This is a genomic window from Sphingomonas rubra (assembly GCF_900115745.1).
Taxonomy (GTDB): Bacteria; Pseudomonadota; Alphaproteobacteria; order Sphingomonadales; family Sphingomonadaceae; genus Sphingomonas; species Sphingomonas rubra.
Genome location: NZ_FOXP01000006.1, coordinates 114,097 through 224,319, shown reverse-complemented (window position 1 = coordinate 224,319; position 110,223 = coordinate 114,097). Strand labels below are relative to the sequence as shown.

Here is a 110,223-nt window from a genome sequence, read left to right as displayed (position 1 = left end):
CGCCGCCGGCGTGCTCCTCGTCTGCATCGACATGGCGCTGTCGCCGACCCGGGCCAAGTCGCCGCGCAATCCGTGGAACGCCGGCACGCTCGAATGGCTCGCTCACCCGGACGACGAGGATTGGGGCATCCGCTCGGTCCCGCTCGTCACCAGCCGCTATCCGATCTGGGACCAGCCCGGCTTCGTCGACCGCGTCGACCAGGGCCGCTTCTTCCTCCCCGATGCCGAGGAAGGCCGGCGCGAGACGATCATCACCAGCGTCATCGACGCGCGCCCCATCCAGGTCGCCCGGCTCGGCATGCCCAGCGTCATTCCCATGATAACGGCGGTGGCGCTCGGCAGCGTCTTCATCCTCACCACCTACCACCTCTACTGGTGGGCACTGGCGGGCGCCGTCGCGACGCTCGCCGCCGTCCTCACCTGGCTGTGGACCACCGCCGAGATCCCGGAAAAGCCGTGCAAGCCGATCGGCCACGGCCTCGTCGTGCCGCTCTACCTGTCCGGGCCGTCGGCCAGCGGCTGGTGGGCGATGTTCATCACCATGATGGCCGACGCCACTGCCTTCTCCGGCCTGCTGTTCGGCTATTACTTCTTCTGGACGGTCCATCCGGACTGGCCGCCCCCCGGCCATGCCGGGCCGGGCCGCTTCTGGCCGCTCGTCGCGCTGGCGCTGACGATCGCCAGCTGGGCCGCCACCGTCGGCGCGCGCGAGCTCAATGTCCGCGGCGCGGTGGCCGCCGCCCGCGTCCTGCTCGGCGTCGCCCTTCTCGCCTCGCTGGCCAGCATCGCCGCGGGTCTGGCGGGCCCCTGGACCAGCGGCCTCGTCCCCTCCGCCCATTCCTATCCCGCGATCGTCTGGACACTGGCGATCTGGACCACCGCGCACGCCGGCATCGCCGCCATCTGCCAGGGCTACACCCTCGCCCGCAGCCTCGCGGGCCGGATGACGCCGGAGTACGACGCCGACCTGCGCAACATCACCGTCTTCCTCCACTTCCTGCTCGCCACCGCCGTCGCCACCTACCTGACGATCGGCCTGTTCCCGGAGCTGCGCGCGTGAGGCGGCTGGTCGAGCGCATCCGCCGGCTCAGCGTCTCGCTATGGACGCTGATCGTGCCGCCCACCGTCTGGGCCGGGCATTTCCTCTTCTCCTACCTGTGGGCGGCGCTCAACTGCGCCAAGGCGGGTCGGTTCGCGACCTTTCCCACGCTCTACGTCGCCGGCACCGTCCTGGCGCTGCTCCTGATCGCCGCCGCCGGCGCGATCGCCACCGTGCAGGCCAACACCCCCGGCGACCCGCCCCCCCACGAACAATCGACCGACCTGGATCGTCTCCGCTTCCTCGCGGTCGCCACGCAGCTGCTGGCCGTGCTCAGCGCGATCGGTGTCGTCTTCACCGCCACCCCCGTCGCCTTCTTGACGGATTGCCGGTGAGGCGCGCCGCCCTCCTCGCCGGCCTCGCCCTCGTTCCCCTCGGCTGGGCGGCGGCGGTGGCGGGCGGCATGACCGGGCACATGGCCGGCCACATGATCGCGGTCGCCCTCGCCGCGCCGCTCCTCGCCGTCGGCCTGGGCGGCTCGACCCTCGACCCGGCGCGCCGCTGGCCCGCCGCGGCGAGCCCGATGGCGTCGATGCTGGTCGAACTCGTCGTCGTCTGGGGCTGGCACCTCCCCGGGCCGCGCGCGCTCGCCGACGCGGGCGGCGCCTGGTTCGCCGTCGAGCAGGGGAGCTTCCTCGCCGCCGGCCTGTGGCTGTGGAGCGCCGTGCTCGGCACCGGGCGCGAGCGCCGCGCCGCCGGCATCGGCGCGCTCCTCCTCACCTCCATGCACATGACGCTGCTCGGCGCGCTCGTCGGCCTGGCGCCGCGCACGCTCTACGGCCATTCCCACGGGCTCGAAGACCAGCAGCTCGGCGGTGTCGTGATGCTCACGATCGGCGCGGGCAGCTACCTGATCGGCGGGCTGGCGATGCTCGGAACGCTGCTCCGCGACGAGGGTGCCCCAACATGACCAAGGCCATGACGATCACCATCACCTGGAAGCGCGCGCTGGCGACGCTCACCGCGCTGTTCGCCGCGGGCATGCTCTACGCCTGGTCGGGCGCGTTCAACGTCGCCGCCTCCAGCGGCCACTGGCCGATCACCAATTGGTTCCTGCACTGGGTGATGGAGAATTCCGTCCGCACCCGCGCCGCCCTCACCTCCCCCGCCGACCCCAAGGCGGATACTGGCCTGGTCAGCGCCGCCGGCCATTTCGCCGCCGCCTGCGCGTCGTGCCACGGCGCGCCCGGCCGCCGCCCCTCGCCCGTGATGCAGGCCGCCACCCCCCACGCGCCCGACCTGCAGAAGAACGCGCCTCTCTGGACCGACAAGCAGCTCAACTGGATTCTCCAGCACGGCGTCAAATTCTCCGGCATGCCCGCCTGGGCGGTGCAGGACCGGCCGGACGAGGTCGCGCGCATGGTCGCCTTCGTCCGCGCGCTCCCTGCCATGACCCCGGCGCAGTACCGCGCGCTGACCGAGCAGGCGGCGGGCGCCGGCAGCACCGGCACCGCCGCGCTCCGCCCCGGCCTGGTCGCGAGCTGCGCGTCGTGCCACGGCGCCGATGGCCGGGGGCGCGGTCAGCCCGACATCCCCGTGCTCGGCGGCCAGCACCCCGCCTATCTCCTCGCCTCGCTGCGCGCCTACGCCACCGGCGAGCGGCACAGCGCCGTCATGGGCAACGCCGCCGCCGCGCTCACCGATGCCGAGATGAGGACCCTCGCCGCCCATTACGCCGCGATGCCCGGCATCGGCGACACGCCCCCGGCCGGAACCGCCGCCGCCCGTGCCCTGGTCGAGCGCGGCGAACCCCGCCTCCAGCTTCCCGCCTGCGCCAGCTGCCACGCGCCCGGCAAGGGCTACCCCGTCCTCGCCGGACAGAAGGCGAGCTACATCGCCCAGCGCCTGCGCGGGTGGCGTGGTGAGAAGGAAGTGGTCGACGCGCGCAAGCCGCACGACACCATGCCCGTCATCGCCCGCCGCATCCCGGAGGAGATGATCGAGCCCCTCGCCCGCTATCTCGCCGGCACGCGTTGACGCCGCGGCGGCGCCGCCACATCTGCGTGCGATGAGTCATCCCCGCCCATGAGCGTCGCCTTCCGCCGCGACAGCGACGAGGAGCATCTCGAACCCCGGTTCGAGCTGCCGATCCCGCCTGGCCCCAACCTCGTCACCGCCGCCGGCCCCGCGCTGATCGCCGCCCGCATCGCCGCGCTGGAGGCGGAGATCGCGGCCGCCGCCGACCCGGAGCCGCTCCGCCGCACCTTGCGCTACTGGCACACCCGCGCCGCCACCGCCGAGGTGGCCGGCGCGCCCGCCGACGGCACGGCCGGCATCGCCACCCGCGTCCGCTTCCGCCTCGCCGGCCGGGAGCGGCAGGTCGCCATCGTCGGCCACGACGAGGCGGACGGCGACACCCGCATCGCCTACGCCGCCCCCCTCGCCCGCGCGCTGATCGGTCTGGAGGCGGGCGACCTCGCCGATTTCCAGGGCCGCGCCGACGCGATCGAGATCCTGTCCGTGGAGCCCCTGTAATGGCCGAGAAGTTCGAACGTCACCGCCAGCCCTGGACGCAGGACGAGATCCAGAAGCTCCACACGCTCGCCAAGAAAGGCATGGCGCTGAAGGCCATCTCGAAAGCGATGACCCGCAGCGAGGAGTCGATCAAGACCCGCGCCAAGGAGGACGGCCTGTCGATCGCCAAGCTCCGGTGAACGGCCGGCTCGTTCCCCTCTCCCCGTCATGCCGGGCCTGTGCCGGCATCCAGGGTCAAGCAGCGTGGGCGTTCGTGGCTCTGGATGCCGGGACCAGGGCGCCCATCGAAGTACTACTTCGATGGGATCCGACCAGCCCGGTATGACAATATAGAATGACCCCCACCCACGACGCCATCATCCTCGGCGCCGGCGCCGCCGGCATGTTCTGCGCCGGCATCGCCGGCCAGCGCGGTCGCCGCGTACTGCTCGTCGACCACGCCGCGCAGCCCGGTGCCAAGATCGTCATCTCCGGCGGCGGCCGCTGCAACTTCACCAATCTCGGCACCGCCCCCGATCGCTTCGTCTCCGCCAACCCGCATTTCGCCAAATCCGCGCTCGGCCGCTACACCCCGTCCGACTTCGTCGCCCTGGTCGAACGCTACGGCATCGCCTGGCACGAGAAGACGCTCGGCCAGCTCTTCTGCGACGGCTCGGCGCGCCAGATCGTCGCCATGCTCGTCGCTGAGTGCGATGCAGGCGCGGTCGACTGGGCGATGGGCCACGAACCGCAGGTGGAACACGACGGCACCCATTTCCGCGTGACCACCGGCGACCGCGTATCGATCGCCCCCAGACTGGTGGTCGCCACCGGCGGCCCCTCCATCCCCAAGCTCGGCGCCACCGACCTTGCCTACCGCCTCGCCCGCCAGTTCGGCCTCAAGGTCGTCGAACCGCGCCCGGCCCTCGTTCCCCTCACCCTCGGCCCCGACCAGGCCCTGTTCCGCGACCTCGCCGGCGTCTCCGCCACGGTCGAGGCGCGCGTCGGCACCGCCCGCTTCCGCGAGGCTGCCCTCTTCACCCATCGCGGCCTGTCCGGCCCCGCCATCCTGCAAGTCTCCTCCTACTGGCGCCACGGTGACGAGGTCGCGATCGACTTCACCCCCGGCCGCGACCCCGATTGGCTCCTCGCCCTCAAGCGCAGCGAACCCCGCACCACGCTCCGCCGCGCCCTCGCCCTGCCCGATCGCCTCACCGACGCGCTCACCGCCGACATGCCCGTCGACCGCCTCGCCGACGCGCCCGACAAGGCACTCCGCGCCGCCGCGCAGCGCCTGTCCGACTGGCGCTTCGCCCCAAGCGGCACCGAAGGCCACGCCAAGGCGGAAGTCACCGTCGGCGGCATCAGCACCGCCGAACTCTCCTCGCGCGACTTGGAATCGAGGAAAGTCCCCGGTCTCCACGCCATCGGCGAGGCGGTCGACGTCACCGGCTGGCTCGGCGGCTACAATTTCCAGTGGGCATGGGCGAGCGGATCGGCTACGGGCCACGCGCTTTAGGGTGTTCCGTTCGGGCGGCGTCGATGCCGCATCCGCCATAGGCGGGCGAAATCGCGCCCGACTTGGCCGCCGGGCTTCGCGCCCCCACATTGGAAAACCATGCTACCCGAGAATCTCCCCGCCCCGCTCGCCGCGGCGCTCGCCGCGCGCGGCTACGAAACCCTGACCCCGGTCCAGGCCGAGGTCATTGCCGCCGAGGCCGAGGGCCGCGACCTCCTCGTCTCCGCGCAGACCGGGTCCGGCAAGACCGTCGCCTTCGGCCTCGCCATGGCCGGCCAGCTGCTGACCGACGGTCTCGTCCTGCCCCAGGCGGGCCTGCCGCTCGCGCTCGTTATCGCCCCCACCCGCGAACTCGCGCTCCAGGTCAGCCGCGAACTCGACTGGCTCTACGCCGGCGCGCGCATCGCCACCTGCGTCGGCGGCATGGACGCCAGCAAGGAACGCCGCGCGCTGTCGCACGGCGTCCACATCGTCGTCGGCACGCCCGGCCGCCTCCGCGACCACTTGGAACGCGGCGCCCTCAAGCTCGGCGAACTGAAGGCCGCCGTCCTCGACGAGGCGGACGAGATGCTCGACATGGGTTTCCGCGAGGATCTGGAGCAGATCCTCGACGCGACCCCGGCGGAGCGCCGCACCCTGCTCTTCTCCGCGACCCTGCCGCGTCCGATCGTCCAGCTCGCCAAGACGTACCAGCGCGACGCCGTCCGCATCGCCACCGTCGGCGAGGACCGGGGCCATGGCGACATCGAGTATCAGGCGGTCGCCATCGCGCCGTCCGACATCGAGCACGTCGTGGTGAACCTCCTTCGCCTGCACGAGGCGGAGACGGCGATGCTGTTCTGCGCCACCCGCGACAACGTCCGCCACCTGCACGCCAGCCTGGTCGAGCGCGGCTTCGCGGCCGTCGCGCTGTCGGGCGAGCATTCGCAGAACGAGCGCAACGCCGCGCTTCAGGCGCTTCGCGACGGCCGCGCCCGCGTCTGCGTCGCCACCGACGTGGCGGCCCGCGGCATCGACCTGCCCAGCCTCAGCCTCGTCGTCCATGTCGAGCTGCCGCGCGATGCGGAGACGCTCCAGCACCGCTCCGGCCGCACCGGCCGCGCCGGGCGCAAGGGCACCGCGATGCTGATCGTCCCCTATCAGAAGCGCCGCCGCGTCGAGGGGATGCTCCGCGCTGCGCGCATCGCCGTCAACTGGGTGCCCGTCCCTGGCGCCGACGAGATCCGCGCCGCCGATCGCGAGCGCCTGCTCACTCGTCTCGCCGAGCCGGTCGAGCTGGACGACGAGGATCGCGCCCTCGGCGAGCGCCTGCTCGAAACCCGCAGCCCGCAGGACGTCGCCGCCATGTTGATCCGCGCGATGCGCGCGTCGATGCCGGCGCCGGAAGAGATGGCCGACGGCGCCAACGAGCCGCCACGACGGGAGGACAAGCATCGCCCCGGCTTCGACGACACCGTCTGGTTCCGCCTCGACATCGGCCGCCGCCAAAATGCCGACCCGCGCTGGTTGCTGCCGCTGCTCTGCCGTCGCGGTCACGTGACGCGCGACGAGATCGGCGCGATCCGCATCGGCCCGGCCGAGACGATGGTCCAGATCCCCCGTGCCATCGCCGGCCGCTTCCTGGCCTCCGCCAAGCGCACCGCCGGCTCCGAAGGCGAGGACGCCATCGCGATCGAACCTCCCGAGGGCGGCCCCGCCCCAGCACCGCAGCACCGCGCCTCTCCGCGCGGCCGCCAGTCCAACGCCGGCCCTTCCCGCGCGCCTCGCTACAGCGCGCGGCCGACGAAGGCGCCGCGGCGGTAGAACGCCGCCACTGGTCGAGAAATCCTCGTCACCCCGGGCTTGTCCCGGGGTCCAGGGCCAAGCAGCACCATCACTCGTGGCCCTGGATGCCGGGACCAGCCCGGCATGACGGGAGCGACCTACTCCCGCGCCGCTACGTCCCGCTTTCCAGGACAAGCCCGCGGCACCCCCTACAGCGTCGCCACCAGTGCCCCCTCGATTACCGCGAGCAAATCCGCCTCCTGCACCTCCTGCCCGCCGCAGTCACCTTCGCCTCCTCGATCACGCCCGCCGTCCGCGGTCGTCTCCACCAGCTTCTCCACGAAGCAGCGGTTCATCCCGTCGACCAGCAACCAGGCCCAGCAATAGCTCGCGCCCCGCCGCCGACCTTAATGGTGCCGTTCACCGCCCCGGCGCGATCGTGGAGACGGTGCCGCGAACCGATTACGCCCGTCGATCTTCATCGAAACGCTCCTCGCCGTCGCCGATCGACCAGCACGCTCACTCCGCCCCCGTCACCCGCGCGGCGAAGGTCGCTACGTCGTCCAGCACCGGCGCCCGTCCCCTGAGCGGCCGCGCGATCGCGGTGACGATGCCGACATGCCCCACCCGGGGATAACGTCGCCGCTCCACCGTCACGCCCGCCGCCGTGAGTCTCCGTGCCAGCACGTCGCTGTTGCGGGGTCGGACCAGTTCGTCCTTGTCGCCGGTGGCGAGCAGCGCCGGCGGATCGCCCGCACTCGCGAAGACCACCGGCTGCGTCGCGGCCGGGTCGCCCGCCGCGCCGAACGCCGCGATCGTCGCCGGCTGGTCGAGCGGCAGGAAGTCGTACGGTCCCGCCAGTCCCACCCAGCCCTTCACCGCCGTCCGGTCGGCGCCGAGCCAGCGCGGGTCGAGCGCCAGCATCGCCGCGTCGTACGCTCCCGCCGAATGGCCGACGAGCACCAGCCGATCGGGATCGCCGCCCAGCGCTGCGACATGCACCCGCGTCCACCGCACCGCCGCGGCATTGTCGCGCAGGAACTCGGGAAAGCGCACCTCCGGCACCAGCCGGTAATCGGGAATGACGACCACGAACCCGCGAGCCGCCAGCGCCCGCCCGACGAAGCGATACCCATCCTTCGTCCCCGAATTCCACGATCCGCCGTAGAAGAACACGACCACCGGTCGCGGCCCCTTGCCCCGATTCGGTGCGTACACGTCCAGCCGCTGCCGCGACCCCTCGCCATACGCCACGTCGCGCGCCACCACGCGAACGCCCCCGTCCTTGGGGACGAGGGCGTCGAACGTCCTGAGCGGCGAACAGGCGGTGGCGAGAGCGGCGATGAGCGCCCCCACCATCCCTCGTCGGCCAAGCTTCATCGCCGCCACGTCACCCCCCTGTCACCTCGGACTTGATCCGGGGTCCATCGTGCCGCGTAAACATCGGCCGATGCTCTCGCGGCACCATGGATGCCGGGTCGAGCCCGGCAGGACGGAGAAGATGAGGGCTCAGAAAGCAGCGAGGATCAGCCCGAAACCGCCTCGTACCGCTGGCCGACCGTGTCCCAGTCGACCACGTCCCACCACGCCTTCAGATAGCCCGGCCGATCGTTCTTGTAGGTCAGGTAGTAAGCGTGCTCCCACACGTCGTTGCCCAGCAACGGCGTGCCCCGCTCCTTGGCGTCGTCCATCAGCGGATTGTCCTGGTTCGGCGTGCTCGTCACCTTGAGCTTGCCGGCCTCGTCGGCGATCAGCCATGCCCAGCCCGATCCGAACTGCGTAGCGCCCTTGCCGTTGAACTGCTCCTTCAGCTGATCGAGTCCGCCGAAATCACGCTCGATGGCCTCGGCCAGCTTGCCGGAGGGCTGGCCGCCGCCCTTCTTCATCGTCTTCCAGAAGAAATCATGGTTCCAGTAACCGCCGCCATTGTTGCGGACCAGCGGCGGCTGCGACGAGATCATTCCCAGAATGTCCTCGATCGACTTGCCTTCCAGCTTCGGATCGGCCGCGACGCCCTCGTTCAGCTTGTCGGTATAGGCCTTGTGATGCTTGTCGTGGTGGACCGTCATCGTCTCCTTGGAGATGGTCGGCTCCAACGCGTCATAATCGTAGGGCAAGGGGGGCAGTTCGAACGCCATCTTGTGTCTCCTGGTGGAATTGATCGGGGGCATAACGCACACCCCTTCCACTTGGTCCCGGCAGCAGCGTTACGCAACCGTTCCGATCAGATCATGTCGTCGCAGCGCGTGGCGGAATTGGTCGTAGCTCAGGCCCAGCGCCGACGCCGCCTGCCGCTGGTTGAAACGATGCTCCGCCAGCGCGTTCGCCAGCAGGTCGCGCTCGAACTGCGCCACCCGGCTCTTGAAGTCGGACGGACCCACCTCGCACGCCGCCACCTCGTCGCCCGCGCTCGGCACCGGCACCTTGGTCGAGGGCGAGGTCGACACCGCCGCGACCGACGGGCTGGCCGGCGCCTGCCCGCTCGGGCGGAACGGCGAGGCGAAGGGATCGATGTCGATGCGGTCGACCGGCCCGCCCGCGTCCCAGCGGTACACCGCGCGCTCCACCACGTTGCGCAGCTCGCGCACGTTGCCCGGCCAGCCATATGCCGTCAGCTGCTCGACCGCCCGCTCGCCGAATCCGGTCCACCGCTCCCAGCCCAGCTCCGCCGCCATCCGCCGCGCGAAATGATTCGCCAGCACCATGATGTCGTCCCGCCGCGCGCGAAGCGGCGGCAGCGTCACCACCTCGAACGACAGCCGGTCGAGCAGGTCGGCGCGAAAGCTGTGCGCGTCGACCTTGTCGGGCAGATGCTCGTTGGTGGCGGCCACGATCCGCACGTCGACGCGCAAGGGCCGCGACGCCCCGATCCGCGTCACCTCGCCATATTCCACCGCGCGCAGCAGCCGCTCCTGCGCGGCCATCGACAAGGTGCCGAGCTCGTCCAGGAACAGCGTCCCCCCGTCCGCCTCCTCGAAGCGCCCGACCCGCGCCTTGGTCGCGCCGGTGAAGGCCCCCGCCTCGTGCCCGAACAATTCCGCCTCGATCAGCGTCTCGGGCAGCGCCGCGCAGTTCATCACCACCAGCGGCTGGTCCCACCGCGGGCTCAGCCGGTGCAGCCGCTCGGCGACCAGCTCCTTGCCCGTCCCCCGCTCGCCGATCACCAGCACCGGCCGGTCGAGCGCGGCCGCGCGCGAGGCGCGTTCCAGCGCGTCGAGGAACGCTCCCGACTGTCCGACGACCTGGCTTGCCCGTTCCATGGCCGACATCTGGCGCGATCCGCCAAGTCTTGGCAACCCTCCTGGAGCCGCGAAACCGCCCTTTTCCGCTAAGTCATGGAAGGTTCAGGTTTTTCGAAACTGGCACGCCCCCTGCAAAGCGTCAGGCATCCCGCCGTTCCCAGGCGGCAACCAAAAGGAACCAGCCATGAAGACCGTCATCAACACGCTCGCCACCCTCGCCCTCACCTTCGCGGTCAGCGGCACCCTGATCGCCTCGGCGGTCGGCCCGGCCACCGCCCAGGGTAACGGGGCAGTCGCCAGCACCACCCGGTTGGTGGCATAAGCATGGGCGTATTCGTCCCTCAGGAGTTCGCGATGGGAATCTTCAGCCGTACCCGCGACATCGTCGCCGCCAATTTCGCCGACCTGCTCGACAAGGCGGAAGACCCGGCGAAGATGATCCGCATGATTATCCTCGAGATGGAGGAGACGCTGGTCGAGGTCCGTGCCTCCGCTGCCCGCACCATCGCCGACCAGAAAGAGATGCGCCGCCACATCGCCAAGCTCGACGATCTCCAGACCAACTGGACCGAGAAGGCCGAGCTGGCCCTGTCCAAGGACCGCGAGGATCTCGCCAAGGCGGCGCTGGTCGAGCGCCAGAAGGCGACCGACATGGCCGAGCAGCTGCGCGGCGAGGTCGGCGTGCTCGACGACTCGCTGCGGGCGGCGGAAGAGGACATCGCCAAGTTGCAGGGCCGCCTCCGCGAGGCGCGGTCCAAACAGTCGGGCATCCAGACCCGCATCGACACCGCCAACAACCGCTTCCGCCTACGCGACATGTACGCCGGCCCCAAGACTCAGGAAGCCTTCAGCCGCTTCGGCGAGCTGGAGCGCCGCGCCGACGAGGCGGAGGGCCGCGCCGAGGCGATGGGCCTGGGCGTCTCCAAGTCGCTGGAAGAGGAGATCGCCGAGCTCCGCCAGTCGGACCGGGTGGACGAGGAACTCGCCGCGCTGAAACGCCGCCTCGGCAGCAAGCAGGAGGGCTGAGATGGAAGACATCTTCGTACCCGTGATCGCGATCACGTCGATCTTCATCGGCCTGCCCTGGGTCATCCTCCACTATCTGACGAAGTGGCGGCAGGCGCCCAAGATCACCGAGGAGGACGAGCGCATGCTCGACGAGATGTACAATCTCGCCCGCCGCCTCGAGGAGCGCGTCAACACCGTCGAGCGGATCGTCGCCGCCGACAATCCCGACTGGCGGCCGGGCCTCAACAGCCCGCAACCGACTTACCAGATCGACCGCAACCCCCATTCCAACCGGAGCAACTGACATGGCTGCCCGCACGCAATATTACCTCAACAAGCAGGACGCCAAGTGGAAGGGCGTCTGCGCCGGAATCGCCGATTACACGGGGATCGAAGTGCTCTGGGTCCGCATCGGCATGGTGCTGCTCACCCTCGCCGGCGGCTTCCCCTGGACGCTGATCGCCTACGCCCTGATCGCCTGGATGGCGCCCCGCAAGCCGATCGGCCTGTACGAGACGCCCGACGACGCCAAGTTCTGGCAGGGCGTCCGCACCAACCCGACGCGCTCCGCCGCCGAGGTCCGCTCCAAGCTGCGCGACATCGACCGCCGCCTCGGCGACATGGAAACGCACTTCACCAGCCGCAACACGGCGCTCGCCAACGAGATCGACGCGCTGCGCTGATCCGGGCTCGAACAGGGGAGAGATACCATGGACTTCGGCGGACCGTTCTTCGTCCTCGCCATCATCGCGATGTCGACCGGCGGCTGGGTGGTGAACAACTGGATACGCGCCAGGCACGGCTACGCGCCCAGCAACGACTGGGGCATGACCGACGGCTCCGGCACGATCGACAACAACCGCAAACTCGCGCTGCTCACCGGCGAGAACGAGAGGCTCGCCGGCCAGGTCGGCCGGCTGGAAGAGCGGATCGCCGTGCTGGAGCGGATCGCCACCGATCCCGCCGAGCGCACCGCCCGCGAGATCGAAGCGCTCCGGAGGCAGGCATGACCGGCTTCCTCGCCGCCAACGCGCCGCTCGTCGTCACGCTCGCGCTGATCGTCCTCGCCATCGTCGTCGTCGGCTGCGCGCTGGAGGGCTTCCGCATCTGGACCGTCCACCGCGAGAAGATGGCCACCGCACTCAACGCCCAGGCCGCCGAGAAGGCCGCGCAATACGCCGCCAACGGCGAACGGCTGGAGGCACGCGTGCAGGTGCTGGAACGCATCGCCACCGATCGCGGCGCCGACCTGCACCACCAGATCGAACAATTGCGCGACACCCGCGCGGTCAACTGAGAGAGGGAAGACAATGCCTTGGTCCGTCGCGGTCATGGTCATGGCCATCGTGCTCATCACGGCTCTGGCGAAAGTGTCGAGGGCCAAATACGAGGCGGTCGGCCGCCACCAATCGGGCGAGGTGCAGAGCGCCGACGCGATGCGCGCCGCCGAGGAGGTCCGCCTCCTGAAGGAACGCGTCGCCGTGCTGGAACGCGTCGTCACCGACAACCACGGCAGCCTCGGCCTCGATCGCGAGATCGAGCGGCTGCGCGACCGCTAGGAGGCTCCCGTGACCGATCCCGTCACCACGCTCACCCTGTCCCTCTCCGGCCTGGCCGGGCTCGGCATGCTGGTCGCCGGCGGCCTGACCGGCTGGCGCGGCTGGCTCCAGCTCAAGCGCTCGGAGATCGAGCGCGCCAGCGTGCCCGCCCCCTCCGCCGGCGCCCGCATCGAGATCGCCGACCTGAAGGAGCGCATCCGCAAGCTGGAGGCGATCGCCGCGGGGGTCGACCTGTGACCCTCACCGGCATGCCGGGCTCGTCCCGGCATCCAGGGCCGTGGACGGCGGCGCTGCTTGGCTCTGGACACCGGGACGAGCCCGGTGTGACGCCAGGAGAGGGCAAGCCTCCACACCATCAAGGTTGAAGCCGCCTCGCCCCACCTGTACCGCGCGGCCATGTCCACCCTCGCCGACATCCACGACGAATACGACTTTCTCGACCCCGACGACCGCTATCGCCTGCTGATCGACCTCGGCCGATCGCTGGAGCCGATGCCGGACGCGCTGAAGACCGAGGCGACGCTGGTCCGCGGCTGCTCCGCCTCCGTCTGGGTCTACCCCACCCGCGCCGACGACGGCACGCTCCACTTCCTGGCCGACTCCAACGCCGCGATCACCAAGGGCATCATCGCCCTGGTCCTGGTCGCGGTACAGGACCGTCCGGCGGCCGACATCCTCGCGACCGACGTCGCCGACGCACTCCGTCCCTTTGACCTGTCGGCGCAGCTCAGCTCCAACCGGACCCAAGGCATCCCCAACATGATCGCCCTGATCCGCGAGACCGCCGCCCGCTACGTCGCGAGCTGAACTCAAGCCCCGTCATGCCGGGCTCGTCCCGGCATCCAGGGCCACGAACGATGGCGCTGCTTGACTCTGGATGCCGGGACGCGCCCGGCATGACGGCGCATTGAGCATCCGCCGTGTTTCAGCAATCCCATCCCAGCCGTGCCACCACCGCGTCGACCGGCTCGCCCGCGGGCACCACCAGCCACTCGCCGGGCCGGCTCGCGTCGATCACCGCCACCGCGTTCTTGGGGCAGAGTTTCAGGCACCCGGTCTCGACCACCCCGGCCACCGCGCGCTTGCCCTTGCCCGCGCGCTTGCGGAGCAGCTTGGCCAGCCGCTCGTCGCCGTCCGTGCCGAACCCGCCGTCCAGCTTGCGCGAGCATTTGCCGCACACCAGCGTCACGTGCCGCCAGCCCCCACCCTTGCGCGATGTGGTGCGGATCACGCCGCCCGGCGCTCGGCGGCGGTGCGCAGCACCTCGTAGGCAGCCTGCACCGACTGGAACCGCACCGCCGCGTCCGGATCGCCCGGCCGCACGTCGGGATGATTCTCCTTGGCCAGCCGCCGCCACGCCGCGCGCACCGCGTCGAAATCGGCATCGTCATCCAGCCCCAGGACCGCCAGCGCACGCTGCTCGTCGCGCGACCGGCTGCCGTCGCCCGGGCCGCTCCACGCATAGTGCCGCGCCCGCTCGTACCCGTTCGCGCCGCGCGTCTCGTCCGCCTCGCGCGCTGCCGCCTCCTCGGCGGATAGACCCTGGAAATAATCCCAGCCGCGATTGTACTCGGCGGCGTGATCGCGGCAGAAATACCAGCGTTCCGGGCTGTTGGGCGATTTCGGCGCGGGGCAGTCGCCCGGCTCGGCACAACCGTCGCGATCGCACAGCCGCACCGGCTTCGCCTCTCGGCCGCTGCCGTAGCCGCGCCACCGTGGAAAGCCCCAGTCGTTGGATCGTGTCGGGCGATGCGCCATGCCCGGCACATAGGCCGCGGCGCGCGCCGCGCAACCGCCTCGGCCGCCATGCCGGCGGAACGCCGATCGGCACGGTCCCGCTCGACTAAGCGGGCGTGGCGTGACAAGATCGTCATCAAGCCTTCATGATCGGCCGGTCAGATGTCCGCGATCGCGCCCGAAGAGGAGTAATGGTGTCGTCTCCCAAGAACCTGCTCGCTAGCGTCCGTGCCGACCTCCCCGCCTCCGTCGTGGTGTTCCTGGTCGCGCTGCCGCTCTGCCTCGGCGTCGCCCTCGCCTCCGGCGCGCCGCTCTTCTCCGGCCTGATCGCCGGCATCGTCGGCGGCATCGTCGTCGGCTCGGTATCGAAATCGTCGCTGTCGGTCAGCGGTCCGGCGGCCGGGCTCACCGTGATCGTGCTTGCGGCGATCGAGAGCCTGCCCAGCTTCCAGGTGTTCACGCTGGCGGTGGTGCTGGCCGGCATACTCCAGATCGCCTTTTATTTCACCCGCGCCGGCATCCTGGCGGAGTTCGTGCCGTCGTCGGTCATCACCGGCATGCTCGCCGCGATCGGCCTGATCCTGATCCTGAAGCAGATTCCCCACGCCGTCGGCTACGACGGCGAGGCGGAGGGCATCTTCGAATTCTCCACCCGCGACGGCGCCAACACCTTTACCCGCATCGCGGGCAGCCTGACCAACTCGATCACGCCCGGCGCGGTGCTGATCGCCGGGGTCAGCCTGGTGTTCCTGTTCTGGTGGGATGCGGCGCGGCCCAAACAGGGCCCGTTGCGCTTCGTGCCCGGCCCGCTCGTCGTGGTCGTCATCGGCGTCGTCGGCAACGCGCTGCTCGGCCTCCTCGTCCCCGCGTGGCAGCTCGGCCGCACGCACCTCGTTCAGGTGCCGATCGCCGACAGCCCGGCGGCGTTCCTGCGCCTCTTCTCGCTGCCCGATTTCACCGCGGTCACCAACAGCGCGGTCTGGATCACCGCCGCGACGCTGGCGATCGTCGCCAGCCTCGAATCGCTGCTCAGCGTCACCGCGGTGGACGAGATCGATCCCAAGCGTCGCTCCACCGACAAGAACTGGGAATTGCTGGCACAGGGCGGCGGCAACATTGTCTCCGGCCTGGTCGGGGGTTTGCCCGTCACCTCCGTCATCGTGCGCTCGTCCGCCAATGTCGATTCGGGCGCGGAGAGCAAGCTGTCGACCATCCTTCACGGCAGCTGGCTGCTGCTGTCCGTGGCGCTGATCCCCTTCGTGCTCAATCTCATCCCGCTCTCGGCGCTCGCCGCGGTGTTGATCGCCACCGGCTACAAGCTGGCCAAGCCCAAGCTGTTCCTGGAACGCTGGAAACAGGGGTGGAGCCAGTTCGTGCCACTGGTCGTCACGGTGCTGGCGATCCTCTTCACCGACCTGCTCGAAGGCATCCTGATCGGCATGGGCGTCGGCTTCGTGTTCGTCGTCGCGCGCAATTTCCGCACCGCCATCACGGTGACGCACGACGGCGCCGACTGGATGGTGCGCGCGCGCCGCAACCTCTACTTCATCCACAAGCACGAGCTGCAGCAATGCCTCGGTCGCGTGCCCGACGGCGCCAATTTGCTGATCGATCTGTCGGCGACCAGCTATGTCGACCTCGACAATGTCGACATCATCAACGCCTTCATCAAGAACGCCGCGCACCGCGACATCGCGGTCATCGTTCGCGGCGACATCGCCGGCAAGACGACGCCGATGATCGACGCTCCCCTCGCCGAGGTCCGCTACGCATGAAGGCCACCAAGCAGCTGCTCCTCGCCAATCGCGCCTGGGCAACCGAACTGACCGACGAGAAACCCGATTATTTCAGCCGCCAGGCCGTCGGCCAGCGACCGCAATTCCTGTGGATCGGCTGCTCGGACAGCCGCGTCAGCCCGGAACAGATGACCCAGTCGCAACCCGGCGGCCTCTACACCCATCGCAACGTCGGCAATCTGGTGCAGGACGGCGACCTCAATCTCCTGTCGGTGATCCAGTACGCCGTGGACGAGCTGGAGGTGCCCAACATCGTGCTGTGCGGCCACCACGGCTGCGCGGGCATGCACGCGGCGCTGTCGGGCGGCATCGACGGTCCGATGGACAGGTGGCTGGAGAACGCCCGCGCCGTCGCCCATGCCCATGCCGGCGAGCTTGATGCCGTACCGGAGGAGCAGCGCGTCGACCGGCTCGTCGAGATGAACGTCCGCGATCAGCTGCTCCACCTCGCCCGCACCGCCACCGTGCAGGCCGCCTTTGCCGCCGGCCGAGACCTCACCCTCCACGGCTGGGTCTACGACATCCGCGACGGCCTGCTGAAACCGCTGCTGGAAATCGACCGCCACACTGCCATCGACCAGGTCGGCCGCCCGGAGGCCGTGCTGCTGTAAGGCATCCCGCAGGCACCAGCGGCCCCCGCTCCTCACCCCGGCCCTGTGCCGGGGTCCACCGCGCCGCGGACGAACAGCTCGGTGGCACCGCTTTCCTACAAGGAACGGAACGGGTACATACGCCGAGACGACCGCTCGTCCCGCTGTTTCTCAATATCGCTTTCGGAAACGATCAACCCGGCAAGTTTCTGTTCAGGGGTCAATCGAGTCAAGCAACCGTGACCTTCGGTGAGGCGCCAGAGGGTCTGTAAGCCGGGTTCTGTCCACCCCTGACGGGGCTGTGCGACCATTCCTCTAGGACGACGCTCGCGCGCCGCCTCCAGCAATCAACCCGGACGGCGAGCCGGAACGAGGCTCATGTGCCATCCCTATTCGATCTTGCTCCCGGTGGGGTTTACCGTGCCGCTCCCGTTGCCGGTCGCGCGGTGCGCTCTTGCCGCACCCTTTCACCATGGCGTCGCCGAAGCGGTCGCCGTCTGCTCTCTGTGGCACTATCCCTCGGGTCGCCCCGGCCGGGCGTTACCCGGCACCGTCGTTCCATGGAGCCCGGACTTTCCTCGCGCACCCGAAGATGCCCGCGGTCGCCCGACCCTCTGGCGTCCGCCGCCCTAATCGTCCCCCCGCGGTTTGGGAAGCAGCAATGCCAGCAGGATCATCCGACATTCGGCGTCGATTTCGCCGTCGACCAGCTCGGGACGGAAGCGCCGCTGGAATGCCATGATCGCCGCCATCCGGTCGCCCACGTCGTACCCGAACCGCTCCAGCGCCAGGCAGAAGCCGGCCTCCGTCCAGTGCGGGTCCATCAGCCCCTTGGTCGGCCGCGGCAGCGCCAGCCGCAGCCGCGCCAGATCGCCCCACGGGAACAGCTCGCCCGGATCGCGCTTGCGCGCCGGGGCGATGTCCGAATGGCCGACCACGTTGCCGCGGGTGACGGCGTGGCGCTGCTTGATGTCGGCGACCAACGCGATCACCGCGGCCATCTGCTCGTCGGGGAACGGCCGGTATCCCCATTCGTGGCCGGGATTGACGATCTCGATGCCGATGCTCGCCGAATTGACGTCGTCGATCGTCCGCCAGTGCGACCGACCCGCGTGCCACGCGCGTTTGTCCTCGGCGACCATGCGCAGCACCGTGCCGTCCTCGGCTACCAGATAATGGCAGGAGACCTTGGCCTCGGGGTCGCGCAACCGTGCTATCGCTCCCTCCGCATCGGGCATGCCGGTATAATGGAGGACGATCATGGAAACGGGCAGCGCGCGCTCGTCCCAGTTCGGCGAAGGCGTGTCGATGATGGTCATGGCCGGCTCGCAACTCCGCTCGGTTCGCCCCGTTGGCGCAAGCCGCCGCCGGGGGCAAGCCGTCAGGCGGCACGGGACCGTTCGACCGGAGCGGCCGTGCGCTCGTACAGGCCGCGATACCGGGCGCTCGGATGGAACAACCCGGTCTGTCCGATCACCGTCTCGCCCGCCCCCAGCACCAGGAAGCCACCCGGGCGCAGCGCCGCGGCGATCTTGGCGAACACCGTTCGCTTGTAGGGCGCGGCCAGGTACAGCAGCACGTTGCGGCACAGCACCATGTCGAACTGCCCCGCCGGTGCCGGATCGACCACCAGGTTCATCCGGCGATAGCTGACGTGGCGCAGCAGGTCGGCGGAGACGGTCCACTCGGCATCATTGCCCTCGAACCAGTGCATCAGCCGGCGCACCGGCAGGCCGCGCTGGACCTCGAACTGCGTGTACCGCCCTGCCCGCGCCCGGGCGAGCGCGGATTCCGACACGTCCGTCGCGACGATCTCGGGCATCGACGCCGCCGAGCTGCCAGGCCGCTCGGCGAACATCATCGCCAGCGACAGCGGCTCCTGCCCCGTCGCGCATCCCGCGCTCCACAACCGCACCCTGCCCTCCCCCCCGATCGCCTGGTCGATCAGGTCAAAGGTCCCGGCGTCACGGAAGAAGGAGGTCTCGCCGTTCAGCAGCGCCTCGACGATACGGTCGGCGACCTGCCCATCATGGCCGGACAGGAACTGCGCAACGAGTTCGTCCAGGGTCTCCAACCCTCGGGCACGGAGCAGCGGCGTCAGCTCGGTGTCGAGCCGCCAGGCGCGGTGGCTGGCGATCTGCTGGCCGGTCCGCGCCTCCAGCAGCGCGGCCAGCACGGAGTGCGCGGCGCTCGGCGCCGGCTTGGCGGTCGCACCCATCATGGCCGCCGCCCCGTCGCGATCAGCCGGCCGAGCGCCTCGGGCGGCAGCGTCGCCGCCTCGAACCCCTGCGACACGATCGCGGCGGGCATGCCCCAGACGACCGAACTGGCCTGGTCCTGGACGATCACCGTTCCTCCCGCTTCGTGGACCCGCCGCGCACCATCCGCGCCGTCGCGGCCCATGCCGCTCAGCACCACGGCGAGCGCGCGCGCGCCATACACCTCCGCCACCGAGGCGAACATCGGATCGACCGACGGCAGGCAGCCGCTCGCCGCCGGCGCGGTCGTCAGCCGGATCGCCGCCTCATGGTCGCCGATCGAGACGCATTGCAGATGCGCGTCGCCCGGCGCGACGATCACCCGCCCGGGCCTGATCCGCAGCCGGTGCGCCGCGACCTCGCACGGCCGGCCCGCCAGCACGGCGAGCTGCGCGGCGAAATAGGGCATGAACGACGCCGGTAGATGCTGCGTCACCAGGATCGGCGACCGGAAACCTGCCGGCAACGCGCGCAGCAGCAGCCCCAGCGCGTGGATGCCGCCCGTCGACGCACCGATCGCGACGACGTCGTAATCGCCGATCGCCGGCAGGGTCACCGCGGCGGCTCTGCCTTTCCCGCAGCGACTCGCGCCATCGGGGGTCCGAGCGGACAACCGCTCCAGTCGCTCGATCAGCTGCGCGCCGAAGCGGCCGGACATGGCGGCGACATCGGGCTTGACCAGCGTGTCCGCCGCGCCGAGCGCCAGTGCGCGGACGCTGTTCTTCGCCCCGTCCGCGGTCGATCCGGCGACGACGATGATCTTCGCGTCGCCGGCGGCAGCGATCAGCTCGGGCAACGCGGTCAGCCCGTCCACCCGCGGCAGCACCACATCGAGCAGGATGAAATCGACCCGTGTGCGGGACAGGAAATCGAGCGCCGCCGCCACGGAGCCGACCGCGCCGACCGTCCGGAACCTGGCGCTGTCGTCCACCAGCCGCGCCAGCACCGCCCGCGCGACGACCGAGTCGTCGACGACGAGCACGCCGGCGACCGCCGGGTCGAAGGGGATGGGCGCGGCCGACGGCACGATCGTGCGATCAGGCGAGGCCGACGATCTGCAGCTTGGATTCCAGCGTGTCGCGGTCGAACGGCTTCATCACGTACTCGTCTGCCCCCGCCTCGATCGCGGCACGGATATAGGCCATGCCGTTCTCCGTCGTGCAGAACACCACCTTGGGCCGGGTCGGCACGTCCGATTCGCGCAGCGCGCGGAGGAAATCCATGCCGCTCATCACCGGCATGTTCCAGTCGAGCAGGATCACGTCGGGCGGCGAGGCCATGCAAGCGTCGAGCGCCTCGCGCCCGTCGCCCGCCTCGCTGACGGTGAATTCCAGCGTTTCGAGGATGTGGCGCGCCACCTTGCGGATCACCTTGGAGTCGTCCACCACCAGACACGTCTTCATGGATTGGCCTTTTCACGCGAGGTTCGCTCCCGACCTTGCCCGCGAACGGTAAGCGTCGGATTAATCGATCAAATGATTCAGGCGGCGTCCGCGACGGCGACCGGGATCAGTGCGGCGATGTCGAGCACCAGCAACGGCTCGCCCTCGTGCTCGACCATCGCCGTGCCGCCTCGCGACCAGCCGTCTTCACCGCCGTGACCACCAGGCAGCGGCCGTCGGTCGAGCGGCGCCACGTCCTGCAACGCGTCGACCAGAAAGGCGTAGTGATGGCCGTCGATCTTCGCCACCACCGCACGGTGCACGATGGCCGACGGCGGCAGGCCCAGCGCGACGCGGGTATCGATCACCGTGACCACTCGGCTGCGCAGCGCGGCGAGGCCGCGCACCGCGACGGGAGCATGCGGCACCGCGACGATCGCGTCGATGTCGACCACCGAATCGACCAGCCCGCCGTCGATGGCGACGCCGCGATCCGCGATCTGCGCGATCAGGTAGAGGTCCTTCATGCGGCTTTCCCCGTCCGGGTGGCGAGCGCGGCGAGCAGCGCCGCACGATCGTAGCGGTATATCCCTCGCCCGCCGGTCGCCGGCTGGCGGCTGAGCAGCACCGTCGCCTCGTCGGCGAGCGCGACCGGATCGTCATCCATCGCCAGGGTCACCGAGGCGCCGTGCGCCTCCGCCTCGCTGCCGACGCAACGATATCCCGCCGCCTCGACCACCGGCCGCAGGAACACGTCCATCCAATCCGATCCGTCGGAGCGCAGATAGCATAGCGGGCGGCAGTCCATCATCGGCACCTCGCCCGCGAACAGCGCGTGCGCGTCGAGCAACTCGACCTGCTCGCCCGCGACCAGCGCCACCCCCGCGATCCCCGCCCGGCGGGCTGGCGCGATGGCGCGCGGAAGCGACACGATCTCCTGCGCCTCGGCAATAGCGTAGGCGATCTCGGAGGCGCCGTCCGTCAGCCGCAACAACGTCACCGAGTGTGCGGGCAGCGGCCCCTGGGCGATTAGCGGCACGACCGCGTCGGCCAGCGACAGGTGGAGACGGCCGCCGGTATCGCCGATCGCGCTCGCCGCCACCTTCTCGACCCGGTCGACCACCGCGAGGGCCACCGCGCGGCGGCGGCCGTCGAGATCGTCGAAGAGCAGAGTCGTCAGCCCCTGCTCCTCCGCCGTGTCGTCCTCGGCGGCGGCCGGCACGACGCCGCGCAGCCCCGCCGCCGCCGCGACTCCGCCCGGATCGAGCAGCAGCAGCGGCAATCCGCTGTCTGGCAAGGTCTGGCCGGCGAACAGGCCGCTCGCCATCACCGCGGGCGCGGCGGGCTTCACCACCAGCTCCTCGGTATCGAGCACGGCGTCCACCGCCAGCGCGTAATGGCCGTCGCGCGTGGCGACGATGGCGAGCACCGTCGGCTCGCCGCCGACCCCCAGCGTGGTGCCGAGATCGGCGAGCGGCAGCCGCTCGCCCCGCACGGTCGCGACCCGCCCGGCCCCCAGATGATCGATCCGCACGGCGGAATTCTTGAGCGACACGATCTCCTCGATCGCCTGGCGCGGAAGGGCGAAACGCTGCGCCCCTGCGCCAACCATGATGGTCGGGATGATCGACAGGGTGAGCGGCACGTGCATCGTCAGCGTCAGGCCCTGGCCCGGACGGTTGGTCGCGCGCACGCGGCCGCCCAGCTGCTCGATATTGGCGCGCACCACGTCCATACCGACACCGCGGCCCGACAGCGCGGTGACGGTGTCGCGGCTCGACAGGCCGGGCGCGAAGATCAGCGACACGCGATCCTCCTCGCTCATCCGTTCCGCCTCGGCCTCGGTCAGCAGGCCCGACTCGACGGCCTTGCGCGCCAGCCGCGCGGTGTCGACGCCGGCGCCGTCGTCCTCGATCTCGACCAGGATCTGGTTGCCGGACTGACGCGCGGTGATCGACAGCCGCCCGGTCTCGCACTTGCCCGCCGCGCGGCGGGCCTCGGGCGCGCCGATGCCGTGATCGACGGCGTTGCGGATGATGTGGACGAACGGATCGCGCAGCAGTTCGATCATCTCGCGATCGAGCTCGACGTCACCCCCCTCGATCGCCAGCGACACCTGTTTGCCGAGCGGTGCGGCAACGTCGCGGACCATGCGGGGGATGGGCGAGAACAACGCTTCGATCCGCTGCATCCGGGTGCGCGTCACCGTGTCGCGCATCTCGGCGACGGTGGCCGACAGGCGATCGAGCGCCGCCTCCACCCGCGGGTCGATCTCCCCGTCGCGCAGCCGGCGGGCGAGCTCGTTGCGCGCCAGCACCATGTCCGACATGCCCGCCATCATCCGATCGAGCAGTTCCACTCCCAGCCGCACGCTGCGCCCGGCGGCGCGAACAGGAACGCCCGGCATCGAGTCGGCCGCCTGCATCAACGGGGAGACCGGCGGCGCCGCATCCTCCGCCAGCGCGGCGACCAGAAAATCGTCGGGCGTGTCGTCCAGCGGCTGACCCGCGTCGAGCGCCGCCGTCAGCTCCCCGATGCGATCCACGATGGCGAGCACCGCCGTGACCAGCGCCCCGTCGGGCACGCGGCGACCGTCGCGTACCGCCGCCAGCGTATCCTCGGCCGCGTCGGCCAGGCGGCCGAGCCGGGGCAGGTCGAGGAAGCCGCAGCTGCCCTTCACCGTGTGGACGAAGCGGAAGATGGCGTCGAGGCGCGCGCGGTCGGCCGGGGCGGCCTCCCACAGCACGATCTCGCCCGACAATGCCTCCAGCGTCTCGCGCGTCTCGGCGATGAATTCCTGCAGCAGGTCGTCCATGCCGGCCCTGTTGGACCAACAGGCGTTAAAGCCGGCTTTACTGCACGACCGGTCTCAGCGCGCCGCCATCGTCGCGCCGAAGATCATCGCGCCGGCGGCGGGCTCGACCACCTGTACGACACCGCCTGTCTGCGCCGCCAGCGTGTGGACCAGCCAGGCCGCCGCGCCACGCGCGGTGACCTGGTCGCTGCCATTGGTCAGGGTGGCGCGGATTTCCGGGTCCAGGATGATCTTCGCCCCCTCGATCTTGACCACGATCTCCAACTGGCCGCCATGCTCCTCGGCGCCGATGTCCAGCGTACCGCCGCGGACCAGCGCCTCGTTGGCGATCAGCGCCAGGTTGAGCAGCACCTTGACCGCCGGCTTGAGCAGCGCCTCCGCCTCGACCAGCCAGCCGAGCGTGGTACGCTTGGCGTCGGACAGCAGCCCCTCGATCGCGGCGCGCGCCTCGCGCGGGTCGACCATGTCGCCGAACCCTCCCGCCGCACCGAACGCCAGCCGGAAGAACTTCAGCTTGTTGGCCGACGTTCGCGCGCTCTCCGCCAGCAACTCCATGCAGCGCTGGCGCATCGCCGGGTCGGTCTCGTCGGCGAGCAGTTCCAGCCCGTTGTTGAGCGCGCCGACGGGCGAGAGAAGGTCGTGGCAGAGCCGCGAGCAGAGCAGGCTGGCGTAATCGACCGGGCTGATGGTCATGAAAGGTCCCTGTGTGATGCGCCGGTTGTGGACGCTGCGCTCCGCCGCGGCAAGCGCGTCGGAAGGTGCAGCGGCTCGAAACGGCCATGCAACGGCCCGCCGGCCACCGCGCGCCACGCGGTGACATGATCGCCGGCGACGACGATCCAGATGCCACCGTCGGGCGCCGCGTCGGCGGCATCGCGCGGCGACGGCTCGGCGCGGCCGCCGGGATGCGAGTGGAAACAGCCGATCACCGCCGGCTCTCCCGCCCGCGCCCGACGATGTGCGGCGATCAGCGCGGCGGGATCGATCTCGAACCATCGGGCAGGGTCGGCCGCGACGTTGCGGCACGGCTCTACCGCGTCGACGCGCAGACCGGAACCTAGCAGCAGCCCGCACGCTTCCACCACGGGATCGCGCATCGTTTCGGCGACGATCCGATCCAGCGACTCCCTTGATATTTCCAACATCGAAGCCATCTCAGCGAACATGGACCGGGGGGCCCAACTCATTCAAGCGACGATCGCACCCGGCGCTGACGGCTGGCGGCTCGACCGTGCGCTCGCCGACGCCGTCCCGACGCTGTCGCGCGAGCGGCTGAAAGTGCTGATCGCCAGCGGCGCGGTGACGCGGGACGGGGCGATGGCGCGCGATCCAGCCCGCCGCGCGGGTGCCGGCGAGGTGTTCGCCGTCAGCGTTCCCCTGCCAGCCCCGGCGCACAACGAGGCGCAGGACATTCCGCTGGTCGTCGCGTTCGAGGACGAGCATCTGATCGTCGTCGACAAGCCCGCCGGGCTGGTCGTGCACCCGGCGGCGGGCAATCTCGACGGGACGCTGGTCAACGCGCTGCTCCACCATTGCGGCGGATCGCTGTCGGGGATCGGCGGCGTCGCGCGGCCGGGCATCGTCCACCGCATCGACAAGGATACCAGCGGGCTGATGGTTGCGGCCAAAACCGACCGCGCGCACGAGGGGTTGGCCAGGCAGTTCGCCGATCATTCGATCGATCGCCGCTACCGCGCGATCGTCGGCGGGCGGCCGCGGCCGGCGGCGGGCAGCGTCGATGCGCCGCTCGCCCGCAGTCCGCAGAACCGCAAGAAGGTGGCGGTGCAGGCGCACGGCAAACGCGCGGTGACGCATTACACCACGCTGACGCCGCTCAAGGACGCGGCCTTGATCGAGTGCCGGCTGGAAACGGGGCGCACGCACCAGGTGCGCGTCCACATGGCGTCGATCGGCCACGCGCTGCTCGGCGATCCCGTCTACGGCCGGTCGAAAGGCGCGACGCGGGCGCTGCTAGAAACCCTCGATTTCCGGCGCCAGGCGTTGCACGCGCAGCGGCTGGGGTTCATTCATCCAGTAACACAGGTCGCTCACGCGTTCGAAAGCGAGATGCCGGGCGACATGCAGGAACTGTTCAGCCGGCTTCACGTATAGGTTCACGACCCGTTCGCCGCGCTGCGGCAGACGCGTCTCCGACAGGAAAGGTTTTCGGATCATGGCAAAAGGCTCGAACGTCCCGGCGACGATTCCCGCGCTCGGCGGGGAGCAGAGCCTCAATCGCTACCTGTCGGAAATCCGCAAGTTCCCGCTGCTCCAGCCGGAGCAGGAATATATGCTCGCCAAGCGCTTCCAGGAGCACGGCGACACCGATGCGGCGGCGCAGCTGGTCACGTCGCACCTTCGCCTCGTCGCCAAGATCGCGATGGGCTATCGCGGCTACGGCCTGCCGACGTCCGAGCTGATCTCGGAGGGCAATATCGGCCTGATGCAGGGCGTGAAGAAGTTCGAGCCCGATCGCGGCTTCCGTCTCGCCACCTACGCCATGTGGTGGATCAGGGCGTCGATCCAAGAGTACATCCTGCGCTCGTGGTCGCTGGTGAAGATGGGGACCACCGCCGCGCAGAAGAAGCTGTTCTTCAACCTGCGCCGCATGAAGTCCAAGCTCGACGCGTTCGAGGACGGCGACCTGCGACCCGAGCACGTCACCAAGATCGCCACCGATCTGGGCGTGGCGGAGAGCGACGTCGTCAGCATGAACCGCCGCATGGCGATGGGCGGCGATACGTCGCTCAACGTTCCCATGCGCGAAGATGGTGAAGGCCAGTGGCAAGACTGGCTTCAGGACGACGCGCCGCTCCAGGACAAGATCGTCGCCGACCAGCAGGAGGCGGACGTGCGTCACGGCATGCTCGTGTCGGCGATGGACGATCTCAACGACCGCGAGAAGCACATCCTGACCGAGCGGCGGCTGACCGATGATCCCAAGACCTTGGAGGAACTCTCGCAGGTCTACGGCGTCAGCCGCGAGCGCGTCCGCCAGATCGAGGTGCGCGCGTTCGAGAAGCTTCAGAAGGCGATGATGCGCCTAGCCGGCGAGAAGCGGATGCTGACCGCGGCCTGATCCCCGCGGGCGCGGGGTTCTGGCCGTGGCGCGCGCCGCGCGCTAGATAGGGCCGATGTTCTCGCTTCTTCGCTGGTTGTTCAAGGCCGCGCTCGTCTTCGTCGGCGTATCGGTGCTGTGGGTCGGGATCTACCACTTCGTGCCGGTGCCGTTCACCTTCACCATGGCCGGCGACCTGTTGCAGGGGCGCAGCGTCACCAAGGACTGGATGAGCCTGGACGAGATGAGCCCCAACATGGCGCGCGCCGCCATCGCCGGGGAGGATGCGCGCTTCTGCGAGCATCACGGGTTCGACTTCGACGCGATCGCCGACGCGGCCCAGCGCAATGCGCGCGGCGGGCGGATCAGGGGCGGGTCGACGATCAGCCAGCAGACCGCCAAGAACGCGTTCCTGTTCCAGGGCGGCGGTTACCTGCGCAAGGCGGTAGAGGCGTGGTTCACCGTGCTGATCGAAGCGATGTGGCCGAAGCGACGGATCATGGAAGTATATTTGAACGTCGCCGAGACGGGGATCGGCACCTACGGCGCCAACGCGGCGGCGTTCCGGTACTTCAACCATGACGCGTCGCGACTGTCGCCGACCGAGGCGGGACGGATCGCGGCGGTACTGCCGCTGCCCAAGAAGCGCGCCGCCATATCCCCGACCGGCTCGGTACGCCGTCACGGCAACGTGATTACCCGCCATGTGGGCGTGGTGCGCCGCGCCGGGCTCGACTCCTGTCTGCGCTGACTTATTTTTCCCCGCCGACCGCGTCGCCTACCTTGTCGGCCGCGCCGCCGACGCTCTTGGCGGCGGAGGTGATCGCGGCATCCTTGCCGTTCTGGGCAGATTGACGCGAGAAGAGGTAGAAGCCGCCGATCAGCACGGCGATCAGCAGCACCACCGCGAGAAGGACCGTTCCGCCGGAGCTGCGCCGCTCGATGATGGTGGTATGGGGCGGCATGTCGCTGGTCGTGATACGTTCGTCGGCCACGAAATCCTCCTATGATGACGTGCGGTCAACAACGGCAGGTCGAGGAGATTTGTTCCGCGAGCGGAATGGATCGCTCTCCCCCTCCAGCGAACGAAGAAGAGCGCCTCAGAACGGCAGTTTGAAGCCCGGCGGAAGGGGCAGGCCGCTCGTCATCTTCGACATCTCGGTCGACGACACCGCGTCCGCCTTGGTGCGGGCGTCGTTGAACGCGGCGGCGAGCAGGTCTTCCAGCATCTGCTTCTCGGACGCCTGCATCAGCGAATCGTCGATCGAGATGTTCGAGATGCGGCCCTTGGCCGTCGCCTTCACCCTGACCAGGCCGCCGCCCGAGACGCCCTCCACCTCGATCGTGTCGAGGTTCTCCTGCGCCTTCTGCAGCTCGTTCTGAACGTTCTGGGCCATCGCCAGGATCTCATCGAGGTTCTTCATGCGGTGTTCCTTTGCGGGGGCGTCCAGCCTTCGAGGACGGCGTCGGGAAACGCCTCCAACGCGGCGCGGACCAGCGGGGTTGCGAGCACGGCGTCGCGCTCGGCGGTCTCGGCCGCCTTGGCCGCCTCGACCAGGGTGAGCGCGCCGGGCGCGTTCTCCAGCGTGACGGTCCATTTGGCACCCGTCGTGTCGCGCAGCGCGGGGGCGAGTTCGTCCATCATCCCGCCGGGGATCGGCCGGGCATTGCTGAGCACCAGTTCGGGCGGGGCGTAACGGACGACGCTGGCGCAATTCTTCAGCCGCTCGGCGAGAAGCAGGTGCGTCCTGTCGCCGAGCAGCGCGACGAGGGCGGCGAAGGTCGGCGGCAGTGCGGGCGCCTGCGCGACGGGCCCGGGCGTCGGCGGCGCGGCGGGCAAGGTCGGCGCAGGCCCGGCCGGCGCGGTACCGTCGGCCAGACGACGGGCAAGGTCGCCGGGATCGGGCAGCTGCGACGCGTGGATGACGCGCAGCAGCGCCATCTCCGCCGCCTCGATCGGCAGAACGGCGTGGGCGACCTCGTCATGCCCTTTCAACATCAACTGCCAGAGGCGGTGAAGAACGGGAAAGGACAGGCGCGTCGCCCAGTCGGTGCGGGCGGCGCGCTCCTCCAGCGCCTGTGCGGGGTCCTCGCCGGCGCCGACCTTGGCGAGGGTGATGCCGTGCACCGTCTCCAGCAAGGCGCGCAGCACCGCTTGCGGGTCGACGCCGTAATTATATTGGCGGCGCAGCGATGCGAGCGCGGCGGCCGAGTCGCCGGCGAGGAGCAGCGCGAACAGGTCGCGCACCGCGCCGCGGTCCGACAGGCCGAGCATCTGGCGGACCGCGTCGGCGGCGACCCCCTGCCCTTCCAGCCCGGCATGCGCGATCGCCTGGTCGAGGATCGACAGGCCGTCGCGCGCGGAGCCCTCCGCCGCGCGCGCGATCAGCGCCAGCGCCTCCGGCTCGGCGACGACGCCCTCCTTCTCGCAGACGGCGGCGAAGTGGGCGGCCAGCTTCTCGGCGGTGATGCGACGCAGGTCGAACCGCTGGCAGCGCGACAGGACGGTGATGGGGACCTTGTTCACCTCGGTGGTGGCGAACAGGAACTTGACGTGCGCGGGGGGCTCCTCCAGCGTCTTCAACAGCGCGTTGAAGGCGTTCTTGGAGAGCATGTGGACCTCGTCCACGATGTAGATCTTGAAGCGCGCAGCGACCGCGGCGTAGCGCGATGCCTCGATGATCTCGCGCACGTCGTCGACGCCGGTATGCGACGCGGCGTCCATCTCGATCACGTCGATGTGCCGACCCTCCGCGATGGCACGGCATGGCTCGCATTGGCCGCACGGGTCGATCGTCGGGCCGCCCTGCCCGTCCGGCCCGACGCAGTTGAGCGCCTTGGCGATCAGGCGGGCGGTGGAGGTCTTTCCCACGCCGCGCACACCCGTCATCAGGAAGGCGTGCGCGAGGCGGTCGCGCTTGATCGCGTTGCCCAGCGTCTGGACCATCGCGTCCTGGCCGATCAGCTCGGAGAAGGTCTGCGGGCGGTACTTGCGCGCCAGGACGCGGTAGGCTTCGGCCTTGGCAGGCTGCGGCGGTTCGCCAAGATCGAACGAGTCGGCCACGTCAGCGGGCCCCGACGGTAGCGAAGGCCGCGCACGGTCGGGTGGAGGTTCGCGGAAAGCGCATGGCGGCGCGGATGCCACAGAACGGGGCTTGGAGGAAAGCATTGTCGGGGATCGGGGTGGCGCCGCGGCGAAGCCGCGTCGTCGGACGGGAGCACTGTTCCCGCCGGCCGCGCTCGCGCATCTCGGCGCCGACTTACCGGCGTCATGTGCGCTGCGCGGTGAGAGCCGGACGACCCGTGGGGGAATCGTTGCGGCTGCTTCCTTCCGGACCTGACCGGGTTGGCGACGACCACGCCCGCCCGACTCTCGCGCGCCCTATGGCGGAGCCGGGCTCCCGGATCAAGGCTGCGATCAAGGCTCAGCGAAAGGTGCGGAAGCACTCGCGACCGTAATAGCCGGTCCGGCACGTCACCCGGCCATATCCGTCACGGCCCCAGCGTGCACCGCGGTTCCAGCGATGGCCGCCGCGCCAGCGCGGTCCGCGCCGGTCCCAGCGATCGCCGCGCCAACCACGCCGGTCGCCGCGCCAGCCGCGATCCCCTCGCCAGCCACGGTCGCCCTGCCAGCCGGGTCCGCCGCCATAGCCATAGCCGTAGCGCTGCGCCTCGGCGGGGGCGGCGGTCACCGTCGTCGTGCCGGCGGCGAGCAGGCCCGCGGCCACCATCATCGTGATCTTCATTGCTCCTTGCTCCTCTTCCTCGCCCGCATCGGACGTGCGGGCACCATGCCGGAGTAGAAGCCCGGCGATGGATCGATGCTGAACCCGTCGTTGTCGCGGCTTCAGCTTGGCCGAGGAGAGGGATCACGGCACCCGCAGGGCAAGGCCGTCGAGCGAGGGCGTCAGGCGGATCTGGCAGGACAGGCGGCTGGTGCGGACGGCATCGGGGACGAGGTCGAGCATGTCCTCCTCCTCGGGGCGTGGCGGCGGCAGGCGTGACCAGTCCTCGGCCGCGACGATCAGGTGGCAGGTGGCGCAGGCGAGTTGCCCGCCGCACGTGCCCTCCAAGGGCTGGCCGGCGGCCTGCGCGACGTCGAGGAGGCGATCGCCCGCCGCCGCCTCCACCTCGACGATGCCGGTCGCGGTCTCGAAGCGAACGCGGATCATTGCGCGTCGGCCGCGGCGACGAGGCGGTCGAGCGCGGTTGCCAACGCCGCCTCGTCGGTGGTGCGCCCCCAGCCGAGGCGGATCGACGAGCGCGCGCCGGCATCGGACAGACTGAGCGCGCGCAGCACGTGGCTGGGGCGGCTCGAGCCGCTGGCGCAGGCGGAGCCCGCCGAGAACGCGACGTCGCGGCAGTCGCTCATCAGTCGGGCGACGTCCAGGCCGGGGCGGCGGACGTTGAGATTGCCGTGGTAGCGATGCTCGACCGAGCCGTTGATCGTCCAGCCGGCGAGACGATCGACGGCGATCCACCAGAGGCGATCGACCAGCGCGGCGTCCTCCGCCGCGCGCTCGCGCATCAATCGTGCGGCAGCGCCGAAGCCGGCGCAGAGGGCGGGGCTGAGCGTGCCCGAGCGCCCCCCCTCCTGGTCGCCGCCGTGGAGCAGCGGCTGAAGCGGCACGCCATCGCGGACCCACAGCGCGCCGATACCCTTGGGCCCGTAGATCTTGTGCGCGGAGACGGCGACGAGGTCGACGGTGTCGGGGATAGCGACGCGGCCATAGCCCTGGACGGCGTCGCACAGGAACAGCGCGCCGGCGGCGTGCGCGGCCCCGGCCAGCGCGGCGATCGGCTGGACCACGCCGATCTCGTTGTTGACCAGCATGGCGGCGACGAGCCCGCCCTCCGTCGCGGCACCGTCGACGCGCGACGGTGAGATCAGGCCGTCCGCGTCCACCGGCAGCACGGTCGCGGACCGCCCCCTGCCCGCCTCCGCCGCCACCGTGTCGAGCACCGCGGCGTGTTCTGTCGCCAGCGTGACGATGGCGCCGGTCGTGCCTTTGATCGCCCAGTTCAGCGCCTCGGTCGCCCCGCTGGTAAAGATGACGCGACCGCCGGCGGGCAGCAGCGCGGCGACCTGTTCGCGCGCCAGCTCGACCGCCGCCCTGGCGCGGCGGCCCTCGCGATGCGACGAGTGCGGGTTGCCGTGCTGGTCGCGCAGCCAGGGCAGCATCGCGTCGAGCGCGGCCGGATCGAGCGGCGTCGTCGCCTGGTAATCGAGGTAGGTCATGCCGCGAAGGTCCGGGTGGCGCGCGCCATCTGCCGCCACGCGGCGATGAAGGCGTCGACCTCCGCCGAACTGGTGCTACGGCCGAAGCTGACGCGGATCACCTCTCGCCCCGCCGCCTCCGGCCAGCCGAGCGCGGCGAGAACGTGGCTGGGCTTCATGCTGCCCGAACTGCACGCGCTGCCCGCCGACACGGCGAAGCCGGCCATGTCGAGGCGGATCAGCTGCGTGGTCGCGGGAACGCCGGGCAACCGATACGAGCCGATCGCGGGGTGGCGCGGCGCGCCGGATGAGACGACTTCACCCCCAGAGCGGGTGATCGCGTCGTCCAGGCGGGCACGGAGCGCGGCGTGATCGGGTTCGGGCTCGGCGAGCGCGGCGGCGAAACCGAGGATTGCGGGGAGATTCTCGGTACCGGCGCGGTAGCCGCGCTCCTGCCCGCCGGTAGGCATTAGCGTCGCCAGATCGCGGACGAGGAGCGCGCCGATGCCGGGCGGGCCACCACGCTTGTGGCCGGACACGGCAACGAAGTCGGCATGGGCGGCGAGTTCGTCGCTCGCCGGCATCTGCGCCGCGTCCACCAGCAACAGATGGCCGAGTGCGTGAGCGGCTTCGGCCAGTGCCGCGATCGGCTGGCGCACTCCCGTTTCGCTGTTGGCCCATTGAACGCAGATCAGCGCCTTCCCCTCGGCATCCAGGAGCGTCGGCCAGTTCTCCCCCTTCAGCAGACCTTGCGCGTCGACAACGAGGGGGCGGGCGGTCGGAGGCGCAGCGCGGAACACGGCATCGTGCTCCACCATGCTCATCGCGACCCGCCCGCCCGCGATCGAGCGGCCGAGCGCGAGGGCGAGCGACTCGCTGGCGCCGCTGGTGAACAGCACCTCGCCGGGCCATCCGTAAGCGGCGGCGACCTCGCCCCGCGCCGCCTCCAGGGCGGCACGCGCGGCGCGGCCCTCGGCATGGGGGCTGGACGGGTTGGCCCAGCGCGCCATGCCCTCGGCGACGGCGGCGCGCGCGGCGGGCGTCATCGGGGTGGTGGCGGCGTGGTCGAGATAGATGCGGGTCAAGGCCGGGGGTCGTTTCGATTGCGGAAAAGGAGACCGCGCCTATATAGCGCGCCACGTTCCGTGCTCCACCGGGAGCGCCGCCCTTTCGCGAGTTCCGTCATGCCCGAAGTCATCTTCCCCGGCCCCGAGGGTCGCCTCGAAGGTCGGTTCATCCCCGCACCTCGGCCGCGGGCGCCGGTCGCGATGATCCTGCATCCCCACCCCTCGTCGGGCGGGACGATGAACAACCGGATCGTGCAGGAGCTCTACAAGACGTTCCAGCGGCGCGGCTTCGCGACGCTGCGCTTCAACTTCCGCGGCGTCGGCAAGAGCCAGGGCGTGTTCGACAACGGCGTCGGCGAACTCTCCGACGCGGCCTCGGCGCTCGACTGGGTACAGAGCTTCCACCCGGAGGCGTCGACGACCTGGGTGGCGGGGTTCGGTTTCGGCGCGTGGATCGGCATGCAGTTGCTGATGCGCCGGCCGGAAATCCGCGGCTTCATCTCGGTGGCGCCGCCCGCCAACATGTTCGACTTCACCTTCCTCGCGCCCTGCCCATCGTCAGGCATCATCATCCAGGGCGAGCAGGACGAGGTGGTGACGCCCGCCGCGACGCAGAAGCTCGTCGATAAGCTGCGCACGCAGAAGCACATCACCATCCATCACGACACGATCCCCAAGGCGAACCACTTCTTCGAGCACGAGATGCCGGACCTGATGCGGTCGGTAGACAATTACCTCGACATGCGGTTGGACCCGCGCTCGCCGATCAAATAGCGGCCGGGACCACAACTCCTACTCGCCGTCGGCTCCGGCGGCGATGCGCCCCAGCTTCGTCAGCAGGGTGATCGGATCGCGCCCGTCGCCATAGCCGTAGGCGGATGCCTCCGCCTTGTTGCAGCGGCGCTGACCGGCGAAGATGCCGCATGGCGCCGCGGAGGTCAGCGGTGCCATGCCGGTGTCGTCACGATGCACGGTCGCAGCGTCGTCCCGTTCGGATGGCAGCGGCAGTCGATACCGTTCGTCCCGTCGGCCGCATACCACGACTTCATCGGCGGCAGCGGAACAACGGCGCTGCACGTCGGGCAAGCCGACCGCCGCGAGGTCGAACGCCTCGGAGTGGACCGATGACGCCGCTTGCAGCAAGGTGAGCGACAGCAGCATCATGGCCGCAGGGTAGGCGCGAACCCGGCAATCCGCAATCGTCAGCCGGCCGGCTCTATCCGGTAGTGGATCGGCTTGAACGTCCCGCCGTTCGAGTCGGGTGCGGAACACGCCGTCAACCCGATCACCAGGTCCCGCTCGGCGCGGAAAACGATGCGGTCGCCGGCCTTGCTGATCGGGGGGAGGACGCGGAGCTTGCCCGTCTCGCCGTCGACGGGCACGTTCATGAAACAGTTGAACGCGACCGGGATGCGGTCGGGCGCGATGCCGTAGGGCTCCAGCGCGGCGGCCAGATTGCCGAAGCAGCCGCGGTGGCGGGGCAGTGTCGGGTAGAAATGGTCAAAGGTCGCCGTGGAACACGGCGTCAGCAGGAAGTCGTGACGACCTACCGTATCCTCCTCGATCGTCAGCAGGACGTTGGAGCGGTTGGAATAGAGCTTGTGCCCGGCCGTCAGGTAGATCGTCTCCGCATAGTCGAGCGTGCGTCCCGACGAGATCACCTCGTCCAGATCCTCGGCGTTGAAGGCGAGGAGGTCGGCGACCTGCTCGCCGCGCGGGTCGATCACGATCAGGCGATCACCTTTCGACAGGCGGAACGCGGTGCCGCTACGCTCCGAGATCTCGATCGTGTCGTTCGTTCGCGGGGTCATTCGGCGCCCTTGTAGTGGAAGGGGCAGCGCCAGTCGGCGTCGACGGCGCGACCGGAATATTGACGTGCCTCGCTCGCCTCCCCGTGGCGCTGGAGCATGGGATTGCGCGAGCCGGCGATCGCCTCGTCGCGGACCATGATCTTCTCGCGCATCCTCTCGTACTTGCCCTGCGCGCGCAGGATCTCGAACTGGTCGTGGAGGTTGAAGACCATCACCGGATTGGGAAAGCGGCGCGCGGGGCGGCTGGCATTGGGGTGGAGGCCGACCACGAAGAACGCCTCGCCGCCGAACGACAGCGAGAAATGCGGGTCGTCCGGATCGGCGCTGACGCTGTCGTCATAGTGCTGGCCGCGCCACACGTCCTTGTCCGACAGCGACTGGACGCGGGTCCAGAGCAGTCGCTCGAACTCTGCCTCGGACAGCGCCAGGGGCGTGTCGAAGACGACCGCGAGGCTGCGATAGAGTTCCGGCTTGGCCCGGTAGGCGGCGGCGAAGTGCAGCAGACGGTCGTGGATACGCAGATCGTCCCAGGCGCTGGTCAGGTCGCGGGCGGCAAGCACCTCCAGCGTGCCCTTGGCCAGCGCGGCCTTGGCACCGACGCAGGGGAAAGACGCTTCGGCGACGCGCTGGTGGAGTTGGGCGGCGAGTTCGTCCTGGTTCGACGGCATCCAGTCGAACATCGGTTTGGTAGCGGCGATCATAGGCGAGGGGAACGCCGACGAGGGAGCCACCGTTCCTATCCGCGCGCGCCAACAGACTGATCTGAATCAGTGTCGGGATCGGGACTCGCGGCGCGAGCAACATCAATCAACCGGCTTGGTTACCACGTCCAGATCAGGACGTTGCCGAGCAGCACCGCGGCCATGACGAGCATCAGCACGCCCTTGCGCCGGTCGTCACCGCGCCGGATGAGCGCGATGCCGCCGATGACGAGGGCGAAGACGGCGAGCATCGCAATGGCGGGCGCGAGCTGGGCGAGCGAGTGGAGGGGAGTGGTCATTCTTCTTCTCGTTTCGTCATGGTGCCAGCGTCATCAGAAACCGCCAATCACCGCCGCATAGGCCGCGCGATCGACGTTGCCGCCGGACAGGATGATGAGCGTGCCGTCCGCCGGCTCCACCTTGCCGGCGAGCAGCACGGCGAGCGCGACGGCGCCGCCGGGTTCGACCACCAGCCGCAGCCGCTCGGCGGCCCAGCGCTGCGCGGCGGCGACCTCGGCCTCCGACACGGCAACGCCGGTGGCACCCCGGCGGGAGAGGACGTCGAAGGTGAGCGGCGAGACGCGGGTGGTCTGGAGCGCGTCGCAGGCGGTTGGTGGCGGATTGGGGCCGACGGGCTCGATCCAGCCCGCCTCCAGGCTGCGGCTCATGTCGTCCCAGCCTTCCGGCTCGGCGACCACCATCGCCGCCTCGGGCAGGGCGAGCGCAACGCCCGCGGCGAGACCGCCGCCGCCGCAGGGGACGATCGCCCGGGTCGGCGCGCCCAGCCCGGCGGCCCGCATCTGCTGCACCGCCTCGATGCCTGCACTGCCCTGCCCCTCAATCACCCATGGGTCGTCGAAGCTCGGCACCAGCGTGGCGCCGCGCGCGGCGGCGAGTTCGGCCGCGATCGCCTCGCGGCTCTCGGTCGCGCGGTCGTAGCCGACCACCTCGGCGCCGAGCGCCAGCGTCGCGTCGCGCTTCGGGCGGGGCGCGTCGTGCGGCATGACGATCGTCGCCGCCATGCCGAGCCGCCTGGCCGCCCAGGCGATCCCTTGCGCGTGGTTGCCGCTGGAAAAGGCGACCACGCCGCGTGCCCGTGCCGCCTCGTCCAGCGCGGTCAACCGGTGCCACGCGCCGCGCAGCTTGAACGCGCCCACCGGTTGCAGCGACTCGGCCTTGAAGGCGACAACACGGCCGCGGATCTCGGCGACGAACAGCGGGCTCGGCGGCAGGATCGCGGCGATCTTGGCGGCGGCATCGCGGATGCCGGCACGGGTGGGCTGTCGCAAAATCGTCACTTTTCGTCGTCCCTCGTACCAACCCACTTTACAAGGGGGGTCACCGCTCATAGATCGCGCCTCCGCTGCCCCATGGGACTTCCAACCGCAAGGCAGCTTTTGTCACCGTATGCCGCAAGGCAATTGGAGGTCCCTTGAATTGGTCCAGCATCATCGCGCGCTGGGGCTAGCGCCCCTCTCGACTGCCGCCTCCTCCGTCGCGGGATCGGCCATCGACATCGCCAGGCGTTCCCCGGTCCAGCCGGTGACGCTGATCCGTCCGCACGCCGCGGCACGGGCCGCCCGCTTCTTCTCGGAGAAGTTTCCGGGCCGCTCGATGTACGCCGTGAAGGCGAATCCGTCGCCCGACCTGCTCCAGGTCCTGTGGGACAACGGCATCACGCACTACGACGTGGCCTCGATCGCCGAGGTGCGGCTCGTCTCGCGCACGCTGCCCGATGCGACGCTCTGCTTCATGCATCCGGTCAAGGCCGAGGAAGCGATCGCCGAGGCGTATTTCACGCACGGCGTGCGCGTCTTCTCGCTCGATTCGATCGAGGAGCTGGAAAAGGTGGAGCGCGCGACGCGCCACGCCGCGGACCTGACGCTGTGCGTCCGCCTGCGCGTGTCGTCCGAACATTCGAAGCTCAGCCTCGCCTCCAAGTTCGGCGCGATGCCGCATGAGACCAAGGAGCTGCTGTTCCGCGCGCGGCAGACCGCCGACGCGCTCGGCATCTGCTTCCACGTCGGCAGCCAGGCGATGACGCCCGACGCCTATGCGCAGGCGATGGAGCGCGTGCGCGCGGCGATCGTCGAGGCGGCGGTGACGGTGGACGTGATCGACGTCGGCGGCGGCTTCCCGTCGACCTATCCCGGCATGGAACCGCCGCCGCTGGAGCGTTATTTCGAGACGATCCACCGCGCGTTCGAGTCGCTGCCGATCAGCTACTCGGCCGAACTATGGGCAGAGCCCGGTCGCGCGCTGTGCGCCGAATATTCGTCGGTCGTGGTGCGCGTCGAGAAGCGTCGGGGCGCGGAACTGTACATCAACGACGGCGCCTACGGCGCACTGTTTGATGCGGCGCATATCGGCTGGCGCTTCCCCGTGACGCTGCTGCGCGAGCCGGAGTCGGAGGTGCGCGATCATCCCTTCTCCTTCTACGGCCCGACCTGCGACGACATGGACCATATGGCGGGACCGTTCCTGCTGCCGGCCGACGTGGTCGCGGGCGATTACATCGAGATCGGTATGCTGGGCGCGTACGGATCGGCGATGCGGACCGGGTTCAACGGGTTCGGATCGGACGAGACGGTGGTCGTCGAGGACGAGCCGATGGCATCGCTCTACGTCGAGCTGGAGACGCGGGTCGCGTCCAACGTCGTCAAGCTGTAACGGCCTTCTCACATTGTCTTACCACCCCGGCCAGGGCCGGGGTCCAGCGGCGACCCGTTCGTAACTGGACCCCGGCCGTCGCCGGGCTGGCAATCGTTGCTAGGGATTTCGCATGACCGTCACCCACCCCGACGTTTCCACCGTCAACGACACGCGCAAGAAGGAACTGCTCGCCAAGCAGGTCGAGCATATCGACATCCGCAGCTTCGACGCGCGGCCGATCATCGACGCGATGGACAAGATGAGCTTCACCAGCCGCGACCTCGCGCGCGCGACGGGCATCTACAACCAGATGCTCGCCGACAAGGACTGCTCGATCTTCCTCGTCATCGCCGGCTCCACCTCGGCGGGCGGCTGCATGGATCTCTACGCCGAACTGCTGCGCTCCAACATGATCGACGGCATCGTCGCCACCGGCGCGTCGATCGTCGACATGGATTTCTTCGAAGGCCTCGGCCACAAGCATTACCAGGCGCTGGAAGTGCCCGACGACAACGTGCTGCGCTCGCTCTACATCGACCGCATCTACGACACGTATATCGACGAGGAGCAGTTGCAGGACTGCGACCACACGATCGGCGAGATCGCCAACTCGCTGGAGCCGCGCCCCTATTCCAGCCGCGAGTTCATCCGCGCGATGGGCAAGTATCTGGTCGAGCACGGCAAGAAGGAGAACAGCCTGGTCAAGCTCGCCTACGAGCATGACGTGCCGATCTTCTGCCCGGCGTTCGTCGACAGTTCGGCGGGCTTCGGCCTCGTCAAGCATCAGGTCGACCGCGCCAAGGAGGGCAAGCCCTACATGGTGCTCGACGCGATCGCCGACTTCCGCGAACTGACCGACATCAAGATCAAGGCGGGCACCACCGGCCTGCTGATGATCGGCGGCGGCGTGCCGAAGAACTTCATCCAGGACACGGTCGTCTGCGCCGAGATCCTGGGCCACGACGACGTCGAGATGCACAAATACGCGGTGCAGATCACCGTCGCCGACGTGCGCGACGGCGCCTGCTCCTCCTCGACGTTGAAGGAAGCGGCAAGTTGGGGCAAGGTTGATACCGCATTGGAGCAGATGGTGTTCGCCGAGGCAGGCTCGGTGATGCCGCTGCTGGCGTCGGACGCGTATCATCGCGGCCACTGGAAGGACCGGGTGAAGCGCCGCTGGGGGGCGAGCTTCGACTGAGATGGAGGAATTGTTGGACCGGGAAGTGATCGCCTACGCCATTATCGCCGCCGTGGTGCTGGCGGTCGTCGCAGGCTGGGCGCTCACCCGGCGCAAGCGCAAGATCGAGAAGCTGCGCCGGCGCGGGATCAAGACCTACGGCCATTGACGTTCCGGGGCGGGCAGCGATGCCCGCCCCTTTTCGTATCAGCCGAACAGGCGCGCGAGGCTCTTTTCCAGCATCAGCAGCTGCCACAGCGTGCGTCCGTGATCGGCACGACCGGCGCGGTGATCCTCGGCCAGACGGGCGAGGCGCGGCAGATCGAACCAGCCGCTCTCCACCAGCAGCCCCGAGCGGGCGAGCGCCGCGCCCTGCCCCGCCAGCGGTGCGCGGAACCAGGCGTCGACAGGCGACTCCCCGACGACCGGTGTTGAGGTGAGCATGTCACGCGGCAGGTGGCGTTCGAGACCGCGTCTCATCAACCATTTGCCTTCGCCGCGCCGTCGCCGCATCGCGGTGGGCAGCGTCGCGGCGAACGCGACGAGCTCGTGGTCGAGCAGCGGCTCGCGTATTTCCAGCCCCACGGCCATACCGATCCGGTCGGCGCGGGCGAGGATGTCGCCGGACAGCCTGATCTTCAGGTCGGCATATTGCGCCGCGTCGAGCGGATCGCGCGCGGGCGCGTGAGTCATCGCCACGACGTAGCGATCCTCAGGCCGATAACCGCCGAGCGCGCGGCGGGCCTCGGGCGAGAACAGCGCGGTGCGGAGCGCCGACGGGGTAACGCAGACGGCGTGGGCATAGGCCTCCGCTCCCGATGTACCGAGTGCCTGGAACGTCGATCGAAGCCGGAACGCGGGCGGCGCCCAGGCCGCCTCGGGCCACCCAGCGCCGAGCGGGCCGAAGAGGCGGGCACAGACGTCGGGAGACAGCAGACGGCGGAGGCGCTCCCCGGCGAGATGCGCCTTGTAGCGGCGTGCCCCCGCCATCACCTCGTCGGCACCGTCGCCCGCCAGGGCCACCGTCACCCGTTCGCGCGCGAGGGCGCAGAGTGGCAGGCTGGTGAGCGCCGACGGGTCGGCGAACGGCTCGTCGAGGTGACGCACGAGGCTGTCGACGCCCGACAGCTCGTCGGGATCGGCGACGCGCTCGGCATGCGCGGTGGCGAAACGGGCGGCGATGGAGCGCGCGGGCGTCGGTGCGTCGGCGCCGATCGCGCAGGTCGCGACCGCGCGGGGGCTCGCCTCCGCCATCAGCGCGACCACGGCGGCAGCGTCGACGTCGCCCGACAGCAGCGCGCCGACCGGCACGTTGGCGATCATGCAACGGCGCACGCCCGCACGCATCCGCTCGATCAGTTGCTCCGCGAGGGCGTCGGCCGAACCGGCGGCGCGGGCGGAGAAGTCCACGTCCCACCATCGCCGCGGTGCCGGCACGGGTCGGCCACGCTCGACCAGGAGACAGTGGCCGGCGGGCAGCTTGCGGGAGCCGGCGACGATGCAGCTATCGTCGGGCACGTAGCCATAGGCCAGATAATACTCGACCGCCGTCAGGTCCGGCGCGCGGCGCAGCTGCGGATGCGCGAGCAGCCCCTTCAACTCGGACGAGAAGGCGAGCGCGCCGTCGGATAGCTCGGCATAGTGAAGCGGCTTCGCGCCCAGCCGGTCCCGCGCGAGGAACAGCGTACCGGCGCCGGCATCGTGGAGGGCGAAGACGAAATTGCCGTGCAGGCGATCGAGCATCGCCGCGCCCCACGCGCGCCAGCCGTGAAGCAGCAACTCGGTATCGCCGCGGGTGTGAAAGCGGACGCCTTTGTTCCGGAGTTCGGCGCGCAACTCGCCGAGATTATGGATCGCGCCGTCGAAGGTGACCGTCAGCCCGCCGTCGCGCATCGGCTGCGGCGATCCGGCGAGATCGACCGTGGCGAGGCGCCGATGACCCAGCCCGATGCCCGGCGCGGTCCACACGCCCTCCCCGTCCGGGCCGCGATGCGCCTGCGCCTCGATCATCCGTATGACGCGGGCCGGATCGACCGGCTTGGGCGTGGCAGCGTGGAAGATGCCGGCGATCGCGCCCATCAGCGCGCGTCCCTCGCGGGCCGCGCCATCTGGCTCGTTGAACCGGGGGTGCGGCACCCTGCGCCGAGTGCCGCCGTCAGCGGCAGCGCCGACGTGACCCCGCCGTCGTTCCGCCGTTGCCGTACCGCTGTCCGTTCCACCCCTGCCCCGCTCCCCGTGACCCCGCCGATGCGGTACCATGCGGAAACGATCCGCTCCACCGGGCGGCGTCGGGACGCGGCGTCAACGTGCCGCCACGATCTCGGCGGCGGGCGGGTGGCCGAGAAAGGCGGACGGGCTGGCGGTGGCGCCGTACGCGCCCGCGAGGAAGACGGCGACGAGATCGCCGGGCTCCGCGCGCGGCAGCGCCACGCGGTCGCCCAGCCGGTCGAGCGGGGTGCAGAGCGGGCCGACGACGCTCGCGGTCTCGGTCGCGGGCTCGCCCATGCGGTGCGCGACGGCGAGCGGATAGTTGCGGCGCACCACCGTCCCGAAATTGCCGGAAGCGGCGAGTTGGTGGTGGAGGCCGCCGTCGAGGATCAGGAAGGTCTCGCCGCCGCTCTCCTTGCGATCGACGACGCGGGCCAGATAGACGCCCGCTTCCGCCACCAGCCAGCGGCCGAGCTCGATCGCGAAGCGGGTGGCGGCGAGAATCGGCGGACGGTGCGCCAGGGTAGCGGCGAGGCGCATGCCGACCGCGTCGATGTCGAGCGGCAGATCCCCGGCGAAATAGGGAATGCCGAAGCCGCCGCCGAGATTGACGAGCGGCGGCGCCGCACCGACTTCTTCCGCCAGGCGCGCGGCGAGCGCAACTGTCGCGGCCTGCGTATCGGCGACCGCCTCGGCCGAGAGCGCCTGGCTGCCGGCATAGACGTGGAAACCGCGCCAGTCCGCGCCACCGTCGATCAGCAGGCGGACCAGCGCGGGCACGCGATCGGCGTCGACGCCGAAGGGGGATGGCCGGCCGCCCATCTTCATGCCGGACCCCTTCAGCTCGACGTCCGGGTTGACGCGCGCGGCAACGCGCGGACGGATGCCCAGCCGCCCGGCGATCGCCAGCGTGCGCGCCGCCTCCCCCTTCGATTCGCAGTGCAGCGTCGCGCCCGCGGCGATGGCGGCGGCGAGTTCGTCGTCGCGCTTGCCCGGCCCGGCGAAGCTGATCGACGCGGGCGGCTTGACGGCCAGCGCCCGGTCCAGCTCACCCGCCGACGCCACGTCGAGGCCGTCGACGAGCGGCCCGATCGCGGCAAGCAGCGCCGGCAGCGGGTTGGCCTTGATCGCGTAATGGAGATCGACGTCCGCGAACGCGGCGCGGAACCGCCGCACGCGTGCAGCGACGATCGCGGGATCGTAGACGAAGAGCGGCGTCCCTGCATCCGCCCATTCGGCGGCGGCGCGGCCGGCAATGGCGAGCACGCCGCGCTGCTCGGCGAAATCCGGCGGGATCGGGCCCATCGGCTTCACGCGCACACCTCGCGGGCGATGGCGGCGCGGTCGAGCTTGCCGTTGGGATTGCGCGGCAGATCGGCGCGCCACTCGTAACGTTGCGGCTGCATGAAGCTCGGCAGGTCGCGGCGCAGCCGGGCGGCGAGCGCCGGCTCGTCCGCCGGATCGCCCGCCAGCATCACGACGATCGCTTGGCCGAGCCGCGGGTCTGGCACGCCGACCGCCACCGCCTCGCGCGCCTCGGGTCCGGCGAGGATCGCCTCCTCCACCTCCTGCGGGCTGATGCGGTTGCCGGCGGATTTTATCATCTCGTCGTCGCGGCCGACGAAGCGGAACAGGCCGTCGGCCCCCTCGACCACCGTGTCGCCGGACCATACCGCTGCCCCCTCGCCCAGCCACGCCGGCGCAGGGCGGAAGCGGTGGGCGGTACGGCCGGGATCGCGCCAATAGCCCTGCGCGACGAGCGGGCCGGCATGGACCAGCTCGCCCGGCTCGCCCGCCCCGGCGCGGCTGCCGTCCGCGCGCACCGCGGCGACGCGGGCGAAGGGAATGGCGCGGCCGATCGCGTCGGGATGCGCGTCGACCAGATCGGGCGCGAGATAGGTGGAGCGGAACGCCTCGGTCAGCCCGTACATGGGGTAGAGGTCGGCGGCGGGGAAGCGTGCGCGAAGTTCCCGCACCAGCCGCGGGGTGAGCGCGCCGCCCGAATTGGTGAGCCGCCGCAGGCTCGTCTCCGCCGGCCATTCCGCATCGAGCAGCTGCACCCAGAGCGGCGGCACGCCCGCGAGCGTCGTCGCGCCGAGCCGCGCCACCGCCTTCATCACGTCGCGCGCGACGAGGTAATCGAGCGGCGCGACCGACGCGCCCGCCGCCCAGGTGGAGAATAGCTGGTTCTGGCCATAATCGAACGACAGCGGCAGCACGGCGAGCACGCGATCCGCCGGCTCCAGCGCGAGATAGTGCGCGACCGAGATCGCGCCGAGCCATAGATTGGCGTGGCTGAGCATCACGCCCTTGGGCAGCCCGGTCGAGCCGGAGGTGTACAGGATGGCGGCGAGTGCGTCCGCATCGGCGTCCGACGGCGGCAGGCCCCGTCCGGCGAGCGGCGGTTCTTCCGCGACGAGCGCGCAGTCGGGCGGAACGTCGCCGGTCTCCAGCGTGGTCGCGCGCGCGGCCTGGGTGAGGAGCAGGCCCGCGCCGCTGTCGGCCAGGATGTGCGCAACCTGCGCGCGGCGGAGCGCCGGGTTGATCGGCACGTGGATCAGCCCCGCCCGCGCTGCCGCCAGCGGCAGCACGCAGGCCAGCCTGGTCTTCGGCAGCCAGCTCGCCACCCGCGTACCCGGATCGAGCCGCGCGGCGAGCCACGCGGCCAGCGCCCCCGTCGCCTGTTCCAGCGCGGCGAAGGTCATCGTGCCGCCCTTGTCGACGAGCGCCGCCGCGTCCGGTTCGCCGCGCAGGGCGAGATGGTCGAGCGGGCGGGGCACGGGGTCGAGCGCGATCACGCCCGTCGCCATAGCGCGGAGACGTTGCCGATTTCACCCCCCACCGGTATTGCAGCGCAACAACCAGGGGCGTGGACGAGGGCGATGGACTTGGCGACGGGAACAAAGGTCGACGCCGCGGTGCGCGGCGTGCTGGCGGACGTGCTGGGCATCGGGCCCGACCGCGCCGCCGCCTTCACCGCCGACACCCCGCTGTTCGGCGCGCTGCCCGAACTCGATTCGATGGCGGTCGCCGGCGTGCTGACCGAGCTGGAGGATCGGCTGGATATCGTCATCGACGACGACGAGGTGGACGGCGACATGCTGGAAAGCTTCGGCGCGCTGGTCGCCTTCGCGGAGAACAAGGCGCGCGGGTGATCGACGGTCACGAGGAACCGCCCTCCCCCTTCCGCGGCGAAGGGTGAGGGCAGCGCCCCCTCGCGCGAACCGATCCGCTACTCCGCCGCCTCGGCCAGTTCCTCGAACTCCGCCGCCGCCAGGAAGCGCTCGGCGTCGAGCGCCGCCATGCACCCCGTCCCCGCCGCCGTCACCGCCTGGCGATAGACCTTGTCCGCCACGTCGCCGCACGCGAACACGCCGGGCACGCTGGTGCGGGTGGAGCCCGTCTCCACCACGATATAACCGTCGCCGTCGAGATCGAGGTGGCCGCGGAACAGCTCGGTCGCGGGATGGTGGCCGATCGCGACGAAGCCGCCGTCGGTGGACAGGCGCGAACGCTCGCCCGTCACCGTGTCCTCCAGCTCTAGCGCGACCAGCCCGGCATTGCCGCCGCCGTCGACGAACTCGCGCACCTCCTTGTTCCACAGCACGGTGATGTTCGGGTGCGCGTGGAGCCGTTCCTGCAGGATGCGCTCGGCGCGGAGCGTGTCGCGGCGGTGGATCAGCATCACCTCGGGCGAGTGGTTGGTGAGGTACAGCGCCTCCTCCACCGCGGTGTTGCCGCCGCCGATCACCGCCACCTTCTTGCCGCGATAGAAGAAGCCGTCGCAGGTCGCGCAGGCGGACACGCCCTTGCCCTTCATCGCCTCTTCCGATTCGAGGCCGAGCCACTTGGCCTGCGCGCCAGTGGCGATCACCAGCACCTCGCCCTCGTACACGTCGCCACCGTCGCCCGTCAGGCGGAACGGGCGGCGGGTAAGGTCGACGTCGACGATCGTGTCCCACATCATCGTGGTGCCGACATGCTCGGCCTGTTTCTGCATCTGCTCCATCAGCCAGGGGCCCTGGATGACGTCGGCGAAGCCGGGATAGTTCTCCACCTCGGTGGTCGTCGTCAGCTGCCCGCCGGGCTGGATGCCCTGCACGACGATCGGCTTCATGCCCGCGCGCGCGCCGTAGATCGCGGCGGAAAGCCCGGCCGGCCCCGAACCGAGGATGAGCATGCGCGTCGAGTGGGTGGTCATCGCCAAAATCGTCCTATCCGTGTTCCCGCCCATTTAGGCGCGATCGTGAGAAATTTGAACCTGATCCACGTCGCGCGACGGCACCGTCGCGCGCGCGCTTCGTTGGACGCCACGAGCGGAGACCACAGAATGCGTGACGAGCAGACCGGCGAAGAGATCATCATCAAGCCCTACTCGGCGCCGGCCGGCGGTTGGGGATCGATGCGCGGCATGGCGGAGGTGCTGCCCGGCGAGAAGCCCGGCCTGTCGACGCTCGACACGCTGCGCCGCCAGAACAAGCCGGAGGGCTTCATGTGCGTGTCCTGCGCCTGGGGCAAACCCGCGCACCCGCACGTTGCCGAATTCTGCGAGAACGGCGCCAAGGCGACCGCGTGGGAGCTGACCAGCCACCGGGTCACCCCCGCCTTCTTCGAACGCTACACCGTGTCCGAGCTGGACGGGTGGATGGATCACGACCTGGAACAGGCGGGGCGGCTGACCCACCCGATGCGCTACGACGCGGGCACCGACAAATACGTCGCGGCGAGTTGGGCCGAGGCATTCGAGTCGATCGGCGCCAAGCTGAAGACGTGCGACCCGACCAAGGTAGTGCTCTACTCGTCGGGGCGGGCGAGTCTCGAAACCTCGTTCATGTTTTCGCTGATGGCGCGGATGTGGGGGCAGCAGAATCTGCCCGACTCGTCCAACATGTGCCACGAGACCACCTCCGTCGGGCTGAAGAACGCGATCGGCTCGCCCGTCGCGACGATCCAGATGGAGGATTACGACAAGTGTGACGCGATCTTCGCCTTCGGGCAGAACGTCGGCACCAATTCCCCGCGCATGCTCCACACGCTGAAGGATTGCCGTGATCGCGGCGTGGAGATCGTGACGTTCAACCCGCTTCGCGAGCGCGGGTGGGAACGGTTCGCCGATCCGCAGAGCCCCAAGGACATGCTGGCGGGCGGCGAGACGCAGATCTCCACCCAATATCATCAGGTGAAAGCGGGCGGCGACATCTCCGCGCTGCTCGGCATGTGCAAGCTGATGGTCGAGGCGGACGACCGGGCGATCGCGGAAGGACTGCCGCGCGTCATCGACCATCATTTCATCGAGCAGCATACGGTACGCTTCGACGAGTTCGCCGATTTCTGCCGCGCGGCCGACTGGGACGAGATCGTTCACGAGAGCGGGCTCAGCCGCCACGCGATCGAGGCGGCGGCGCGCGTCTACATGAAGGCGGAACGGGTGATCGCCGTCTACGGCATGGGTATCACCCAGCACCGCTACGGCATGGACAGCCTGTACATGCTGGTCAATTTCCTGCTGATGCGCGGCAATGTCGGTCGCGAGGGTGCGGGACCGGGGCCGGTGCGCGGCCATTCCAACGTGCAAGGGCAGCGCACGGTCGGCATCACCGAGAAGACCGAGCTGGCCCCCGTCGATCGCCTGCGCGAGCTGTTTCAGTTCGAGCCGCCGACGGAGAAGGGCTGGGACACGGTGGAGAGCTGCCGTGCGATCATCTCCGGCGAGTGCCAGGGCTTCGTCCAGCTAGGTGGCAATTTCCTGCGCGCCACGCCCGAACATGCGATGATGAAGGAGGCGTGGGCGAAACTGCCGATCACCGTCCACATCTCGACCAAGCTCAACAAGAGCCATCTGACACCGGGCCAGGAGAGCTGGATTCTCCCCTGCCTGGGCCGGTCGGAGCGGGACCATCAGGCGACCGGCGACCAGGCGGTGTCGATGGAGGATTCGTTCAGCCACATCTACGGCTCGGTCGGCAAGGTGACGCCGGCGGCGGACACGCTGCTCAGCGAGCCGGCGATCGTCGCGGGGCTCGCCAAGGCGATCCTGCCGCCCAATCCCAACGTGCCGTGGGACGAGTGGGTCGGCGACTATTCGCTGGTCCGCACCGCCATCGAGAATTGCTACCCGGACAAGTTCGCCAACTTCAACGAGCAGCTGTTCGTCCCCGGCGGCTTCTGGAAGGGAAATCCGGCCGCCCACCGCGAGTGGCTGACCGAGAGCGGCAAGGCCGAATTCAACGTGCCGCGTGCGCTCAATTCCAGCGGCTTCGCGGAGAAGGAGGGGCGCTTCCGGCTCGTCACGCTGCGCTCCAACGACCAGTTCAACACCACCATCTACGGCTATGACGATCGGTTCCGCGGTATCCGCGGCACGCGCATGGTGGTGATGATGAACCGCGGCGACATGCTGAAGCTCGGCCTGACCGACGGCGACAAGGTGGCGCTGGAGAGCGATGCGGAGGACGGCGTCGAGCGCGTGGTCGAGGGTCTGCGCGTCGTCGAGTACAATATCCCGGCCGGGTCGATCGGCGGCTATTATCCCGAACTCAACTGCCTGATCGCCCTGGAGCATCACGCGCTGGAGAGCCACGTGCCCGCCGGCAAGTCGGTGCCCGTGCGCGTGCGGGTGTGAGCCGGCTGCTGGGCGCGGTGCTCGCCGGCGGGCGGTCTTCGCGCTTCGGGTCCAACAAGGCGGAGGCCCGGCTCGGCGGACTCACGTTGGTCGAGCATGCCGCCGCCGCGCTGCGGCCGTACGTCGACGAAGTTGTGGTGATCGGTGCGGGCATCGGCGGATTGCCGGACCTGCCGCGTCCCGATCTGGGGCCGCTCGGCGGGATCGCGGCGGCGCTCGACCACGCGGCAGGGCGCGGCTTCGCCTGCGTGTTGACGATCGGCTGCGACATGCCGGAGGTGCCGGGGGCGCTGATCGAGGCGCTGCTGCGGCGCGAGCCGTCCTACTGCGCCGACGCGCCGGTGCTGGGGCTGTGGCAGGCGGCGCTCGGCGCCCAGCTGCTCGCCTATCTGGAAACGGCGACCGATCGATCGGTGCGCGGCTGGGCGCGGACGGTGGGGGCGCTGCCGATACCCGCCGCGATGCCGCTCGCCAACGTCAACACCCCGGCCGATCTGCGCGGGCTGGAACAGGACGCGCTGGTGCCGTGACGACGCTCGACCGCGCCGTTACGGTGCTGCGCGCCGACGGCGTCGAGGCCGGCACGCGCACGATCGCGGTGGAGGCGCCGGTCGCGATCGAGGTCGACGGTTTCGGCTACGCGGTGATGATGATGACGCCCGCCGACCTGGAGGCGTTCGCGGTCGGCTTCATGTTGACCGAGCGACTGGCGGATACGGCGGCCGATGTGGTCGCGGTCGAGCCCTTCGAGGCGGAGGCGGGATGGATCGTCCGCGTCGCCCTGTCCGATCGTTGCCGCGGCCGCATCCACGATCGCGTCCGCCATCGGACCAGCGACACCAGCTGCGGCCTGTGCGGCCTCTCCGGACTGGAGCAACTCCGCCGCCCCGCCCCTCGCGCACCGACGCCGACGACCGATCGCGCCGCCCTGTTCGCGGCGCTGGCGGCCTTGCGCGATCACCAACCGCTGACCGCCGCGACGGGTGCCCTCCACGCCGCCGCCGCCTGCGCGTCGGATGGGGCGATCGTCGCTGCCTACGAGGATGTCGGCCGCCATAACGCGCTCGACAAGCTCGTCGGCGCGCGGGCAATGGCCGGGGAGCCGATCGGCGGCTTTATCCTCGTCTCCTCGCGGATCAGTTTCGAGATGGTCGACAAGGCACTGGTCGCGGGCGCGCCGATGCTCGTCGGCATCTCCGCACCCACCAGCCTCGCGATCGGGCACGCGGTCGAACGCGGCCTGACGCTGGCCGCCATCGCCCGGCGTGATTCGATCCTGCTCGTCAACGATCCGTGGCGCGTCTTCGCCTAACTATTCGGTCGGCAACGTCACGTCGGTGGCCGGCGGATTCTCGGGATCGGTGCCGGTCGGGTCCTCCTCGCGCGTCACCTCGTCGGGCGATGGGGCGGGCTTCATCGGCACATCGGCCAGATCGGGGGTGGGCTGCACATCGGGCATCGGCTTCTCCTTGCCGGAGAGAACGTCCTGCGCCGAAATGGGAGCCATGATCGGTAAAGATGGTAGCGAAGGAGGGACTTGAACCCCCGACCCCAGGATTATGATTCCCGTGCTCTAACCAGCTGAGCTACTTCGCCGTACCAGGCCGCCCGGGCATGTCGCCGGGCGAGGCGCGGCCTATAGGAAGGGTCGCGAAAGCGGTCAAGCGTATAGGTGGCGCGACAGCGGCTCCCACGGGCCGCCCCGATACCACCAGGTCGCGAAGCCGGCGAGTTCCACCGGGCGCGGGCGGAAATCGCGCTGAAGCTGGTCGAGCAGCAGCTTAGCGACGGAGGGTGTCACCTTGTTCTGGATCGTCACGTGCGCGCGCCAGCCGCCCGCGTCCTGCGGCGTCAGCAGGCCGGCGAACGCCTCCGCCAGCCCCGCGCGCACCTGCACCAGCGCCGGGGAGTCGATGCGATAGGCAACGCCACGCCCCAGCGACATGAGGCCGGTGACCGTCGCGTCAGGGGCGCGAAGCCCACGCGTTTCCTCCACCAGCCGGTGCTTCAGTTCGTCGGCGATTGACGGGGGCAGATGATGGAACAGCGTGCAGTGCGCGGCGAGCACGTTGCGCTCGGGCGGGAAATGCTCGGCGCGCTGCGTGTCGAACCAGCCTTGGTCGTTACGCCCGAACAGCGCGGTGACGATGATGGGAGCAGGCGTCAAATCTCGACCTGGCTGCCGAGCTCGACGACGCGATTGGAGGGCAGGCGGAAAAACTCCATCGCCGATTCCGCGTTGCGCAGCATCCAGGCGAACAGCTTCTCGCGCCACAGCGCCATGCCGGGATGGTCGGACGCGATCAGCGTCTGGCGCGATAGGAAGAAGCTCGTCTCCATCATCTTGAATTTCTTGTCCGGGCCGGCGGCGAGGGCCAGCGCGGCCGGCACGTCCGCCTCCTCCATGAAGCCGAAGCGCAGTACCAGCCGGATGAAGCCGTGGCCCAGATCCTCCTTCTTCACCCGCATCGAGTCGGGCCAGTAGGGCTGGTCGGCGATCGACACCGTGAGCAGCACGATACGCTCGTGCAGGACCTTGTTGTGCTTCAGATTGTGGAGCAGCGCGTGCGGCACACCCTCCGCGGTGGAGGTCATGAACACCGCGGTGCCGGGCACCCGGCTCGCCGCGTTCGACGCCGACTGGATGAACACCTGGATCGGCATCGCGGCCTCGCGCAGCCGGTCGATCATCAGCTTGCGGCCGGTCGACCACGTCGTGAGGAAGGTGAAGACGATCACCGCGATCAGCAGCGGGAACCAGCCGCCGTCGGGGATCTTGGTAACGTTGGAGAAGAAATAGGCGCCGTCGATCGTCAGGAACACGCCCTCGAACAACAGCACGGCCGCGATCGGCCACTGCCAGACGCGACGGATCAGCACGCCGATCATCAGGGTGGAGATGAACATCGTGCCGGTCACCGCAATGCCGTAGGCGGCGGCGAGGTTGGACGACTCCTTGAAGCCGAAGATCAGCAGCAGCACCATCGTCATCAACGCCCAGTTGACGACGGGGATGTAGATCTGCCCCGCCTCCGACGCCGACGTATGCTCGATCCGCAGGCGCGGCATCAGGCCGAGCTGGACGCCCTGCTGCACCACCGAGAAGGCGCCGGTGATGACCGCTTGGCTGGCGATCACGGTCGCCATCGTCGACAGGATGACGAGCGGCAGGCGCCAGTCCTCGCTCGCCATCAGGAAGAACGGGTTCGACGCCGCCTCCGGATGATCGAGCAGCAGCGCCCCCTGCCCCATATAGTTCACCATCAGGGCGGGAAAGACGAACCACAGCCACGCGACCGAGATCGGACGGCGGCCGAAATGGCCCATGTCGGCGTAGAGCGCTTCCGCCCCCGTTACCGCGAGCACGACCGAGCCGAGCGCGAGGAAAGCGAGCAGCCCGTCGTCGAGGACGAACTCGACCGCCGACAGCGGGTTGAGCGCGGCCAGGATGATGTCCGGCCGCTGCATGATGTTGAGCACGCCGAGCACCGTCAGCGTGAGGAAGTACACCAGCATGATCGGGCCGAAGAACCGGCCTACACGAGCGGTGCCGCTCGACTGAATGTAGAAGAGCCCAATCAGGATTGCGACGGCGATGGGGATCACGAAGGTGCCGAACCCCGCCTCCACCGTCACCAGCCCCTCGACCGCCGAGAGCACCGATACCGCGGGCGTAATCATGCAATCGCCGAAGAACAATGCGGAGGCGAGGATGCCGAGCACGACGAGGCTCGGGCCCCACCGCCCCTTGCCGCCGACGGTGCGGCGCTGGATGAGCGCGAGCAGCGCCAGGCTTCCGCCCTCGCCGTTGTTGTCGGCTCGCAGCACGATCAGCACGTATTTCACCGTGACGATCAGGAAGAGCGACCACAGCATCAGGCTGACGACGCCGTAGATGTGGAGCTGGTCGACCGCGAGCGGATGGTGTCCGACGAACACCTCCTTCATCGCGTAGAGCGGGCTGGTACCGATGTCGCCGTAGACGACGCCGATCGCGCCGAGCGCGAGTTTGGCGAGACCTTGCTTGGGATGGTGGCCGAAACCCTCGGCCTCCGATGGAGCCACGGTCGGCGCCGCGACGGGTGACGTGGTCACGAGCCCGCGATTCCAGTAGGATAGGGGCTCCCCAGCCCGCTCGTGCCCCTGTTCATGATCGCGCCCCTACACCCGGCCATCGAGGCGTGCAACGGGCGACGCGGGTCGCTATAGGCGGCGCGGACATTAGTAACAAAAGCGACTTTCAGGAGCGAGCGATGAAGATCGGCGTACCCAAGGAAATCAAGAACCACGAATATCGCGTCGGGCTGACCCCGCCCTCCGTCGCCGAACTGGTCCAGGCCGGTCACGAGGTGGTGGTCGAGACGAACGCCGGCGCCGGCATCGACTTCGACGATTCGGCGTACGAGGCGGTCGGCGCGACGATCCTGCCGGATGCCAAGTCGGTCTTCGCCGCGGCCGAGATGATCGTGAAGGTGAAGGAGCCGCAGGCGTCGGAGATCGCCATGCTCGAGTCGCGTCACCTGCTCTTCACCTACCTCCACCTCGCCGCGGACAAGCCGCAGGCGGAGGGGCTGATGAAGTCGGGTGCGACGTGCATCGCGTACGAGACGGTGACCGCGCACGGCGGTGGACTGCCGCTGCTGAAGCCGATGTCGGAGGTCGCGGGCCGCATGTCGGTGCAGGTCGGCGCGCATTACCTGGAGAAGTTCCAGGGCGGACGCGGCGTGCTGCTCGGCGGCGTACCGGGCGTGGCGCCGGCCAAGGTCGCGATCCTGGGCGGCGGCGTGTCGGGCATCAACGCGGCGCAGATGGCGGTCGGCATGCGCGCCGACGTGACGATCTACGACCTCAACATGGCGCGGCTAGCCGAACTCGACATGTTCTTCTCCAACCAGATCAAGACCGCCTACGCCTCCAAGGCGGCGATCGCGGCGGCGGTGAAGAACGCGCACCTCGTCATCGGCGCGGTGCTGGTGCCGGGCGCGGCGGCGCCCAAGCTGGTCACGCGCGAGATGCTGAAGACGATGAAGCGTGGCAGCGTGCTGGTCGACATCGCGATCGACCAGGGCGGTTGTTTCGAGACGAGCCACGCCACCACGCACGACGATCCGGTGTTCGAGGTGGAGGGCGTGATCCACTATTGCGTCGCCAACATGCCGGGCGCGGTGGCGCGCACCTCCGCCTTCGCGCTCAACAACGCGACGCTGCCGTTCGCGCTGAAGCTCGCCAACCAAGGAGCCGAGGCGGCGATGAAGGCCGATCCGCACCTCGCCGCCGGCCTCAACGTCTACAAGGGCAAGATCGCGTTCAAGGCGGTCGCCGACGATCTCGGCCTGCCCTACGAAGCGTGGAACGGCTGAGGGAACGGACGAGGAACAGGATGGTTGGTCGTCGCGAAGGAGAGTTCGCGATGACCGACAACCCCAAGGACCACCCGACCGGCAATGCCGAGAAGAACCCCGATGACTGGACCACCGGCGGCGAGGCGATGACCGGCGCGCAGGCGAGCTACCTCAAGACGCTGAGCGAGGAAGCCGGAGAGGAGTTCGACGACACGCTGTCCAAGGCGGACGCGTCGAAGAAGATCGACGAATTGCAGGGAAAGACCGGGCGGGGGCAGTAGCCGCCCGGTGTGCGGACCCGTGCTCCTGCCTAAGCGGGAGCATGGGATTTGATACTGGATGATCCCGGTTCTCAGACTTAGGATCGTCTCGTGTACTGTTCTACCGACGCGGCGTGTTGCCTGCCGCACCGTCCATCGCCCGGCGCAAGCGGGTGAGTAGATCGAGTCGTTGAACGATCGCGTCGCGGTAGGATGCACGTGGCGAGGTCAGGCTCAGCGACTGCTGCCAGGAACGCTCCGCCGCAGCGAAGTCGTTGGCTCGAACCTGTGCCAAGCCCAGGAAGAAGCGCGGCCCCGCGTCACGCGGGGCGAGGCGGATCGCCTGATCGAAGGCGAAGCGGGCGGGAGCGGACAGTTGACCGCGATCGTGGCGAACCAGCGCGTCGCCGAGCGCCGTCCACAAGGCGGCACTGCGCGGCGAGCCGCGGATAGCACCCAGGATCGCCTGCACCTCATGACGCGACGAGCCGCTGCGCGCCATCGCGTCGGCGGCGGTCAGATAGGCACCCTCGATGCCGTAGCGGCCGAACATCTTGGTGCGCAGGTCGATCACGGCCTCGTCCGGAGCCAGATCCCGCGTGTCGGCGGTGACGGCGCGGCCGGGAAGCGTCGGGCGACCCTGCCACGCATAACCGGCCGCACCCAGCATCAGCGCGGCGCCGACCATTGACCAGAGCAGCCGTGGCACGCGCAGGCGCACCAGCGCGGCGAAGACGATGGCGACGAGCGCCGCGAGCAGCAACCAGCCCATCAGGACCGCCTCCGGAAACTCGCGCGCGCGATCCACGCACCGACTGCCAGCAGGGCGAGCGGCGCCAGCCAGAGCGGCCAGGTGGCCGCGGACAGCGGCGGATCGTAGGTGATGTAGTCGCCGTAGCGGGCGATCAGCCAGTCGCGCACCTGCGCGGGCGTCTCTCCGGCGCGAATGCGGCCGCGGACGAGCGCGCGCATGTCGCCGGCCATGGTCGCGTCGCTGTCGGCGATCGACTGGCCCTGGCAGACCACGCAGCGCAGCGTCTCCATCAGCGTCCTGGCCGACGCCTCCTGCACGGGATCGGCGAGCTGGGTATCGGCGAGCTCGGCCGGCGCGGTCGTCTGCGCCATCAGGAGGAGAAGCGGAAGAAGTCGCTTCACTGCACGTCCCTCACCGCGGCGAGCACCTCGTCCACCTGATCGGCGCGGATGTCGCCCACCCATTGCCGGCGGACGATCCCCTGACCGTCAATCAGGAACGTTTCCGGCACGCCCGACGAGCCGAGCGATAGCTGCACGGCGCTCGACGGATCGTCACCGATCGCGGCATAGGGATCGCCGTTACGGCGGAGGAAGCCCGCGACGGCGGGGCCGGTATCGCGGATCGCCACCGCATCGATACGAACGCCCGCCTGCCGCAGACGCATCAGCTGCGGCGCCTCGGCGATGCACGGTACGCACCAGCTGGCAAAGATGTTGAGCAGGCGCGGCCCGTGCCCTTTCATCGCGTCGCTCGCGACGCCGGGCTTGGTGGAAACGATCGGGCGGAGGTTGAAGGCGGGCAACGGCTGGCCGATCATCGCCGAACGGACGGTGCGGTCCGCGGGCGCGTACAGCGCCACCGCGACGACGATCGCGACGAGCAGAAAGCCGGCGAGCGGCAGCCAGACAAGCGGGCGCTTCACGTCCATGCTTCCCGTCGTCGCGGGCGCAGGCGACCGACGAGCGACAACGCGCCGCCGAGCGCGACCAGCGTGCCACCCAGCCAGATCAGCGTCACGAACGGCTTCCACCACAACCGCAACTGCCAGCGCCCCTGCCCGTCCGCTGCACCGAGCACGGTGTAGAGCTGCCCGTCCAGCACGGTCGCGATTGCCGACTCGCTGGTGACGGTCGGCGGGTCGGCGAAGGTACGCGATTGCGGAAACAGCAGGCGGGTGCGGCCGTCACGCTCCGCGGTGAGGCGCGCCTGGAGACCGGACCAGTTGTCGCCGATCACCGGCGACAGGCCGGCGAAGCTCACTCGCCATGGGCCGACGCGCGTCGCCTCGCCGGCGCGCAGCGCGACGAGCCGCTCCGCCGTGAAGGCGCTGTCGCACGCCATGCCGGCGAGGCTGACCGCCAAGCCGAGATGCGCGACCACCATTCCCCAAGTGAACAGCGGCGTGCGGCGCAGGTCGCGTTTCCACAAGGGTGCGACGCTGGCGACGGCGAGGCCGACGGCGAGCGACAGGCCGAGCAGCGGCAGCACGCCGATCGGGGTGGCGAAGGCGACCAGCGCGGCGAAGGCGAAGACGGCGGCGGCGATCGGCCAGGTGAGCCGCTCGACCACCTCGCCCGCCTTGTCGCGTCGCCAGCGCAGCAGCGGCCCGGCCGCCATGACGACGACCAGCACCAGCGCGATCGGCCCGGCCGCCTTGTTGAAGAAAGGCGGCCCGACCGAGAGCTGGACGCCGAACGCGGCGGCGACGATCGGGTAGAGCGTGCCGATCAGGACGATGCCGAGGATCACCGACAGCAGCAGGTTGTTGGCGACCAGCCCGCCCTCGCGGCTGACCAGCTCGAACGTCGTTCCCTCGCGCACCGTGCCGACGCGCAAGGCGAACAGCGCCAGCGCCCCGCCGATATAGAGGAGCAGCAGCGCGAGGATGAAGGCGCCCCGCTCCGGATCGACGGCAAAGGCGTGGACGGAGGTGAGGATACCCGACCGGACCAGGAAGGTGCCGATCATCGACATGGAAAAGGCGACCACCGCCAGCATCACCGTCCAGGCGCGAAGACCGTCGCGGGTGGCGAGCACGGTGACCGAGTGAAGCAGCGCGGTGGCGGCGAGCCACGGCATCAGCGACGCGTTCTCCACCGGGTCCCAGAACCACCAGCCGCCCCAGCCGAGCTCGTAATAGGCCCAGTAGCTGCCGGCGGTGATACCGAGCGTCAGGAACACCCAAGCGCCGAGCACCCAGGGCCGCATCGCCCGCGCGAAAGCGCGTCCCACGTCGCGGGTGACGAGCGCGCCGACCGCGAAGGAGAAGGCGACCGACAGGCCGACATAGCCGGCGTAGAGCGTCGGCGGGTGAAAGGCGAGGCCGGGGTCCTGCAGGATCGGATTGAGCCCCTGCCCGTCCCGCGGCGCGGGGGAGAGCCGTTCGAACGGATTGGAAGAGAAGAGCAAAAAGGCGTAGAAGCCGAGCGCGATCAGCCCTTGCGCGCCGAGCGTCGCAGCCAGCGTACGCGGCTCCAGCTGCCGCTCGAACCGGGCCACGGCGGCGCCGGCGAGCCCCAGAATGGTCACCCACAGGAGCATCGAGCCCTCGTGATTGCCCCAGGCACCGGCCACCTTGTACAGCCACGGCTTGGCCGAGTGGCTGTTGGTCGCGACCAGCTTCACCGACATGTCCGACTGCTGGAACAGGACGATCAGCAGCAGCATGGCGACGACCGCCAGCGCGCCCTGCACGATCGCCACGGGGCGCACGGCGACGAGCAGCTCGTCCGCGTTCCGCTGCGCCCGCAGACCGATCGCGGCGAGCGCGAGCTGGAGCAGCGCCAGCGACGCGGCGAGCCACAGCGCGGCGAGGCCGGCCTCAGCGATCAAGCGTGCTGGTCTCGTGCATCGTGCCGTCCGCGGTCCGGGCCAGTTCGGGCGGCATGTATTTCTCGTCGTGCTTGGCGAGGAGATTGGAGGCGACGAAGCCGCCGTCGGCGCGGAAGCTACCCTCCGCCACGACGCCCGATCGCTCGCGGAACAGGTCGGGGACGATGCCGGCGAACACCACCGGCGTGGTCGCCTTTCCATCGGTCACGACGAAGCGGACCGTCACTCCGTCGGCGGCCCGCCGGACGGAGCCGGCCTCCACCATCCCGCCCAGCCGCACCGCACGGCCGAGCGGCAGGCCGTCGCGCTTCACGTCGGAAGGCGCGTAGAAGAAGGCAGCCTGATCCCGCAGCGCCGACAAGGCGAGGAGCGCGGCCGCGACCACTGCCCCCAGCGCGAGCAGCACCAGCGTCAGCCGTTGGTTCTTGGCGGTCATTTCTCCGCGCGCCTCATTGCCAGGTAGGAGGCGAGCGCGAGCGCGCCGCCACCGGCGAGCGTCACCGCGTAGGCGGCGATCACGAAGGGCCAGGGGTGCATCAGGCGCGCGCCATTCGACGCATCCGCGCCTCCGCCTTGGCGCGGGCCAACAGCGCGCGCATCCGCATCAGGACGACGGCGGCGAAGAACAGGGTGAAGCCGACGAGCATGATCGGCAGCGGCCAGAGGATGGCGGCATCGATGCTCGACCGGGTCAGGCCGATGCTCTGGCCCTGGTGCAACGTGTTCCACCACACCACCGAGTAGCGGATGATCGGCAGCAGCACAGTGCCGGCGATGCCGAAGATGGCGGGGATACGCCCGTCGCCGCCACGATCCGCGTCGGCGCGGGCGAGCGCCATATAGCCGCAATAGACGAAGAACAGAAGCAGCATCGACGTCAACCGCCCATCCCACTGCCACCACGTCCCCCAGGTCGGCCGCCCCCAGATCGATCCGGTGATGAGGCAGATCGCGGCGAAAGCGGCACCCACCGGCGCGACCGCACGCGCGGCGACGCTCGCCAGCGGATGCCGCCAGACGAGGAGCGCGATCGACGAGATGGCGATGCCGCTCCACCCGCCCATGCCCAGCCAGGCGGCGGGCACGTGGATGTAGAGGATGCGCACCGTGTCGCCCTGGAGATAATCGGGTGGGGTGAGCGTCAGCCCGGCGACGCTGCCGGCCGCGATCAGCGCGACACCCAGCCAGAACAGCACCGACGTCAGCGGCCGGGCGATCTTCAGGAAGCGGGCGGGATTGGCGAGGGCGTGGAGACTGGGCACGTTAGCCGGCTTCTAGAAGATCGCGTGGCGAACGTCACGCGGTACCTAAGCCCTCCCCCGCTCCGCGACGGAGAGGGACCGCCGCTCGCACAGTAGGGAGGAAGAGGCAATCACGAGCGACGCCGCCTGAGGCTGCCCCTCCACCACTCGGCTGCGCCGAGCGGTCCCCCTCCCCGCGGGGCAGGAAGGACCAGGTTAGGCGCGCCCGATCAGGCGGCGGGCGATCTGGTCGGCGACATCGGCGGCGGGCTGGCCAGTTCGGTCGCTCTCGTCCCACACCTCGACCAGGCGATCGGGGATCTTGGCGATGCGCGCCATCACCTCGGCCTCATCGCCGTGGCCGAGATATTCCAGGCCGACGTTGATGATGCCGCCCGCGTTGATGACGTAATCGGGGGCGTAGAGGATGCCACGCTCGTGCACGCGGGCGCCTTCGCCCTGCGTCGCCAGCTGGTTGTTGGCACCGCCGGCGATCACCTTGGCCTTGAGCGTGGCGATCGTCTCGGCCGTCAGGATCGCACCGAGCGCGTTGGGGCTGACGATGTCGACGTCCTGCGCCAGGATCTCGTCCGTCGAGACGGTACGCGCGCCGAGCTGCTCGGCCAGTGCCTGCGCCCGCGCCTCGTCCACGTCGGCGAGGGTCAGCACCGCGCCGTCCCTGGCGAGAAGCTTGGCAAGGCCGCCGCCCACCGAGCCGACGCCCTGGATGGCGACGCGCACGCCCTTCATGTCGTCGGCGCCGAGGCCGCGCTGCGCCGCTGCCTTGACGCCAAGATAGACGCCGTGCGCGGTGTAGGGACCGGGATCGCCGCCAGCGGCGCCGCTCTCCACCGGCAGGCCCGAGACGAACTTGGTCTCGCCGGCGATGATCTTCATCCGCTCCTCGGACATGCCGACGTCCTCGGCCGTCACGTAGCGACCGGCGAGCGACTCGACCGCGCGGCCGAACGCGCGGAGCTGCTCGGTCGTGATCGTGCTGCCCCGTGCGGGCGCCAGGACGACGCCCTTGCCGCCGCCCAGTTCCAGCCCCGCCATCGCGTTCTTGAAGCTCATGCCCCGCGACAAGCGCAGCGCGTCGGTGATCGCCGCGGAGGGGGTGGGGTAGTGCCAGAAGCGAGCACCGCCGGCCGCGGGGCCGAGCGCGGTGGAGTGGAGCGCGATCACCGCCTGCAACCCCGACGCGGGATCGGTGAAGAGGTGCACGCCCTCGTGATCGTCGAAATCAGGAAGGCCCCATCCGGCGGTCATATCGCTCTCGCTATGTCAATTCTGGGGCGACCGACGGGACTTGAACCCGCAACTTCCGGCATCACAAGCCGGCGCTCTAACCAATTGAACTACGGTCGCCGTGGAGGCCGCGCCCTAGCGTCGCAACGTCCCGCCCGTCAAGACCGTCAGAACCGTCCCTCGACGGAAAGCCCATAGCCGCCGGCGCCTTGCGTGAACCCCGACGCCACCAGCCGCTCGACGGCGGCCGGATCGGCGGGGCGGATCGACAGGTCGGCACGGTAGCGGCCCGCGCCGGTGATCCTGAGGCTGACCGCCTCCGTACCCGCGGCACTGGCGAGCGGCAGCAGCAGCGCGCCCGCGTCGCAGCGCGCCGTTCCCTCGATGGAGGGAGGCAGAGCAATGCCGGCGACGTCGCCCGCCAGCACCGCGCGCACCCGCCCCGCCGCCTCGATACAGGCATCGTCCTCGAACCGCGCGGTGACGTCGTCCAGGTCGAGCGCGACGACGGGCAGCGGCTGGAACGCGGCGCCCGCCGCCAGCCGTCCGGTAAAGCCGGCGATCCCCGCGGCGTGGCGCGACACGAAGGCGCGTCCCGACAGCGGCGGCGCCCCCTGCCCGCCCGGCCCCTCCAGCGACAGCGTCGCCCGACCGACCAGGAGCGGCAGCGGCGACAGGCGCGCGCCGACGTCGCCGAGCGAGAGATCGCCGAACCGCGCCTCCGACAGGGTGGCGCCCCAGACGCTGCCGGTCACCGAGCGGGCGACCAGCCCCTGCTCGCCCGCGCCCGTCCAGCCGAGCACCAGCCGCATCGGCAGGAATATGAGGAGGGCGACGACCAGCATGGCGCCGAACAGCGCCGCCGGGCCGGTGCGGAGCCGCAGCCGCCTCACGTCGCACGCGCCCGCAGCACCAGCCGCGCCGAAACGGTACGGTCGCCATTGTCGGTCAGCGTCGCCGCGTCGACGACCACGCCGGCGCGCTCGATCCGCGCGAGCCACTGGGTCATCGCCGCGCCGCGGGCGGAGGGGATCGCGACGCGGACGCCGCCGGCGTCGTCGGGATCGAGGCTGGCGAGCTGGAACCCGGCCTGCTCCGCCAGCGCACGTACCGCATCGGGCAGCGTGCCGGTAGGCGCGCGTCGGCCGCGCTGAGCCTCGATCGCCTCGATGCTGGCGCGGGTCTCGCCCAGCCGGACCACGGCGGCGGCGTGACGCTCCCGCGCGGTCGCCATGGCATCGCCGAACGGGCGGATCACCAGGCCCCAGATCGCCGTCACCACGGCCAGCGCGACCATGACCAGCAGCAGCCGCTGCTCGCGCCGGGACCGTGCCGCATACCAGCTGCGCAGCGCCGTCATCGCGGCGACACCGTCAGCTCGCCGGTCACCCGTCCGCCGCCGGTAGTGAAGGTGCTCGCCCGAGCGGCGAGGCCGGCGCGCTGAAAGGCGCGCAGCAGGTCGGTGGCGAGCGCCTCGCGCTCGGCCGACACCGTCACCCGCATCGCGCCGTCGGGCGTGAAGTCCATCGCGGTCACCTCCGTCCCCGGCACCGAGCGGACGGCGGCGTACACCGCCGCCGCGGTGGTGGTGAAGCCGAGCCCCGGCCCGCGTGTGCGGCCGAGGCGTTCCGCCAATTGCCGGTCGGGGTCGGTGATCGTCTCGCCGCGCGGCAAGCCGGTGGCGGCGAGCGCGTCGGCCCGCTGCTCGGTCGCGTCGGCGGCGAAGGAGTATTTGGCGAGGCGGACGAGCGAGATGGCGAGCGTCACCGCCAGGATCGCGAGCGCCAGCACCGCGAGCCGCCGGACCAACGGCCAGTCGATCGCGAACCCGCGTCGCCGCGCGAACGGCCCCTGCCGCAGGTCCAGCGCCGGGCCGGCGGCCGCGGCGACCAGCGCCGCGTCGAGCGCGCCGCGGTTGAGCGGCACCGGCGGACTATCGGCGGTGACCAGCTCGGTCAGCCGCGCCTCGTCCGCGAAACCGCTGGTCCGCCCGCGCACCACGCCGCGCCCGGCGATCTCCGCGCGGACATAGCCTTGCTCGGGGCGCGGCAGCAGCATCGGCGCGGGCACCACCGCGACCGGATCAACCCCTGCCCGCGCGAGCATGGCGAGCCACCCGGCCATCGCCCCTGCGCCGACGACGCCGATCGGCCGCTCCGTCGCGCCCTCCTCCTGCGCGCCCACGGCGACGTGGAGCTCGCCGACCGGCGCGGCGCTCGCCTCGGCGGCGAGCAGCCGGGCGGCGGCGGTCGCCTGCGCGGGCGAGCGGGCGGGCAGTTCGGCCCAGTGCAGCGCCACCGCCTCGGCCGGCACGACCGCGACCACGGGATCGTCGCCGGCCGGCACGCCGGCGCCACGCGCCAGCAGCCCGCCCTCGCCGAAGCGCATCCAGCGGAAGTCGGCGTCGTCGGCACCGTCGGGAAGGAACAGCAAGGTGGTCACGTGTCCTCCCCCCATTGCCGCGAGACGAGACGAACGGGAAGCCTTGTCGCGTCGATCAGCGCACGTTCTTCCAATTGCGCCCCGGGCGTGGTCACGTCGATCGCCAGCCGGAACCAGCCGGACGTGACGGCGAGCTGGGCCGACGACGGCGGTGCGGCGACGCCGGCCCACACCGTGCCGGCATCGCCCCAGCCCTGCGGCGGACGCTTGGCGAGCTGCCGCCGGGCCACGTCGACCGACACCGTCTGGCTCATCATCGCGAGCAGCGGCGCCTGTTCGGGCAGCAGCGTGTTGACGTTGATCGGCGACGGGGCGGCGACCGGCAGCGTGCAGATCCAGGGCCTCAACTGCGCGAAGACCTCCGGCGTCACGCCGGCGACGGCGCGCAGCTCGCTGACGTCCGCCATCAGCGTGCCGGCGGTGCGATACCCCGTTCCCTGGCCGGTGTAGCGCGAGTCCTCGGCGCCGCCGACCTGCTGCTCGTCGTCGCTGTCGATCCAGTCGGCCGCCGCGCCCGCCACCTGCTCGGCGATCAAGGCCGGCACGCCGACCAGCCGCATCAACCGTGCGAACTGCACCCGCTGGGCCGGTTCGGCGGTGTAGACGCCCGGCGCCACCTCGGTGACCAGCCCGTTGAGGTTGAAGCAATTGCCGCCGTCGGTCACCCGCGCGGTGGCGACGCCGCCATCGGTCAGCGGCAGGCCGAACGGCCGCCCGCTCCACCCGCCCGCCAGCGTCACCCGGTTCGGCGCGCGGGCGAGAAGGTCGCCGATGCGGATCTGCGCCAGCGCCTCCGCCGCGACCGCCCAGGCCCGCGCCTGCTCGCCCGCGGCGGCGTTGGCGCTCATCCGCGTGGACAGGCGCAGCTTCTCCAGCATCGCGCCCGCCATCACCGCGATCACCGCGACCAGCAGCAGCACGGTGAGCAGCGCGGCGCCGCGCTCGCCGTCAGCGGGGCGCATCGCTCGCCCCCACGGACGACCCCGCCGTCGGCGTGGGCGACGGCGTCGCGGCGGGCATCGGCGCATAGCCGGTGCCGACCAGGAACATCGCCCGGTACCGCGTGCCGTCGGTCCGCGCCATCGTCAGCTCCATCGCCTCCGGCACTGGCAGGCCGTCGCCGCCGTCCCATCGGTCGCTCCACACGCCGGCATAGCGGAACCGCAGCCGCATCTCGGCGACGCGGGTCAGCATCGGCGTCGCGCCGAGCGGCGCGGCGCCATCGAGCTGGGGATAGGCGATCCGCTGCAGCGTGGTGCCGTCGAGCCGCCACACGACCTTCTGCTCGCTGGCGCGGGGGGCAGCGTCGATATTGGTCCAGCCGCCCCGCACCAGCGCAACTTGCGTCCCTTCGCCGACGAAGGCGGGGCGCAGCGTGCCGCCCTCGTCACGGGTCGGCCGGGTCGTCGCCTGGGCGAGATCCGCGGACAGGACCGTCAGCGTCCGCGTGAAGGCGGACGCGTCGTCGAGCCGCGTGGCGCTCGCCGCCTGCGCCCGGATGCTGAACGACAGGATCGCGACGCCCGCGGCCGCGATCATGCCGAAGATCATCAGCGCGACCATGACCTCGACCAGCGTGAAACCGCCCTCACCGGGATGTCTTGCCGAGGTCGCGCCGACGCGCCGGTCGATGGGCCGCGCGGTCACGCCACGAACGCCCGCGTGACGGCCGTGCTGGGCGGTCGCACCATCGTCAGGCGTCCGACCACCTGCCCCGCCCGGTTGGCGACCGCGACGTCGATCCGCACCACGCGCGGGTCGCCGGTCGCCGACACCTGGCGCGTCCACCGCCACGTCCGCCCGCCATTGACCTCGCTACCGTCCCCTCGGCCGAGCGGCGGCGGGGCGCCGTCGGTCATCGCGTCGAGCGCGACGTTGCGCGCGACGAGCTGCGCCACCATCGCCTCGTCGATCATGCCCGCACCGCGCACCGCCGCACCCTCCAGCCGGACCAGCGCGAGGATGGCGAGGCCGAACACGGCCATCGCGACCATGACCTCGATCAGCGTGAAGCCGTTACTGCGCATCGGCGCGTACCTCGCCGTCCGCCCCGACCCGCACCAGCGCGCGAGCGTCGTCGCGCACCAGCGTCACGTCGACCCCGCGATCGGCAGCGCCGGTCGGGTCGAAAGTCACGCGGACGCGGCCGAACGGGTCGGGCAGCGTCGCCCGCGTGCCCTCGTTCCAGCGCTCGACGCGCAGCGGCTTGTCGGCGACCGGGCTCCAGTGCCCCGCGATCCGCCGGTCGAAGCCGTAGCCGCCGCTGGTCACCCAAAAACTGACGGGCCGCGCCTCGACGATCGCCGCGTCACGGGCGGCTCGCGCGCGGGCGGCGAAGCGCAGTCCCTCGTCGAGCACGCGTCCGCGTGGGTCGGGGATCGCCAGCACCGCCACGGCGGAGGCGAGGCCGATGATCGTCACCACGACCATCAGCTCGATCAGCGTGAAGCCGCCCTGCCGTGCCTTGTCCGCACGACGGGGCGCTTCGGCACCGGCCGGAACCCAGCCGGACCTATTGCCAGCTGCCGATATCGGCATTGATCCCCTCGCCGCCCTCGGCCCCATCGGCGCCGAGCGTCCACACATCGGCTTCGCCGTGCTGGCCGGGCGATGCATATTGATAGGGCCGACCCCACGGGTCCTCCGGCAGCCGCTTGACATAGCCGCCGCGCTGGTAGCGCGATGCGTCGACACCCGCGGGCGCGCTGGTCAGGGCGGCCAGGCCCTGCGCGGTGGTCGGATAGGTGCTCATCTGCAGGCGATAGAGTTCCAGCCCGTTCTCGATCGTGGCGATGTCCGCCTTCGCCTTCTGAATGCGCGCGGTGTCGCCCGACGGCAGCACGTTGAGCGCGACGATGGTGGCGAGCAGGCCGATGATGACGATCACGACCATCAGCTCGACCAGCGTGAAGCCGTTGCGCTTAGGACGCTTCTTCTGTTGGGTACGCATCTTACCTCTTCATTGCCCCGCCAGCGTGTTGAGCTGCAGGATCGGCAGCAGGATGGATAGCACGATCGTCGCGACGATGCCGCCCATCACGACGATGATCGCGGGTTCGAGCAGCGACAGGGCGGTGGCGGTGAAGCGGTCGAACTCGCGCTCCAGGTAATCGGCGGCGCGTTCCAGCATCTCATCGAGCCGTCCGGCCGCTTCACCGGAGGCGGCGAGATAGGTGAGGAGCGGCGGGAACACGCCGGCACGGCGCATCGCCGACGACAGGCTCCCGCCGCCGCGGATCGCGTCGACGATCTCGTCGGAGGCGAGGCGGAGACGGCGGTTGTGGATGGTGCCGGCGGTGAGGACGAGGCCGTCGAGCAGCGGCAGGCGGCTCGCCACCATGGTGCCGAGCGTGCGCGCCATGCGGGCGGCGTGAAGATCGCGGAGGAGGCGGCCGAGAAGGGGTATACGGAGCAGCCGGGTGTCGAAGCTCAGGCGGATCGACGGTTCCTTGAGCGCGCGCCAGGCGGCGACGATCATCAACATCGCGGATAGCAGCATCACCCACCACCAGCCGACGAGGAGGTCGGAGACCCAGATGACGGCGCGGGTAAGGAGAGGAAGCTCCTGCCCGACCGTGTCGAACTGCTCGACGACCTGGGGCACGACGAACAACATCAGCGCGGTGACCACGCCCATGGCGACAAGGGCGAGGATGGTGGGATAAGCGAGCGCGGTCAGCAGCTTGCCACGGATTTCTGCCTGACGTTCGAGTAGTACGGCGAGCCGGTCGAGAATGGTCGGCAGGGTGCCGGAACTCTCGCCGGCGGCGACCATGGCGCGGTAGAGCGGCGGGAAGCTGCGCGGTTCGCGCGCCATCGCGTCGGCGAGGCGGCGGCCCTCGACGACGCCGGCATGGACGCGCGCGACGATCGCCTGGACGGATTCCTGCTCGGTCTGGCGGGTGATGGTGCGCAAGGACTCCTCCAGCGGCGAGACGCGGCCGAGGGTGGCGAGCTGGCGGGTGAAGAGGGTCAGCTGCTTGCCCGACATCTTCGGCGTGCCGAGCTTCAGACCGAACAGCGGGCGCGAGCGGGCGACGGGCGGCGCGCCGGGATCGAGGCGGACGACGTAGAGGCGGCGGCGGTCGAGCGCGACGCGGGCGGACTCGATGTCGGCGGCGGCGACGTGGCCGCGCTGCTCCGCGCCGCGGGTGTCGATGGCGACGTAGTCAAAGTCAGCCATGCGTGGCTCCCCTCCCCGCAAGGAATAGATCGGGGGTGGGTGCGAGGCACAGCCGAGCGTCCACGCTCGCCGCGAGCGTCGGAGCCGGTACGAGAGCACCGACACCTGCCCCCAACCTCTCCTTGAGAGGAAAGGGAGCGGATTGGGGCTTACGCATCGACCGGCACCACCGGCTCGGTCGCGTCGCGGCGGGAGACGCGGACGGCTTCCTCGGGGGTGGTGACGCCGGACAGGACCAGGTCGCGAGCGGCGGTGGCGAGGGTGGGTGCGCGGGCGAAGGCGTGGGTGGCGATCGCCTGCTCGTCGCCGCCGTCGTTGATGAGGCGGCGGACGGTGTCGTCGACGCGCACCGCCTCGTAGACGCCGGTGCGGCCTTTGTAGCCGGTGTGGCCGCACGTGTCGCAACCGACGGCGGCGTAGACGATCGCCGTCGGTTCGACGCCGAGCAAGGGCGCAACGGTTTCGCGCGCCTCGACGGGGCGGCGGCAGGCGGGGCAGAGCCGCCGCACCAGCCGCTGGGCGATCACCGCCCGGAGCGTCGAGGCGATCAGGAACGGCTCCACCTTCATGTCGCGCAACCGGGTGATCGCGCCCACCGCGTCGTTGGTGTGAACGGTGGAGAGGACGAGATGGCCGGTGAGCGACGCCTGCACCGCGATCTCGGCGGTCTCGCGGTCGCGAATTTCGCCAACCATCACCACGTCGGGGTCCTGGCGCAGGATCGCGCGCAGGCCCGCGGCGAAGGTCAGGCCGACCTTGGCGTTGACCTGCGTCTGACCGACGCCCTCCACGGCGTACTCGACCGGGTCCTCGACGGTCAGGATGTTGCGGGTGCCGTCGTTGAGGAGGCGGAGCGCCGCGTAGAGACTGGTGGTCTTGCCCGAGCCGGTCGGGCCGGTGACGAGGACGATGCCGTTGGGCTCGGCCAGCGTTTCCTGCACCAGCGCGTACATCGACGGGGTGAGGCCGAGCGCCTCCAGGTCGATGCCGGCATTGTCCTTGTCGAGGATGCGCAGCACGACCCGCTCGCCCGCGCGACTGGGCAGCGTCGAGACGCGCACGTCGAGCAGCTTGCCGCCCAGCGTCAGGCCCATGCGCCCGTCCTGCGGCACGCGCCGCTCGGCAATGTCGAGGCGGGCCATGACCTTGATGCGGCTGACGACGACGGGGGCGACGTGGGGCGGCATCCTGAGCGTCTCGCGCAGCACGCCGTCGATACGCATGCGGACGACGAGGCCGGTCTCGTACGGCTCGATATGGATGTCCGACACGCCGTTCCTCGCCGCATCGGCGATGATGCCGTTGATGAGGCGGATGGCGGGCGCGTCGTCGGCGGTGTCGAGCAGGTCCTCGGCGGTGGGCAGGCCGTCGGCGAGCAGGTCGAGTTCGTCGCCCATGCCGACCGCGGCGAGCGCGTTGGCCTGGCCGTCCATGGCATAGGCGTCCGACAGGAGGCGGTCGAAGGCGGGCGGCTCGACGATGGCGACGTCGAACGGTCGCGCGAGATGGCGGCGGACCTCGATCAATGCCTTTGGGTCGGCGCCTTCGCGCAAACCGATGGTGAGATGGCCGTCGACATCGGTGTGCTGGACGACGACGCCGAAGCGGCGGGCGAAGAGATAGGGGATGGTGAGTTGGGGGAGCTGTGAGCCTTCATCCATTGCTGTTCCCCGGCGGAGGCCGGGGTCCAGCTGGGTGGCGGCTGCGATCGGCAAGGGAGGTTCGCCCAACTGGGCCCCGGCCTTCGCCGGGGAACTCGACAAAGGAAGGGCGCGCGCGTCGCTCACTTGCCGGGCTTCGTCGGGCGGATCGAGAGGGTGGAGCGGGTCTGCACCGGCACCGCGATGTTGGGGTCCTCGATATTGCCGGGCATCGGCGCCGAGGGGATCGGGGGGGCGGCGTTCATGTAATCGCGGACGAGCTGGTCGATCGAGGGCTCGACGTTCGGCTGCGCGTAGCCCTGCACGGCGCGAAGATAGCCGTAGCGTTGCTCCGTGACGCGACGGCTATCCTCGGGCGTGCGCAGGATGGTCGGGCGGATGAAGACCATCAGGTTGGTCTTGGCACGCGTCCGCGCCTTGGAACGGAACAGCTGGCCCAGCACGGGAATGTCGCCGAGCAGCGGGATCTTCTCGATCGTCCGCCGCTCGTTGTCGTCGAGCAGGCCGCCGATGACGGTGATCTGCCCGTCGTCGGGGGTGAACACGTTCTCGAACGCGCGCTTGTTGAGGATCAGTTCCTGGTTGCTGGACGAGACGGGACCGGCGATCGAGCTGACCTCCAGCCGCACGAACATCTTCAAGGAGCCGTTGGCGTTGACCTGCGGCTTCACGTCGAGCTGGATGCCGACATTCTGGCGCTGCACGGTGCGGAACGCGTTGTCGAAATTGTTCGACAGCGCCTGGCCGGTGGTGACCGGAATCTCCTGCCCGACCAGGCTGTGCGCCTGCTGATTATCGAGCGTGATGATGTGCGGCACCTGGAGCAGGTTGGACGTGTTGTCCGCCTTTACCGCGTTGATGATCGCGCCGAAGATGGTGTCGCCGATCTTGCCGCCGAAGCCGCCGAAGCCGCCCGCGGTGCCGAGGATCGAGGTGATCGCGGACTGGGTCAACTGGTCGGCCCCCGTCGCGGTGTTGGTGGTTTCCGTCCGGGTACCGTCGGGGGCGACGACGATCGTGCGGTTCGTCGCCAGCTCGCGCGCGCCGACCGCGCCCGCGATCTGGAGGATGTTGGGCGCCGAGTTGGAGAAGGTGGAGGCCGCGAAGGCGCCGCCCTTGAGATTGCCGAGCAGGAACTGGGCGCCGAGCCGGTTGATCGTGGTGTCGGATACCTCGGCGATGATCGCCTCGATCAGCACCTGTTCGCGCCGGGTATCGAGCTGGCGGATCACGTCGCCGAGCTGGCGCTGGATGTCGGCGGGGCCGGCGATGACGATGGCGTTGGCGCCGGCGAAGCGGGTGACGACCGCGGCGGTGCGGCCGCCCTGCGTCGTCACCGCCGCCTGCTGTCCGTTGGGGGTCGCGCCGCTGCCGCCGGCCGATTGCTGCTGCGGCTGCTGGATGATCTGCGGCGCGATCGTGCCCGACGACACGCCGGTGGTGCCGTTGGTCTGCTGGAACGTGCCGCGCGACAGCGTCGTCTCCTGCACCGGATCGGGCGTCTGGCCGACGAGCTGCTGGAGCACGGGGAGGAGCTGCGACGCGTCGGCATTCTCTAGGAACACGACGCGGATCTCGGTGCCCGAGCGCGCCTTTCGATCCAGCTCGGCGGCGACGGCGGCGAGGCGCGACACCGTCGACGGGTCGCCGCGCAGGACCACGGAGTTGGAGCTGTCGATCGACACCACCGAGACGCCGCCGGCGCTCGCACCGCCGCCACCGCCCGCGGGGGCCCCGCCCTGCCCGCCCGCCGCGCCGCTGGCACCGCTGGCGAGTGCCTGGAGCGCGGTCGCGACCTCGCGCGCGCCGGCGTTCTGGAGCGTGACCACGCGGGTCGAGGCGCTGTCGGTGTCGATCCGGCGCAGCACCTCGCGGATGCGGCGGATATTGTCGGCGAAATCGACCACGACCAGGCTGTTGGCGCCGCGATTGGCGGTGACCGAGCCTTGCGCGGAGACCAGCGGGCGCACCGTATCGACCGCGGAGGGCGCATCGATCGAGCGCAGGCGCACGATCTCCGTCACGAAGCTGTTGCGCGCGGCACCGGCGGCGCCGACGCGGGTCGGTTGCGAGGCGGCGTTGTCGATCGGCTGGATGCGCAGCGCGCCGTTGCCGGTGGGCACCGCGACCAGGCCGTTGGCGCGCAAGGTGGACAGGAACGCCTCGAAATATTCGGAGCGCGACAACGGCCGGTCAGTGACCACCGTCACCTTGCCGGTCACGCGGTTGTCGATGATGAAGGTACGGCCGGTGACGCGCGCGGCATCGGCGATGAAGGCGCGGATGTCGGCGTCGCGGACGTTGAGCGTAGTCTGCGCCCCGATCGGCGCGGAGAACGGCGTCGCGGACAGGATCAGCGCGGACGCGAGAAGGCGGGAAAGCTTCATGGATTGCTGCGTGCTACCGTGATGGAGAGCGGCAGCGTGTTCTGCCCCCGCTCGACGATGATGGGGATGGCGCCGCCATCCGCGAACTCGATCGCGACCCGGTCGAGATCGCCCGGGCCGCTGACCGGCCGGCCGGCGATGGAGGTGACGACGTCGCCGTCGCGCAGGCCGGCGTTGCGGAACACCTCGCCCGACCCTTGCGCGCGGACGGTGAGGCCGCTGACCCGGCCGCCGTCGATGCGCGGGATGAAGCCGATCTCCTGGCGCAGGCGGGCGACCGGTACGCCGGGAGCGGCGGGCGGCGCACCGGGGATGCCGGCGGGCGCGCCGGGCGGCGGGGGCGGCGCGGCGGACTGATCCAGGAACAGGTCCTCGGTGGTGCCGCCGCGATCCAGCGTGACATGGTCGAACGCCACCGCCTTCAGCCGCACGCCGGGCTGCACCTCCTCGCCCACACCGACGCTCTGCTGGACGCCGTCGGGCCCGGCGAGGATCGCCGAGCCGCGGCCGGTCGCCTCGTCCAGGCGGATGCCGAATAGGGTGAGCTGAAGGCTGGTGACGGCGGCGGGCTGTCCGGCGGGGGCGCCGAGGCGGAAGAAGGGATCGAAACCGGCGAGGATGGAGGCGGCGGGCCCCGGTAGCACGACGCCGGCCGGCCGCCACTCGCCGAGCGGCGACACGGGGGTGGCGAGCGTCCAGATCAGCCGCGAGACCTGCACCGCGAGGCCGGCCATCAGCGCGAGTTCCGCGACCGAGTAGATGTTGATGACGGGCAGGCGCCGCAGCCAGCGGCGCGCGCGCGCGTCGAGCTTCAATCGCATGACGTGTCCATCCCGCCCCCGGGTATCGCCTCCCGTTAAGCATGGCATGTTACGGGCTCGCGTCGGAATACGGAAACATAATCGCACTGGCGCGAGGCGGGCCGACGCTGGCACAAGCGGGGCATGACCTCTCTCGGATCGGGGCTCGACGCGGGGCCCATCGTCGACCGCATCCTGGCGCAGGGGCAGGTGCAGCGCCTGCCCTCCCCCAAGCTGACGCTGTTCGTGCGGCGCGGCTTCCTGTCGCCCGACCTGTGCTCGGCGCTGATCGAACGGATCGACCGGGTGCGGCGCCCCTCGACGATCGCCGACGCGAACGGCGACGCGGGGTACCGGACCAGCGAGACGGGCGACCTGGACGCGGCCGATCCGGTGGTCGCGGCGGTGGAGGCGACGATCGCCGGCTTCACCGGGCTGGACCCTGCGCACGGAGAGCCGCTGCAAGGGCAGCGCTACGCGGTGGGGCAGGAGTTCAAGGGGCATACCGATTATTTCGAGCCGAACGGCGTCGACTACGACCGCTACTGCTCGGTGGCGGGCAACCGGACGTGGACGGTGATGGTCTATCTCAACGAACCGGGCGCCGGCGGCGCGACGCGGTTCAAGGCGGTGGACAAGACGATCCAGCCGGAAACGGGCAAGCTGGTGGCCTGGAACAACCGGCGCGACGACGGCAGCCTCAACCCCGCGACCATCCACCACGGCATGAAGGTGCGCGAGGGGGTGAAGTACGTGATTACCAAATGGTACCGCGAGCGGGCGTGGGGGTGAGGTCTTCCGCTCCCCTCCCGCGAACGGGAGGGGGACTGCGGCGTCAGAACTGGATGCTGGCGCCCAGCGCGAAGGTGCGGCCGAGGCGGTAGCGGTTGATGTCGACCTTGCCCGCCTCGAACGACTGGAACTCGCGGTAGCCGGTGCCGGTCAGGTTGCGCGCCTCCGCCTTGATCTCGATCGTCTTGCCGAACACGGGGATGCCCTGCCGCGCGACCACGTCGAGGCGGATGCCGGGGCGCTCGACCAAGTCGGGCAGGCGCACGCCGCCGCCGCCCGCGACGGGCCCGCGGTTGGTGACGCGGTTGGAGGCGTAGTTGAACAAGGCGGTCAGCTGGCTGAGCGTCGCCTTGTCCTCGATGCCGAGCTGGAGGTTGACGAGGTGGTCCGACTGGCCGACCAGCGCCGCGCCGTCCTGGAACAGGATGTTGGCCGGGCGCAGCACGGGGTTGGCGCCGGTCGACAGCGGGCTGGCGATCAGCTCGTCACCCACCTCGATCTTCGACTTGGTATAGGTGTAGTTGACCATCGCGAGCAGGCGGCGGGTGGCGAAGAAATCGCCGAGGCCGACCAGCGGCACGTATTTCTGGAACTCGACCTCGCCGCCGTAGAGCTTGGCCTGCGGCGCGTTGGCGAAGCCGGTCTGGAGCGTGTCGGAGCCCGCCGGGAAGAACGCCACCGCCTCGATCGGATCGTCGATCCGCTTGTAGAAGCCGGCGATGTTGAAACGCTGGTCGCGCGCGAAATACCATTCGTAGCGGAGTTCGGCGTTGTAGAGTTGCGAGTCGTTCAGGAAGGCGTTGCCGAAGAACAGGCGATCGCTCTCAAAATCCTGGTAGAGCTGCGGCGCGAGTTCGCGGAACTGCGGGCGGGCCAGCGTCTTCGACAGGTGGCCGCGCAGCTGCATGTCCTCCGCGAAGTTCCAGGTGATCGTGACCGCGGGCAGCCAGTAATTGTTCTTGAGCCGGGTCGCGGCGGCGTTGCCCGACGGGGTGACCCGCTCGGTCGCGGTTTCCCAGCGCACGCCGGTCTGCGCGCGCAGGCCGTCGATGATCTCGCCCTCCACCTGCGCGTAAGCGCCGTGAACGACCAGGTTGGCGTCGTAGGCGGCGGCGCCCTGGCCGGTGGAGGTATTGCGCAGGGAGATGCCGAAGCGCTGGATCGTCGAATCGGCCAGCAGGAAATCGGGCCGCAACTGCGCCACGTCGTTGTTCACCGGACCGTTGTTGGGTCCCGTGTACTGGAAGGTGTAGCGCGTCGAGTCGCGCGCCGTGTCGGTATAGGCGTAGCCGATCGACAGCGCGAAGGGGCGGTCGGCGGGCACGTTCCAGGTCAGGTTGCCCTGGCCCGAATATTGCCGCTCGTCGAGTTCGGAAAAGGCGATGGACGCGCTCTGCAAGCCGCTGAGATTATTCTGATAGTCGCGGATCGCGGGATTGTACTGATAGGTAAAGGCGCGCTCGTACGGCGAGTCGCGGCTCGTCTTGGCGTAGGAGCCGCGCACGTCCAGCGCGACGTCGTTCCACTTGAACTCGCCCACGCCTTGCGTGTCGAACAGCTCGCGCTCGAACCAGCTGGTGTTCTGGACGATGAACGGCTGGATGCCGCCGGGCAGGATGCCGATATTGGCGGTGCTGCCGCGGCTGAGCCGGCCCTGCTTCACCGTGTCGTGCAGGTAGAGGTTGGTGATGCGGATCTTGTTCTCGCCCCATTCCGCGCCCAGCCCGACCAGGCCGTTGACGATGGCGCGGTTGTCGGTGAGCACCGTGCGGAAATCGCGGGTCAGGATGCCGGTCGGATCGTCGGTGGATTGCTGGGTGTCGTCGCGGGTGCGCCAGCCGTTGCTGATCCCCGCCGCGGCGATCAGGCCGACGCGGACCGAGCCGACGTCGATCGAACTGCCCCAGCTCGCCTCGCCCGACCAGTTGGCGGGCAGCTGGTTGTTGGTCTGGAGCTGCGTCGTCTGCGCGTTGTTCAACGCGGCGACCTGCGTGGGCGCCAGCGACCGGCCGTTCAGCCCGGCGTCGCGGATGAACTGCGGCGTGTTGCGGGTGCCCGAATCGAATCCCGTCCAGTCGCGGCTGCCGCCGTCATAGACGTAGCCGAGTTCCGAGGTGGTGACCGTGTCGGCGCCGATCGAGCCGCCGATCTGGAGAAAGCTCTCGTTGGGCACGGCGCGCGTCGTCAGGTTGATGACGCCGCCGCCGAACTCGCCGCCATAATTCACCGAGTAGCTCTTCTGGACCAGGGCCGAGGAGACGATGTTGGTCGGGAAGATGTCGAGCGGGACGACGCGGCGCAGCGGCTCGGGACTGGGCAGCGGCGAGCCGTTGAGCAGCGACGAGGAATAACGATCGCCGAGGCCGCGCACGTAGACGAAACCGTTGCCGACCACCGAAAGGCCGGTGACGCGGGTCAGCGCGCCGGCGATGTCGCCCTCACCCGTCCGCGCGATGTCGGCGGTGGAGAGGACGTTGATGACCTCCGGCGTGGCGCGGACGACGTTGGGGATGTTGCGGCCGACCACGACGATCTCGTCAGGCTCGGTGCCGCCGCCGGGGGTGGAGACGTCGACCGGCTCCGCCGGCTCGGCGGCGTCGGCCTGCGCCGCTGGCGAGGCGAGCTGGCCGGGCACCGACGACTGGATGTCGCGCGTGTCGATGGGGCGGCCGGCGTTCGGGGAGACGACGCTGCCCGCGGGTGCACCGCCGACGCCACCACCCGACGGCGGCGCGGTTTGCGCGTGCAGCGCGGCGGGCATCAGCATCGTCGTGCCGAGCAGGATGGTCGCGAAGGTCTTGGTCATGGCTGCCCCGGCAGTTCGAGATGCGGGTCGAAAGGTCGCGGGCAGCCTCCCCCGAGGCTGCCCGCCGGTCGCTCAGGTCAGTTGGTCGGCAGGCCGGTGCAGTTGCCGCTGGTCGAGCCGAACGAGGCGCGGTTGGAATTGCAGGTCCAGCCGCGGAAGTTGGTGTCGTTCGGACCGTTCACCGCGCCGACGAAGCTCGTCTGCACGAAGAAGGAGGTGCCCGACGGGTTGAGCGTCGCGGCGTTGAACGGGGTCGCCGTCGCGGCGGCGCCGGCCGGCAGGTAGATGCCCGTCAGGAGGCCGGTGCCGCTCTCGACATTGTTGGTGCCCGCGGTGAACGCCGCGCGCTGCTCGGCGGTGGTGACGGTAACGCCGTTGACCGTGGTCTCCGCGAACGGCGTGGCACAGCCGAACAGCACCGAGTCGAAGCGCGGCGGACCGTCGTCATCAAGGCCGGCATTGGCGGGCCGGACCGTGCTCTTGCCGTTGCTGGCGTCGCCCGCGACGATGTTGAGGCAGGCGCTCGGCCCGACGACGATGCCGTTGACGAAGCGCGCGTCGGCGCCGCCGCGGATGCGGATCGCGGCGTTGGTCGCCGCCGTCGTGGAGACGAAGGTGAAGTTCGCCAGACGGTATTTCTGACGGGGCAGCGCGTCCTCGTTGCCGTTCGAGTCGAGCTCGGTGGCGTAATTGTCGGTCTGCGTGTTGGTCGGCTTCTGGATGGCGAGCACGAACTGCGCGAAGCCCTGCCAACCCACGTCGGTATCCAGCCCGTCGTCGTCCGAACCGGTCAGCGCCAGGTAGCGCAGATTGGTGCGGCCGCCGAAGATCTCGATGCCGTCATCGGACGAATTATGGACCTGGACGTGGTCGACCGTGGTGCCCGACCCGGTGCCGCCGAGCGTCAGGCCCTGCAGCTCGTTGTTGGGGCTGATGATGGTGCCCGAGTAGCGGATCTGGACGTAGCGAACGGTGCCCGAATTGTCGGTGGGCGTCGCGCCGCCGTACAGCGCAGTGGAGGTGCCCTCGACCACGTTCTCGCAGGTCGCGGAGCCGCCCGCCACCGTGGCGTTGCAGTTGGAGATCGGCGCGCGGCCCGCCAGGATGATGCCGCCCCACAGGCCCTGGCTCTCGTCGGTGACGCCGCCGGTCAGGTTCTCGCGCGCGGTGAAGATGATTGGCAGCGTCTCCGTGCCCTCCGCCACCAGGCGCGAGCCGCGGTTGACGACCATGTAGTCGTTGTCGGCATTGGCGGTGTTGGCATAGACCAGCGCACCGGCGGCGATGGTCAGCACGGTGGACACGCCGCCCGGCGTGGTGCCCGCGCCGCCGATGTCGACGCCCACGTCGACGCGGCCGTTGATCTCGTAGGCGACGCCCGCGACGCGCGGCAGCGACAGGGCCGAGGTGATGAGCGAGGGAATGCGGCAGCCGCGATAGGCCGTGCCGATCACGCCGACGTCGGTCGTGCCGGTCGGGCAGGACGCGGCAGGCGTGCCCGCGGTCGGCGTCGGCGTGCCGGTGGGCGTCGGGGTGGGCGTGTTGCCGCCGGGAACGAAGGTCGGATCGCCCGGCGAGGCGACGCTGTCGGCGCCGTCGCACGAGGCGAGCGCCATGCAGGCGACACTCGCCATCAGCAGGCGGACGTTACGCGAAGAGGCGGCCATGAAATGCTCCCTGACGATAAGGTGGGGGTTCGTTGCCCCGATCGACTTGGGTGTTCCCGGCCGATCTTCCGAGGGTGGCGGTTAGGCGCGCTTCATGACGGTTGCGTGCGAGTTCCGCGACGCGGTCGTGACGGTGGCGTGACGGTTTCGTGACGAGGCGTGGCGGACACGGATTGGGTCCGGAATGGAGAAAACTGGGTGTGGAGGTGTATCCGCCATGCTCCGTCATCCCGGCGAAGGTCGGGGCCCCGATGGGGTAGCGATCGTGATCTGCGGCGATTGTCCACCATCTGGACCCTGGCCTTCGCCGGGGTGGAGGATGTGGTTGGGCGGCAGTGGAATTAGCCTTCCGCCACCTCCATCAGGCGGGTGCCGCCGCGCGCGACGATCAAATGGTCGTGGAGGCGCACGCCGAGATGCTCCCCGGCCGCCGCCAGCGCGCGAGTAAAGCGCCGGTCGGCCAGGCTGGGGCTGGGATCGCCGCTGGGATGGTTGTGCACCAGGATCAGCCCGGTGGCGCCCAGTTCCAGCGCGCGCGCCATGACCTGGCGCGGTTCCACCGCCAGCGCGTCGGGACCGCCGCGGGCGACCACCTCCTCCGCCAACAGTTCGCGCCCGCGATTGAGGAAGAAGACGCGCAGCGACTCCGTCGGGTCGTGCGCCATGCGGTGGTAGAGGTAATCGATCAGCTCGTACCGGGTCGCCATCACCGGCCCGCGCACCGCCGGCTCGCGCAGCGCCCACAGCATCGCGGCACGGTGCGCGGCGACGAGGGCCGCGGCGGGCTCGCCGACCAGCGCCGCGAGGCGGCGGCGCGGTGCGGCGCCGATCGCGGCGAGCGAGCCGAAGGCGGCGATCAGCCGGTCGGCAGCCTCGCGCGCGTCGCCGCGGTCGACCACGGCCAGGAGATCGACCAGGACGGATCGCAGCCCGTCCGCGCCAGCCGTCGCCGGTGGCGGCGCGTCGCCAGGATCAGCAGGATCAGGCCGGGATAGGCGGTCAGCGAGTGGGCCGCCTGATACACGTTGGACAGGATCGCCGGATCGATCGCCTTGGCGACGTGGCCGACCACCCCGAAGCTGTGGATCGCGGTCAGCCATAGCGGCCAGAACCGATCGGCAGCGAGCGCCACGGCGAGCAGCACCGCCAGCATCGCGGCATCGACCAGCAGCACGCCGATCTCGACATGGTAGAAATGCCCCGTGCGAGAGCCGCCGACGCCGATCGCCACGATCCAGGTGGCGACCGTGCCGGCCATCAGCGTCGCGGCGACGATCCGCTCGGGCGCCCCGCCCCGCCACGCGGCATGACCGCAGGCGACGAGCAGGAGCGCGTAGAAGACGAGGACGTGCAACCGCGAAGCTCCGGATCTCAGGCCACGGCGAGCCGCGCGGCAGCGGGCACGGCAGCGGGAGCGGCCTCGGCGGCCAGGCTCTTGACGAAGGCGTTGCACTCGAACTGGTCGCCATAGGCCTGGGTCAACCCCGCCTCCTTGGCGTAAGCGAGCAATTGCCCGTGGGCGCGAGCCACCTTGCCACGCGCGTCGACCAGCGCCGTGAGCGTCTCGGTCGCGGCGTCGAGCACGCGCTGCGCTTCGATCGGCCGAGCGCCGGCCTTGAACAGCTCGTCGAGCAGCTCGGCGGGCAGTTTGGCCGAGGAGCGGGCGGCGAGGTCGATATCCTGTTCCAGCGACAACAGCCGGTTGGCGATCTTCAGCGCGGCGGCGGGCGAGATGGTGGTCATGGCGGTACTCCGGCGCGCCGGCGAAGGAACGGCGCGGGTGTGGGAAGCGCGGGTCAGAAGTTCAGCCCCCTGCTCGCCTGGACGAAGAAGCCAACCGCCGCGATCAGCAGCACGGTCAGCAACACCACCAAGGCGAGCCGGGCGCCCAGCCCCAGCCCGTTGCGCTGCCCCCTTCGCGTCGGCCCCGGCAGGAGGAGGCTGCGCCCGACCAGCCCACCGACCCCGATCGAGCCGTGAGCGCCGTCGCGCAGTTCCCCGGCCGGGTCCGACCGGCGGGGCGGTTCGTCGTCGAGATAGGAGCGGTCGGCGATCCCGCCCGGAGCACTAGTACGCGGAGCACCAGTATCGGCGGCACTGGTATCTGGGGCACCGCTCCCCTTCCACGCGGCCACCAGACGGGCCGCGTCGATCGAGCGGCCGACGCCGAGCGCCGCGCGCGCGGCGCTCAGATGATTCTTGACGGTGAGGTCGGAGATGCCGAGCCGACGGCCGATCTCCTTGGCCTCGTACCCCTGCGCGACGAGGTGCAGGCATTCGAGCTGGCGGGGGCTGAGGGCCGAGAGGCGGTCGGCGGTCACGGGAAACGTCCTGGCGAGCGGGGGGCCGGGCCGTTCTACCTCCGGCGGGCGGCGGGCGGGTCGAACGATCCCTCCGTTTCGGAGCAAGGTTCCACGGCCATGTCGCCGATTGCGCTTCGTCGGCTTTGCCGACAGGACGGGCGCCAACAAGGGAGAACCATATGCCGACCGGCCTTGCCGCGCTTCTCGACGACATCGCGGGCCTGACCCGCCTCGCCGCCGCCTCGCTGGACGATGTCGGCGCTGCCGCGGGGCGCGCGGGCGCCAAGGCGGCGGGTGTGGTGATCGACGACGCCGCGGTGACGCCGCGCTACGTCGTCGGCCTGTCGCCGGCGCGCGAGTTGCCGATCATCGGGCGGATCGCGCTGGGATCGTTACGCAACAAGCTGCTGATCCTGCTGCCGGTCGCGCTGGTGCTGAGCGCGTTCGCGCCCTGGGCGCTGACGCCGCTGCTGATGATCGGCGGCGCCTATCTCTGCTTCGAAGGGGCGGAGAAGGTGTGGGAGGCGGTGTTGGGCAACGGCCATGCCGTCGAGCAGGTGTCGGCGGCGACCACGCCCGAGGCGCTGGAGAAGGAGAAGATCGCCGGCGCCGTCCGTACCGACTTCATCCTGTCCGCCGAGATCATGGCGATCGCGCTGGGCGAGGTGGCGACTGGATCGATCCTCAACCAGGCGGTGGCGCTGGCGGTGGTCGCGGTGGCGATCACCGCGGGCGTGTACGGTGCGGTCGGGCTGATCGTGAAGCTGGACGACATCGGACTGGCGCTGGCCAAGCGGCCGTCGGCGGCGGTGCAGGCGATCGGGCGCGGGATGGTGAAGGCGATGCCGGTCATCATGTCGGTGCTGTCGGTGGTGGGCATCGCGGCGATGATCTGGGTCGGCGGGCAGATCGTCTGGCACGGGCTGGAGGTGCTGGGCGTCGAAGGGCCGGCACACGTGATCCACGGGCTGGCCGGGGCGGCGGCGGGTGCGGTGCCGGCGCTGCACGGCACCGTCGAGTGGGTGGTGACGGCGGCGTGCTCGGCGGTGGTAGGGCTGGTGGTCGGCGGCGTGATCGCGGCGGTGGTGCACAAGGTGAAGCATCGCGGGGGGCATTGAGCCGCGCCCGTTCCACTTCTTCGTCATGCCGGGCTCGACCCGGCATCCATGGTGCCGCATGGCCATCAGCCGCGAGGTACGCCGACCGATGGACCCCGGATCAAGTCCGGGGTGACGAACACTGGAGAGGATCAGACACGAAAAGGCCCGCCGCTCTGTCGAGCCGCGGGCCTTTTCAAAACGCCGGTACGATGGTGGGCGCGACAGGGATTGAACCTGTGACCCCACCCGTGTGAAGGGTGTGCTCTACCGCTGAGCTACGCGCCCATCGTCACCGGAGGCAGCCCTCTAGGCGGGGGCGCGGTGCCTTGGCAAGGGGTTAGTTGACCGAGTCCTTCAGGAGCTTGCCCGCCTTGAACTTGGGCTGGCTGGACGCCTTGATCGTCATCGGCTCGCCGGTGCGCGGATTGCGGCCGGTGGACGCCTTGCGCTTCGAGACGGAGAAGGTGCCGAAGCCGACCAGGCGCACCTCGTCCCCCTTCTTGAGGCTGGCGGAGATGGCGTCGAACACCGCCTCCACCGCCTTCACCGCGTCGCTGCGCTGGAGACCCGCGGTATCGGCGACCGACGCGATCAGCTCCTGCTTGTTCATCAATGTTCCCCCGGAAAAGAATCGCTGCGCCCGCGAAAACATACGGCCGCGATCGGCCGCACTTAATCGCGGGCGCCGCGCCCAAGTCAACCGCCGCGCCGACTCCGTTCGTCGCGGCGATAACCCGGATCAGTGCGGCAGGCCGCCGGACACTGTTCCCGCCGGCGCGATCGGCGCGGGCGGCAGCGCGGCGAGCTCGTCCGCGTCGGTCCACTCGATCGCCTCCAGCGGCTCGACCAGCGCCAGCTTCAGCACTTCGTCGACGTGCGTCACCGGTACGATGGTGAGACCATCCTTGATGTTCTGCGGGATGTCGGCGAGATCCTTCTCGTTCTCCTGCGGGATCAGCACGGTGGTGATACCGCCGCGCAGCGCCGCCAAGAGCTTCTCCTTCAACCCGCCGATCGGCAGCACGCGGCCGCGCAGCGTCACCTCGCCGGTCATCGCCACTTCGCGCCGCACCGCGACGCCGGTCAGCGTCGAGACGAGCGAGGTGACCAGGCCGATACCCGCCGACGGTCCGTCCTTGGGCACCGCGCCCTCGGGCAGGTGGACGTGGACGTCCTTGCGGTGGAACAGCGACGGCTTGATCCCGTAGCTCGGCGCGCGTGCCTTGACGTAGCTCCACGCCGCCTCGACCGACTCCTTCATCACGTCGCCGAGCTTGCCGGTGGTTCGCACCGCGCCCTTGCCGCCGACCGTGACCGATTCGATGGTCAGCAGCTCGCCGCCCACCTCCGTCCAGGCGAGGCCGGTGACCGCACCGATCTGGTGCTCGGTCTCCGACAGGCCGTGGCGATATTTCTGGACGCCGGCGAACTCGTGGAGGTTGTCGGGCGTGACGGTGACGCTCGTCGCCTTGCCCTCCAGGATGCGGCGCAGCGCTTTGCGCGCGAGCTTGGCGATCTCGCGCTCCAGCGTGCGGACGCCCGCCTCGCGCGTGTAGCGCTGGATCAGCGCGCGCAGGCCCTCATGGGTCAGCGTGAACTCGCCCGCCTTCAGCCCGTGCGCCTCGACCTGCTTGGCGACGAGGTGCCGCTCGGCGATCTCGACCTTCTCGTCCTCGGTATAGCCTTCCAGCCGGATGATCTCCATCCGGTCGAGCAGCGGCTGCGGCAGGTTGAGCGTGTTCGCCGTGCAGACGAACATCACGTCCGACAGGTCGAGGTCGATCTCGAGATAATGGTCCTGGAACTTGCCGTTCTGCTCCGGGTCGAGCACCTCCAGCAAGGCCGAGGCCGGATCGCCGCGGAAATCCTGGCCGAGCTTGTCGATCTCGTCGAGCAGAAACAGCGGGTTGCTCGTCCCCGCCTTCTTCAGATTGGTGACGATCTTGCCCGGCAGCGAGCCGATATAGGTACGGCGATGGCCGCGGATCTCCGCCTCGTCGCGCACGCCGCCCAGCGACTGGCGGATGAACTCGCGCCCGCACGCCTTGGCGATCGACTGGCCGAGCGAGGTCTTGCCGACGCCGGGCGGGCCGACCAGGCACAAGATCGGCCCCTTCAGCTTGTTGGTGCGCGCCTGCACGCCGAGATACTCGACGATCCGGTCCTTCACCTTCTCCAGCGCGTAATGATCCTCGTCGAGGATCGCCTGCGCCGCGGCGATGTCCTTCTTGACCTTCGACTTCTTGCCCCAGGGCAGGCCGAGCAGCACGTCGAGATAGTTGCGGACCACCGTCGATTCGGCCGACATCGGCGCCATCGACTTGAGCTTCTTCAGCTCGGCGGTCGCCTTGGTCCGCGCTTCCTTGGAGAGCTTCAGCGTCGCGATCTTCTGGGTCAACTCGGCGATCTCGTCGCCGTCGCCTTCCTCGTCGCCGTTGCCGAGTTCGCGCTGAATCGCCTTCAACTGCTCGTTGAGGTAGTATTCGCGCTGCGACTTCTCCATCTGGCGCTTGACGCGGCTCTTGATCTTCTTCTCGACCTGAAGGACGCCGAGTTCGCCCTCCATCAGCGCGAAGACCATCTCCAGCCGCTTGGCGGGATCGACCTCGACCAGCAGCGCCTGCTTGTCGGCGACCTTGGCCTGGACGTTGGCGACGACCGCGTCGGACAGGAGCGCGGCCTTGGTCATCTCGCCCAGCTGCGCGCCGGTTTCCGACGGCACCTTCTTGTTGAGCTTGGCATAGCTCTCGAACTGGTTGACCACCGAGCGCATCAGCGCCTCGACCTCGACGCCCTCGGCCTCGCGGTCTTCGAGCATCTCCACCGTGGCGGTCAGGTACGTCTCGCGGGCGGTCAGCTCGTCCAGCCGGGCGCGCGCCTTGCCCTCGACCAGCACGCGCACGGTGCCGTCGGGCAGCTTCAGCAACTGGAGCACGGTGGCGGTGACGCCGACCTCGTACAAATCCTCGCGTGCGGGATCGTCGTGCGCGGGGTCGAGCTGGGCGACGAGGAAGATCTCCTTGTCCGCGTTCATCGCGGCCTCCAGCGCGGCGACCGACTTGTCGCGGCCGACGAACAGCGGAACGATCATGTTGGGGAAGACGACGATGTCGCGCAGCGGCAGGACGGGGTAGGACTGGTTCATTGGGGCTCCGCTCGGGCGCCGTAAGCAGGCGCCTGTTCCGTGCACTTATATGGGAAGCGTTCCGAAACCATCAATCAGCTTGCGATGGCGCGTTTCCCTGCCGATCGAGTGGCCACCATTCCCACCCCACTCACTACCGTCACCCCGGACTTGATCCGGGGTCCATCGTGCCGCGAGAGCAGCGGGCCGTTGGTCGTGCGGAAGCATGGACCCCGGATCAAGTCCGGGGTGACGGAGCGGTTGGGCGACAGGCGGCTTGCACCTGCCTTCCGCTAAGGCGATGCAGGGCGCATGATCCTGCTCCCCCTCCTCCTCGCCGCCGCCACTCCGGTCAAGCCACCTGCCAAGGGCACGCCGCCGATCAGCGAGCAGACGCAGAAATCCGGCGGCCCCCGCCCGGCCGAACAACTGGCGGTGCGCTTCGACAGCGCCGACCTGGCCTTCGAGCTGCTGCCGGAACGATACCGGCTGGAGGGCGTCGCGACGCTGGGCTTCACCGCCATCAAACCCGTCGCGCGGCTGATCTTGGATCTCGATTCCAACCTCCCGGTCAGCGCGGTGGCGGTCGACGGCGCGCCCCTGCCCGCCGGCCGGATCACGCGACCGGACGGGCAGCTGATCGTCACCCTGCCCCGCCCGCTCGCGGCGGGGGAGAAGACGTCAGTCCGCATCACCTATGGCGGCACACCGCACGTCGCGCTCAACGCGCCGTGGGACGACGGGGTGGTGTGGTCGAAGACCAAGGACGGGCGGCTGTGGTTCGCGACCACGGCGGAAGGCTATGGCTGCGACCTGTTCTGGCCCTGCCTCGACTTTCCGCGCGGCGAGCCGGCGATGGCGACGATCCACGTCACCGTGCCCAAGGGGCTGGAGGCGCCCTCCAACGGCCGGCTGCTCGGCATCGACACGCTGCCGGACGGCCGCACCCGCTGGAACTGGCGCGCGCGCCAGCCCAACACCTACGCGATCGCGCTCAATGTCGGCCCCTACGAAGAGGTCACCGGCACTTACAAGAGCCGCTTCGGCAACAGCATCCCGATGACCTACTGGTACCTGCCCGGCGAGCGGCCCCAGGCGGAGAAGCTGTTCGCCGAGTTCGCGCCGACGCTCGACTTTTTCGAAAGCGTGGTCGGCCCCTATCCCTTCGGCGACGAGAAGCTCGGCGTGGTGGAGACGCCGCACAAGGGCATGGAGCACCAGACCATCAACGCCTACGGCAACAATTACGCCAAGGCGGTCGAGGGGTTCGACTGGCTGTTCCAGCACGAGCTGGCGCACGAATGGTTCGGCAACCAGCTGACCGCCGGCGACTGGGACGATTACTGGCTGCACGAGGGTTACGGCACCTTGATGCAGCCGATGTACGGCGAGTGGCGCGAGGGTCGCGCCCGCTACCAGGCGATGATGCAGGGCAGCCGCGCCGGCATCGCCAACAAGGTGCCGATGGTGCGGGGCCGCTCCGTCACCGAGGAGGAGGTGTACGAGCCGTCCAGGGGCGGGCCCGGCCAGGACATCTACAACAAGGGCGCGTGGATGCTGCACAGCTTGCGCTGGCTGATCGGCGAGCCCGCGTTCCGCGACGTGACCCGGCTTGCCGTCTACGGGCGCACCGATCCGAAACCCGGCAACTTCACGCCCCGTTACGGCTCGACCGCCGAATATGAGGGCTTCGTGCGGCAGGTGACGGGCAAGGATTACGGCTGGTTCTTCGACACCTATCTGCGGCGCGCAGCGCTTCCGGAACTGGTGGAGACGCGGAGCGACGGCACGCTGTCGCTGGCTTGGAAGGCACCGGGCGGCGCCTTCCCGATGCCGGTCGAGGTAGAGGTGGACGGCCGGCGCACGACGCTGCCGATGACGGGGGGCCGCGGCTCGCTCCCGGTCGCCGCCGACGCGCACGTGGTGATCGATCCGGACGCTCACGTGTTGAGGAGGTCCACCGCGATCGAGGAACTCCAGGCATGGCGCACGACCAGCAAGAAATGATCGACACGCAATTGGGCATCCGCCGCGCGGCCGAGATGGCGGCCGTGTTCATGATCGGCGACGGTCTGCTCGGCCTGTTCCAGCCGACGCGCCACGTCGCCTTGTGGCGGTCGGAGGTGACGGCGGTCGACCTCCTCGTCCGCCCCTTCGCCGGCCACCCCACCCGCCGCCGCCTCTACGGCGCGCTGCAAGCGGCGGCGGGGTTCGCCCTGGCGAGCCGGTTGCGGCGATAGCCTGCGGCCGGCCGACCTACGGCACGATCGTCACGAACAGATATGCCGCGAAGATCACCAGGTGGACGGCGCCTTGCAGCACCGTGGTCTTGCCCGTGCCCAGCGACAGCGTCGACACGAACAGCGACAGCGCCAACAGCACCACGCTCTTGGCCGAGATGCCGAGTGCCAGCGGCAGGTCGAGCAGCAGCGACACGATCGCCACCGCCGGGATGGTCAGCCCGATCGTCGCCAACGCCGATCCCAGCGCCAGGTTGAGGCTGGTCTGCAACCGATTGCGCTTGGCCGCGCGATAGGCCGCCAGGCTCTCGGGCGCGAGCACCAGCGCGGCGATGACGACGCCGACCAGCGCCAGCGGCAGGCTTGCGCCCAGGATCGCCCCCTCGACGGTGGGCGACAGATCCTTGGCGAGAAGCACCACGACGACCAGTGCCACCAGCAGCACCGCGAACGCGCTCCACGCGGCGGTGTCGGTGGGTGGCTCGGCATGCGCGTCGGCGGGCAGCGCCTCACCCTGCGGCAGGAAATAATCGCGGTGACGGACCGTCTGCACCATCACGAAGGTGCCGTAGAGGATCAATGACACGACCGCGACGAACACCAGCTGCGACGGCGCATAGGTCGGCCCCGGCGTGGTCGCCGTGTAGTTGGGCAGGACCAGCGACAGCACCGCCATCGCCGCCAGCACGCACAAGGTGGCGGAAACCCCGCGCAGGGTGAAACGCTGCTCGCCGTGGCGGATGCCGCCCGCCAGCAGGCACAGACCGACGATGAAGTTGAGGATAATCATGATCGCCGCGAACACCGTGTCGCGCGCCAGCGTGGACGCGTCGCCCGCGTCGGACAGCATCAGGCTGACGATCAGCGACACCTCGATCACCGTCACCGCGACCGCCAGCACCAGCGTGCCGAACGGCTCGCCGACACGGTGGGCGACGACCTCCGCATGATGGACGGCGGCGAGCACGCTGCCGATCAGCACGACGATCGCCACGATCGTCCCGATGCCGCCCACCTTGGCAAGCGACAGCAGGATTGCGGCGACGCCGGCCAGCGGAAAGGCGATCGTCCACCATGGCAGCGCCAGCCGCCGTAGCAGAGCGCGCTTGGTCGAAGGCGGTGGTATGGTCTCGTCGTTCATCCGAATTCCCCTGTTAGAAAGGGGAATGCACGACGGGTCGTTCTAGGTCCGGGAGCGATCGCGCGTTGACGACGGCGGGGCGGTTGTGGCACTCGCCATCACGTCGCGGGTGTAGCTCAATGGTAGAGCAGAAGCTTCCCAAGCTTACGACGAGGGTTCGATTCCCTTCACCCGCTCCATCCCTACTCCGGCACCTGCCAGTTGAACTCGTCGAGCGCGGCCTCGGCCGTCTTGCCCAGATGGTGGACGAAGTTCTGGAACAGCGGCACCGTGAAGGTGACGAGAACAGGGTCCGCATCCGGCTCGCGGAAGGTGAGCACGACGAAGCGGGTGCCCGTCTCGTCGATCATGAGGCCCGTTTCCATCGCGGCCGGGCCGCTGGGGCTGATGACGATCTCGGCCATGGGCGTGTGTTCCTTATCGCGCTCGGTACAGGGCGGGCCACAGGACGAGCCCGCCCAGGTCGATAGCGGCGTGGAGCAGCACGACCAGCCACAATGCGCCGCTTATCAGCAGGATCGCCGTCATCACGGCGCCGAACAGCCCGGTCGCGACGACCCCGCGCCATCCCTGATAGCGGTGCAGCCCGGCGAACACGAGCGTCGCCGCGCCGAAGCCCAGCAGCGCGCTGCCGGTGAAGATCGCGATCAGCAGCGGCAGCAGCAGGCGGAAGAACAGCTCCTCCGCCACGCCCGCGACCAGCGCGACGGCGGCACCCCAGGGCAGTTCCGCGCGCGACCGCGGCATCAGCGATCCCGGTTTACCGATCGGCCGGCCACCACGCCGCGCGCGCCAGCCCGCCACCGCCAGCCCGATCGCGACACCGCCGATCGCGCCACCGGCGACCTCGGCGAGCGCCATTGCCGGCAGCATCGCGCGGAGAGGCGCGAACTCCATCGGCAGCCGCCAGAGCGCGTCGACCCGGCCGAGCAGCGCCAGGCCGGCGAGCGTCGATAATCCGAACGCCGCGCCCACGCGCGCCATCCACCGCCGATACCGCGCCGCACGGCTCGGCGGCGATGGCGTCCTTCGCGCGAACCAGCCGACCGCTGCCAGCGCGAGCGCCAGCAGCAGGCCGGCGGGCATTACAGCCGGTGCTCGCCCTTCACCCAGCGCACCGTGCCCGAGGAGGCGCGCATCACGACGCTCTCGGTCGTCATCTTGCCCTTGCCGCGCTTGACGCCCGCCAGCAGCGACCCATCGGTAACGCCGGTCGCGGCGAAGATGCAGTCGCCGCGCGCGAGCTCGGTCAGGTCGTACTGCTTGTCGAGGTCGGTCACGCCCCATTTGGCGGCGCGGGCGCGCTCGTCGTCGTTGCGGAACAGCAGCCGGCCCTTGAACTGCCCACCAACGCAGCGCAGCGCCGCGCAGGCGAGCACACCCTCCGGCGCGCCGCCCTGCCCCATGTAGAGGTCGATCGTCGTGTCGGGATCGCTGGTCGCGATCACGCCCGCCACGTCGCCGTCGCCGATCAGCACCACGCCGCAGCCGACTTGGCGCAGCTCGTCGATGATCGCCTGGTGGCGCGGGCGGTCGAGCACGCACACCATGATCTCGCGCGGATCGACGCCCTTGGCCGCCGCCACCGCGCGGACGTTCTCCGCCGGGCTGCGGTCGAGGTCGATGACGTTCGCCGGATAGCCGGGGCCGACCGCGATCTTGTCCATGTACACGTCGGGCGCGTTGAGCAGGCCGCCCTTCTCCGAGATCGCCAGCACGGCCAGGCTGTTCGGGCCGGCGGTGGCGCAGATCGTCGTACCCTCCAGCGGGTCGAGCGCGATGTCGATCGCGGGGCCCTGGCCGGTGCCGACCTTCTCGCCGATGTAGAGCATCGGCGCCTCGTCGCGCTCGCCCTCGCCGATCACCACGGTGCCGTCGATGTCGAGGTCGTTGAACGCGGCCCGCATCGCCTCCACGGCGGCGGCGTCGGCCGCCTTCTCGTCGCCGCGTCCGGTGAGCGTCGACGCGGCGATGGCGGCGGCCTCGGTGACGCGCACCATCTCCAGCACGAGGACGCGGTCGAGGGGGTTGCTGCTGTCGGTCATGAAGGCTCCCGGATATGTTCGGGGGCGAGCGTTAGCGCACGCGAGGCGCGGCGTCACCGGGCGTAACGTCTCGCAAATTCCTCGTCCGGCATGACCAGGTATCGCACCGCGTCGATCAGCGCCCAAGGCGCGCTGACGAGCAGGCCGACGATGGTGATGCTCAGAACAAGCATCGCGATTCCGGAGCCGTTCCTGCCAAGATAGAAGCGGTGAATGCCGAGCGTGCCGAGGAAGAACGCCAGTAAGGCAGCGATGATCTTGTTGCGATCGCTCGCCGTGGTGGGCGCTGCGGGGCTCACCGCGGCAGGCACGGAGCCGGGTGCCACCGGCATCGGAAAGATGCTCTGCGCGCGACTGTCGATCGGGTCGAAATCGACGTGCAAGCCGATGGCGGGCTCGCCGCTATGCGCCCAATCATCGGGCCGAAACGTGTAGCGGCGGCCATCGTCGCCCGCGACCAGTCCATCACCGGTCCGCCGGTCCACCCCCAAGATCTGCCCGCGCATCTTATCCCCCGTCCTACCTCATCATCCGCTTCATCACCGTCGATGCAAGACGGTAATGCTCAATCCCGCAGCAGATCGTTGATCGACGTCTTCGACCGCGTCTGCGCGTCCACGCGCTTGACGATCACCGCGCAGTACAGGCCGGGCTTGCCCTCGCCCCCGCCCGTCGAGCCGGGCACGACGACGGCATAGGGCGGCACCTCGCCCTTCGTCACTTCTCCCGTCTCGCGATCGATGATCTTGGTCGAGGCGCCGAGGTACACGCCCATCGACAGCACCGCGCCCTCACCGACGCGGACGCCCTCCGCCACCTCCGATCGCGCGCCGATAAAGGCGCCGTCGCCGATGATGACCGGGTCCGCCTGAAGCGGCTCCAGCACGCCGCCGATGCCGGCGCCGCCCGACAAATGGACGTTCCGGCCGATCTGCGCGCACGACCCGACCGTCGCCCAGGTATCGACCATCGTGCCCTCGCCGACATAGGCACCGATGTTGACGAAACTCGGCATCAGGATCGCGCCTTTGCCGACGAAGGCGCCGCGACGCACGACCGAACCCGGCACCGCGCGGAAGCCGGCAGCGCGGAACGCGTCCTCGCCCCAGCCGGCGAATTTGGTCGGCACCTTGTCGAACCAGGGCGCCTCGCCCATCACCTTGTTGTCGTTCAGGCGAAAGCTGAGCAGCACCGCCTTCTTCAGCCACTGATTGACCCGCCAACCGCCGGCTCCGTCGGGCTCCGCCACGCGCGCCTCGCCGCGGTCGAGCAGCGCCAGCGCCTCCTCCACCGCCGCGCGCACGTCGCCGCCGGTGTCGAGGCCGAGGGTCGCGCGATCGTCCCAGGCGGCGTCGATGGTCGTGGACAGGTCGGTCATGCGGTCTCCAATATTTCGTGCAGCCACGGCGTCAGCGCCGGCACGGTATAGTCGATGAAGCTGCGGTCGGCATCGGCGGCCTGCTCGGACCCGTTGTCGATCCACACGGTGGTCATGCCGATCGCCTTGGCAGGCTTCAGGTTACGCGCCATGTCCTCGACGAACAGCGCCGTCGCCGGATCGATGGCGAATGCGGCGCAAAGGCCGGCATAGGCGCTGGCCTGCGGCTTGGGCGCGAGGTCCATCGCGTGAATGTCGTGGACGCCCTCGAAACTGCCGCCGAGGCCGAGCCGGTCGAGCACCTTCAGCGCGTAGGGCCGGTCGCCGTTGGTGAAGACCAGCTTGCGCCCGGGCAGCCGCGCCAGGGCGGCGGCGAGCGGCAGGTCCTCCTCCAGCACCTCCATCTCGATATCGTGGACGTAATCGAGGAACGCGTGCGGATCGACCTGGTGCTCCGCCATCAAGCCGGCCAGCGTGGTGCCGTGCCCGAGAAAATACGCCTTCTGCACCCGCCTCGCCTCGATCGGGTCGACGCGGAGCAGCTCGCCGATGAAGGCGGTCATCCGCGCGTCGATGCGCGCGAACAGATTGGCCGATGCCGGGTACAGCGTGTTGTCGAGATCGAAGATCCAGGTGCGGACATGGGCGAGCGCGGCGATCATCGGCTGCCAGCCTGTAGGCAGGCCCCTGGCCGGGGACAAGAGGCGGGGCGGCCGGGGCGGTCGCCGCCCCGTCTCTTGGCGGCCCTCAAGGAATCCGGTACGCTGCCGTATATCATAAGGGCTTATGGGGGAGTGCATCGGCGAATGCGTGTCGATCGTCGATGGCTGGGCAGTGCCGCGATCGCCGCGCTCCTCGGTGGCTGCGGTGGTGGCGGCGATGTCGCCACCATCCCCGCGCCCCCGCCCGAAACACCCGCGCCGACGCCTGCCCCCACGCCGGCGCCTACCCCTGCACCGACGCCGGCCCCCACACCCGCGCCGACCCCGTCGGGTGCGCCGTTCGACACCGCCGAGTACCGGGCGACGGTGGGCGCGGTGTCGCTGAACGCACTGGCCGCGTACAATCGTGGCGCCACGGGTGCCGGGGTGGCGATCGGCATCATCGATACCGGCATCGATCTCGCCAGCGAGGAGTTCGGCAGCCGCATCTCCTCCGCCTCCGTGTCGGTCGCCGGCAACGGCACGATCGACGACGAGGGCGGCCACGGCACCGCCGTCGCCTTCACTGCCGCCGGACGCCGCAACGGCACGGGCACGCACGGCGTCGCGTTCGATTCGACGCTCGTCGTTCTGCGCGCCGACCGACCGGGATCATGCGCGACCGAGGTAACCGACGACAAGGACACCGGCTGCCGTTTCGGCACGGACGCGATCGCGCGCGGGGTTGATGCGGCGCGCACCGCCAACGCGCGGGTCATCAACATCTCGCTCGGCGGCGATTCGATGGGGGCGCAGTTGACCGCCGCGATCGGCCGCGCCACCGCCGCCGGCATCGTCGTGGTGATCGCCGCGGGCAACGACGGCACGCCCGATCCCAGCGGCTTCAGCGCGGTCGCCAACAACGCGGCGGTGGCGCGCAACCAGGTCATCATCGCCGGTTCGGTCGGCGCGAACGACGCGATCTCGACCTTCTCCGACCGAGCCGGGGCCAGCGCCGCGCATTTCCTGTCCGCCGTGGGCGAGCGGGTGCGCGCGCCCGACGAGAACAACGTGCCGTTCTTGTGGTCGGGCACCTCCTTCGCCGCGCCGCAGATCACCGGCGCGATCGCGCTGCTGGCGCAGGCATTCCCCAATCTGTCGGGCGCGCAGATCGTGGAGCTGCTCTACGCCACCGCGCGCGACGCGGGCGCGCCGGGCGTCGACGCGATCTACGGCCGCGGCGTGATCGACCTCGCCCGCGCGTTCCAGCCGGTCGGCGCCACCGCGATGGCGGGCAGCGCGGTGCCGGTATCGACGGCCGAGGCGCTGGGCACCACCTCCGCGCCGATGGGCGACGCGCGGCAGAGCGGGTTGGGCGCGGTGATCCTGGACGGGTACGGCCGCGCCTTCGGCATCGACCTGGCGCAGTCGCTCGCCCGCGGCGCGGCCCCGCGCGTGTTCGGCGGCGCACTCCAGTCGGACGTGCGCGCGCTGACCATGAACCGCGGCAGCACCGCGGTGTCGGTCACGCTGGTGCCGTCGCGCGACCGCGGGGGCGTCGACGTACAGGCGACGCAGCTCGGCATCGCCGACGCGCGCGCCGCCCGCGCGATCGCCGGATCGGTGGTGCAGCGGCTGGGCAGCCGGCTGTCGTTCGGGATCGGCATCGCGCAAGGGGCGACCGCGATGACCGCGCAGCTAGACGGGCGGCGCGACCCCGCCTTCCTGGTCGCCGCCGACCGCGGGTTGGGCGTGGAGGCGAGGCCGCGCGGCGCGGTGGCGCTGCGGCAGCGGTTCGGGCGGCTGGGCGTCACCATCGCCGCCGCGTCAAGCGACCTCTTGGTCGGGCGCGAAACCGCGTGGCTGGGCGATCGCCCGTGGAGCCGCCACCGCGTCAACCAGGCGACGATTACGCTCGACCGGCAGGCGGGGCCGCTGGCGCTGCGCGTCGCGGGCAGCCGGATGGCGGAGCGCGACACGCTGCTCGGCGCGCAGTTCGGCGGCGCCCTCGGTGCCCCGCGCGCGACCAGCTGGTTCGCGGAAGGGGCGGCGCGCCTGTCGACCGGCGACGGGTGGACGATCGGGGGCAGCTGGCGCCAGGGCTGGACGTCGGCGCGCCTGATCCGCCAGTTCCAGGCAGGCGGATCGGTGCGCACCGACAGCTGGTCCGCCGACCTCGGCAGGGACGGCGTGTTCGGTGCCGACAGCCTGGGACTTCGCGTCGCGCAGCCGCTGCGCGTCACGTCGGGCGGCATCGACCTGCGGTTGCCGACCCTATACGACTATGCCACGCAGTCGGTGGCGACCTGGACCGCGCAGCGCCTCAACCTGGCGCCCGACGGCCGCGAACTCGACCTGGAGCTGCGCTACGCCCGTCGGCTGGGGCCGGGTGATCTTTCCACCAATCTCTTCTGGCGCCGCGACCCCGGCAATGTCGCCGCGCTGCCGGACGATCGCGGGTGGGCGGTGCGGTACGCGATGGGGTTCTAACCCCCTTTCGTCACGCCGGGCTCGTCCCGACCTCCAGGGCCAAGCAGCGCTGACGGTCATTACCTGGATGCCGGGGCGAGCCCGGCATGACGATAGGGAAAGGCGCGCTTCGTCGCCAAGAAGCCGATGGCGGCTAGTAGCAGGCCCCTGCCCTCCCCATCTCGCTTCCATGACCCAGCTCTCCTTTCTCGACCTCGTCCCCGTGGTGCAGGGCGGCACCGTCGGCGATGCGCTGGCTCGTGCCGCCGATCTGGCCGCGCACGCGGAAGCGGTTGGCTTCTCGCGCTACTGGGTGGCCGAGCATCACGGCATGACCGGCATCGCCTCCGCCGCGACGGCGGTGGTGATCGGCCACGTCGCCGCCGCGACGACGACGATCCGCGTCGGCGCGGGCGGGATCATGCTGCCCAATCACGCGCCGCTGGTCATCGCCGAACAGTTCGGCACGCTCGACGCGCTCCATCCCGGCCGGATCGACCTGGGACTGGGCCGTGCGCCCGGCAGCGACCAGCGCGTCGCCCGCGCGCTGCGCCGCACGCTCGACAGCGACCCCAATACCTTCCCGCAGGACGTGCTGGAGCTGCGAAGCTACTTCGCCGACGATGGCCAGACCGGCATCGTCGCCACGCCGGGTGCCGGCGCCAAGCCGCAGCTGTGGATCCTGGGATCGAGCCTCTACGGCGCGCAGGTCGCCGCCGCGCTCGGCCTGCCTTACGCCTTCGCCTCGCACTTCGCACCCGAAGCGCTCGATCAGGCGCTGGCGGTGTATCGCCGCGACTTCCAGCCCTCGGCGCAACTCGATCGGCCCTACGCCATGGCCGGGTTCAACGTCTTCGCCGCCGATACCGACGCGGAGGCGGAACTGCTCGCCTCCTCCCAGGCGCAATCGTTCGTGGCGCTGCGCACCGGCCGCCCCGTGCAGCTGCCGCCGCCGGTCGCGGGCTATCGTGCGGGGCTGGGTGCGCAGGGCAACGCGATCCTCGACCAGGTGCTCGCCTGCTCGGCGATCGGCGGCCCGGCCACCGTCGCCGCAGGCCTCGCCGCCTTCGTCGAGCGGACGGGCGTGGACGAGGTGATGGTGACCAGCGCCATCTACGACCAGGCCGCCCGCAAGCGCTCGCTGGCGCTGACGGTGGAGGCGGCGCGCGAGGTCAGGCTGGCGGCGTGACGCCGCTGGCGGCGGGCAGCCGCAGCCGGACCAGCAGGCCGCCGAGATCCTCGCTCTCCTCCAGGCTGACGCTGCCCTCGTAGATTTCCGCCACGTCGCGGACGATCGCCAGGCCCAGGCCGGTGCCGGGCTTGCCCGTGTCGAGCCGGACGCCGCGGTCGAAGATGCGCGTGCGCTCCTCCGCGGGAATGCCGGTGCCGTCGTCCTCCACCAGGATCTCGACGAAGCCCGCCTGCGACGTCACCGTCACGAACACGCTGCCGCCGCCGTATTTGGCCGCGTTCTCGATCAGATTGCCCAGCATCTCGTCCAGGTCCTGCCGCTCGACGTGCACCGCCAGGTCCTTGGGACCGTCCACGTCGATGCGGACGTGGCGGTACAGGCGGGCGACGGCGCGCTCGACCGACTCGACGCTGGGCCACACGTCGGCGCGGCTGTGCGCCGAACCGCGCCGGCCGACGGCGCGCGCCCGCGCGAGGTGATGGTCGACCTGCCGGCGCATCGTCCGCGCCTCGCGGATCACCGTGTCGGCCAGGTCGTCGGCCTGCGCGGTGGCCGCGTTCATGATGACGGTGAGCGGCGTCTTCAGCGCGTGGGCGAGGTTGCCCGCGTGGCGCCGTGCCTCCTCCGCCTGGCGCTCGTTGTGTTCGATCAGAGCGTTCAGCTCCTCGACCATCGGCTGCACTTCCTCCGGCATCGCCGCCGACACCCGCGTCGATGCACCCGCGCGCATCCGCGCGATCTCCGCGCGCACCTGGCGCAGCGGCCACAGGCCGTAGAAGGTCTGAAGCGCGGCGAGCACGATCAGCCCCAGCGCGAGCAGCGCGAACGATCGTACCAGCGTGCGGCGGATCACCGCGATCTGCGCGTCCAGCCCGGAGCGGCTCTGCGCCACCTGGAACCGCCAACGGACGTTGCTGCCGGGCAGCCGCACGTCGCGCTCGACCACGCGCAGCCGCTCGTCGCCGAACTGGAGGCTGTCGTAGCTGTGGACTCCCCGGTCATGGTGCGGCGCGCCGTAGGCCAGCCGCCGGTCCCACAGCGAGCGCGACGGGAACGGCTCGCGCCCCGGAGCCGAAACCTGCCAGTAGAGCCCGGACCCCGGTTCCAGGAACCGCTGGTCCGCCGCCTCGCGCGTGAAGATCACCTCGCCGTCGGGTCCGATCTCCGACGACACGATCAGCGCGGTCATGACATATTCCAGCTGATCGTCGGCGTTCTGCGTCACCGCGGAGGCGAGCACCCGGTCGAGCGCGAAGCCGCCGCCCGCCAGCAGCAGCGTGATCCACGCCGCCGCGATCAGGATCATCCGGCGCGAGAGCGAGCCGGTGGCGCGGGCCGTCACCCCTCTTCCCTCAGGCGTCCGGGTCTTCCAGGCTGTATCCGAGACCGCGGATGGTGGTGATGACGTCCTGCCCCAGCTTCTTCCTGATGCGCGTCACGAACACCTCAATCGTGTTGGAGTCGCGATCGAAATCCTGGTCGTAGATATGCTCGATCAACTCGGTGCGGCTGACCACCTTGCCCTTGTGATGGAGCAGGTAGCTGAGCAGCTTGTACTCCTGCGCGGTCAGCTTCACCGGATCGCCGCCGCGCGTCACCTTGCCGCTGCGGGTGTCGAGCCGCACGTCGCCCGCGGTCAGCTCGGACGAGGCGTTGCCGCTCGCCCGGCGGATCAACGCGCGCAGGCGGGCGATCAGCTCCTCCGTCTGGAACGGCTTGGCGACGTAATCGTCGGCGCCCGCGTCCAGCCCCGCCACCTTGTCGGACCAGCTGTCGCGCGCGGTGAGGACGAGGACGGGCATCGTCTTGCCTTCCTTCCGCCAACGGTCGAGCACGGTCAGCCCGTCGATCTCCGGCAGGCCCAGGTCGAGCACCACCGCGTCGTACGTCTCGCTTTGGCCGAGATACAGCCCCTCCTCGCCATCGGTGGCCAGGTCGATGGCATAGCCCGCGCCCTCCAGCGTGTTCTTCAGCTGCTGGCCGAGATTGGGCTCGTCCTCGACGATGAGTACGCGCATTCTTGTCTCCTTCGAAACCGGGCCGCCGGCTGTGTCGCGATCAACGCCTTACCATCAACGTCCGGTCCGGCCCAGTATCTGCCCCGACCGCCCGTCCACCTCGACCCAGATCACCGATCCGTTGCGCAGGAATTTCAGCGTGTAGATACTGGTCGACGAGTCGAAGTCGAAGCCGAGATATTCCGCCCCCGGCACCGCCGGCACCACGCGCTTCAGGATCTCGGGCAGCGGCATCAGCTTGCCCTTCCGCCTGGCCTGATAGACCGACATCTGGTCGCCGCGCTGCATCGGCTCGGTGGCGAACACCGGCGTCGCGGTCGCGATCAGCAGCAGGGAGACGAGAGTCTTCATGGGTCGGTGGCGTAGCTACCGCGCGTTGAACCCGTTGTGAATGGGCGTCGCGCCGCCTACGTCGCCGGCAACATGGCGGCACCCATCCTCTCCTTCGAACAACTCGGCCTCGTCCAGGGCTCGGGCTGGCTCTTTCGCGACCTCGACATCCATATCGGCGCGCGCGACCGACTGGCGCTGATCGGCAGGAACGGGGCCGGCAAGAGCACGCTCCTGAAGCTCCTGGCGGGCAGCATCGAGCCGGACGAGGGGCGCCGCACGGTCGTGCCGGGCACCCGCGTGGTGATGCTGGAACAGGACCCGGACGTGTCGCGCTTCTCCACCTTGCGCGATTACGTGGAGGCGGGCGACGACGCGCCCGTCGGCCACGAATCCGCCGCGATCGCCGACCAGCTCGGCATCGACCTCGACCGCGACGCCGCCACCGCGTCCGGTGGCGAGCGGCGCCGCGCCGCGATCGTCCGCGCGCTGGCGCAGGAGCCGGACGTGCTGCTGCTCGACGAGCCCACCAACCACCTCGACATCGCCGCGATCGACTGGCTGGAGGGATGGCTCGGCCGCTTCACCGGCGCCTTCGTCGCGATCAGCCACGACCGTACGTTCCTGACCCGGCTGACGAAACAGACGCTGTGGCTCGATCGCGGCAGCGTCCGCCGGGCCGAGATCGGCTTCGGCGGGTTCGAGGCGTGGACCGAGCAGGTCCATGCCGAGGAGCAGCGCAATGCCGAACGGCTCGACGCCAAGCTCAAGATCGAGGAGCACTGGCTGCAACGCGGCGTCACCGGCCGTCGCCGCCGCAACCAGGGCCGTCTCGCCAAGCTGAAGGAGATGCGCGCCGAGCGGGCCGCGATGATGGGGCCGCAGGGCACCGCCGCGATCGGTCTCGGCCATGAGGACGGGCGATCGAAGGTGGTGATCGACGCCGACCATGTCACCAAACGTTATGGCGAGCGCCCGATCATCCGCGACTTCTCGCTTCGCGTCACCCGCGGCGACCGGATCGGCATCGTCGGCGCGAACGGCGCGGGGAAGACCTCGCTGCTTCGCCTGCTGACGGGCGAGATGGCGCCCGACGAGGGCAGCATCCGTCTGGCCAAGACGCTCGACGGCATCGTCATCGATCAGCAGCGCCGGCTGATGGCGCCCGAGAAGACGGTGCGCGACGTGCTGGCCGATGGCGGCGAGTGGATCGACGTGCTCGGCAGCCGCAAGCATGTCCACGGCTATCTCAAGGAGTTCCTGTTCGATCCCAATCTGGTCGATGCCAAGGTCGGCACGCTGTCGGGCGGCGAACGCTCGCGCCTGCTGCTCGCGCGCGAGTTCGCCCGGCCGTCGAACCTGCTGGTACTGGACGAGCCGACCAACGATCTCGACCTGGAGACGCTCGACCTGCTGCAGGAGGTGATCGGCGATTACGAGGGTACGGTGCTGATCGTCAGCCACGACCGCGACTTCCTCGACCGCACCGTCACCGTGACGCTGGGCTTGGACGGCAGCGGCACCGTGGACGTGGTCGCCGGCGGCTACGAGGATTGGGAGAAGCGGCGCCGGGCCAAGGCGGAGGCGAAGAAGCCCAAGGCCGCCGCCGCTCCCGCCCCGGTGGCGGCGCCCGCGCGGAAACTGTCGTACAAGGACCAGCGCGATTACGACCTGCTCCCCAAGCGCATCGAGGAGATCGACCGTGCCATCGCGCGCGATGAGGACTTGCTCGCCGATCCGACGCTCTACACGCGCGATCACGCGACCTTCGCGCGGCTGACAAAGGCGATCGACGCCGCCCGCGCGGAGAAGGACGCCGCGGAGATGCGCTGGCTGGACCTGGCCGAACAGGTCGAGGCGCTGGCCTAGACTCGAAGTCGATCGGGTGTATTCACTTCCGTTCGCCCTGAGCGAAGTCGAAGGGCACGCCTCCACAAGGTGCTTCGACGGCGCTCGGCACGAACGGATGATTCAAACTGATCGAAGCCGACCCTGAGCCCTATAGCGCCCGACCCTCCCGCCCGGCCAAGTCGACGACGTACTGCCAGGCGACCCGCCCCGAACGGCTGCCGCGCGTCGTCGCCCAGCCGAGCGCGTCGGCCTCGTCCACCGGCAGCCCGTGCACGGCGGCATGGTGGCGGACGATCGCCAGATAACCGTCCTGGTCGACCGCGTGGAACCCCAGGCTCAGGCCGAAGCGGTCGGCGAGCGCCAGCTGGTCGTCCACCGCGTCGCGCGGATTGATCGCGCTCGACTGTTCGGCGATGTCGCGCGGTTGCAGGTGGCGGCGATTGGCGGTGACGAGCAGCCGGACGTTCGCCGGGCGCGGTTCCGCGCCGCCGTCCAGCGAGGAGCGCAGGCTGCGCGCCTCCCCCGCCGCCTCGACGCCGAGATCGTCGACGAACAGCGCGAACGCGCGGCCGATCGGTGCCAGTATCGCGAACAGTGCCGGCAGGTCGGCGAGATCGCTCGTCGCCACCAGCGCCAGGTCGCCGCCCTCGCCCTGCACCGCGGCCACCGCGCTCTTGACCAACGCCGACTTGCCCGTGCCGCGCGCGCCCCACAGCAGCACGTCCTGTGCCGCGTGCCCGGCGGCCAGCCGGCGCAGGTTGGCGAGCAGCGCCGCCTTCTGCCGCTCCACGCCCAGCAGCCCGTCCAGCGGTAGCGCCGCGAAGCCGCGCGACACGGCGAGGGCGCCGCCCTGCCATCGATAGGCCGGGTGCGCGCGCAGGTCGGCCGGCGGCGTCGGCGGCGGGGACAGCCGCTCCAGCGCGGCGGCGATGCGATCGAGCGGGTCCATGCCCCAGCGCCTTGGCGAGCGTCCGTCGCCCATGCAACCTCGTCAGGCGTGCAGGTCGTAGCTCTTGAGCAGGTCGTAGAGCGTCGGCCGGCTCACCCCCAGCAGCCGCGACGCGCCCGCGATGTTGCCGTCCGCCTGCGCCAGCGCGCGCCCGATCGCGCGACGATCGGCGTCCTCGCGGGCGGCGCGCAGGTCGAGGTCGGCCGCGGCCGGCTCCAGGTCCAGGTCGGCGGCGGTGACGTGGCGCCCGTCGGCCATGATGACGGCGCGCTTCACCCGGTTCTCCAGCTCGCGCACGTTGCCGGGCCAGCCATGGGCGTCGATCGCCGCGCGTGCGTCGGCGGACAGGCCGGTGACCACCGGATTGAGCGTCGGCGCGAACCGCGCGACGAACGCCTTGGCCAGCAGCGCGGCGTCGCCCGTACGCTCCCGCAGCGCGGGGATGCGAACGACGATCTCCGCCAGCCGGTAATAAAGGTCGTCGCGGAACCGCCCGTCGGCGACCATCGCGTCGACGTCCCGGTGCGTCGCGCATACCACGCGCGTGTCGACGGCGATCGCCTTGCGCCCGCCGATCCGCTCGATCACCCGTTCCTGGAGGAAGCGCAGCAGCTTGACCTGGAGCGGCAGCGGCACGTCGCCGATCTCGTCCAGGAACAACGTGCCGCCCGCCGCCTGCTCGATCTTGCCCGCCACGGTGCGCACCGCGCCCGTGAAGGCGCCCTTCTCGTATCCGAACAGCTCGGCCTCGAGCAGCGTCTCGGGAATGGCGGCGCAGTTGATCGCGACGAACTCGCCCATCCGGCGCGCGCCGGAATCGTGCAGCCCGCGCGCGAGCAGTTCCTTGCCCGTGCCGCTGGCGCCGAGCAGCATCACCGATACGTCGGCGCGGGCGACGCGCTCCAGCTGGCGCGCCACCGCCGCCATCTCGGGCGCGGCGTAGAGCAGGCCGCCGAAGCCCGGCCGCTCCTGCCCGACCAGCCGGCGGTTCTCCGCCTCCAGCGCGTGGACGTGAAAGGCACGACCGACGATCAGGCCCAGCGTATCGATGTCGATCGGCTTGGCATAGAAATCCCAGGCGCCGTCCTCGACCGCGCGCAACGCGCTCTCGCGCGCGCCGTGGCCGGACGCGACCACCACCTTGGTCGTGGGCGCCTGCGCCAGGATGGCGTGGAGCGTCGCGAAACCCTCGGTCGTGCCGTCGGGATCGGGCGGCAGGCCCAGGTCGAGCGTCACCACCGCCGGCCGATGCTGGCGCACCGCCTCCAGCGCGGCGGCACGGTCGGGCGCCACCACCACCTCGTACGCCTCGTACGCCCAGCGCAGCTGGCGGGCGAGGCCGGCATCGTCCTCGACGACGAGCAGCACCGGGCGCGTCATGCCGCCGCCTCCAGCGCGGGGGCGAGCGGCAGGACGATGCGGAACCGCGTGCCCGCACCTTCGCGGCTGTCCACGTCCAGCGTGCCGTTCATGGCGCGGATCAGCTGCCGCGCCTCGTACGCGCCGATGCCGAAGCCGATGGGCTTGGTGGAGGCGAAGGGGCGGAACAGCTTGTCACGGACGAACTCCGCGCTCATTCCCACGCCTTCGTCGATCACGTCGATCGTCACTTTCTCTCCCTGCCCAACCACGACGCGAACCGGCAGGACGCCGCCCGCCTCGGCCGCGTTCTGGACGAGATGGCCGATCGCCTGTTCGAGCCGGCCGGGCGCGGCCAGGGCGAGCGCGGCCGTGGCCTCCACCACGATCGGTCCGGTGGCGCGGCGGGCAGCGGCCAGGCGATGGACGAGAGCGGTCACGTCGACCGGCTGCACCGATTCGGCCCGTCCCATATCGAGCTGACCCAGGCGGCCGAGCAGCGCCGTCATCCGCCCTGCCCCGTCGCGCAGCGTCTCGATCATGTCGACGCGGAAGGCGGGATTGTCGGCGTGCCGCTCCGCGTTGCGCGCGACCAGGGTGAGCTGACTGGCGACGTTCTTGATGTCGTGGAGCAGGAAGGCGAAACGGCGGTTGAATTCTTCGAAACGGGCCGCGTCGGCGAGCGCCGCCTGGGCGCGGTTCTCCGCCAGGTAGCTGGCGGCCTGACGACCGGCGACGCGGAGCAGGTCGAGATCCTCCCAATCGAGCTGCCGGTCGATCGGCGGCCGGGCCAGCACGATCGCGCCCGTCAGCAGGTCGCCGTGGATCAGCGGCACCATCACCCAGGCGTCGTGCGCAACACGAAGCCAGGATGGCAACGTCCCTGCGCGTCGCTCCTCGTCCAGCGCGACGATATGGCCGCCGGCGAGGCGACCCGCCAGCGCGGGGTCGGCGACCGGCTCGCCGGTGCCCGGCCACGCCCAGTGCGCGAGTGGCACCAGCTGGTCGTCGTCGCGACAGAGCAGCAGCCCGGCGGGCGAGTCGGTCAGGTCGGCGAGCGCCTTGACTAGGCGACGCGGCAACGGCTCGCCGTCGGTCGGCCGGCCCAGCGTGGCGGCAAAGCGCTGCCACTCGACGCGGTAGTCGTAGCGGTGCGCGAACAGGTGCTTGGCGAGCTTCACCCGCATCCACGCGCGCAGCCACGGCGTGGAAGCGAGCGTCAGCAGCGCCACGGTGGCGCCCAGCACGATCGCGATCTGCACCGGCCGGGCATAAGCGGGATCGAGCCCTCCGGCGCGATCCGCGGCGAGCGCCGTCAGCGCGAGATAGCAGCCGCCGACCGCGACGCCGATCAACCGGATCGCGGCGGTCCGCGACAGCGTCGGCCCGCCCGCGCCGCGGCGCTGCGCTGCCACCGCGATGCCGCTGCCGACCGCCAGCATGACGCCGCCGCGCACGACACCCAGCCAGGCCGGCCACTCGCCGGCGATCAGGGCGACGGTGGCGACGATCAGGTCGATGCTCCACGATCCGACCAGTGCCAACGCCATCCAGCGCCCGTCGTGACGGACGTTCTGGGCCAAATGGCAGAGCAGCATCAGCGCGGCGAGCGAGGCGAGCGCGATCAGCATCTGACGCACGGCATCGGCCGCGGCCATCGTCGCGGGGGCCAGCGGTCCCGTCATCGCCAGTGACACGACTGCCGTTGCTGCGACGACGCCGATCGTCACCGCGTAGAGCATCGCGATGGCTCGGTTGCCTGCCCGTTCGCGGCGGATCAGCATCGCGGCGAAGCACAGCCAGGCAATGTCGCGGGCCGTCTTGGCCAACCGGGTGGCGATGTCGTGCGCATCGATCCCGGCCACGGCCAGCGCCCACAGGGCGGTGAGCAGCGCCGCCGTGATGAACGACCAGCGCGGCCAGTCTCGCCCCCCGCCGCGCAGACCGGCGAGCGCCATGGCGCCGAACAGCAGCGCGACCAGCGCGTGGGTCCACAGATTGAGCATTGCGGTCACCGTCGCGTGCTCCGGCCGGCGACGATGCCGTGGAAGATCATGCGCGTCCCATCCCGAGGTCGCCGCGATGCTGGTCAGCCGACATGCGCGAAGTCTTGCCGCAGATTCACCAAGAAAGGCTGAACGACCGCGCCGCGATGGCGGTCAGGTCAGGATGCCGGGCAGGCTCCGCCGGACGTCACGGCCGGTGCAGGGCGAGGATCAGCGCACCGAGGGAGAGCAGCGCCAGGCTCATCTGCGGCGGGCGCAATCGCGCGAAATGCGCGGGCGCGTCGCCGCGGCGAGCGGGTCGAGAACGATCACCAGCGCATAGCCGAGCACGAGCAGCCATAGCGACCAGCCCGGTTCTGGCGCGATCAGGGCGAGGCCGGCGGGAATGAACCAGGCGAGCATCGTCGCGATCTCGACCGTGGTCGAGGCGCGGGGATTGCCGAAGCCGAAGCCGCGGCGGACGCCGGCGACGAACACCAGGATCATCGCACCCCACACGATCGCCAGCCGCGTCGCGATACTCGGCCAGGGGTCGGGCAGCAGCCACGCACCAAGAGCAGCGGCGACGAGCGGCAGCATCGGACCAAAGCCGAAGACGATGCTGTTGATCGGCACGCGCGGATGGTCCGGACCGGACATCAGTCGGCGGCGAAGATCTCGGCGTGGGGGATGGTCACGCCCAGGAAGGGAAAGTCGAGATCGCGAGCGGCGAACATGGTGTCGATCCATCCGCCGCCGGCATGACGACTGACCGTGCGTACCAGCTCGTTGACGGGATCGACGAAGGCGACCGCTTGGACGCTGGCGAGGGCCTTGAACTCCTCCAGCTTGGTTCCCTGGTCGAGGGTGGTCGTGCCGGGCGAGAGCACTTCGACGATCGCGACCGGCGCATCGAGCGCGGTGATCGCCTCGTCATTGTCCGGCCGCGGTCCGCAATGGATGCTGAGATCGGGATAGCGGATATCGGTCGTACTGGTCCGCACGGCCATGTCCGGGCCGTAAGGACGACAGCCTGATCCCTTGAGAACGATACGAAGGGCGACATGGAGATTGCCCTGCACCCAGGCATGGGCCTCGCTGCCGCCGGCCATCATCACGATCACGCCGTCGTGAAGCTCGAAGCGGCGATCGGTGTTGAAGTCCATCGCCAGGAACTCGTCGGCGGTGATCTTCCGATAGGCGGGATCGGTGCGCATGGGCTCGACGCTACTCCTGTGAACACAGGAAACAAAGGGCCGGCGGATGGTTCCGCCGGCCCTTTTCCGTGCATCGGTATTCTGGTCGGAACGGACCTCGGCCCTTCAACTGCCTGCCAAGGCAGGCGCTCAGGACAAGCTGCCGAGGCTTCTCGTCGGACGGGATCGTGACGGAGCCACGACCCGCCGGCCGTCCTGATTCGGTGTTCGAGGCAGGCTGGCCTGCCCCGATGCCAAATCAGAAGTCCATGCCGCCCATGCCGCCCATGCCGCCGCCGCCCATCGGCATCGCCGGCTTGTCCTCGGGCACTTCCGAGACGGCCGCCTCGGTGGTGATGAGGAGGCCCGCGACCGAGGCCGCGTTCTGGAGCGCGGTGCGGACGACCTTGGTCGGATCGATCACGCCGGCCTGCACCAGGTTCTCGTAGGTGTCAGTCGCGGCGTTGAAGCCCTGCGTCGGATCGTTGCCCTCGAGCAGCTTGCCCGAGACCACCGCACCGTCATGGCCGGCGTTGGTGGCGATCTGGCGAACCAGCGCCGTCAGCGCCTTGCGGACGATGTCGATGCCGCGGGTCTGGTCCTCGTTGGCGCCGGTCAGGCCGTCGAGCGACTTGGTGGCGTAAAGCAGCGCCGTGCCGCCGCCGGGGACGATGCCCTCTTCCACCGCGGCGCGGGTCGCGTGCAGCGCGTCGTCGACGCGGTCCTTGCGCTCCTTCACCTCGACCTCGGACGCACCGCCGACCTTGATGACGGCGACGCCGCCGGCCAGCTTGGCGAGGCGCTCCTGGAGCTTCTCGCGGTCGTAGTCGCTGGTGGTGTTCTCGATCTGCTGGCGGATCGCGTCGGTGCGGCCCTTGATCGCGTCGGCTTCACCCGCACCGTCGACGATGGTGGTGTTGTCCTTGTCGATCGACACGCGCTTAGCGGTGCCCAGCATGTCGAGCGTGACGCTCTCCAGCTTGATGCCGAGATCCTCGGAGATCACCTCGCCCTTGGTCAGGATCGCGATGTCCTCGAGCATCGCCTTGCGGCGATCGCCGAAGCCCGGCGCCTTGACGGCCGACACCTTCAGGCCACCGCGCAGCTTGTTGACGACGAGCGTGGCCAGCGCCTCGCCCTCAATGTCCTCGGCGATGATGAGCAGCGGACGGCCCGACTGGACGACGGCTTCCAGGATCGGGAGCATCGCCTGCAGGTTCGACAGCTTCTTCTCGTGGATCAGGATATAAGGGTCCTGAAGCTCGACGGTCATCTTGTCGGGGTTGGTGATGAAGTACGGCGACAGGTAGCCGCGGTCGAACTGCATGCCCTCGACGACGTCCAGCTCGAAATCGAGGCCCTTGGCCTCCTCGACGGTGATGACGCCTTCCTTGCCGACCTTCTCCATCGCCTCGGCGATCTTCTCGCCGACGACGGTGTCGCCGTTAGCCGAGATGATGCCGACCTGCGCGACTTCCTGGCTACCCGAGACAGGCTTGGAGCGCGACTTGACGTCGTTGATGACGACCTCGACCGCCTGGTCGATGCCGCGCTTCAGGTCCATAGGGTTCATGCCGGCCGCGACCGACTTCATGCCCTCGCGCACGATCGCTTGAGCGAGCACGGTCGCGGTGGTGGTGCCGTCACCGGCGTTGTCGTTGGTCTTCGAGGCCACTTCGCGCAGCATCTGCGCGCCCATGTTCTCGTACTTGTCCTTCAGCTCGATCTCCTTGGCGACGGTGACGCCGTCCTTGGTGATGCGCGGAGCGCCGAAGCTCTTGTCGATCACGACGTTGCGGCCCTTCGGCCCCAGCGTCACCTTCACCGCGTCGGCGAGGATGTCGACGCCGCGCAGGATGCGCTCGCGCGCGTCACGACCGAATTTCACGTCCTTGGCTGCCATGTGGCTACCCTTTCGAAAAACGAATGTTGAGGAGTTTGTCAGTTACGAAGAGGTCAGCCGACGATCCCGAGGATGTCGCTTTCCTTCATGATGAGGAGGTCCTCGCCGTCGACCTTGACCTCGGTGCCCGACCACTTGCCGAACAGCACACGGTCACCGGCCTTCACCTCCAGCGGGTGGACCTCGCCGGACTCGGAACGCGCGCCGGTACCGGCCGAGACGACCTCGCCCTCCTGCGGCTTCTCCTTGGCGGTGTCGGGGATGATGATCCCGCCGGCCGTCTTCTCCTCGGCCTCGACGCGGCGGACGAGAACGCGGTCGTGCAACGGACGAAAGCTCATTGCGATTACCCTCTTCAAGGTTGTGTGACAGATTTCTGGCACTCACCCAGGGCGAGTGCCAACCCTGGCGATATGTGCCGCCACCCTTGGATCGTCAACGGGGCGGCGGAACTAAATTGGCCGAGCTGTGCCCGGCAGCAGGCCCAGCCGTTCGCGCGCGCTCCACCGCCACAGCAGCAGGCCCGCCACCACGGCAAGACCGATCGCCAGCCCCCACCAGATGCCAACTCCGGCGAGCGGCGTGCGGAAGCCGAGCAGCGCCGCGCTGCCGAAGCCGACCACCCAGTAACCGAACAGCGCCACCAGCATGGGTACGCGCGTGTCCTGCAACCCGCGCAGCACGCCCTGCGCTACCGCTTGCGCCCCGTCGACGAGCTGGAACACCGCGGCGATGGCGAGGAACTGCACCGCCAGCGCCGCCGTCGCCGCCGAAGCGGGGCCGGAATCGAGGTAGATGCCGACGAGTAGGCCGGGGATCGCCCAGATCAGGCCCGCGCTCAGCACCATCACGCCGGTACCGAGCAGCAGCGCGACGTTCCCCGCCCGTCCCATCCACACCGGATCGCGCGCGCCGTAGGCGAGGCCGACGCGAATCGTCGCCGCCTGCGCGACGCCGAACGGCACCTGGAAGGCGAAAGCGGCGATGTTGAGCGCGACGGCGTGGGCGGCCACCTCCGTCACGCCGATCAGTCCCATCAGCAGCGCGACGCCGCCGAACAGCCCGCCCTCGAACGTCCAGGTCAGCGCGATCGGCAGGCCGAGGCGCAACACGCGGCCGAATTGCGGCCAGTCGTGGCGCCACCAGCGACCGAACAGGCGGTAGCGGCGCAGCCGCCGGTCGGTAACCAGGACCAGCGCGTAGGCGAGCAGCATCGCCACCGACACCGCGACGCGGGCGATCGCCGAGCCTTCCAGCCCGAGCGCGGGGAAGCCGGCATTGCCGAACACCAGCAGCCAGTTGGCCAGGATGCCGACGCCCAGCCCCGCCGCGGTGACCGCGAACACGTAACCGGGCCGGCCGAGCGCGGCGGCGGTCAGCCGCATCAGCCCGGCAGCGGCGGCGGGGATCACCGCTATGCCGAGCAGATCGAGGAAATCGCCCGCGCGCGCCGCCACCCGGGCGTCCTGCCCGGCGAGCAGGAACAGCCGCTCGCCCGCCAGCAGCACCGCGATCACCGGCATCGCGGCGAACACGACCAGCCACAGCGCCATGCGGAAGGTCCGCCGCACCTCGCGCACCGCCCCGACACGGCGGCCGAGCGCGGCGGCGATGATCGGCTCGGCGGCACCGCCCATGCCGATCAGCGCGAAGGTGAGGATGTTGAACAGGAACACGCCGAGCGAGGCGGCCGCGAACTCGGTCGGCCCGAGCCGCGCCACGAACACCACGTCGACCGCGAACACCGCCATCTGGAGCAGGTTGGCGGCGACCAGCGGCCCCGCCAGGCGCAGCAGCGCCCGCGCCTCGCTCCGCGCCGAGGCGGGCGCTTCGGCGAGCGGGGGTGCGGTGTGGGCCATGGGGGGCGCCCTAGCCCGTTTTGGTGCCGAAAGTCACATTCGATCAGGTGGGGTGACGTTACCGTGCCACTTGGCCATCGTCACCCCGCACCTTGTCGAGACCTCCGAGAAACGCCGCCCACCCGCACTTTCTTGCGTCATGCCGGGCTTGTCCCGGCATCCAGGATCAAGCAGTGCAGCGTTCGTGGCTCTGGATGCCGGGACAAGCCCGGCATGACGGCAGGATTTCTACACCGGTCCAACCATCCCAGGCGACCAGTGCGGGGAGACCGTACCTCCTCAGAATCCCTCGGGCAGCTCCACCGGCCCGACGACGCGGCGGTACTGCGTCACCGCGTACCGGTCCGTCATCCCGGCTATGAAGTCGGCGACGTGACGGCTGCGCCATGGTTCGTCGGCGGGCAGCCGCTCGCGCCACTCGTCGGGCAGCGCGGCGGGATCGTCGCGAAAGGCGGCGAACAGGCCGGAGACGACGCCGTCGGCCGCGGCCGCTGCGGCGAGCTGGACGGGGTGATGGTAGAGGTTGGCGTACATGAAGCGTTTCAGGTCGCGTTCCTCGACGCGCAAACCGTCCGAGAAGCCGACCAGCGCGCGACCGGCGGCGCGCACGTCGGCTGCCGTCCCGATCCCGCTCACGGCGATGCGCGCGCGCGTCTCGGCGATCAGGTCGTTGACCATGACGCCGATCTGGCTGCGGACGAGTTCGCGGGCGAGGCGGTCGCGCGCCACGCCGGGGTAGCGCGCCTCCACCGCCGCCCAGGTCCGCGCCACCAGCGGCACCGACAGCAGCTGGTCGAGCGTCAGCAGGCCCGCGCGCAGGCCGTCGTCGATATCGTGGTTGTCATAGGCGATATCGTCCGCGATCGCCGCGACTTGCGCCTCCAGGCTCGACCAACCCGCAAGGTCGAGCGGCTGTCGTGCATCGACCTCCGCCAGCGCCCAGCCGGGATGGCGGACCGGGCCGTTGTGCTTGGCCAGCCCCTCCAGCGTCTCCCAGGTCAGGTTGAGCCCGTCCCAGCGCGGATAGGGGCGTTCGAGGTCGGTCAGCACGCGCAGCGTGTGGCCGTTATGGTCGAAGCCCCCCGCCCCCGCCATCGCCGCCTTGAGCGCGTCCTCGCCGGCGTGGCCGAAGGGCGGGTGGCCGATGTCGTGGGCGAGGCACAGCGCCTCCGTCAGATCCTCGTTGAGGCCGAGCGCGCGGGCGATGGCCCGGCCGATCTGCGCGACTTCGATACTGTGGGTCAGGCGGACGCGGAAATGGTCGCCGTCGGGCGCCATGAACACCTGCGTCTTGTGGCGCAGCCGTCGGAAGCTGATCGAGTGGATGATCCGGTCGCGGTCGCGCTGGAACGCGTCGCGGGGTCCGCGCAGCTCGCGTTCCTCCGGGTGGAGCCGACCTCGGCTGGCGGCCGGGTCGGCGGCGTAGGATGCGGTCACTTGCCGGTGTTCGGCGCGTCCAGCCGTTCCACCTTCTGCCCCGCCTCGCTGGTGAAGGCGAACGAGCCGACGCCTTCCTTGCGCAACTGGTTGACGAAGGTGCGCGCCTCCGCGTCGGTCTTGAACGGGCCGGTCAGCACGCGATTGGTGGCGCGCAGCGGCGTGGTGTAGCCGGTCCGCTTCTTGAGCGAGGGCGCCCGGCTGCGCATCAGCTGCCAGGCGGCGTCCAGCCCCGCCTCGTTGGCGCCGCCGGCGACCTGAACCCAGATACGCGCCGGGTTGCTGCGCGCCGCCTTCTTCTCGGCAGCCGCCTTGTCGGCGAGTTCCTTCTTCTCCGCGGCGGCCTTCTTGTCGGCGGCGGCCTTGCGCTCGGCGGCGCGGCGCTGCGCCGGGGTGAGCGGCGGGTCCGCCGCGGCGGTGGTGCCACGGCGACCGCGCGCGGTGCGCGATGCGGTATCGGCGGCGGCCACCGCGACGGGCTCGGCCGCGCCACGTCGCGCGCGGCGGCCGGTGGCGGGCGTCGGCTCGTCGGCCTGCGGGTCGCCGGTGAGGCGGCCGGCGACGGTGCGGCGAAGCGCGGCGTCGCGGCCCTCCTTGGCGGACGCCTCGGCGACCACGCGCGCGCCGGCGGGGCTCGGCGCGACGCGCTCGACCGCCGCGGGGATCGCGACCGGCCCCGGATCGGGGCGTACCGGTGCGACGCCGAGTTCGGACGCCGGGATGGAGAGGCTGGCAACGATGCGCGCCAGGACCGAGTCGGCCCGCTCCGTCGCCGCCTGCGTCGGGACCGGGGCAACGGGAGCAGTCGTCGCGACGATCGCGGGCGCCGGGGTCGGTGCGACGGTCGCGGCGGCGACGGCCGTCGGGGGCGTCGACGGCGTGGCGACCCTCGGGGCGGGCACCACCGTAGCCGGCGGCGTGACGGTCGCGGTCGACACGGGCGCGGCGGGTCGCGCCGGCGAGATCGCGGCGGTCTGCACGGGCGTGCTCGGCGCCGGCGTGACGGCCACCGGTGCGGACTGGACCGGGCGAGCGGCGGCGACCACGACCGGGCGCTGGGTGGACGCGGACGATCCGACGCGGACGTTCGATTCGCGCATCGCCGCGACGCTCGCGGAGGGGACCGGCTGGCTCGCGACCGACCGAGGCGCGGCAGCGGCGGACTGGACGGCCGTGGTCGCGACGGGCGAGGCGGTCGGGCGCGCCGTCCGATCGCGGCGCGTGCGACGGCCGCGGTTCTGGTCGACCACGGCGGCGACCTGCACCGGCGGCGTCGCGACCTCCGCCGGCAGCGGCGCAAAGGTCGGGATGAAGCGCGCGTCGGCGAGGCGCGCGGGGGTCGCGGTGATCTCGCCGAAATGCACCGCAAAGGCGCGGTCGACCGCGGGCAGCGTCGGCAGGCGGCGGAAAAAGGCGCCGAGCCCCTGCGCCATGCCGGCGGGCATCATCGTCGTCGCGATCTTGGAGGCGCCCTCGGTGTCACCGTTCATCGCCATGACGAAGGCACGCGCGCGCCAGGCCGCGCGGTCCTGACGGCGGACCAGCGGA

General features: G+C 70.2%; 119 protein-coding genes, 4 tRNA genes and 2 other RNA genes (2 of these 125 cut by a window edge). 40 read left to right on the top strand and 85 right to left on the bottom strand.

Translation table 11 applies throughout. The features are described 5' to 3' along the window. From ctaD to BM145_RS09470, 8 genes are all read left to right on the top strand, one after another. Positions 1 to 1,060, top strand: the final stretch of a protein-coding gene (ctaD, locus tag BM145_RS09505) for a cytochrome c oxidase subunit I (RefSeq protein ID WP_093333402.1). It extends 1,487 nt beyond the left edge of the window; the window shows 1,060 of its 2,547 coding nt (coding positions 1,488-2,547); its start codon lies off the left edge, out of view; it ends in the stop codon at positions 1,058 to 1,060. Further along, entirely contained in the window at positions 1,057 to 1,434 is a 378-nt protein-coding gene (locus tag BM145_RS09500) for a hypothetical protein (RefSeq protein ID WP_093333401.1), read from the top strand. The genes ctaD and BM145_RS09500 overlap by 4 nt, the downstream gene beginning before the upstream one ends. Then, positions 1,431 to 2,009 carry a cytochrome c oxidase assembly protein gene (locus BM145_RS09495; protein ID WP_093333400.1) on the top strand — a complete coding sequence of 193 codons (579 nt, stop codon included), beginning with the start codon at positions 1,431 to 1,433 and terminating at the stop codon, positions 2,007 to 2,009. The genes BM145_RS09500 and BM145_RS09495 overlap by 4 nt, the downstream gene beginning before the upstream one ends. Next, positions 2,006 to 3,076 (top strand): c-type cytochrome, encoded by a 1,071-nt coding sequence (locus BM145_RS09490; RefSeq protein ID WP_342741805.1) that lies wholly within the window; start codon positions 2,006 to 2,008, stop codon positions 3,074 to 3,076. Before BM145_RS09495 ends, BM145_RS09490 begins: the two co-directional genes overlap by 4 nt. A 48-nt stretch (positions 3,077 to 3,124) precedes the next feature. Next, positions 3,125 to 3,574, top strand: a complete 450-nt coding sequence (locus BM145_RS09485; RefSeq protein WP_093333399.1) for a GreA/GreB family elongation factor — start codon at positions 3,125 to 3,127, stop codon at positions 3,572 to 3,574. Beyond that, complete coding sequence (locus BM145_RS09480) at positions 3,574 to 3,753, top strand: hypothetical protein (protein WP_093333398.1); 180 nt, start codon at positions 3,574 to 3,576, stop codon at positions 3,751 to 3,753. The genes BM145_RS09485 and BM145_RS09480 overlap by 1 nt, the downstream gene beginning before the upstream one ends. A gap of 155 nt (positions 3,754 to 3,908) precedes the next feature. After that, positions 3,909 to 5,072 (top strand): BaiN/RdsA family NAD(P)/FAD-dependent oxidoreductase, encoded by a 1,164-nt coding sequence (locus tag BM145_RS09475; RefSeq protein WP_093333397.1) that lies wholly within the window; start codon positions 3,909 to 3,911, stop codon positions 5,070 to 5,072. A gap of 99 nt (positions 5,073 to 5,171) precedes the next feature. Next, a complete protein-coding gene (locus BM145_RS09470; protein ID WP_093333396.1) occupies positions 5,172 to 6,875 on the top strand; it encodes a DEAD/DEAH box helicase in 1,704 nt (567 codons plus the stop codon). 170 nt (positions 6,876 to 7,045) lie between these two features. Here BM145_RS09470 and BM145_RS16575 read toward each other — a convergent pair whose 3' ends face one another. From BM145_RS16575 to pspF, 4 genes are all read right to left on the bottom strand, one after another. Beyond that, positions 7,046 to 7,207 (bottom strand): hypothetical protein, encoded by a 162-nt coding sequence (locus tag BM145_RS16575; protein ID WP_177200147.1) that lies wholly within the window; start codon positions 7,205 to 7,207, stop codon positions 7,046 to 7,048. Between the two features lie 148 nt (positions 7,208 to 7,355). After that, positions 7,356 to 8,195 (bottom strand): alpha/beta hydrolase, encoded by an 840-nt coding sequence (locus tag BM145_RS09460; RefSeq protein WP_245739227.1) that lies wholly within the window; start codon positions 8,193 to 8,195, stop codon positions 7,356 to 7,358. Positions 8,196 to 8,362: 167 nt separating this feature from the next. Further along, positions 8,363 to 8,974 (bottom strand): superoxide dismutase, encoded by a 612-nt coding sequence (locus BM145_RS09455; RefSeq protein WP_093333394.1) that lies wholly within the window; start codon positions 8,972 to 8,974, stop codon positions 8,363 to 8,365. Positions 8,975 to 9,043: 69 nt separating this feature from the next. Then, positions 9,044 to 10,096, bottom strand: coding sequence for a phage shock protein operon transcriptional activator (gene pspF, locus BM145_RS09450; RefSeq protein ID WP_093333393.1), 1,053 nt, complete (start codon positions 10,094 to 10,096; stop codon positions 9,044 to 9,046). A 166-nt stretch (positions 10,097 to 10,262) separates the two neighbouring features. On the opposite strand from pspF, the gene BM145_RS16050 reads away from it, so the two are divergent. From BM145_RS16050 to BM145_RS09410, 9 genes are all read left to right on the top strand, one after another. Continuing rightward, positions 10,263 to 10,400, top strand: a complete 138-nt coding sequence (locus BM145_RS16050; protein WP_177200146.1) for a hypothetical protein — start codon at positions 10,263 to 10,265, stop codon at positions 10,398 to 10,400. A 32-nt stretch (positions 10,401 to 10,432) separates the two neighbouring features. Continuing rightward, positions 10,433 to 11,104, top strand: a complete 672-nt coding sequence (gene pspA / locus BM145_RS09445; RefSeq protein WP_093333430.1) for a phage shock protein PspA — start codon at positions 10,433 to 10,435, stop codon at positions 11,102 to 11,104. Position 11,105: 1 nt separating this feature from the next. After that, positions 11,106 to 11,390, top strand: a complete 285-nt coding sequence (gene pspB, locus BM145_RS09440) for an envelope stress response membrane protein PspB (protein WP_093333392.1) — start codon at positions 11,106 to 11,108, stop codon at positions 11,388 to 11,390. A 1-nt stretch (position 11,391) separates the two neighbouring features. Beyond that, positions 11,392 to 11,769 (top strand): envelope stress response membrane protein PspC, encoded by a 378-nt coding sequence (gene pspC, locus BM145_RS09435; protein ID WP_093333391.1) that lies wholly within the window; start codon positions 11,392 to 11,394, stop codon positions 11,767 to 11,769. A gap of 27 nt (positions 11,770 to 11,796) precedes the next feature. Next, positions 11,797 to 12,096: a hypothetical protein gene (locus tag BM145_RS09430; protein WP_093333390.1), complete on the top strand. Its 300-nt coding sequence runs from the start codon at positions 11,797 to 11,799 to the stop codon at positions 12,094 to 12,096. Then, positions 12,093 to 12,383, top strand: coding sequence for a hypothetical protein (locus BM145_RS09425; RefSeq protein WP_245739226.1), 291 nt, complete (start codon positions 12,093 to 12,095; stop codon positions 12,381 to 12,383). The genes BM145_RS09430 and BM145_RS09425 overlap by 4 nt, the downstream gene beginning before the upstream one ends. Positions 12,384 to 12,423: 40 nt before the next feature. After that, positions 12,424 to 12,645, top strand: a complete 222-nt coding sequence (locus BM145_RS09420; protein ID WP_342741804.1) for a hypothetical protein — start codon at positions 12,424 to 12,426, stop codon at positions 12,643 to 12,645. A 9-nt stretch (positions 12,646 to 12,654) separates the two neighbouring features. Beyond that, on the top strand, positions 12,655 to 12,882 hold the full coding sequence (locus BM145_RS09415) for a hypothetical protein (RefSeq protein ID WP_093333388.1): 228 nt from the start codon (positions 12,655 to 12,657) through the stop codon (positions 12,880 to 12,882). 159 nt (positions 12,883 to 13,041) lie between these two features. After that, the gene (locus tag BM145_RS09410; RefSeq protein WP_093333387.1) at positions 13,042 to 13,452 is read left to right on the top strand and encodes a SufE family protein; all 411 of its coding nucleotides are present in this window, start codon (positions 13,042 to 13,044) and stop codon (positions 13,450 to 13,452) included. 118 nt (positions 13,453 to 13,570) lie between these two features. Here BM145_RS09410 and BM145_RS09405 read toward each other — a convergent pair whose 3' ends face one another. Further along, the gene (locus BM145_RS09405) at positions 13,571 to 13,876 is read right to left on the bottom strand and encodes a hypothetical protein (RefSeq protein WP_093333386.1); all 306 of its coding nucleotides are present in this window, start codon (positions 13,874 to 13,876) and stop codon (positions 13,571 to 13,573) included. Next, positions 13,873 to 14,403, bottom strand: a complete 531-nt coding sequence (locus BM145_RS09400) for a J domain-containing protein (protein WP_093333385.1) — start codon at positions 14,401 to 14,403, stop codon at positions 13,873 to 13,875. The genes BM145_RS09405 and BM145_RS09400 overlap by 4 nt, the downstream gene beginning before the upstream one ends. A 170-nt stretch (positions 14,404 to 14,573) precedes the next feature. Between BM145_RS09400 and BM145_RS09395 the strand changes: the two genes are divergently transcribed. Then, positions 14,574 to 16,157 carry a SulP family inorganic anion transporter gene (locus tag BM145_RS09395; protein WP_177200145.1) on the top strand — a complete coding sequence of 528 codons (1,584 nt, stop codon included), beginning with the start codon at positions 14,574 to 14,576 and terminating at the stop codon, positions 16,155 to 16,157. Continuing rightward, the gene (locus BM145_RS09390) at positions 16,154 to 16,789 is read left to right on the top strand and encodes a carbonic anhydrase (RefSeq protein ID WP_093333384.1); all 636 of its coding nucleotides are present in this window, start codon (positions 16,154 to 16,156) and stop codon (positions 16,787 to 16,789) included. The genes BM145_RS09395 and BM145_RS09390 overlap by 4 nt, the downstream gene beginning before the upstream one ends. Before the next feature lie 232 nt (positions 16,790 to 17,021). Here the strand turns inward: BM145_RS09390 and rnpB are convergent. The 9 genes from rnpB to BM145_RS09345 all read right to left on the bottom strand — a co-directional run bounded on the left by rnpB (position 17,022) and on the right by BM145_RS09345 (position 24,368). Then, positions 17,022 to 17,386, bottom strand: an RNA gene (gene rnpB / locus BM145_RS09385) — RNase P RNA component class A. An 11-nt stretch (positions 17,387 to 17,397) separates the two neighbouring features. Next, positions 17,398 to 18,087, bottom strand: coding sequence for an N-acetylmuramoyl-L-alanine amidase (locus tag BM145_RS09380; RefSeq protein WP_093333383.1), 690 nt, complete (start codon positions 18,085 to 18,087; stop codon positions 17,398 to 17,400). 62 nt (positions 18,088 to 18,149) lie between these two features. Further along, positions 18,150 to 18,989: a CheR family methyltransferase gene (locus tag BM145_RS09375; protein ID WP_093333382.1), complete on the bottom strand. Its 840-nt coding sequence runs from the start codon at positions 18,987 to 18,989 to the stop codon at positions 18,150 to 18,152. Then, positions 18,986 to 20,053 carry a chemotaxis protein CheB gene (locus BM145_RS09370; protein ID WP_245739225.1) on the bottom strand — a complete coding sequence of 356 codons (1,068 nt, stop codon included), beginning with the start codon at positions 20,051 to 20,053 and terminating at the stop codon, positions 18,986 to 18,988. The genes BM145_RS09375 and BM145_RS09370 overlap by 4 nt, the downstream gene beginning before the upstream one ends. A 10-nt stretch (positions 20,054 to 20,063) precedes the next feature. Continuing rightward, positions 20,064 to 20,429, bottom strand: coding sequence for a response regulator (locus BM145_RS09365; RefSeq protein WP_093333381.1), 366 nt, complete (start codon positions 20,427 to 20,429; stop codon positions 20,064 to 20,066). 77 nt (positions 20,430 to 20,506) lie between these two features. Then, positions 20,507 to 20,935, bottom strand: coding sequence for a chemotaxis protein CheW (locus BM145_RS09360; protein WP_093333380.1), 429 nt, complete (start codon positions 20,933 to 20,935; stop codon positions 20,507 to 20,509). After that, a complete protein-coding gene (locus BM145_RS09355; RefSeq protein WP_093333379.1) occupies positions 20,932 to 23,223 on the bottom strand; it encodes a chemotaxis protein CheA in 2,292 nt (763 codons plus the stop codon). Before BM145_RS09355 ends, BM145_RS09360 begins: the two co-directional genes overlap by 4 nt. A gap of 54 nt (positions 23,224 to 23,277) precedes the next feature. Further along, positions 23,278 to 23,916 carry a histidine phosphotransferase family protein gene (locus BM145_RS09350; protein ID WP_093333378.1) on the bottom strand — a complete coding sequence of 213 codons (639 nt, stop codon included), beginning with the start codon at positions 23,914 to 23,916 and terminating at the stop codon, positions 23,278 to 23,280. Continuing rightward, entirely contained in the window at positions 23,913 to 24,368 is a 456-nt protein-coding gene (locus BM145_RS09345; RefSeq protein WP_093333426.1) for a M67 family metallopeptidase, read from the bottom strand. The genes BM145_RS09350 and BM145_RS09345 overlap by 4 nt, the downstream gene beginning before the upstream one ends. Before the next feature lie 19 nt (positions 24,369 to 24,387). Between BM145_RS09345 and BM145_RS09340 the strand changes: the two genes are divergently transcribed. The 3 genes from BM145_RS09340 (at position 24,388) to mtgA (ending at position 27,032) form a co-directional block, all read left to right on the top strand. Next, positions 24,388 to 25,335 (top strand): RluA family pseudouridine synthase, encoded by a 948-nt coding sequence (locus tag BM145_RS09340; protein ID WP_093333377.1) that lies wholly within the window; start codon positions 24,388 to 24,390, stop codon positions 25,333 to 25,335. A gap of 61 nt (positions 25,336 to 25,396) precedes the next feature. Next, positions 25,397 to 26,302 carry an RNA polymerase sigma factor RpoH gene (gene rpoH / locus BM145_RS09335; protein ID WP_093333376.1) on the top strand — a complete coding sequence of 302 codons (906 nt, stop codon included), beginning with the start codon at positions 25,397 to 25,399 and terminating at the stop codon, positions 26,300 to 26,302. Positions 26,303 to 26,357: 55 nt separating this feature from the next. Then, positions 26,358 to 27,032, top strand: coding sequence for a monofunctional biosynthetic peptidoglycan transglycosylase (mtgA, locus tag BM145_RS09330; RefSeq protein WP_093333375.1), 675 nt, complete (start codon positions 26,358 to 26,360; stop codon positions 27,030 to 27,032). Position 27,033: 1 nt separating this feature from the next. Here the strand turns inward: mtgA and BM145_RS09325 are convergent, their stop codons facing one another. The 8 genes from BM145_RS09325 to BM145_RS09290 form a co-directional block, all read right to left on the bottom strand. Then, complete coding sequence (locus BM145_RS09325; RefSeq protein ID WP_245739224.1) at positions 27,034 to 27,276, bottom strand: hypothetical protein; 243 nt, start codon at positions 27,274 to 27,276, stop codon at positions 27,034 to 27,036. A 105-nt stretch (positions 27,277 to 27,381) separates the two neighbouring features. After that, the gene (locus BM145_RS09320; RefSeq protein WP_093333374.1) at positions 27,382 to 27,705 is read right to left on the bottom strand and encodes a YbaB/EbfC family nucleoid-associated protein; all 324 of its coding nucleotides are present in this window, start codon (positions 27,703 to 27,705) and stop codon (positions 27,382 to 27,384) included. After that, on the bottom strand, positions 27,702 to 29,345 hold the full coding sequence (locus tag BM145_RS09315; RefSeq protein WP_093333373.1) for a DNA polymerase III subunit gamma/tau: 1,644 nt from the start codon (positions 29,343 to 29,345) through the stop codon (positions 27,702 to 27,704). Before BM145_RS09315 ends, BM145_RS09320 begins: the two co-directional genes overlap by 4 nt. Before the next feature lie 217 nt (positions 29,346 to 29,562). After that, an RNA gene (gene ffs, locus BM145_RS09310) (signal recognition particle sRNA small type) lies at positions 29,563 to 29,659 on the bottom strand. Positions 29,660 to 29,706: 47 nt separating this feature from the next. After that, positions 29,707 to 30,027 carry a hypothetical protein gene (locus tag BM145_RS16045; protein WP_177200143.1) on the bottom strand — a complete coding sequence of 107 codons (321 nt, stop codon included), beginning with the start codon at positions 30,025 to 30,027 and terminating at the stop codon, positions 29,707 to 29,709. Between the two features lie 123 nt (positions 30,028 to 30,150). Next, on the bottom strand, positions 30,151 to 30,453 hold the full coding sequence (locus BM145_RS09300; protein WP_093333372.1) for a 2Fe-2S iron-sulfur cluster-binding protein: 303 nt from the start codon (positions 30,451 to 30,453) through the stop codon (positions 30,151 to 30,153). Continuing rightward, the gene (locus tag BM145_RS09295; protein ID WP_093333424.1) at positions 30,450 to 31,520 is read right to left on the bottom strand and encodes a cysteine desulfurase family protein; all 1,071 of its coding nucleotides are present in this window, start codon (positions 31,518 to 31,520) and stop codon (positions 30,450 to 30,452) included. The genes BM145_RS09300 and BM145_RS09295 overlap by 4 nt, the downstream gene beginning before the upstream one ends. Further along, complete coding sequence (locus BM145_RS09290; RefSeq protein WP_245739231.1) at positions 31,517 to 32,545, bottom strand: cysteine desulfurase family protein; 1,029 nt, start codon at positions 32,543 to 32,545, stop codon at positions 31,517 to 31,519. The genes BM145_RS09295 and BM145_RS09290 overlap by 4 nt, the downstream gene beginning before the upstream one ends. A 138-nt stretch (positions 32,546 to 32,683) precedes the next feature. On the opposite strand from BM145_RS09290, the gene BM145_RS09285 reads away from it, so the two are divergent. After that, on the top strand, positions 32,684 to 33,340 hold the full coding sequence (locus BM145_RS09285; RefSeq protein WP_093333370.1) for an alpha/beta hydrolase: 657 nt from the start codon (positions 32,684 to 32,686) through the stop codon (positions 33,338 to 33,340). Positions 33,341 to 33,358: 18 nt separating this feature from the next. Here the strand turns inward: BM145_RS09285 and BM145_RS09280 are convergent, their stop codons facing one another. The 5 genes from BM145_RS09280 to BM145_RS09260 form a co-directional block, all read right to left on the bottom strand. Next, positions 33,359 to 33,730 (bottom strand): hypothetical protein, encoded by a 372-nt coding sequence (locus BM145_RS09280; protein WP_093333369.1) that lies wholly within the window; start codon positions 33,728 to 33,730, stop codon positions 33,359 to 33,361. A 38-nt stretch (positions 33,731 to 33,768) separates the two neighbouring features. Further along, complete coding sequence (locus BM145_RS09275; RefSeq protein ID WP_093333368.1) at positions 33,769 to 34,377, bottom strand: DUF1989 domain-containing protein; 609 nt, start codon at positions 34,375 to 34,377, stop codon at positions 33,769 to 33,771. Beyond that, on the bottom strand, positions 34,374 to 35,057 hold the full coding sequence (gene gntA, locus BM145_RS09270) for a guanitoxin biosynthesis heme-dependent pre-guanitoxin N-hydroxylase GntA (RefSeq protein WP_093333423.1): 684 nt from the start codon (positions 35,055 to 35,057) through the stop codon (positions 34,374 to 34,376). The genes BM145_RS09275 and gntA overlap by 4 nt, the downstream gene beginning before the upstream one ends. Before the next feature lie 140 nt (positions 35,058 to 35,197). Continuing rightward, positions 35,198 to 35,377 (bottom strand): hypothetical protein, encoded by a 180-nt coding sequence (locus tag BM145_RS09265; protein WP_093333367.1) that lies wholly within the window; start codon positions 35,375 to 35,377, stop codon positions 35,198 to 35,200. Positions 35,378 to 35,410: 33 nt separating this feature from the next. Next, entirely contained in the window at positions 35,411 to 36,376 is a 966-nt protein-coding gene (locus BM145_RS09260; RefSeq protein WP_245739222.1) for a threonine ammonia-lyase, read from the bottom strand. A 139-nt stretch (positions 36,377 to 36,515) separates the two neighbouring features. On the opposite strand from BM145_RS09260, the gene BM145_RS09255 reads away from it, so the two are divergent. From BM145_RS09255 to BM145_RS15690, 3 genes are all read left to right on the top strand, one after another. Next, positions 36,516 to 37,748, top strand: coding sequence for a type III PLP-dependent enzyme (locus BM145_RS09255; RefSeq protein WP_093333366.1), 1,233 nt, complete (start codon positions 36,516 to 36,518; stop codon positions 37,746 to 37,748). A 112-nt stretch (positions 37,749 to 37,860) separates the two neighbouring features. After that, positions 37,861 to 38,928, top strand: coding sequence for a 1,9-bis(guanidino)-5-aza-nonane synthase (locus tag BM145_RS09250; protein WP_093333365.1), 1,068 nt, complete (start codon positions 37,861 to 37,863; stop codon positions 38,926 to 38,928). A 13-nt stretch (positions 38,929 to 38,941) separates the two neighbouring features. After that, the gene (locus BM145_RS15690) at positions 38,942 to 39,076 is read left to right on the top strand and encodes an LPXTG cell wall anchor domain-containing protein (RefSeq protein WP_245739220.1); all 135 of its coding nucleotides are present in this window, start codon (positions 38,942 to 38,944) and stop codon (positions 39,074 to 39,076) included. Positions 39,077 to 39,114: 38 nt separating this feature from the next. Here BM145_RS15690 and asnB read toward each other — a convergent pair whose 3' ends face one another. From asnB to BM145_RS09235, 3 genes are all read right to left on the bottom strand, one after another. After that, positions 39,115 to 40,986, bottom strand: coding sequence for an asparagine synthase (glutamine-hydrolyzing) (gene asnB, locus BM145_RS09245; protein WP_093333364.1), 1,872 nt, complete (start codon positions 40,984 to 40,986; stop codon positions 39,115 to 39,117). Positions 40,987 to 41,208: 222 nt separating this feature from the next. Next, on the bottom strand, positions 41,209 to 42,429 hold the full coding sequence (locus tag BM145_RS09240; protein WP_093333420.1) for a pyridoxal-dependent decarboxylase, exosortase A system-associated: 1,221 nt from the start codon (positions 42,427 to 42,429) through the stop codon (positions 41,209 to 41,211). Continuing rightward, positions 42,426 to 43,913 carry an AMP-binding protein gene (locus tag BM145_RS09235; RefSeq protein WP_245739218.1) on the bottom strand — a complete coding sequence of 496 codons (1,488 nt, stop codon included), beginning with the start codon at positions 43,911 to 43,913 and terminating at the stop codon, positions 42,426 to 42,428. The genes BM145_RS09240 and BM145_RS09235 overlap by 4 nt, the downstream gene beginning before the upstream one ends. 90 nt (positions 43,914 to 44,003) lie before the next feature. On the opposite strand from BM145_RS09235, the gene BM145_RS09230 reads away from it, so the two are divergent. Further along, a complete protein-coding gene (locus BM145_RS09230; RefSeq protein ID WP_425441089.1) occupies positions 44,004 to 44,270 on the top strand; it encodes a phosphopantetheine-binding protein in 267 nt (88 codons plus the stop codon). A 77-nt stretch (positions 44,271 to 44,347) separates the two neighbouring features. Here BM145_RS09230 and trxB read toward each other — a convergent pair whose 3' ends face one another. Continuing rightward, the gene (gene trxB / locus BM145_RS09225) at positions 44,348 to 45,316 is read right to left on the bottom strand and encodes a thioredoxin-disulfide reductase (protein WP_093333419.1); all 969 of its coding nucleotides are present in this window, start codon (positions 45,314 to 45,316) and stop codon (positions 44,348 to 44,350) included. A 129-nt stretch (positions 45,317 to 45,445) separates the two neighbouring features. On the opposite strand from trxB, the gene BM145_RS09220 reads away from it, so the two are divergent. From BM145_RS09220 to fdhD, 3 genes are read left to right on the top strand one after another with little or no spacing between them, the layout of a single operon-like run. Continuing rightward, entirely contained in the window at positions 45,446 to 47,737 is a 2,292-nt protein-coding gene (locus tag BM145_RS09220) for an FdhF/YdeP family oxidoreductase (RefSeq protein WP_093333362.1), read from the top strand. Beyond that, positions 47,734 to 48,267, top strand: coding sequence for a molybdenum cofactor guanylyltransferase (gene mobA, locus BM145_RS09215; protein ID WP_093333361.1), 534 nt, complete (start codon positions 47,734 to 47,736; stop codon positions 48,265 to 48,267). The genes BM145_RS09220 and mobA overlap by 4 nt, the downstream gene beginning before the upstream one ends. After that, entirely contained in the window at positions 48,264 to 49,049 is a 786-nt protein-coding gene (fdhD, locus tag BM145_RS09210; protein WP_093333360.1) for a formate dehydrogenase accessory sulfurtransferase FdhD, read from the top strand. The genes mobA and fdhD overlap by 4 nt, the downstream gene beginning before the upstream one ends. On the opposite strand, the gene BM145_RS09205 is transcribed toward fdhD, so the two are convergent. From BM145_RS09205 to BM145_RS09190, 4 genes are all read right to left on the bottom strand, one after another. Continuing rightward, a complete protein-coding gene (locus BM145_RS09205) occupies positions 49,050 to 49,244 on the bottom strand; it encodes a hypothetical protein (RefSeq protein ID WP_093333359.1) in 195 nt (64 codons plus the stop codon). A gap of 12 nt (positions 49,245 to 49,256) precedes the next feature. Then, positions 49,257 to 49,333: transfer RNA gene (locus BM145_RS09200), tRNA-Met, on the bottom strand. Positions 49,334 to 49,397: 64 nt separating this feature from the next. Beyond that, positions 49,398 to 49,904, bottom strand: coding sequence for a 2'-5' RNA ligase family protein (locus BM145_RS09195; RefSeq protein ID WP_093333358.1), 507 nt, complete (start codon positions 49,902 to 49,904; stop codon positions 49,398 to 49,400). Further along, positions 49,901 to 51,832, bottom strand: coding sequence for a potassium transporter Kup (locus BM145_RS09190; RefSeq protein WP_093333357.1), 1,932 nt, complete (start codon positions 51,830 to 51,832; stop codon positions 49,901 to 49,903). Before BM145_RS09190 ends, BM145_RS09195 begins: the two co-directional genes overlap by 4 nt. Before the next feature lie 158 nt (positions 51,833 to 51,990). Between BM145_RS09190 and ald the strand changes: the two genes are divergently transcribed. Both ald and BM145_RS09180 read left to right on the top strand, forming a co-directional pair. Then, entirely contained in the window at positions 51,991 to 53,097 is a 1,107-nt protein-coding gene (ald, locus tag BM145_RS09185) for an alanine dehydrogenase (RefSeq protein WP_093333356.1), read from the top strand. A 50-nt stretch (positions 53,098 to 53,147) separates the two neighbouring features. Beyond that, positions 53,148 to 53,360 (top strand): DUF3072 domain-containing protein, encoded by a 213-nt coding sequence (locus BM145_RS09180; RefSeq protein WP_093333355.1) that lies wholly within the window; start codon positions 53,148 to 53,150, stop codon positions 53,358 to 53,360. 100 nt (positions 53,361 to 53,460) lie between these two features. Here the strand turns inward: BM145_RS09180 and BM145_RS09175 are convergent, their stop codons facing one another. The 20 genes from BM145_RS09175 to BM145_RS09080 form a co-directional block, all read right to left on the bottom strand. Then, a complete protein-coding gene (locus BM145_RS09175; protein WP_093333354.1) occupies positions 53,461 to 54,111 on the bottom strand; it encodes a tetratricopeptide repeat protein in 651 nt (216 codons plus the stop codon). Further along, the gene (locus BM145_RS09170; protein WP_093333353.1) at positions 54,111 to 54,464 is read right to left on the bottom strand and encodes a cytochrome c-type biogenesis protein; all 354 of its coding nucleotides are present in this window, start codon (positions 54,462 to 54,464) and stop codon (positions 54,111 to 54,113) included. The genes BM145_RS09175 and BM145_RS09170 overlap by 1 nt, the downstream gene beginning before the upstream one ends. 26 nt (positions 54,465 to 54,490) lie before the next feature. Continuing rightward, positions 54,491 to 55,018, bottom strand: a complete 528-nt coding sequence (locus tag BM145_RS09165; protein ID WP_093333418.1) for a redoxin family protein — start codon at positions 55,016 to 55,018, stop codon at positions 54,491 to 54,493. Then, positions 55,015 to 56,928, bottom strand: coding sequence for a heme lyase CcmF/NrfE family subunit (locus BM145_RS09160; RefSeq protein ID WP_093333352.1), 1,914 nt, complete (start codon positions 56,926 to 56,928; stop codon positions 55,015 to 55,017). Before BM145_RS09160 ends, BM145_RS09165 begins: the two co-directional genes overlap by 4 nt. Further along, complete coding sequence (ccmE, locus tag BM145_RS09155; RefSeq protein ID WP_093333351.1) at positions 56,918 to 57,364, bottom strand: cytochrome c maturation protein CcmE; 447 nt, start codon at positions 57,362 to 57,364, stop codon at positions 56,918 to 56,920. The genes BM145_RS09160 and ccmE overlap by 11 nt, the downstream gene beginning before the upstream one ends. A gap of 100 nt (positions 57,365 to 57,464) precedes the next feature. Then, positions 57,465 to 58,190 (bottom strand): heme ABC transporter permease CcmC, encoded by a 726-nt coding sequence (gene ccmC, locus BM145_RS09150; protein WP_093333350.1) that lies wholly within the window; start codon positions 58,188 to 58,190, stop codon positions 57,465 to 57,467. Between the two features lie 195 nt (positions 58,191 to 58,385). Further along, positions 58,386 to 59,438 (bottom strand): Leu/Phe/Val dehydrogenase, encoded by a 1,053-nt coding sequence (locus BM145_RS09145; RefSeq protein ID WP_093333349.1) that lies wholly within the window; start codon positions 59,436 to 59,438, stop codon positions 58,386 to 58,388. Between the two features lie 22 nt (positions 59,439 to 59,460). Beyond that, positions 59,461 to 59,537: transfer RNA gene (locus BM145_RS09140), tRNA-His, on the bottom strand. Between the two features lie 47 nt (positions 59,538 to 59,584). Further along, on the bottom strand, positions 59,585 to 60,310 hold the full coding sequence (gene gspN, locus BM145_RS09135; RefSeq protein ID WP_093333348.1) for a type II secretion system protein N: 726 nt from the start codon (positions 60,308 to 60,310) through the stop codon (positions 59,585 to 59,587). Next, positions 60,307 to 60,777, bottom strand: a complete 471-nt coding sequence (gene gspM / locus BM145_RS09130; RefSeq protein WP_093333347.1) for a type II secretion system protein GspM — start codon at positions 60,775 to 60,777, stop codon at positions 60,307 to 60,309. Before gspM ends, gspN begins: the two co-directional genes overlap by 4 nt. Continuing rightward, a complete protein-coding gene (gene gspL / locus BM145_RS09125; RefSeq protein WP_093333346.1) occupies positions 60,774 to 61,859 on the bottom strand; it encodes a type II secretion system protein GspL in 1,086 nt (361 codons plus the stop codon). Before gspL ends, gspM begins: the two co-directional genes overlap by 4 nt. Next, positions 61,856 to 62,821: a type II secretion system minor pseudopilin GspK gene (gene gspK, locus BM145_RS09120; RefSeq protein ID WP_093333345.1), complete on the bottom strand. Its 966-nt coding sequence runs from the start codon at positions 62,819 to 62,821 to the stop codon at positions 61,856 to 61,858. The genes gspL and gspK overlap by 4 nt, the downstream gene beginning before the upstream one ends. After that, the gene (gene gspJ / locus BM145_RS09115) at positions 62,808 to 63,506 is read right to left on the bottom strand and encodes a type II secretion system minor pseudopilin GspJ (RefSeq protein WP_093333344.1); all 699 of its coding nucleotides are present in this window, start codon (positions 63,504 to 63,506) and stop codon (positions 62,808 to 62,810) included. The genes gspK and gspJ overlap by 14 nt, the downstream gene beginning before the upstream one ends. Next, positions 63,503 to 63,886, bottom strand: coding sequence for a type II secretion system minor pseudopilin GspI (gene gspI, locus BM145_RS09110; RefSeq protein WP_093333343.1), 384 nt, complete (start codon positions 63,884 to 63,886; stop codon positions 63,503 to 63,505). The genes gspJ and gspI overlap by 4 nt, the downstream gene beginning before the upstream one ends. Next, a complete protein-coding gene (locus BM145_RS09105) occupies positions 63,876 to 64,397 on the bottom strand; it encodes a GspH/FimT family pseudopilin (RefSeq protein ID WP_093333342.1) in 522 nt (173 codons plus the stop codon). The genes gspI and BM145_RS09105 overlap by 11 nt, the downstream gene beginning before the upstream one ends. Further along, positions 64,372 to 64,809, bottom strand: a complete 438-nt coding sequence (gene gspG / locus BM145_RS09100) for a type II secretion system major pseudopilin GspG (protein WP_093333341.1) — start codon at positions 64,807 to 64,809, stop codon at positions 64,372 to 64,374. Before gspG ends, BM145_RS09105 begins: the two co-directional genes overlap by 26 nt. Before the next feature lie 9 nt (positions 64,810 to 64,818). Beyond that, entirely contained in the window at positions 64,819 to 66,042 is a 1,224-nt protein-coding gene (gspF, locus tag BM145_RS09095) for a type II secretion system inner membrane protein GspF (protein WP_093333340.1), read from the bottom strand. Between the two features lie 149 nt (positions 66,043 to 66,191). Further along, positions 66,192 to 67,703, bottom strand: a complete 1,512-nt coding sequence (gene gspE, locus BM145_RS09090; RefSeq protein WP_093333339.1) for a type II secretion system ATPase GspE — start codon at positions 67,701 to 67,703, stop codon at positions 66,192 to 66,194. 122 nt (positions 67,704 to 67,825) lie between these two features. Continuing rightward, positions 67,826 to 70,090, bottom strand: a complete 2,265-nt coding sequence (gspD, locus tag BM145_RS09085) for a type II secretion system secretin GspD (RefSeq protein WP_093333338.1) — start codon at positions 70,088 to 70,090, stop codon at positions 67,826 to 67,828. Next, positions 70,087 to 70,911 (bottom strand): type II secretion system protein N, encoded by an 825-nt coding sequence (locus tag BM145_RS09080; protein ID WP_093333337.1) that lies wholly within the window; start codon positions 70,909 to 70,911, stop codon positions 70,087 to 70,089. Before BM145_RS09080 ends, gspD begins: the two co-directional genes overlap by 4 nt. A gap of 123 nt (positions 70,912 to 71,034) precedes the next feature. On the opposite strand from BM145_RS09080, the gene BM145_RS09075 reads away from it, so the two are divergent. Beyond that, entirely contained in the window at positions 71,035 to 71,682 is a 648-nt protein-coding gene (locus BM145_RS09075) for a prolyl hydroxylase family protein (protein WP_093333336.1), read from the top strand. 43 nt (positions 71,683 to 71,725) lie between these two features. Here the strand turns inward: BM145_RS09075 and BM145_RS09070 are convergent, their stop codons facing one another. From BM145_RS09070 to BM145_RS09050, 6 genes are all read right to left on the bottom strand, one after another. Next, positions 71,726 to 74,488 carry a TonB-dependent receptor domain-containing protein gene (locus tag BM145_RS09070; RefSeq protein WP_093333335.1) on the bottom strand — a complete coding sequence of 921 codons (2,763 nt, stop codon included), beginning with the start codon at positions 74,486 to 74,488 and terminating at the stop codon, positions 71,726 to 71,728. A 77-nt stretch (positions 74,489 to 74,565) separates the two neighbouring features. Next, complete coding sequence (locus BM145_RS09065; RefSeq protein ID WP_093333334.1) at positions 74,566 to 76,155, bottom strand: hypothetical protein; 1,590 nt, start codon at positions 76,153 to 76,155, stop codon at positions 74,566 to 74,568. A gap of 341 nt (positions 76,156 to 76,496) precedes the next feature. Then, entirely contained in the window at positions 76,497 to 77,054 is a 558-nt protein-coding gene (locus tag BM145_RS16040; protein WP_177200139.1) for a JAB domain-containing protein, read from the bottom strand. Then, the gene (locus BM145_RS16035; RefSeq protein ID WP_177200138.1) at positions 77,012 to 77,509 is read right to left on the bottom strand and encodes a hypothetical protein; all 498 of its coding nucleotides are present in this window, start codon (positions 77,507 to 77,509) and stop codon (positions 77,012 to 77,014) included. Before BM145_RS16035 ends, BM145_RS16040 begins: the two co-directional genes overlap by 43 nt. A 17-nt stretch (positions 77,510 to 77,526) precedes the next feature. Then, on the bottom strand, positions 77,527 to 77,898 hold the full coding sequence (locus tag BM145_RS09055) for a hypothetical protein (protein WP_093333332.1): 372 nt from the start codon (positions 77,896 to 77,898) through the stop codon (positions 77,527 to 77,529). Positions 77,899 to 77,951: 53 nt separating this feature from the next. Further along, positions 77,952 to 78,476 carry a helix-turn-helix domain-containing protein gene (locus BM145_RS09050; protein WP_177200137.1) on the bottom strand — a complete coding sequence of 175 codons (525 nt, stop codon included), beginning with the start codon at positions 78,474 to 78,476 and terminating at the stop codon, positions 77,952 to 77,954. Positions 78,477 to 78,637: 161 nt separating this feature from the next. Between BM145_RS09050 and BM145_RS09045 the strand changes: the two genes are divergently transcribed. After that, complete coding sequence (locus BM145_RS09045; RefSeq protein ID WP_093333330.1) at positions 78,638 to 79,576, top strand: DUF808 domain-containing protein; 939 nt, start codon at positions 78,638 to 78,640, stop codon at positions 79,574 to 79,576. 192 nt (positions 79,577 to 79,768) lie between these two features. Here the strand turns inward: BM145_RS09045 and BM145_RS09040 are convergent. The 3 genes from BM145_RS09040 to lon form a co-directional block, all read right to left on the bottom strand. Beyond that, positions 79,769 to 79,843: transfer RNA gene (locus BM145_RS09040), tRNA-Val, on the bottom strand. A 52-nt stretch (positions 79,844 to 79,895) separates the two neighbouring features. Next, positions 79,896 to 80,168 carry an HU family DNA-binding protein gene (locus BM145_RS09035; protein ID WP_093333329.1) on the bottom strand — a complete coding sequence of 91 codons (273 nt, stop codon included), beginning with the start codon at positions 80,166 to 80,168 and terminating at the stop codon, positions 79,896 to 79,898. Between the two features lie 129 nt (positions 80,169 to 80,297). Beyond that, positions 80,298 to 82,703 carry an endopeptidase La gene (gene lon / locus BM145_RS09030; protein WP_093333328.1) on the bottom strand — a complete coding sequence of 802 codons (2,406 nt, stop codon included), beginning with the start codon at positions 82,701 to 82,703 and terminating at the stop codon, positions 80,298 to 80,300. 291 nt (positions 82,704 to 82,994) lie between these two features. Here lon and BM145_RS09025 point away from each other — a divergent pair, with 291 nt between their 5' ends. Both BM145_RS09025 and BM145_RS09020 read left to right on the top strand, forming a co-directional pair. Beyond that, a complete protein-coding gene (locus tag BM145_RS09025) occupies positions 82,995 to 84,689 on the top strand; it encodes a M1 family metallopeptidase (protein ID WP_093333327.1) in 1,695 nt (564 codons plus the stop codon). After that, positions 84,665 to 84,922: a hypothetical protein gene (locus tag BM145_RS09020; RefSeq protein ID WP_093333326.1), complete on the top strand. Its 258-nt coding sequence runs from the start codon at positions 84,665 to 84,667 to the stop codon at positions 84,920 to 84,922. The genes BM145_RS09025 and BM145_RS09020 overlap by 25 nt, the downstream gene beginning before the upstream one ends. Before the next feature lie 16 nt (positions 84,923 to 84,938). Here BM145_RS09020 and BM145_RS09015 read toward each other — a convergent pair whose 3' ends face one another. Then, positions 84,939 to 86,063: a calcium:cation antiporter gene (locus BM145_RS09015; protein WP_093333325.1), complete on the bottom strand. Its 1,125-nt coding sequence runs from the start codon at positions 86,061 to 86,063 to the stop codon at positions 84,939 to 84,941. 105 nt (positions 86,064 to 86,168) lie between these two features. Between BM145_RS09015 and BM145_RS09010 the strand changes: the two genes are divergently transcribed. Beyond that, positions 86,169 to 86,242: transfer RNA gene (locus tag BM145_RS09010), tRNA-Gly, on the top strand. A 3-nt stretch (positions 86,243 to 86,245) separates the two neighbouring features. Here the strand turns inward: BM145_RS09010 and BM145_RS09005 are convergent. From BM145_RS09005 to BM145_RS08980, 6 genes are read right to left on the bottom strand one after another with little or no spacing between them, the layout of a single operon-like run. Further along, positions 86,246 to 86,467, bottom strand: coding sequence for a hypothetical protein (locus BM145_RS09005; protein WP_093333324.1), 222 nt, complete (start codon positions 86,465 to 86,467; stop codon positions 86,246 to 86,248). Positions 86,468 to 86,480: 13 nt separating this feature from the next. Further along, positions 86,481 to 87,149 (bottom strand): CPBP family intramembrane glutamic endopeptidase, encoded by a 669-nt coding sequence (locus BM145_RS09000; RefSeq protein ID WP_093333323.1) that lies wholly within the window; start codon positions 87,147 to 87,149, stop codon positions 86,481 to 86,483. Beyond that, positions 87,149 to 88,108, bottom strand: coding sequence for a class II fructose-bisphosphatase (gene glpX / locus BM145_RS08995; RefSeq protein WP_093333322.1), 960 nt, complete (start codon positions 88,106 to 88,108; stop codon positions 87,149 to 87,151). The genes BM145_RS09000 and glpX overlap by 1 nt, the downstream gene beginning before the upstream one ends. Positions 88,109 to 88,161: 53 nt before the next feature. Next, positions 88,162 to 88,614, bottom strand: a complete 453-nt coding sequence (locus BM145_RS08990) for a TM2 domain-containing protein (protein WP_093333321.1) — start codon at positions 88,612 to 88,614, stop codon at positions 88,162 to 88,164. A 59-nt stretch (positions 88,615 to 88,673) separates the two neighbouring features. Continuing rightward, complete coding sequence (dapD, locus tag BM145_RS08985; RefSeq protein WP_093333320.1) at positions 88,674 to 89,486, bottom strand: 2,3,4,5-tetrahydropyridine-2,6-dicarboxylate N-succinyltransferase; 813 nt, start codon at positions 89,484 to 89,486, stop codon at positions 88,674 to 88,676. Continuing rightward, on the bottom strand, positions 89,483 to 90,148 hold the full coding sequence (locus BM145_RS08980) for a pyrimidine 5'-nucleotidase (protein ID WP_093333319.1): 666 nt from the start codon (positions 90,146 to 90,148) through the stop codon (positions 89,483 to 89,485). The genes dapD and BM145_RS08980 overlap by 4 nt, the downstream gene beginning before the upstream one ends. A gap of 144 nt (positions 90,149 to 90,292) precedes the next feature. Between BM145_RS08980 and BM145_RS08975 the strand changes: the two genes are divergently transcribed. Together BM145_RS08975 and BM145_RS08970 are read left to right on the top strand one after the other, a co-directional pair. Further along, on the top strand, positions 90,293 to 92,617 hold the full coding sequence (locus tag BM145_RS08975; protein ID WP_093333318.1) for a S8 family peptidase: 2,325 nt from the start codon (positions 90,293 to 90,295) through the stop codon (positions 92,615 to 92,617). Positions 92,618 to 92,786: 169 nt separating this feature from the next. Continuing rightward, positions 92,787 to 93,785, top strand: coding sequence for an LLM class flavin-dependent oxidoreductase (locus tag BM145_RS08970; protein ID WP_093333317.1), 999 nt, complete (start codon positions 92,787 to 92,789; stop codon positions 93,783 to 93,785). On the opposite strand, the gene BM145_RS08965 is transcribed toward BM145_RS08970, so the two are convergent. The 3 genes from BM145_RS08965 to BM145_RS08955 are packed head-to-tail and all read right to left on the bottom strand — an operon-like array spanning position 93,769 to position 96,157. Continuing rightward, complete coding sequence (locus BM145_RS08965; RefSeq protein WP_093333417.1) at positions 93,769 to 95,094, bottom strand: sensor histidine kinase; 1,326 nt, start codon at positions 95,092 to 95,094, stop codon at positions 93,769 to 93,771. The genes BM145_RS08970 and BM145_RS08965 overlap by 17 nt on opposite strands. 46 nt (positions 95,095 to 95,140) lie before the next feature. Beyond that, positions 95,141 to 95,806: a response regulator transcription factor gene (locus tag BM145_RS08960; protein ID WP_093333316.1), complete on the bottom strand. Its 666-nt coding sequence runs from the start codon at positions 95,804 to 95,806 to the stop codon at positions 95,141 to 95,143. Between the two features lie 54 nt (positions 95,807 to 95,860). Next, positions 95,861 to 96,157 (bottom strand): PepSY domain-containing protein, encoded by a 297-nt coding sequence (locus BM145_RS08955; RefSeq protein WP_093333315.1) that lies wholly within the window; start codon positions 96,155 to 96,157, stop codon positions 95,861 to 95,863. A gap of 72 nt (positions 96,158 to 96,229) precedes the next feature. Between BM145_RS08955 and BM145_RS08950 the strand changes: the two genes are divergently transcribed. Further along, positions 96,230 to 98,005: an ABC-F family ATP-binding cassette domain-containing protein gene (locus BM145_RS08950; protein WP_093333416.1), complete on the top strand. Its 1,776-nt coding sequence runs from the start codon at positions 96,230 to 96,232 to the stop codon at positions 98,003 to 98,005. A 130-nt stretch (positions 98,006 to 98,135) separates the two neighbouring features. Here the strand turns inward: BM145_RS08950 and BM145_RS08945 are convergent, their stop codons facing one another. From BM145_RS08945 to BM145_RS08900, 10 genes are all read right to left on the bottom strand, one after another. Further along, on the bottom strand, positions 98,136 to 98,936 hold the full coding sequence (locus BM145_RS08945) for an ATP-binding protein (protein WP_093333314.1): 801 nt from the start codon (positions 98,934 to 98,936) through the stop codon (positions 98,136 to 98,138). Positions 98,937 to 98,978: 42 nt separating this feature from the next. Continuing rightward, on the bottom strand, positions 98,979 to 100,316 hold the full coding sequence (gene prsR / locus BM145_RS08940; RefSeq protein WP_093333313.1) for a PEP-CTERM-box response regulator transcription factor: 1,338 nt from the start codon (positions 100,314 to 100,316) through the stop codon (positions 98,979 to 98,981). Next, positions 100,313 to 102,301 carry an XrtA/PEP-CTERM system histidine kinase PrsK gene (gene prsK, locus BM145_RS08935; protein ID WP_093333312.1) on the bottom strand — a complete coding sequence of 663 codons (1,989 nt, stop codon included), beginning with the start codon at positions 102,299 to 102,301 and terminating at the stop codon, positions 100,313 to 100,315. Before prsK ends, prsR begins: the two co-directional genes overlap by 4 nt. 240 nt (positions 102,302 to 102,541) lie before the next feature. After that, entirely contained in the window at positions 102,542 to 102,940 is a 399-nt protein-coding gene (locus BM145_RS08930; RefSeq protein ID WP_245739215.1) for a DUF3429 domain-containing protein, read from the bottom strand. Continuing rightward, positions 102,940 to 103,497 (bottom strand): Uma2 family endonuclease, encoded by a 558-nt coding sequence (locus BM145_RS08925; RefSeq protein ID WP_093333311.1) that lies wholly within the window; start codon positions 103,495 to 103,497, stop codon positions 102,940 to 102,942. The genes BM145_RS08930 and BM145_RS08925 overlap by 1 nt, the downstream gene beginning before the upstream one ends. A 238-nt stretch (positions 103,498 to 103,735) precedes the next feature. Beyond that, positions 103,736 to 105,379, bottom strand: a complete 1,644-nt coding sequence (groL, locus tag BM145_RS08920) for a chaperonin GroEL (protein WP_093333310.1) — start codon at positions 105,377 to 105,379, stop codon at positions 103,736 to 103,738. A 53-nt stretch (positions 105,380 to 105,432) separates the two neighbouring features. After that, positions 105,433 to 105,720 (bottom strand): co-chaperone GroES, encoded by a 288-nt coding sequence (gene groES / locus BM145_RS08915; RefSeq protein WP_093333309.1) that lies wholly within the window; start codon positions 105,718 to 105,720, stop codon positions 105,433 to 105,435. Between the two features lie 111 nt (positions 105,721 to 105,831). Continuing rightward, positions 105,832 to 107,238 (bottom strand): MATE family efflux transporter, encoded by a 1,407-nt coding sequence (locus tag BM145_RS08910; RefSeq protein ID WP_093333308.1) that lies wholly within the window; start codon positions 107,236 to 107,238, stop codon positions 105,832 to 105,834. Between the two features lie 279 nt (positions 107,239 to 107,517). Next, the gene (locus tag BM145_RS08905) at positions 107,518 to 108,675 is read right to left on the bottom strand and encodes a deoxyguanosinetriphosphate triphosphohydrolase (protein WP_093333307.1); all 1,158 of its coding nucleotides are present in this window, start codon (positions 108,673 to 108,675) and stop codon (positions 107,518 to 107,520) included. Further along, positions 108,672 to 110,223 carry the 3' portion of an SPOR domain-containing protein gene (locus tag BM145_RS08900; RefSeq protein ID WP_093333306.1) on the bottom strand. It continues 530 nt past the right edge of the window, so only the last 1,552 of its 2,082 coding nucleotides appear in the window; its start codon lies off the right edge, out of view; it ends in the stop codon at positions 108,672 to 108,674. Before BM145_RS08900 ends, BM145_RS08905 begins: the two co-directional genes overlap by 4 nt.

Bases quoted from the DNA above. Each gene is read 5' to 3' on its own strand.
- BM145_RS09490 (WP_342741805.1), top strand. From the start codon at position 2,006: ATGACCAAGGCCATGACGATCACCATCACCTGGAAGCGCGCGCTGGCG.
- BM145_RS09485 (WP_093333399.1), top strand. From the start codon at position 3,125: ATGAGCGTCGCCTTCCGCCGCGACAGCGACGAGGAGCATCTCGAACCC.
- BM145_RS09480 (WP_093333398.1), top strand. From the start codon at position 3,574: ATGGCCGAGAAGTTCGAACGTCACCGCCAGCCCTGGACGCAGGACGAG.
- BM145_RS09475 (WP_093333397.1), top strand. From the start codon at position 3,909: ATGACCCCCACCCACGACGCCATCATCCTCGGCGCCGGCGCCGCCGGC.
- BM145_RS09470 (WP_093333396.1), top strand. From the start codon at position 5,172: ATGCTACCCGAGAATCTCCCCGCCCCGCTCGCCGCGGCGCTCGCCGCG.
- BM145_RS09460 (WP_245739227.1), bottom strand. From the start codon at position 8,195: ATGGTGGGGGCGCTCATCGCCGCTCTCGCCACCGCCTGTTCGCCGCTC.
- BM145_RS09455 (WP_093333394.1), bottom strand. From the start codon at position 8,974: ATGGCGTTCGAACTGCCCCCCTTGCCCTACGATTATGACGCGTTGGAG.
- pspF (WP_093333393.1), bottom strand. From the start codon at position 10,096: ATGGAACGGGCAAGCCAGGTCGTCGGACAGTCGGGAGCGTTCCTCGAC.
- BM145_RS16050 (WP_177200146.1), top strand. From the start codon at position 10,263: ATGAAGACCGTCATCAACACGCTCGCCACCCTCGCCCTCACCTTCGCG.
- pspA (WP_093333430.1), top strand. From the start codon at position 10,433: ATGGGAATCTTCAGCCGTACCCGCGACATCGTCGCCGCCAATTTCGCC.
- pspB (WP_093333392.1), top strand. From the start codon at position 11,106: ATGGAAGACATCTTCGTACCCGTGATCGCGATCACGTCGATCTTCATC.
- pspC (WP_093333391.1), top strand. From the start codon at position 11,392: ATGGCTGCCCGCACGCAATATTACCTCAACAAGCAGGACGCCAAGTGG.
- BM145_RS09430 (WP_093333390.1), top strand. From the start codon at position 11,797: ATGGACTTCGGCGGACCGTTCTTCGTCCTCGCCATCATCGCGATGTCG.
- BM145_RS09425 (WP_245739226.1), top strand. From the start codon at position 12,093: ATGACCGGCTTCCTCGCCGCCAACGCGCCGCTCGTCGTCACGCTCGCG.
- BM145_RS09420 (WP_342741804.1), top strand. From the start codon at position 12,424: ATGGCCATCGTGCTCATCACGGCTCTGGCGAAAGTGTCGAGGGCCAAA.
- BM145_RS09410 (WP_093333387.1), top strand. From the start codon at position 13,042: ATGTCCACCCTCGCCGACATCCACGACGAATACGACTTTCTCGACCCC.
- BM145_RS09400 (WP_093333385.1), bottom strand. From the start codon at position 14,403: ATGGCGCATCGCCCGACACGATCCAACGACTGGGGCTTTCCACGGTGG.
- BM145_RS09395 (WP_177200145.1), top strand. From the start codon at position 14,574: ATGGTGTCGTCTCCCAAGAACCTGCTCGCTAGCGTCCGTGCCGACCTC.
- BM145_RS09390 (WP_093333384.1), top strand. From the start codon at position 16,154: ATGAAGGCCACCAAGCAGCTGCTCCTCGCCAATCGCGCCTGGGCAACC.
- BM145_RS09380 (WP_093333383.1), bottom strand. From the start codon at position 18,087: ATGACCATCATCGACACGCCTTCGCCGAACTGGGACGAGCGCGCGCTG.
- BM145_RS09375 (WP_093333382.1), bottom strand. From the start codon at position 18,989: ATGATGGGTGCGACCGCCAAGCCGGCGCCGAGCGCCGCGCACTCCGTG.
- BM145_RS09365 (WP_093333381.1), bottom strand. From the start codon at position 20,429: ATGAAGACGTGTCTGGTGGTGGACGACTCCAAGGTGATCCGCAAGGTG.
- BM145_RS09360 (WP_093333380.1), bottom strand. From the start codon at position 20,935: ATGAAGGACCTCTACCTGATCGCGCAGATCGCGGATCGCGGCGTCGCC.
- BM145_RS09355 (WP_093333379.1), bottom strand. From the start codon at position 23,223: ATGGACGACCTGCTGCAGGAATTCATCGCCGAGACGCGCGAGACGCTG.
- BM145_RS09350 (WP_093333378.1), bottom strand. From the start codon at position 23,916: ATGACCATCAGCCCGGTCGATTACGCCAGCCTGCTCTGCTCGCGGCTC.
- BM145_RS09345 (WP_093333426.1), bottom strand. From the start codon at position 24,368: ATGTTGGAAATATCAAGGGAGTCGCTGGATCGGATCGTCGCCGAAACG.
- BM145_RS09340 (WP_093333377.1), top strand. From the start codon at position 24,388: ATGGACCGGGGGGCCCAACTCATTCAAGCGACGATCGCACCCGGCGCT.
- rpoH (WP_093333376.1), top strand. From the start codon at position 25,397: ATGGCAAAAGGCTCGAACGTCCCGGCGACGATTCCCGCGCTCGGCGGG.
- mtgA (WP_093333375.1), top strand. From the start codon at position 26,358: ATGTTCTCGCTTCTTCGCTGGTTGTTCAAGGCCGCGCTCGTCTTCGTC.
- BM145_RS09320 (WP_093333374.1), bottom strand. From the start codon at position 27,705: ATGAAGAACCTCGATGAGATCCTGGCGATGGCCCAGAACGTTCAGAAC.
- BM145_RS16045 (WP_177200143.1), bottom strand. From the start codon at position 30,027: ATGAAGATCACGATGATGGTGGCCGCGGGCCTGCTCGCCGCCGGCACG.
- BM145_RS09300 (WP_093333372.1), bottom strand. From the start codon at position 30,453: ATGATCCGCGTTCGCTTCGAGACCGCGACCGGCATCGTCGAGGTGGAG.
- BM145_RS09295 (WP_093333424.1), bottom strand. From the start codon at position 31,520: ATGACCTACCTCGATTACCAGGCGACGACGCCGCTCGATCCGGCCGCG.
- BM145_RS09290 (WP_245739231.1), bottom strand. From the start codon at position 32,545: ATGACGCCCGCCGCGCGCGCCGCCGTCGCCGAGGGCATGGCGCGCTGG.
- BM145_RS09285 (WP_093333370.1), top strand. From the start codon at position 32,684: ATGCCCGAAGTCATCTTCCCCGGCCCCGAGGGTCGCCTCGAAGGTCGG.
- BM145_RS09280 (WP_093333369.1), bottom strand. From the start codon at position 33,730: ATGATGCTGCTGTCGCTCACCTTGCTGCAAGCGGCGTCATCGGTCCAC.
- BM145_RS09275 (WP_093333368.1), bottom strand. From the start codon at position 34,377: ATGACCCCGCGAACGAACGACACGATCGAGATCTCGGAGCGTAGCGGC.
- gntA (WP_093333423.1), bottom strand. From the start codon at position 35,057: ATGTTCGACTGGATGCCGTCGAACCAGGACGAACTCGCCGCCCAACTC.
- BM145_RS09265 (WP_093333367.1), bottom strand. From the start codon at position 35,377: ATGACCACTCCCCTCCACTCGCTCGCCCAGCTCGCGCCCGCCATTGCG.
- BM145_RS09250 (WP_093333365.1), top strand. From the start codon at position 37,861: ATGACCGTCACCCACCCCGACGTTTCCACCGTCAACGACACGCGCAAG.
- asnB (WP_093333364.1), bottom strand. From the start codon at position 40,986: ATGGGCGCGATCGCCGGCATCTTCCACGCTGCCACGCCCAAGCCGGTC.
- trxB (WP_093333419.1), bottom strand. From the start codon at position 45,316: ATGACCACCCACTCGACGCGCATGCTCATCCTCGGTTCGGGGCCGGCC.
- BM145_RS09220 (WP_093333362.1), top strand. From the start codon at position 45,446: ATGCGTGACGAGCAGACCGGCGAAGAGATCATCATCAAGCCCTACTCG.
- BM145_RS09205 (WP_093333359.1), bottom strand. From the start codon at position 49,244: ATGGCTCCCATTTCGGCGCAGGACGTTCTCTCCGGCAAGGAGAAGCCG.
- ald (WP_093333356.1), top strand. From the start codon at position 51,991: ATGAAGATCGGCGTACCCAAGGAAATCAAGAACCACGAATATCGCGTC.
- BM145_RS09180 (WP_093333355.1), top strand. From the start codon at position 53,148: ATGACCGACAACCCCAAGGACCACCCGACCGGCAATGCCGAGAAGAAC.
- BM145_RS09175 (WP_093333354.1), bottom strand. From the start codon at position 54,111: ATGGGCTGGTTGCTGCTCGCGGCGCTCGTCGCCATCGTCTTCGCCGCG.
- BM145_RS09170 (WP_093333353.1), bottom strand. From the start codon at position 54,464: ATGGCGCAGACGACCGCGCCGGCCGAGCTCGCCGATACCCAGCTCGCC.
- ccmE (WP_093333351.1), bottom strand. From the start codon at position 57,364: ATGACCGCCAAGAACCAACGGCTGACGCTGGTGCTGCTCGCGCTGGGG.
- BM145_RS09145 (WP_093333349.1), bottom strand. From the start codon at position 59,438: ATGACCGCCGGATGGGGCCTTCCTGATTTCGACGATCACGAGGGCGTG.
- gspM (WP_093333347.1), bottom strand. From the start codon at position 60,777: ATGACGGCGCTGCGCAGCTGGTATGCGGCACGGTCCCGGCGCGAGCAG.
- gspK (WP_093333345.1), bottom strand. From the start codon at position 62,821: ATGCGCCCCGCTGACGGCGAGCGCGGCGCCGCGCTGCTCACCGTGCTG.
- gspI (WP_093333343.1), bottom strand. From the start codon at position 63,886: ATGCGCAGTAACGGCTTCACGCTGATCGAGGTCATGGTCGCGATGGCC.
- BM145_RS09105 (WP_093333342.1), bottom strand. From the start codon at position 64,397: ATGCCGATATCGGCAGCTGGCAATAGGTCCGGCTGGGTTCCGGCCGGT.
- gspG (WP_093333341.1), bottom strand. From the start codon at position 64,809: ATGCGTACCCAACAGAAGAAGCGTCCTAAGCGCAACGGCTTCACGCTG.
- gspF (WP_093333340.1), bottom strand. From the start codon at position 66,042: ATGGCTGACTTTGACTACGTCGCCATCGACACCCGCGGCGCGGAGCAG.
- gspE (WP_093333339.1), bottom strand. From the start codon at position 67,703: ATGGATGAAGGCTCACAGCTCCCCCAACTCACCATCCCCTATCTCTTC.
- gspD (WP_093333338.1), bottom strand. From the start codon at position 70,090: ATGAAGCTTTCCCGCCTTCTCGCGTCCGCGCTGATCCTGTCCGCGACG.
- BM145_RS09080 (WP_093333337.1), bottom strand. From the start codon at position 70,911: ATGCGATTGAAGCTCGACGCGCGCGCGCGCCGCTGGCTGCGGCGCCTG.
- BM145_RS09075 (WP_093333336.1), top strand. From the start codon at position 71,035: ATGACCTCTCTCGGATCGGGGCTCGACGCGGGGCCCATCGTCGACCGC.
- BM145_RS09070 (WP_093333335.1), bottom strand. From the start codon at position 74,488: ATGACCAAGACCTTCGCGACCATCCTGCTCGGCACGACGATGCTGATG.
- BM145_RS09065 (WP_093333334.1), bottom strand. From the start codon at position 76,155: ATGGCCGCCTCTTCGCGTAACGTCCGCCTGCTGATGGCGAGTGTCGCC.
- BM145_RS09055 (WP_093333332.1), bottom strand. From the start codon at position 77,898: ATGACCACCATCTCGCCCGCCGCCGCGCTGAAGATCGCCAACCGGCTG.
- BM145_RS09045 (WP_093333330.1), top strand. From the start codon at position 78,638: ATGCCGACCGGCCTTGCCGCGCTTCTCGACGACATCGCGGGCCTGACC.
- BM145_RS09035 (WP_093333329.1), bottom strand. From the start codon at position 80,168: ATGAACAAGCAGGAGCTGATCGCGTCGGTCGCCGATACCGCGGGTCTC.
- lon (WP_093333328.1), bottom strand. From the start codon at position 82,703: ATGAACCAGTCCTACCCCGTCCTGCCGCTGCGCGACATCGTCGTCTTC.
- BM145_RS09025 (WP_093333327.1), top strand. From the start codon at position 82,995: ATGATCCTGCTCCCCCTCCTCCTCGCCGCCGCCACTCCGGTCAAGCCA.
- BM145_RS09020 (WP_093333326.1), top strand. From the start codon at position 84,665: ATGGCGCACGACCAGCAAGAAATGATCGACACGCAATTGGGCATCCGC.
- BM145_RS09015 (WP_093333325.1), bottom strand. From the start codon at position 86,063: ATGAACGACGAGACCATACCACCGCCTTCGACCAAGCGCGCTCTGCTA.
- BM145_RS09005 (WP_093333324.1), bottom strand. From the start codon at position 86,467: ATGGCCGAGATCGTCATCAGCCCCAGCGGCCCGGCCGCGATGGAAACG.
- BM145_RS09000 (WP_093333323.1), bottom strand. From the start codon at position 87,149: ATGCCCGCCGGCCTGCTGCTGGCGCTCGCGCTGGCAGCGGTCGGCTGG.
- glpX (WP_093333322.1), bottom strand. From the start codon at position 88,108: ATGACCGACAGCAGCAACCCCCTCGACCGCGTCCTCGTGCTGGAGATG.
- BM145_RS08990 (WP_093333321.1), bottom strand. From the start codon at position 88,614: ATGCGCGGGCAGATCTTGGGGGTGGACCGGCGGACCGGTGATGGACTG.
- dapD (WP_093333320.1), bottom strand. From the start codon at position 89,486: ATGACCGACCTGTCCACGACCATCGACGCCGCCTGGGACGATCGCGCG.
- BM145_RS08980 (WP_093333319.1), bottom strand. From the start codon at position 90,148: ATGATCGCCGCGCTCGCCCATGTCCGCACCTGGATCTTCGATCTCGAC.
- BM145_RS08975 (WP_093333318.1), top strand. From the start codon at position 90,293: ATGCGTGTCGATCGTCGATGGCTGGGCAGTGCCGCGATCGCCGCGCTC.
- BM145_RS08970 (WP_093333317.1), top strand. From the start codon at position 92,787: ATGACCCAGCTCTCCTTTCTCGACCTCGTCCCCGTGGTGCAGGGCGGC.
- BM145_RS08965 (WP_093333417.1), bottom strand. From the start codon at position 95,094: ATGATCCTGATCGCGGCGGCGTGGATCACGCTGCTGCTGGCGGGCGGC.
- BM145_RS08960 (WP_093333316.1), bottom strand. From the start codon at position 95,806: ATGCGCGTACTCATCGTCGAGGACGAGCCCAATCTCGGCCAGCAGCTG.
- BM145_RS08955 (WP_093333315.1), bottom strand. From the start codon at position 96,157: ATGAAGACTCTCGTCTCCCTGCTGCTGATCGCGACCGCGACGCCGGTG.
- BM145_RS08950 (WP_093333416.1), top strand. From the start codon at position 96,230: ATGGCGGCACCCATCCTCTCCTTCGAACAACTCGGCCTCGTCCAGGGC.
- BM145_RS08945 (WP_093333314.1), bottom strand. From the start codon at position 98,936: ATGGACCCGCTCGATCGCATCGCCGCCGCGCTGGAGCGGCTGTCCCCG.
- prsR (WP_093333313.1), bottom strand. From the start codon at position 100,316: ATGACGCGCCCGGTGCTGCTCGTCGTCGAGGACGATGCCGGCCTCGCC.
- prsK (WP_093333312.1), bottom strand. From the start codon at position 102,301: ATGCTCAATCTGTGGACCCACGCGCTGGTCGCGCTGCTGTTCGGCGCC.
- BM145_RS08930 (WP_245739215.1), bottom strand. From the start codon at position 102,940: ATGTCCGGTCCGGACCATCCGCGCGTGCCGATCAACAGCATCGTCTTC.
- BM145_RS08925 (WP_093333311.1), bottom strand. From the start codon at position 103,497: ATGCGCACCGATCCCGCCTATCGGAAGATCACCGCCGACGAGTTCCTG.
- groL (WP_093333310.1), bottom strand. From the start codon at position 105,379: ATGGCAGCCAAGGACGTGAAATTCGGTCGTGACGCGCGCGAGCGCATC.
- groES (WP_093333309.1), bottom strand. From the start codon at position 105,720: ATGAGCTTTCGTCCGTTGCACGACCGCGTTCTCGTCCGCCGCGTCGAG.
- BM145_RS08910 (WP_093333308.1), bottom strand. From the start codon at position 107,238: ATGGCCCACACCGCACCCCCGCTCGCCGAAGCGCCCGCCTCGGCGCGG.